The sequence below is a fragment of the Methanosarcina flavescens genome (assembly GCF_001304615.2).
Taxonomy (GTDB): Archaea; Halobacteriota; Methanosarcinia; order Methanosarcinales; family Methanosarcinaceae; genus Methanosarcina; species Methanosarcina flavescens.
On record NZ_CP032683.1, the window covers coordinates 1,730,145 to 1,845,487 of the forward strand.

A 115,343-nucleotide genomic window follows, 5' to 3' on the forward strand; every position below is an offset into this window, starting at 1 on the left:
GTGAAGACCATCAGCCATATATTCTCTTGTCAGCAAATCTTCAACAAATTCGTCCACACATTTTTCGTATTACAAAATATTACTCTGATAATCCCAAATTTTAATAGTCAATCAGGTGGACAAGATCCTCGATTTTTGTCTGTTGTTTGACTTCAAAATAATATTGATATAGAAATACTGGAATTTCTAGATTGAAGACAGTACCTGAAAACCCTTAATTATTGAAAATTTCTAACTCATGAAAACATTAATTAGGTAGAGGCAGGTATATCAAACTGCATTCAGGGCACAACCATTAATTATTCGTTGGGCCGATTGAGTTGAGGAAAACAAGAAAGAGGAGAAATAAGTAAAATCTTATGAATGATAGTTTTTGGACTTGTTGCTGTCTGTGAATGTAAACTCTTCAAGGGTGGAACCACAGTCTCAGGGATAGTCCATATTAAGGTGCGGAAACTGGACTCTGTAACTTTCAAAAAGGATGGGGGACACATTGTCTAAAATCACCAATAACATATTGAATCTCATAGCCTCGATTTCTCTGTTATTACTGGTTTACAACATATTTACTCTCAGAGGAATTCAGCCTGAAGGATATACAGCTAATATCTATGAGCAGCTTCCTTTCCACTTTTACCTTACCCTGCTCCTTTGTTACCTTTCAGCCTGTGTTCTGCTCCTTGCATACAGAAAAATGAGTGCAGTTCTCATATTGTTTCTCGTTCACACTGCAGTACTTATCACACCTTACATGCTTGGTTATGTTTCAATAGGAAGAGGAGAGGAGTTCTCATACATAGGACTTGCAGGACAGAGTCCGCGTTGTGACCTTTCAAGCTTCTCCAGTCTTTCTCCTACGGGACCTCTACTAGTTTCAACCTTGACTCAGATCACAGGTCTCGAAACGCCAGCACTCTCCTACTTTTTACCAGTATTTTTTTCAATCCTATTTATTACTGGAATGTTCCTGTTTTATCGGCTTTTTATGAGCAGGGAAAAACTAGTTCTGGTAGCCTTTCTTTCCTCGATGATTCCTTATTTCGGGCATTTCCAGACTTCGGCAGCCTCCTGTTACCTGACTTTTTGCCTGGTGCCCCTCTACCTTTTTGTGCTGAGAAGTGCACTCTCGAATAAGAATCTGGCAATGGCTGTCTGCCTTCTTTTTATGATGCCTTTGATTCCTTTAGCCCATCCCTTTATTTTTGCATATCTTGCCTGTTTCTCCCTGCTCCTTACCTTCTCAGGCAAGATTCTGAAATCCGGATTTCTCCGTAAAATCTTGAGTCTTAACTTCCTTTCCCCTCGTGTTTCCCAATCTGCAGGAAAAAAAATACCCGTATTCATCTTCCTATCAGTTGCCTCGGGAAGCTTTCTGATATTTGCAAAATATGCTTCCCAGTTCTTTGATACCTTTATTTCTGACATTGTCTTCCGCGCTAAACTACTAATAGCTGCGGGACTTTCCACAATACCAGGGATGGATAACGGGTTTTTCGAGTTCGTATATATCTTAAATCTCTATTACGGCAAGTACTATATTCCTTTAATTTTGATTCTGATCAATTCTATAATTGTATGGCAGAATCGTAGAAGATTTTGCCACCATTTTGTTCGCAGGTATCCCCGTTTCCTGGCGCTCTATATAGCAACCTTCTTCCTGGAGCTCGCTTTCCTCTTAAATCCCTTTGTTCCGTACCCCCCAGATAGGTTTGCAAACTTGAGCTTCATTATTTTTGCTCAAATTCCTTTGCTGGGATATTCCCTTTACATTATTTTTCTGAGAAAAGGGTATACTCTTGGTCTTGGCTCTGCAGTCCTGGTTCTCTGTCTTCTCTGGACAGTAGGATTCTTTACATGTTTCAGTTCACCGTATGCAGGTGGAGTTTCTGAAGCAATTTCGCAGAATGAAGCAGAAGGAATTCAATGGCTATCCGGAGTGAAAGAAACCTATCCGTACATTATGTCCTCTCCAGATATGGAGGAAGGAAACCCCACCCAGCCAGGCATACTTAGCAGTAGCTCGAGCCCGGCTGACAAAGGCTCTCAAAAACCCCATTATACCTCCAGGAACGATCTTGAAAATGATATATCTGTAAAAAAAGTACCAGAAAACGAACCTTTCTATGTTGTAGAGACAACCTTCTCGGATGCTTTTATTGCCAGGGCACAGAGGTCTGATAAAACATCGGCTCCTACCGGCGAAAACTCACTCAAGGTCCAGCCCGATTATCCAGTTCACAAGATATATGATTCCCTTAATATAGAAATCTATGAGCATATCCCATAAACTCCTCTCTTCCTCTGTTTCTCCCTAGAATCAGGTTTTTTAAAGAGAGCAACATCAGCTTTAGAATTAGGGTCCTCATTCTTTTTTTAAAGATACTCCTCCTATCTCGAGGTTAAACTCTACTTTTTTCTATTTATTATAATACCGATTTCTCTTTTATTTTCTCTTGAATATACTTGCCAGTAAGAAATACAATTATAAGCAAACCTATAATTTCTGAGATAAAAACTTCTGTATATCGTGGGTCGTACGCTCTACTGAGAACTATCATCAGATACTCCATAAAACTCCCTGAAATCGTATCTTTCGGAAATTCCCAACCAAGAAGAGGCCAGAGAAATGCTCTTGGGTAATTCCACATCTCATCTTCAAGAAGGTGGCAAAAGGATGCCCCTGAAATAACCAAGAATTCAGGTTTATCCCGGTTATACAGATAATACCCTACCAGAACCAGCAGAAAGCCAAAAAGTAAAGTATGGGCAAAGATACGTCCACTTCCTATAGTGTCAAAAAGAATTATCCTGCCGAGGGGTTTATCAATAAAATCTGGAAGAAGCGCCCCAAATGCAATCCACGGAAAATATGCCATGAAGTTATTTTTTGAAGATAGGCGGTTCAGGAGGTAGAAAATTCCCAGAGTAATTCCAATATGTCCAAATATTAACATCAGACTAAATATAGTTACTAACTAATTAATTATTTTGCGGCCGGCTTGCCTGATGACCTGCCGGCACAACTTTAAGTTATATACCAGAAAGGATTTCTCAAGCCTGGCATTCGGCTACGAGTTTCTCTACCAGTTCCTGCCGGATTGCAGTTCTTCTGTCTCCTCCGCAGACCATGCCCCGGACGCCAATAATATCCGGTCCTATCCTCTCAAGTATCGGAAGATCCTCAAATTTTAGAGAACCTGCAATTGCGTTTTCAAGCCCGTACTCATGGGCAAGGTCGGTAAATTTTTTAAGTTCTTTCTCATCCATGAACTCAAAAGTTGATTTCCCATCCTTGATTGCTGTATCAACCATTACTACATCTACCCCGGCTTCTGCGGCAATTGAAGGAAGCAATAATGGAGAAATTGAGTTGATACGCTTGTAATCCGAGTACCCCGAGGCAACAACTTTTTTTGTCGAGTCATAATCCTTTACAGCCCGTGTTATTTTTGTCAGAAGCTCAAAAGCCTGATCTTCAGTCTGGATATCGTAAAGGCCAACTTTAATGTAATCTGCTCCTGCAACCGCTGCTCCTAATGCTGCAAGGGAAGCAGTTCCCGGTTTGTAATTAAAATCTCCTATGGTTGCGCTTATAGGCTGTCTGCCTTCTACAGCTTCTTTTACATCCCTTATTATCCACGGGAAATTCGCACCAAGGGAACCTTCTTTGGGGTTTTTGACATCCACAATGTCTGCGCCGCCTCTGGAAGCAATAATTGCCTCCTCTCTATTGATTGGACTTACAAGCAGTTTCATAAAAATCCTCTAACTAAACATCGAATTAGAATCTTCCATTAATATTGTTCTTTTTATACAATACACTTTATTTTATGCTTTTTTATAGGATGATGCAGCTATTGAATAAGTATGTTCCGAGTAATTCTTGTGATGGATATATTTAACCGTAGCGTAGTCCTTGCAAAGGGCGGTAACAGGGAAAACTACCGCCCGGTTTCAGATTCAAGTAATGTATGCAGCAACTCGGACCCTGTAGATATAGTTGAATTCCTGCATCCCAGGGAAGTTTACATTGCCGACCTTAACGTACTCCAGAGTAAAGGGCCTCTCGAAACAAACACCGGAGTAATACGGGAAGTAAGTTTAAGAGCAGACACAATGCTTGATTTCGGGATCTCGTCTCTACAGGATGTAGATAAAGCTCTTTCCATTGCAGGGACTGCTGTAATAGGTACAGAGACAGGTACGCTTTCGACAATAAAGGACGCAGCCTCTGGAAACCCCGGAAAGATCAGTGTCAGTATTGACATAAAGCATGGCAAAGTCTTGAAAAAGGACCCAAAGCTTCCAGAGTCACCTTTTGAGATCGTAAAGCTGTTAAATAGCTTTCCCTTAAAAGATCTTATCTTCCTTGATCTTGACAGGGTTGGAACAGCCTCAGGGTTTGATCCTGATTTCCTCCGGAAACTCGTTAAATGCTCCAGCCATAATGTACTTCTTGCAGGAGGAGTCAAGGATATGGAGGACCTTTTTATTCTTGAAGAACTTGGGATAAAAGGAGCCTTGGTTGCAACCGCCATTCATTCAGGATTGGTTCCACAAGCTGTATTGAGTTCAGGACTTAGACCAAATAATAAAAAATAATTCTTATCGGAAATACTTTTTATTTCAGCCCTTATATGTCTTGTATATAATCGGGTATTTTTGGTCTTTGTATTCGAACAGCAGATCTCACTTAAAACCAGGAGATTATGAGGTTATAGTATGGTAAAGAAGAATATATCTGAAGAGAATATTGAAGAAAACATTGAGGAGAAAAGCGGAGACGGATATGTGGAAATCAAAATGGGGGGAGGCTGGTATATGACGATCTCCCTTGCACACAGCGACCGCTTTGAGAAGGAGTATGTCGAGCTCGCAAAGGAAAGGGGAGGCATGAAAAAATCCAGGTTTAACCTTAACCCTGCCCATGTAAGAATGCTAGGGGAAGCTCTGATCAAATTCGCTGACGATAATGGGCTCTAACAGGATATTTCGGGCTCAATCTTCCGGTTCAATCTATCTGGTCAGTTCCTGCTAAGGAACTCCAGAATTTTTTCGGCTACTTCCTTTTCTATGTATTCAGGGGAACGGGAAGCATCGATTATAATGAAACGTTCAGGCTCCTCTGTCGCAAGCCTGAGGAAAATCTCCCTGACTCTCCGTAGAAATTCAATTTTTTCGAACTTGCTTTGCTCTCCTCGTTTTCCACATCGCTGAATTGAGACTTCAGGCCTGATATCAAAAAGAAAAGTTACATCCGGAACGATAGTCCAGTCCCGGTGCAGATTCTTTACCCATTCAAGAGGGTTTTCCAGGTGAGTTTTCAGGGTTATGCCCTGGTAAGCGTATCGGCTATCAGAATAGCGGTCAGAAATTACAACTTTTCCATTCTCAAGCGCAGGCTTTACAATTTTGGCCAGATGCTCGGCATGGTCAGCTGTAAAAAGGAAGAGCTCGGCAAGCTGGTCAGTATTCGACTGAATGGCTTTTTCCACAGCATTTCCAGTCAGAGTGCCTCTCGTAGGCTCTCTGGTAAACACAGGTTCAAAAACCTTAATAGCAGGGTTTTCCTGAAGCTTTCCCGCAATCGTACTTTTGCCCGAGCCGTCAATGCCCTCAAGTGTGATCAGTTTCCCTCTCATAAATACCGTCTTTTTTCTTTAAGAGACTTTTAGTGAAATGCTTTATCTGTATTTATAATCTACAGACTTCCCAGTTTCATGGTAAGGTTTTAACTCAATGTATAGGTGTCGAGTCACAGCATAATTCAGATAAAAATAAGCATCTATTTATGCAATATTAAAATTAACTTAGAGTAATGACTGTAATAGGAGTTATCACGCGGGGCAAATACGGGCACCGTCTGATTGAAACTATCAAAGAGCATAGTGATTTCTCAATCGTGACTGCAGACCTTCCTGAGTTCGTGCCTGTATTTATCGAAGAGCCTGATGAATTTCTCGATGCCCTTAATTTCGATAGGCAAATTTTCTCTGCCGAGATCATAATTACTTACTCACTGCATCCGGATCTGACATCAGCAATTGCAAAGCTTGCGGCAGAAGCTGGTGTGCGTACCCTTATAGTTCCGGGTGGGCCGTCCAGAGCTTCAGTTCCCGAACTCAAAAAGATCTCTGAAGCTTCAGGCATGGATATAGAAGTAGATGAAATCTGCTGCAGTCTTGAGCCCAATGCTTTCAATAAGCCGTTTACGGATCTCTTTGGGTCTCCTATTCTGGAGGTAAAGACAAAAGACGGAAAGATTGCCGACGTCAAGGTAATAAAGGGGGCTCCATGCGGGAGTACCTGGCATATGGCGAAAGAAATAGTTGGAATGGAGATAAAGGATGCGCCTCCAAGAGCTGGACTGTATATCCAGCATTACCCCTGCAGAGCGGCACGTGGCGACTTTGGAGGAATCCATGAATCAGGGGAACTGCATAAGCAGGCATTCATAAGAGCCCTTGAAAATGAGGAGTGAGTATATATTCTTTGAAAAAATATATTGTAAATATGACCGGAAAGTGGGATTCAACTTTTCATTCGTGAGAAGCCCTACTTTTTGTTCTGCCCGGTCTCCAGTTATTCACGGGGGTGAAAAAGATTACTACCCTATCTATCTCAGAAGACTCAGGGCCTGAAGACCTTGAGGCAATAGCAATCGCAGTACACTCGGTCACCGGACTCCCTACGACAATTCGCAGCCTCAAGCGAAAAGGGCTTCGCCTGGAAAAAGGGGAAATCCTTGATAGGGACTACACAGGACCTGTGCTCGAAAAAGTATTGAAAACAAATGAAGTTATCCACGAAGTTCCTACAGAAGGCGTATACAGGGGAAAACATGTGGTTGTTGCTCCCATTCGCTCAAAAGACGGGAAAGTTATTGCAGCTCTCGGGATTGTGGATATACTGGCTATCATAGACCTGCAGTCCATTTTTCAAGAATATACCTCAATATTGCAAGAGGTTGAGGACTCAAAGAAATGAGGCAGGTAAAGAAATAAACGGGTAATAATTGCTTTATACTCAGACGGATAATTAAAAAGTGGTTATTGGAGGATCTGTCTCTCTTATTTACAGTGAAATTCTTGTATCCTCCAATTAAGCTTCTGATTTTAACCTTAAGGTTATCCGGGATTACTGTGGCTTTTCGTATAATTTTACTTTTTTCAGCAGAGTACCGTTCTTTGCATGGGGCTGCCTGAATACAGTATCATTGGATTTTTCAATTTCTCTTGCCTGTGTTGCAAGCTGCGCAGCAGCTTCCATTATCTCATGTCCGGCTGCTGCTGTAAGGCACACCTGTTCGATTTCTTTTAACATGAAACATGCGGGGAAATTAACCTGTGCTACTTTCTCAGCCATATGAAGAGCAGCCAGAGCTTTTGCTTTTGCATAAGGGTTTGCAAAGCCAGCATGCTCAACACATTTCTCAGGTTTTGCAAAAATGTGTGGGAGCTCCAGTTCCTTTCCTGATCTGCCAGATGCAACCTGGTCGGTTACCTTATCCAGTTCTTCCTGAATGAGTCTAACAACACCACAAATGGATAGCACTTTCATTGCATCGGAGTTGAAGGATGCCATCTCCACTGGGTCAAGGAACTCTCTCTTTGCTCCGATAAGAGGGTCTACCGGAAGAATTATATACCCGAAGCCTTCCTGCTCAAGAGCTTCTCTGGCTTCTTTCTTTGTTGGGCCATCTGAGACTACAATACAAGGGACGTCTTTCCAGATCTCACGAGCCGCAGTGGGACCCGGAGCTGCTGCATTCGGGCTGATAATTACCACGAAATCTGCATTCCACTGTTTGAAACTTTCACTATCAGCAGCTTCGGCAGGGCTCATCTTAGCCCCTGTACCAAATACACGTACTATAATCCCTTCTCTAGCTGCAATTTCATCCTGGATCAGATTGATAACCTGGCTCATTCCCAGGTTGCCCATTTTTATAAAACCTATGTTGACCATTTTTCTCAAAATCCTTTGTTAACCAATTTCTTCAATAATGGAATTCCTAAAGGGTTTATAATCCTTTTGGCAATCTTCGTTCCTTATCAAACTTATTTTATAAATATATATGTAATTTATAATTATTATTCAGTATGTTTTTGATTTCCTCCGAAAAGCTTAAAAGGGATGCGATTTATTTCACTCAAAAACGTTGACATCAATGCTGTTGTTTTGCGGTTTTGTTTCACAGGACCCGTATTATAATTTGAAAACTTTATCCGTTGGTGGGCTTTTAATGTCAGGGCAAATACATTATATTGAGTTGCGGGGGTACCTTTGAAGGAGGTACACCAGGCAGCGTGCCCTTTTTCGGGAATCATCCCGCTATATTTAATAATTATTCAGGTCCAGGTTTTGATTGAGTGAACTGTCCTACGTACAATTCTACTGAAAACAAAATGATTGTTTTTGATATGGATAGCACCCTTATAGACGCTGAGACTATCGATGAGCTCGCCAGGGCTGCAGGTGTTGTAAGCAAAGTAGAGGAGATTACAAAGAGAGCGATGTATGGCGACCTTGATTTCGAGCAAGCGCTTATCGAAAGGGTCAGACTTCTTAAGGGACTTCCCCTCGAAACTGCCCTTGACGCGGTAGACAAAATCAATCTGATGCCGGGAGCGGCAGAACTTATCCTCTACGTCAAAAGTAGGGGCTATAAGACTGCAATGATCTCAGGCGGATTTACTATCTCTGCTGATGTAATAGGTAAAGTGCTTGGTGTCGATTTCATTGTTTCCAACGAACTGCTTGTGGAAGACGGCTGCCTTACAGGCAAAGTTGTCGGCCCTATCACACAGAGCGACTCAAAAGCAAAGGTATTTGAGGAACTTACCCGGCTCAACGGAGTCCGGCCGGAGCAGTGTGTGGTTGTCGGGGACGGCGCAAATGATGCCTGTATTTTTGAGAAGGCAGGTTTTGCAATAGCTTTCAATCCCAAGCCCATCCTGAGGGAATATGCGGATGTGGTCATAACAAAAAAAGATCTCAGAGCCGTTATCCCTGTTCTTGAATCTCTTTCTTATCAATGTTGTAATCAGGCACAGCATGTCGACATCGAACAGTAGAACTACCAAAATGCCAGCTTTTTTGCTGGATCGGGAGGCACACTAAGAGATGCTAAAAGAACTGCAGAAAAAAAGATCAGATTTGAAGAACATTTCTGAAGAATCCAAGGAAAAAAGAAATGCTTTAAACGCAGAGGCCAGCGCCCTCGCTGCAAAGCGTAATGAGCTGAACAAGAAGACAAAAGACCTTATCAATGAAGCCCAGGAATTAAAAGTCCTCAGGGACGAAATCAACGAGAAGGTCAGCGAATACAAAAATAAACGCGACGAAACCAATGCCAGGGCAAACGAACTCTTTGCAAAGGCTGATGCCATCAGAAAACAGAACAACCTGGGTGGCCCATCGATAAAAGCCCTGAGAAAAGATATTGATCGCCTTGAATTTGCCCAGCAGACTGAAGTCCTGAGCACAAGCAAGGAAAGGGAACTCGTTGGCAAGATTACTCAGCTTCAAAAACAATACCAGGTCAAAAAAGTCCAGCTTGAGAGCAACCTCGAACTGAAGAACATTCTGGACGAAGCCCAGAAGATCCGGGATGAAGCCTCAGAATTCCACAACCAGCTGGCTGAATATGCCAGACAGGCTCAGGAATACCATGAGAAGATGATTGCTGCTTTCAAAGAGGCTGACAGAACCAGGGCAGAGTCTGACATTGCCCATCGGGAATTTGTAAAAGCCCAGGAAGCAGCTGACGAACAGCACAAGATTTTCATCAATGCTCAGAAGGAAATTCGGGAGCTTGACAAAGAAATCTTTAAACTCAAAAAGAAAGACAAAGAAGGAAAGTCCCGAGTTGTCAAGTCCGAGCTTCAGAAGGATGCTAAATCCATCTTCGAAAAGTTCAAGGGCGGAGCAAAACTCACCACTGAAGACCTTATGACTCTTCAAAGGTCGGGTTTAGTCTAACTTATCTAGTAAAAAAATTAGCTGAAAAGTACCAATTTCCGTTGCAGGTCGAGATAGATCTGCACTCCTATTTTTCCGACCTGCTCTATACTTGCCACTGATTCTATCTTTCCCAGATTGATTCTTCTTACACTTTCCGATTTTCTATATTATTGTCAGTTACAGTTTCAGTGTTTTGTATCCCAGGCTTGTTTAGTTACCACTTTTTTTATTTTAAAAAAAGAACCAAAGAACAAGAAAAAAATAAAAAGAGGTTATAACTTATTTGTGCTTTGCCTGAAATTTTCAATTATTATTTTTTTCAATTGTCATTCTCAATCTATTCTCAGACTCTCCACTATGTTCCTAAAATTATTGTAAAAGATTAAGAATTACTCTCAATCCAGAGCTTTCATTAGTTTTTCGATTTATTCAGGGAGTTTCAGATATTTTTCCCTGAATTCGGGATTCCTCATAAGGCAGCACTTTGCATTATATACAGGATCTTCCCTGATCTTTTTCCAGACATCCTTTATCCTGTCTCTATGGACGTTTCCATAAGGAATCGGGATACAGGCGCAGGGGAGAATATCCCCTTCTGGGGTGATATGGAGCCACTTACGGCCTGCCATACAGCCTGTAGTCTTCATAACCTGAGGGATGGGAAAGACTCTGGGGCCTTCTTTCCCCCTGGCTCTGGATACGAAATTATCAAATTTTCTCAAGTCTTTTGGAGTCATTATTTCGGAGGCGTGATCCATCCACCTGCCAGTGGGGACTATCTCGTAAAAGGAAAGTTCGTGGACTTTGAGTTTGGATGCAAGAGCATATAGTTCATCAAGCTCGTTCACATTGTCTCTGGAAAGCACAACATATATATTTACAAGGAGCCCTGCATTAACTCCGTTTTTGACGGCTTCAACTGCACTTTTAAAAACTCCTTTTCTGCCCCTTACGTAATCATGTTTCTCTTCGTATGCGCTGTCAAAGCTGACAGTAAGGGAATAAAGCCCTGCTTCTTTCAGGCTGCTGGCACGCTCTTGGGTCAGCCCTGCCCCCGAGGTGAACACGCCTGTAATAGCTTTCTCAGGATTAACATACCTTATCAGATCTTCTAGACCCTGATATGTAAGGGGCTCGCCTCCATCAAAGATCACGAAGGTTGCGCCCATCTCAAGTACCTGGTCTATTATGGATTTTACGGTTTCGGGGGCAAGTTTTTTCCGGTTTTTCGTGTCAGGCAGAGCACAGTGGATACAGTTGTTAGGGCATTCTTCAGTAATGGATATAGTTACCTGGTCCGGAATCATTTTTCCCAGAATGGAAAAAAACTGGCTTTTTACCAGGCGGTCAAAACCCGGGCTTGGTACCGAGGGCATCCAGGTTGAGCAGATGAGCCTGTCTGCCTCTGTTTTTACAGGCTTTTCACCTTCAAAAAGTGAAAGATATTTTTCAAGGCTTTTTCTCATAAGGACGGATGCAGCCCCGCTGATTTTCATCCTCATGTATCCGTCTTCGATTTCGGTATAAACTCTAAGAATCGGGCTTTTAAAGAAGTCGTATTGCATATTGCTTCCTGCACCTGATAGTTGATGCTAATGTCAGTATAAGTTCTGTTCTCTTGCTCTTTTAAACTTCAGTTTATCTATTCCTCAGAAGTGCTCTGCACTTTAAGATAGCAGAAGGTTTTTTCTTTAGCATGAATGCAAAAACTTGCATTGCCTGCTCAATTGAGCTTCCATGAATAAATGAAAGATCCTCTTTTTCAAAAATCTTTACCATCTCATCAATTTCCCTATCCGTCATTTTTCTGAGGGTCTCAAGCCCTATACGTCCCAGGTAATGCTCTGCTTTAAATTCTCTTTCCCAGATCCTTCGGTACTCTAAAAGGGCAGATTTAGAGACATTTCTTTTTTTTACGGCATCTGCAGCCACATCACCACAGATCTGGCCTGCCCTCATCGCATAGCCTATTCCTGACTGACCTGCTGCTCCACCAGCAACCATTATCCCGTCGGTTATGTATTCTTTCGGAATTGTTACTATGGGGTCTCCACCGGAAAGCTTTCTTACAACCTCAAGATCTTTGAGCCCTTTAAGCTTTTTGAAATTCTCAACCCAGGCATTAAGGTAAGGCGTTGCGTCCGTTCCACATCTGCGTACATAGGCTCCAATTGCGGCATTATCGCCTCCTCTTGGGGCATATGTAGTCTTCCATCCAGGGGCATGATTTCCTATGTAATACTCAAACATCTTCGGTTTACCAAGCCCGGGGCTTTTAATATCTAATTCAATTCCCCACGCAATATCTTCAGGATATCTCATTGTTTTCAGGCCCAGAAGGGAAGCCAGTTTTGAGTTTATACCGTCGGCAATAATAACCAGTTTTGAGGTGAATATCCCGCCAGAGGTGTTGACAATAAAATTCTCATCTTCTCTGTGGATCTCCTGAACTTTAATTCCTTCTCGAAGGTCTACGCCGGCTTTTATTATTTTCTTCGCATAAAACCTATCAAAAGCGGTTTTATCAATCGCATATCCGGGAGCTTCAACCTCCACTATCCTTCCTGACGGGGAAATAATCTTCATACCTTTGAGATAATGCGTCACATAGGAAGGATCCACTTTCTCTCCACATTTATCGAACATCCCCTTAAAAAACGAATTTGCAGGATGGGGAGGATGCCCTATTTTCTCTTTTTTTTCCAGTAAAAGAACTGACGATCCTTTTTCACAGGCATTCCTTGCAGCCATCAGCCCTGCAGGAGATGCCCCTACTACAATAATATCTGCATCCATTTTTCTCTACCTTTTTACCAGAGAATGGAGGTGTATGCTCCTGCGTAAATGCACAGCATGACATCCAGAATCATTGATCCGAACATAATAGCTCTGTAATTTGAGCCATTAAGGAAAAGTGTGCCGCCCCTCTCAGGAGTAGGATGTTTAATAAAATCAAGACACTGGGTAAGCATCCAGAGTCCCGAAGCAAGGGCTCCTGCAAAATACACAGGTCCGAGTTGAGCTGACCACCCTATTATCACGGAAGCGATAACTCCCACAATCCACCAGAAGGTAACGAATCTGGCAGTAAAGGGAATTCCAAAGGTCACAGGCAGAGTAGGTGCACCTTTCAATCTGTCCCCTTCCACATCTCTGGAAACTCCTCCGAGGGTAAAGGCCCAATCAGTAACGCATATCATTAGCCCGAAGCAAATAGCTGGCAAAGGGAGAATCACCCCATCACTGCCTTTCAAGATTCCTGCAGGGTCAAAGGCAAGCCAGACACCGACAGGCACCAGCCCGTATGAAATACCCACTGGTAGGAAGCTGAGAAAGGTATTTCTTTTTGCAAAGACCGAGTAGAAAGTGATAATTCCGGCTGCAATAAAAAGGACAAAGAGAGACTCAGGGTTGAGATAAGCAGCTGCGGCGCCAGCAACTCCTAATAAAAAGAGGGCATAAGCGAGTGCAGAATTCTTTGAAACTCTGGAAGAAGGCAGAGGTCGGTCAGGCAGGTTGATTGTATCGATGTCAATATCGCAGCAGTCATTGAATACGTATGAACTTGTAATAGCTGCAAAGCCGCCTATTACTGCAATTAGAAAGGGAAGAAACTCAGGAAGCCCTCCGGTCGCCAGATAGGAAGCAAGGATCGCACTCGAGGCAGGTAGGGTAAGATCCATGTAGTAGAGTTCGGGTCTCAACAGCCGCAGATAGGGACTGAGTTCGCCAATTTTTGCTGTAAGGGACAAAAGTTTCACCTAAACTTTTCAGATTTATACGGGAGTTTTTGTATCAGAACTTTGCATTCTGACTTTCTCCCTGCTCAAAGGGTTCTTTGCAGATAATTCTATAAAGGTTTGCACTTCAAAAAAGTTTTCTTTTTAACTTTTTAAGACGGATTTTGATTTGAGTAAGTCTCAAGGACTTACGAGTTTCCGGCGTCGTTAATGAACCCTTCAATGTTTATTCTTTTCTCCAGTCTTCTCTGTATACCAGTTTTGCTTTTTTGTTTATCTCGTCAATCAGCGGGTGACTGAACTCCTTCTCGCAGATAAAAGTAAACTCAGCCTGCGGGTTCAGTTCCATCAGTTTAAGGGTGTTTGAAAGAGCTGTGTTAAGGGCCTCATAATCCGGGAATTTCGGAACTTCGGCATTGAAGGGATACACTTCTTCCATTTCGGCAGGAAATGCCCCGAAAGGCGCTTTGAAGATAAGAGTATGATCATAATCCTTCTCTCCTTTTACAGAGGTCGTTCGAATTATTACTGAGCCTTCCAAGTTGAACCTATCCAGCCGTTTTCCAAAGCGAAGAACTTCGGGACGGGAAGCGGATTCTGGCCCGCAGTAGAAGAAAGTGCCTTTTGTAGCCGGATCAAGTTGCTCAAGCCAGGGAGAATGGCTATAAAGCTCTTTTAACCCATCAAGAAGTTTCGGGTGAGCACGGCAGCGCTGCTCCACAAGTTCGAGCAGTTTTCCATCTTTTATACATTGTTTAATCAGCCGGATCTCAGCAAAGGTCGCGTAAAGGTTATGCCTTCCCAGGAGTTCTTCCCGGTTGTCGGCTTTTCTCAGTTCGTCGGCACTGTATCTTGAGCAGACCGGACAGGAGCAGGGCAGATAATTTAATTTTTCAACATGGTAAGTCCCATTTACAGTAATATAGCGCCCATCCTTGGCGTAAATGGCGTAAGCTGCAGAATCAAAAAGATCACAGCCCAGGGCTACTGCAAGGGCGAACATCATGGGATGGCCTGCCCCGAAGAGATGGACCGGGGAAGCTGGAGAAAGCCCTTTTTTGGATGCGGCGATCACGTCAACAAGTTCTGCGTAACGGTAGGCTTCCATGAGCGGAACAACGGCACCCAGGGGATAAACTTCAAAATGAAGATCTTTAAGGTAGGAAGCAGCTTTCTCCCTTAATTCAGGATAAGTCGAACCCTGGACCGGACCTGCCAGAAGCTGCTCGCCCTGAATAAACCTGCGGGCTGCCTCAAGTCGTTCGGCTGTGACCGCAAGTTCTTCTTCAGCCCTCCTGAAGTGAACATCAGGAGGCGTAGGGATATCCAACGGGACAATTATATCGCTTCCTATTTTTTGCTGGAACCCGAGAATTTCCTCATTCGTAACCTCCACCGATCCGTATACGGAAAGCTGGAAGGAGCCCGAATCCGTCATGATGGGCCCGTCAAAGTCCAAGAGTCCGTGTAGCCCTTTTTCAAGGGCGACACTTCTCAGTTCTTCCTTGCGGTAGATAATATAAGAATTGGTAATCAGAATTTCTGCCCCGAAGTTTCGCATTTCCTTCGGGGGGATAAGCTGAATGTTTGGATTAATTACAGGCATGACGGTAGGTGTCTCAACAGTCCCGTGGGGAGTCCTGAGCCTGCCTATCCTGCCGCCTGCATCTTTATCGAGAATTTCGAATATTGCTGACATGCCGGGGTTATACATGCCACTCAGATATATTTATCTTTGGGAATTCTTGAGAAACCAGGGCATAGTCTGGCGAACTATCCAGGCTTCCTCAGCAATCTCGTCCCAGAAGTCGGATAACCTTATAGAGGAAATAGATTTTTGCTCCTGAATTTCTTACTTTAATCTTCTTTAGCTCGCGGCATGGCAATAATTTCCCGAACCTGTAGGGAGAAGAAGTCCCCACTGTGGGCTGGCCTGAGGACAAGGGCTACATCTGCACCCCATCTTGTGCCTCCTATAGCTATAATCTCCGTGTTGTCGGAAACAGGAATATAACCTGAATCAGCCGCCATAATTGCGACTTCAATAGCTACTTTAAAACCTTTCCCGAAGAGAGATCTGAGGGTATCAGAAATTACTTCTACTCGTGAATAGCCACCAAATTTCTTTGTTATGGAGCGCTCAATTCCGGAAAACATATGAGATTGAGTGGTAATTACCGCCCCAAGAGCTTCGAGTTTCTTTCTGTATTCTTCTTCCACTTCCCATTCGCCTTTTTCTTTCTGCCCGTACTGGTGGCTTATTCCAATAACTTTTATGCCGCTTCCTTTTACTGCTTCTGCCATTTTCAGTGCGGTTTTTCCGCTGGTGCTTGCCACTACAATATGGGAGATCTGAAGTTCTGCAGCCCTTTTTGCTGCCGCTTCAATAACGGCTTCCGTATTCAGTTCCCCTACGTTGTCAAAATAAAGAATAGATTTTTCCACGAATTTTTTCCTCCTGTACTTGAGCTTTTTTCCCTTCCATGAGTTCTTTTACGGTTCTTTCTATCTATTATATTCTTATCGATTTACTTCTATAGAATAGGATCTCGGTCAAGCCTTCCATTGGAGAAAAAAAGCCTGAATTTATTATCTGGGAGCATCTGAATTATTTATTTCTGTCAGGAGAAAAGATATATAACAAAAGGATTCTCTTTTATCAAAAGGGGTTGTGGCGTTTGGAAACCTGGGGTTGTTGCGAATTTCAGTTAGTGTGTATGTAGGAGTAGTGCAGACCCAGTCTTTAGAGAAACTTGTTTATCTAGGATTAGATTAGATATAATCTAGGGGTTTTATTTCGCCGAGGTGGTTATTTGTCAAATACAGATTACGACAACAATGATGTAAAAATTATTACAAAACCTGTGCAATCACAAAATCCTGTTCTGATTGAAGGTTTTCCTGGAATCGGGCTTGTGGGGAATATTGCAAGTCAGCATATAATAGAAGAATTGAGAATGGAATATATCGGCTCTATTGACTCAAGGTATTTCCCCTCAATTGCAGTGCTTTATGAGGGGCTTATAAATATGCCTGTGAGGATTTACGAGAAAGTGGAACATAACCTGATTGTTGTAATCTCCGATATTCCTATCAGTCATACTGTTTCCTACGATGTTAGTAACGCTCTGGTGGACTGGGCTGAGTCCATCAACGTAAGAGAAATTGCTTCCATTGCAGGAATTGCCATATTGAACGGGGGGCATAAAGTCTTCGGGGCAGCCACCACTCCAGAAATGTTGAGCAGAATCAGGGACAAGGTAGAAATTTTCCAAATGGGAACAATCTCCGGGATATCGGGCAGCGTGATGGCTGAATGTTTGCAACGTGGAATTCCTGCATTTAGCTTACTTGGCGCTACCAGAACCCAAAATCCTGATCCAAGGGCTGCTTCTGCTGTTATTGAGGTCTTAAATGAACTCTATGGACTTTCAATAAGTACGGCTCGGCTCATAGAGCAGGCCGAGCGTATAGAGACCGAACTCCAGAGGCTTGCTGAAGATGTTCAGACTGTAGAGCAGAAAGGAGAAGTAAAGAAGGAGTTCCCAATGTACGGGTGATCTCATGGAGTACATCGCGTTAACAGGAATTGCTGATTCTCTTATCGAGGTTCTGAAGAGACATCGTCTCAGGACTCTTGAGATTCGGAGTCCTCAAAACTTCGTAGGAGTACTCGGGCTTAACGCAGGAGACAGTGTTCTCTTGACCTCTACCAGCCTCCAAGATCTCACGGATGGGACTCAGGGTCTCATAGCAAAAGTTGTGAAGAAGCAGGTTTCAGTCCATTCTGTTATCAGTTCGAACGAACTCTATATCGAAGAACGAGAAGCCATGTCCGCCCGCATCCAGCTTGAGTGCAGATGCATAGCAAGGATAAAAAATGTTATCTCAAACGAACTTGGAAAACCCGTTAGGGTAGATGCCAGGGAAATCTCATGCTATGAAGCCAGATAACAGTCAATATGAAGCTAGATAAGACAGCTTCTAAAAAGAGAAGTATCAGAGTGCTGGAAATTTCCAGCACTCTTGGATTTAAAATGTCTACCTAAAATTATTTATATTTCTTCAGGCATTTCGCCGCCAGGGCCACCTGGACCCGGACCTGCTTTTCCTTCGCCAACTGAGGCAATTACATCATCAATTCTGAGAATCATGATTGCTGCCTCAGTAGCTGCATTGATTGCCTGTGTCTTGACTCTTAGAGGTTCGACAACGTTGTTCTCGAACATGTCCTCGACTTTGCCGGTATAGACATTGAGCCCTTCACGCTTGTTACCTTTCTCATGCTGGGAGCGCATTTCCACAAGCATGTCAATCGGGTCAAGTCCTGCGTTTTCTGCAAGGGTGTGAGGAATAACCTCAAGAGACTCGGCAAATTTCATTACAGCAAGCTGCTCCCTGCCTTTAAGGGTTGCTGCATATTCCTTGAGTCTGAGGGACAGTTCGATCTCGGGTGAGCCACCGCCCACAACAATCTTCTGGTCTTCGAGAGCAACGCCCACCACTCTGAGAGCATCTTCGAGTGCTCTTTCAAGTACTTCCACAACATGCTCGGTTCCGCCGCGCAGAAGAATTGAAGTGGCTTTGCTATCCTTGCAGCCTGTGACGAAGGTCATCCTTGAGCCTGTAACGTCTTTCTCTTCAACAAGCCCTGCGTAGCCAAGGTCGGACTCTTCAATCTCGTCAATGCTGGTGATAATCCTTGCACCTGTTGCGCGGGAAAGCTTATCCATGTCGCTCTTCTTTACCCTGCGCATGGCGAAGATTCCTGCTTTTGTCAGATAATACTGAGCAAGGTCATCAATTCCCTTCTGGCAGAAGACAACGTTTGCACCTGTGTTGATTACCTTATCCACAATTTCCCTGAGCATTGCTTCTTCCTGGTCTAAGAAGAGCTGCATCTGGTCAGGAGTAGTGATCTTTATTTCTGCTTTGGTCTCGGTCTTCTTGAGTTCTATGGGCACGCTTAAGAGCAAGACTTTTGCATTCTCCACGACTTCAGGCATGGCTGTGTGGACGCGCTCTTTGTCGATAATTACACCCTCAACAATCTCGGAGTCCTTGATGCTTCCGCCCGGTCTCTTTTCGACCTTGACGTCCTCGATGTCTACAGTGATCTTCCCATCTTCGCTTCTCTCAGCAACTGAGGTCACAGCCTTGACAGCAAGACTGGAAAGATGCTCCTTGTGGGCTTCTGCACCTTTTCCTGTTATGGCTGTTGCTGCAATCTTTTTGAGAGTTTCGGTGTCTTCTGGAGATGCACTGATAGTGATGGTATCGATTATCTTTATAGCCTGATCTGCTGCAAGCCTGTAACCGTTTGCGATTATTGTGGGGTGGACTCCGCTTTCCAGCAGGTCTTCAGCCTTTGTCAGGAGTTCCCCTGCAAGTACGGCTGCGGTGGTGGTTCCGTCTCCGACTTCGGCATCCTGAGTCTTGGCTACTTCCACGATCATCTTTGCACCCGGGTGCTCGATGTCCATTTCTTTGAGGATTGTTGCTCCATCGTTGGTGATAACAACGTCACCTAAGGAGTCTACAAGCATCTTGTCCATACCCTTGGGCCCAAGAGTGGTTCTTACCGCTTCAGCAACCGCTTTTGCGGCCATAATATTGCTGTGCTGGGCATCGGAACCATGGGTTCTCTTGCTGCCTTCCCTTAAAATAAAGATCGGTTGTGCTGCCAAGCTTCAATCTCCTTTTATGATTATGAATTTTTATAAATTTTTATTAATTGTATTCCTGAGCACGTTACCTTTGTGCGTAATTTTCCTATTCTTAATGCAAGCACTTCTATATAAGAATTACTCTAGAGCAGAGATTTCTGGTTTAAAAACAGAGCTTCTTGAGCCTTTTAATAACATTTTAAGGTCATTTTCCCTGGTACACCAGGTCGAAAACCTCAGTCTCCTGATTCGGAGGCTACCTACTATAAAAACCTGCAGTGAATTGGATAATGAAAATAGTCTGTTAGAAACCTGTGAGAGAAGTTTGGCTGATATGTAAGAGCTTTCTATTGGTAGCTTTTAAAAATAAAACTTTAAAAAATCTAAAAGGTTCAGACATCACTGCCATTATCTGTGGCATGAGTTCAACCACAAGGTCAGTTTATAAAAATTCAAAAAATAAAGCCACCGAACTTTAGAAACTTAGGGCATCTTTAGGACAGGCACTCACACAGCGTCCGCATTTGATACAGTCAGGTTTTATATCATTCTCGCGGATTTTAAGTTGCATTGGGCAAACCTTATCACATTTGCTGCAGTTGATGCATTTTTCATATACGAGTTTAAGGGAATACTTCTTTCCGCCAATAAGGCGCTGAGCTGTTCCCATTGGGCAGAAAGAACACCAGGTTCTCGGGCTCAGGTAAATGCCCAGAAAAACAGCGATTGCAGTTGTCACCAGACACATGGTTACAAACACCATGCCTATTTTCTCAAAAGTATTGAGGTTTCCGAGAATGCTTGTAATCCTGTACCCCATAAAACTCATTAGCAGGAAAAAGATTGGCAGGCGGACCCACAGGCTCCGTAGAGTGTCTGGGATCTTCTTTTTCCTTGAGATTTTATCGACCCAGAAATCAACAAAGCTACCCCTGGGGCAGAGATTTCCGCAGAACCAGCGACCTCTGAAAGGACTGCTCAGGAAGATCGCGGCAAAAATCAGCAGCATGAAATACCCAAGTGCCGGATACCAGAGACCCCCGATAGAAACAATAAGAACCAGAACTCCCAGGTAAGGTGTTATTTTAAGCAAATTAAATCAGCCTCCATTTTCCCATTTTTCAAGTTCCTGTCCTAGCCGGTCGGCCCAGGAATTCACCACAGTCATTATGATATTTTTTATTTTAGCCCTTGAATTGACCTTATACTTGAAAACATAACCTCCCCCGTCCAGGTTTTGTTGCGACCTCTGAAGAATTTCCTTTTCATGTAATTTTTTGACGGAGCGCTGGATTGTAGAAATATCCAGTTTCAGAACTTTTGAAAGATGATCTGTGCCAACCCATTGCTCTTTTTCATTTAAGAAGTATTTCATAACATTCAGGTCTGCCTTTGTAAGGTTAAGGGCGCACTTGATCACATCTTCGATTTTGAACTCTTTACAGGCAAAGTCTATCATTTCGATCCCTCTAGAGTGCTACAGTACTGTAATATTATTGCCGTAGTATATATACGATGTCAAGTACTGTATTCTCCAGCCAAAAACAGGAAGTACTGCATTTTTTATTATTGCTTTCGCGTTGCCGGTGTGCAAAAATAAAAATATTCCATAAGAAGATGGGAGGCAAAATGAAGGTATAATCTCTTATTTTTATCTTAAAAAAGATATCTATCTTCATACATTCAGCTCATTAAAATCCACAAGTGCTCTAGAAAAAGCCGGCAGGTTTCTCCTTTTTCCTGCCGGATTAACAAACCCTTTTTAAGGTTATTCTGATTACATTCCAAAGGCTGTCTGTGCGATTGTGTTCTCGATTTCGTTTTTCAGTTCCTCTGGTATTCCTCTTATTCCGACGTCCAGGAATCCGCGCACTATCATGCCTACGGCTTCGTCTTCGTTAAGGCCTCTTGCCATCAGGTATTCCACCTGGTCTTTAGCAATTTTCCCTACGGCAGCCTCGTGCGTAAGTTCGACATCATCTACGTTTGCCTCAAGGATGGGAATTGCAAGCTGGCTTCCTTTATCGGTAAGGACAAGCCCTTTGCATTCAAGGTGTCCTTTTGCTCCTTTTGCATTGCCTATCATTTCCCCTCTCGCAACTATCTTTCCCCCGATTGTGATAGTTCTTGAAATGAGTTCGGCTTTCGTACCAGGCGCATTAAAAACTGCCCTGCTTCCGAGATCAAGTTCGGAGCCTGAATGGGCAATGGCTATAGTATTTAGTCTGGTTACTGCACCTTCTCCTTCGAGTTTGACAGTCGGGTAGGTCTGGACTGAACGAACCGGTTTTAAGCAGACATAGTTGCTTACGTAGGTTCCTCCTTCTTCCACATGGATTACTGTCCTTGGCCTGACACCTATCTGCTCAGCCCAATTATGGATCATTGTAAAATTCAGAGTTGCACCTTTCTTTACGTACATCTCGGAAATTCCAAGGTGCAAGCCTTCTTCCACTTCTTTTTTAGCCGTACAGCCTGTAATTATGTCAAGGCTAGCTCCCTCTTCGACTATAACAATGTTATGCACGGTCTGGAAAGCTCTGTCACTGCCAAGTAGAAGGCAGGTCTGGACCGGCATGGACGATTTCTTGCCAGGAGGCACCCGGATAAAGTATCCGTCTGCATCTTCAAGGTAAGTTTTTGCCGTGTATTTGTCAGTATCAACAGCTACAAGCTTCCAAGAATATTCTTTGAGCCACTCATATTTTTGAAGGGCTTTCCGGGTGGACATAAGTTCTACATTCTTATCTTTCAGGGAAGAATGGGAAACCGCATTATCAAGCACCAGCAGACTGCCGGACCGGCCTTCTTCACTGGGTATTACTCCTACCTGGAGTAGGGTTCTTTTGCTCTCCTCATCAAGGGTCTGGAGGTCTTCTATAGGCTTGCTGACCCTGGAACCTTCCTCAAACTTCTCCAGTTCAAAGTCCTCTCCGAATGCCGCCTTTTTCTCGGCTGCCTCTTCTGCTCTTTTTTTCAGGTTCACATCATCATTTTGCATTCCAAACACTCCTCGTACCCTTTGCTCTTAATCTCTTCCAGCATTTTCAGAGGATTCCCTGAACACATGATTGTTCCGTTACAGAGAATATACCCTCTATCTGCGGTTACATAATCAAGGACCTGACCGGTGTGTGTAATTATAAGGGCTGATTTTCCTCTTATGCAGCTTTCACCAGGGCAACTTATGCCTTCTTCAAGTAATTCTTTTATTGTCAGTCCAACCTGTTCTATGCTTACAAGATCTACTCCCGATTCGGGTTCATCCAGGAGATAAAGGTCCGGATTCTGGGCTGCAAGTTGCAAAAGTTCGGAACGTTTTATTTCTCCTCCAGAAAAGCCCACATTTACGTCCCTATCAAGAAAACGATCCATGTTGAGGTTTTTAGCAAGAGTCCCAGGATCTCTCTCTCCTTCCGATACCACTTTTATAAGATCTCTGAGTTTAATCCCGGACATATCTGGCGGGCGTTGCATCATAATTCCTAGTCCGCGACGGGCTCTCTCATCCACTGGCAGGCTGGTAATATCTTCTCCCTTAAAGAGAATTCTGCCTTTTACAACTTTATACTCGCTAAAGCCCATAATCGTTCTCATCAGAGCTGACTTTCCGGCTCCGTTTGGCCCAAAAAGCACATTGGTATATCCCTTCTTGACTTCGAGGTTTACGTCGTGAAGCAAGGTTTTTCCATCAACCTCTACAGTCAGATCCTCTATTTCCAGCATCGATACTTCTCCCTTTATTTCTTTTTTATACGGGTTTCCTCTTCATTTTGCCCGTTGTCGAAAAAACAATATAAATTATCCTCTTTAAAGTAAGTTCCACATAGCAGGAAAACAGCGAAAGTCGAATAATATGATCCTTTGCATGACTCCCACTATCCCTCATCAAATCTTTTATTCTTTTTATAGGACATTATATTTCTAATTATACATTATTTGTAAATCTTATGTATTGATTAGAATTAAAATCTTAAATTTTAGAATTTTTTAGAGCTTGACTTGTGTCCAGGCTTAAAATTAAAAATCCTAAGAAATTCTTCGGAACAATCTCTGTTTTCATATCTATTAGACCAAAAATTTTATTAATAACATGGTAATTCTGCAAGAAAACTAATTTATCAAAGATCCAGGCATAAACCGACTTCGATTTCTATGAATTCCTTCGGGAAAAGTTCTTTAATCCTTTCTATGTGGGCGGTACAGTGGCCTGCTGCTATGACTCTCATCCCTCTCAGCCTTTCAAATTCCTCGCTATCGTGAAGCCCTCCGAGAATTCCCTTTATCCTTCCATAACGGCTGGCACTATTCAGAATTGCAGCAAGCCCTGGGTGAGCGCAACCTGTAAGTACATAACACCCATCTCCAGTATCCAGAGCTAGCGCCTGCTCCTTTACTTTGTTTCCAAGTTCTCCTGTACTCATGATTCCCTGAGAAATTTTGGCAGGCTCCTTTATCTCAATAAGAGTAGCCCTTTTCTTAATTTCCCTTTTCAAATTCTCCGAAAAAGAAGCGGGGACATAGACCTCAAGCCCGGGATTTGCCTGAAGAATCTCGGGAAGGCCTCCTATATGGTCCCAGTGCTGGTGGGAGAGAATTAGTTTTCTGATGCCTGCAGGCTCAATCTTGAGTTTCTTCAAATTTTCTAGAAGGAGTGGCCCATCCCAGCCGGTATCGAAAAGAAGGGTTTCGTAATTTGTTTGAATAAGAGTTGCAAAGCCCCAGCTTCCTGTAAAATCCTGACTGGCTTTATTGCCGTAAACAATAGTAAGCCTGAACATCCTTTCCTCAGATTTCAGTCATACTCTTATATTCCATAAGAGTAGAAACAGGATTTGTCTTGATTTTAATTCCTGTCTCTTCAAGGGCACAGATGCCGTTAATGCCTCCTACGATCGAAATTCCGAACTTTCCGGTTTCTACAGGCGCCCCAAACAGGGTTTCATCAATCCCCCCCGGAGGGAAGCAACCTCCAAGGCCTACCTTCTCCGCGCTTTTGATAACTTCTTTAGCCCTGTCATAAGCCGAGGAATTAATCTGCCGCATATTGGCAAGGATTTTACCGTCCCCTCTCTCAAGCACATCAAGGACAGAAGTAGTCTTTCTGCTCATGAAAATTTGTATGGGGTCGATTGAGGTTCCGCTGTAGGAAATTAAATCTAAAAACCGTACAGGCTTTCGGTTTTCCATCTGGAGAATTCCGCCGTAGGCAGGTTCCACGGGGATGCCTGCTTTGAGAAGAAGCCCGTCAAAAACAACACTGCACACTGTAGCTAGCCCGATTTTTCCAGGAGGAAGGGAAACTGCTTCCTCGTCTTCCTCGATTATCCTTACTCTGGAGCTTATCATATACCCTTCGTGTGCAGTATATGAGATCACTTCAATAACAGCCTCTAAATCGTCCTTATCAAAGTACGAGATATTCACGGGTACTACTCCGTCATTGGTCTCGGGATTGTATGTGGTTCCGTACGCCGTTTCTTCTATTCGGGATATTACAAAACCAAATCGGTCTGCAATCAAGGCATCACTCATCTCCCTTTCTCCCAGTTCGGTAAGTGTACGCCCTGCATACCCGTGTTTGCATGTGAACCCTCTCTCATCCAGGATCCTCAGATGGTAGCGGACAGCCCGTTCTCCTATATCATAGCCCCGGTTATTAAGTTCGTCAGCTATTGCCCGGGCACCTATAGGTTTGTCACTCTCGTGAATCACCCTCATAATTTCAATGAGTTTTCGCTCAATTTGCGGATCCATCATGTTTAACACCGTTATACTTGATAAAATGAATTTTATGTAATTGCGACGGGGCTTTAAAATTTTCGAATAGTATTTGAGCAAAACCTATTCTTTTTTAGCTTGCTGAAAACGAATTCAACTGTTATTTAAATTCAATTATAGTAAATCTTTTCGTAGTAAATATATTTTTGTCTCCCGAGTCCCGTCTCGGGAGGATGGCCCGAATTGTGCTTCGGGATCACAGAAAATCGGAGATTTTCTCGGAGTTGCGATATAATCGCAGCAGTACGCTGCCCTTTTTCGCGCCCTGCTTCGTTTCGCTCAAAAGGGATAACTTATGGACAAGAGTAACGGTTTCTCGTTATGCAGAAGGGTAACTAGAAAAGCATCATTATTTTTGCCCACTCAAGCAGAATAATTGTATGAACGAATATAACCAGACCGTAGAGTTATATTATTTCATACAATTTTTATAATGCCGGGTTGGGGAGAGTAGAGGTCTCCGGTTTCGAGAAGGGCTTTGAGGATTGATTCGAATCTTTCCTGAGATATTCCTTTTTCGATGGCTTTCTGTCGGAGTTCGCTTTTTTCAATTTTTCCACCTGCAGTTTTCAGGATTTCAAGAAGGGTTAATTTAGGGTCTTTTTTAGGGGGAAGCCCGCTAGATGGGGGTTTTTCTGGGAGTTTAAATACTTTTATTGGGGTTTTAGTTTCGAGGTCCCGGTGTTCAGAGGCTTTGGAGGAGGGCAACGAAAATGTTTCATCGCCTTTTCCTGAGATTTCTGCTTGCAGGCGGGTTCGGAAAAGTACGGCGTCTTCGAGTTCTTCGGAGGAGTGAAATACCCTGAGTTTTCGGGTTTCGAGGAGAGCACCGCAGTGCTGGCATTTCAGGGCCTTTTTTCCGGTTTCAGTAATCTGTGCATGCTGCCGGCATTTAGGGCAGACTATTACTGCATAACGAGCATTCTTTCGCTTTTCTCCAAACTCCAGTCCAAATCACCTTCCGTATCTTCTCTGTCTTTTCTGGAAATCTCTCATCACCCTGAGAAGGTCAAGCCTTCGCACGTCTTTCCAGTTGACATCTGTAAAATACAGTTCCGAATAAACTGACTGCCAGACAAGGAAATCCGAAAGCTTCTGTCCTCCCGAACGGATCATGATATCAGGCTCGTGATTAACAAGGAGATGGGACTCCAGCATTTTTTCATCCACTTCCTCAGGTCTGACAGATCCTGCCTTAACTTCGCCAAGGATGGCCAGTACAGCCCTGGTAATTTCATTTCTTCCTCCAAATCCCAGTGATACATAAACGAAAAAATCCTTTCCGGATGAAGTGACATTTACTTCTCCGTCAACGCCATGAATTCTATAACCTGTACCTTCCGGAAGATCTGAGAAACTTTCTTCCAGCCGGGCTTGGAGAGTTGACGCAATCTCTGATTTCAAGGACAAATCCGTTTTCAGGATATCTACGTAGATGCTCACAAGTTCGGCCCCGAACCTTCTAAAAATGTCAAGCGCGGATAATAGTCTCTCCAGTCCTTTAGGATCGAAAAGGTCAGTTTCCTTGAGTATAATTGCCACATGCCTGGGAATATTTGAAGGCATCCTGGCTATCTGCCAGGCAAGGAACCTTTCATAAAACGGATATGCAAAAGAAAGTAAGTCCATCTGGAAAATATCCTCCCTGACAAGCTAAAACAATCCACTATTTCATCTTTTCCGTTGTTATAAAGCTTCAGGCTTTTCCAGATAACAAGTTTTTAGGTTTGCTTATTTTGCAGTGGACACGATCTTGATAACGTCCCCGTTTTTCAATTCATGCTTTTCCCCAAGCCTCAGCCTTGTCCTTGCATCTACTGCATACAAGAATCGGTCCCCGATTTCGGTATGGATCTGGTAAGCAAGATCACGGCATGCAGAGCCTCTTTTCATAAGGTAGGCATCAGGGAGAATATTCCCTTTTTTATCGGACCATTTTCCTTCATCTTCCACAGGATATACGACAATAAGATCAAGAAGTTCAAAAACAGTCCTATTTATGCATTCCTGGACGCCTGTACTGCCAAGCCTTTCAATCACTTTCTGAATAGCTTCAAGCCCTTTTTTCTGAGCTTTTGTAAGCTCCCCTCCAAGTATCTCGAACTTCTGATCTCCGGGACTATACTTTATAAGCCCATTTTTTGCTGCAGATTTAAGTGCAAGTTCAGCTGCTGCGCTTGTAGGCACCACTATTCTGTCAAGATCTTTAAGCCTATCCAGGTTTCCTCTTGGGGCAATGTCGGCTTTATTTGCGGCGATAAGCAAAGGCTTGCTGATCTCCCGCATTGCATCACAGAGCCGGATCATATCATCTTCGCTCCATTTAATATGATCAAGCCTTGCCAGCCCTGTTTCTGTTAAAGCGGCGTTTACATGAGATTCTCTTATTCCTGCTCCCGCAAGCTGTTCTGCAATTACGACTTCGAGCTTGAGCCCTTCAGCCTGGATCTTTCTGGCAAGCTTGACCCAGTTTCTTTCCAGAATACCATAAAGCCACATCGTAATCTCCCTGTTCAGGAAAGCTACATCCTCAAGGGGGTCATGATCTCCGATGTCTACAGGATTGCCCTCGGCGTCGGTCCCGCCTGAGGCGTCTACTACATGAATTATCGCCTGAGCCTGCCGGAGTTCATCCAGAAAAGTGTTTCCAAGTCCTCTTCCTTTATATGCATCAGGGACAAGCCCGGCAACATCAATTATATCAATCGGGACAAGCCTGACCCCATCCACACACTTTCCACATCTCTTTTCCTTCTCTTTGCAGGGGCATTCTACCCGTACATAGGTAACTCCGTGGTTGGCATTGATAGTAGTAAAAGGATAATTTGCAATTTCAACATCTGCAAGTGTAGCAGCTTTGAAAAAAGTGGATTTCCCCGCATTGGGTTTTCCTGCAAGTCCTATAGTCATCGACATAAATTATAAAATCTAACTTGTTGCATTTAATCTTTATTGATAGTGATGCCGGAGAAATATGGTTTTGTCCAACCAATTTTCGTGCAGGGCAGAGCAGTAAAATTGCGGTTGAGCCTGCTCTTGAGGAATAAAGTTTATATCCTTGAATGTGCTTATCAGTGTTGCTCGCTTGCGTCCCGATAGGGTAGTGGATATCCTTAAGGCCTGCGGAGCCTTAGACCTGAGTTCAAGTCTCAGTCGGGACGTAAATCTTATTTCTCATTTTCTTCTCTTCACGCTTTTCATCCTACTCCCTTTTATTTCTATCTTTGTTTCTCATTTAATTCCCTATTTTGTTTCAATTTTCAATTCAATTCTTCGTTTCTATGCTGTTTTTCCTCATCAATTTTCATCCACCCTCCCTTAAATCAAAAAGATAATGAACATAAGCTGAACTTATATTATAATCATCAAAAGATATGTATTATAAACATCAGAAGATGGGATCTTTATGAACGGGAAAATTCTGATTTTGCTGGTAACGCTTGTATTTTTATTTGCCTCAGGCTGTGCTGAGGAAGATAATACATCATCTGTACCTGATGACCCCGATATCCCAGTACCGGAAGCCGGCGAGGATATATCGTCTGGAGAAAATATGCCTTTAAAATCTGGAGAGAGCCATATTGTCCGTCTTGGAAATCTCGGAGTGGTAACTCCTGCGGAACTTAATATTCCAAAAGGCGACATCATCTCCTGGTAGAACGAAAAAAGACAGGGCAATTACGCGCTTGTAAGTGAGGACGGGCTATTTCCGGACGAAAAACTTTCATACAGGGTACCTTTCATGTACACTTTCAATGAAGCCGGAACCTACAGCTTTGTTGTCAAAGATGTCCCTGGAATGAACACTATGATAAGTGTGAACTGAAATCCTCATATCTGCCCGGTGTTATGGTTTACCAGATTTCCCTCCCGGCAGAAGATGATACTAACCTCCAGCCGGGTTTCTTCTCTTTTATTCGGAATATCTGGTAATTCATGTTCAGGATACGGGAGAGATTCTCAGATTTTGGTAATAGGCCTTGCTATATTTTTGTAATGGTTGAAGAGATCTCTTCCCCATTTGAGTGCACTTTCATCAAAACTTACCAGATTATGATTGTAATATATCCCGCTGTTACAGAAAAGAGAGAGCGCCATAAACTTTTCCGTGACTATGCTTGAAGCAATTTTCATATTGTTATTATTGCAAACATAGAGTCTGGTATATTTCAGGTTCAGGAAGTGCTCAAGTTCCTTTTTGTAATCGTTGAGCATTCTGTCATAAACGTACTCTGTAAATACCAGAGTTATATCCGTACCCTTTGCGGCAAGTTCTATGCATAAGGAAGGATAAATAGGCAGGAAAAAGGAGGATGTGATCATCACTTTCTCAGACTCGGAAAGATGTTTTACAACTTCTTTGGGATATTCGAAAACGTGGTTCCGGTCAGGATTTACTTCAATATAGTCCCCAAGCTTTCCGATCTCATCCAGAAACTCAGAAGGAATTGACGTCATATCCTGGTTTATCCAGTAATCGTGGTTTTTATCTAAAACGTTAAATGTTTCCAGAATTGTCTTCATCTTTGGAACCAGAATTTCTCCGATACTGGAAAGTTTGTAGAGCCTGTTACTCTCAACAATAAGATCGTTCTTCATCAGTATCTTTATCTGGGTCATTATCGGGCTTGAGCGGACATCAAGTGTACTTTTGATCTCTTCGATGTTCTTGGGTCCGTCCAGAAGCAGTAAAAGTAGATTTTTCCTTTTTTCTGAAAGAAAGAGAACATCCAGTAATGATGACTCCATCTGATTCCCTCTCTTAGGTCTCATCCTATTATATCTGACATTGCATATATCTCTATACCAGAAGACTCTTAACTTCTTACACCTTTACTCCTTACCATTTAAATTTTTGATGAGCAAAGGACATTTGGGGACGCATAGCTGGAATATAAAGAGAATTACCGTTTTCATTCAACTGAATATTATATAATTATTTTTATTGCTTTTTTGTGGTTTCATAGAAACTTGATCTTGCAGTTTTCTTAGAGTGTTTCTTTTTCCGAATTACTGGGACTATAATGATCTCTGGAGTTAGCTGAGATTTAGAAATATCCTGGGTTCATCTACATCCTTATTCCCTTCATATCTTATTTACCTGTCTTGAAAGTCTCTTGAAGTAATCAAACAGTTCCTGACCCCATGAAAGGGCGCTCTGTTCAAAGCTCATAATGAACTGCTGGTCAAACTTACCGTTCTTGTCAAAAAGCCCTAGCAGCATTATCCTATCGGTTACGGTCACTTCAGTAAGTTTAATTCCTTCTTTGGAAACATACAGGCTAACATTATCCATATCCATTAATTCATTTATCATATCTGATTGTTCGTTTGAGAGATGGTCCCAGACAGACTGGGTAAAATTCAGGGAAAGTTCGGCATCTTTCCTGCCGAGCTCAACGTACAGCGGAAGATAGGCGGGGTTAAAATAAGAAGCAAAAGTTGAAGCTCGCTTTGCATTGCTCATATTTTCAATAATTTTCGGAGAGGGTTCATAGATATGGTTCAGGTCAGGCTCTATAAGGATACAATCCCCAAGTTCGGATATTTGTTCCAGCAAATGGCGCGGGATTGCGTTCAGGTCATGACCTGTCCAGTAAGAGTTATTTTTCTCCACTACCTCAAGAGCGCTTATCAGGGGCTTTATCTTCTTGATTATGAACTCTCCCAGGACTGTGAGTTTATACATTTTGTCTTCCTGGATAACAAGATCATTATCTATCAGTTTTTTTATCTGGGGAAGGATCGATGTGGCTGTAACATCAAGTGCGTCCTTGATCTCGTCAATATTTTTTGAGCCGCTATCCAGAAATAGAAGAAGGTTTTTTCTCTTATCGGAGCGGAAAACAAGGTCAATAAGTGAAGAACCCATATTCTCTTACTTCCTGTTATTCAGTAGCTTGCAGTTAAAGCCGATCCTTCTTTCCGGCAGGCTGGTTCCTTGGCTGTTCATGTTCAAATTGAGCATTTCTCCGGCTTTTAAATTAACGCTTTATATGTAAATAATATTATTTAATAAGTTATGACCCCAGGGGTGCAGGTCCCTACAAAAACTATTTTCGTCTCCATTGGTGTCTGCTTCCAGCCAGGGGGAGAAAGATATTCTACGCTTGTGTCTATTTTTATCGAGCTTTCCGGAAGTCCAAAGTCTTTCATTGAATCCAGGATGAGTTCTTCGCCAACTTTATGTGAATATTCTACTGCCATTCGATATTGCTCGAATTTTTTCCTTCCTGCAGGAGTAAACACCAGGAAATTCTGGTCAGGGTTTTCCATTGAGGATGGCCTGATAATTATCTCAATTCTTTTAATTCCTTTTCCTACGAGCGCTCCAACTGCATTTCCTACCCTTGCCTGCTCGGGAACTATAATCTCTGCATCAATGAGAGCCTTAATTTCCTCATAATAAGCCTTTACGGGGCCTCCGAGCATGACTATAGGAATATTCAGCTTGTACTGGACAGGCATCTCTTCCTCAAGCAGTTTCTTTATCCCATCTTTTCCCCTGCCTTCCATGATGAAGGACATCAGGCTGTAAGCCATATTTTTTGCAACCTGCTGCTTTACTTTCTTGCAAAATGCGTGAGTTCCCATTTGAGTGAAACGTGAAAGCTTTTTGGCTCCGATCTGAGCAGCTTCTACATCCCATTCGGTATATTCCCCCAGCACATGAAGGGCATCAGTTGGTGTAAAGCCTATAGCCTGGATCGCTCGCTGCTGAATCAATGAATCGAGAACTGCCGGAGATGGAAACCTCCTCATCTTATTTAAAATCTCATGGATAGAGAGAGGTTCGTCTTTTATGTATTCAAGTAATTTCCTCTCGATTTCTGTAGGATTAATGGGATCTGTTCCAGTACTGACAAAGAATTTGGTAGGCTGGATATGCTCATTGAGCATGGTTCTCAGGGGTACGGGGTTTTTTTCCAGTTTTTCCTTGAAATTAGGGTACTGTACGGCAGCAAAACAGAGAGGCATAACTCTTCTCGGGCCTATCCTGATACATTTTTTAAACCACACATGACTATCTCCTCCATTTGCCGAACTCTCTATCTTTATTGCCTTTACGCTGGTTTGCCAGCCTCCCACAACTGCTCCTTTCTCACAGAGCTTAGGGTTTCCCTTTTTTATTAAGGAAACATCTGTGCTTGTCCCTCCTACATCTATAACGGCGCAGGTATCCAGTCCTGAGAGGTAAGAGGCTCCCATAACACTTGCTGCGGGACCTGAGAATATGGTTTCAATGGGACGCAGCTTTGCACCTTTTATATCTATAACCGAGCCGTCACATTTCAGCATAAGAATTTTTGCATCAAGTTTTCTCTTCTTTACTTCTGCCATGATGGAATGGATAAACTGGTAGGTTATCGGAATTAGTTGGGCGTTTAGAATGGCTGTGGCTGCCCTTTCGTAAGCTCCAAGCTCCTGGGAAAGCTCGTGCCCACAAACTACAGGATGTCCTGTCAATTTAAGGATTGTCTGTTTAACTTTAAGCTCATGTTCCGGATTTCTTGTGCTGAAATACGAAGATACCGCAAATGCAGAGACTTTCTTTTTGAGGCTTACTGCAAACTGTTCTACGGCAGTAAGGTCAAGAGGATGCAGCTCATCTCCGTCGCTGTCATGCCCTCCTCTTACAGTAATACAGTAATCTGCGGGAAGCTCTCTTGGGACGGTATAGTTCCCTACAAGGATCAGACCAACAGGATATCCTGTTCTTTCAAGAATAGTATTTGTTGACAGGGTTGTAGAAACCGATACGAGTTTTACTTTTTTAAGGTACTCCGGATTCAGTTTGTCAATAGCATTTCGAATTCCGACCATAAGGTCCGGATATGTAGTAGTTGCCTTACTAGTATCTAAAATCCGGCTGTCCGAATCTCTTAAAATTACAGCATCTGTGTAGGTTCCGCCTGCGTCAATACCCAGACTATATTGCATATCAAAACAGCCCCATTTTTAATTTATGTTACGTGATTCATGTCCTTTTTCAGCCGTACACATATTTTTATCCGGAATTGTAAAATTATTCCTCAAGATATATATCCCTGCTTATAATATCCAGCTGCATATACCCTGCTCTATCTTGTCCATCAAGCCGAAATCGAGGTTTTAGGGGTTCCTATTCCTACGAAAACAAGATTTGTTTCCAGGGGTGCATCAGTCCAGCCGCTTGGCGCCAGGTGTTTTCTGCTTACATCTATTCTAATGTTCTCCTTTTGAAGTCCTGCGTTCACCATATAATCCATAACTAGCTGCCTTCCGAGCTTCTCCGCATACTCAACGGCTTCACTATAAACTTCAAATTTTTTTCTCTCAGAAGGAGAAAAAACAATGAACTCATTTTTCGTTTCATACTGCATGATACCTTCTGCAGAGCACTTCTCATGAGCTTCATAATCAAAATTTTCAGCTTCAGCTTCGTGGGATATTGGGATCACTTTTGTTTTTATAAGAATCTCCACTCTTTTAATTCCTTTTCCAACAAGGGCTCCAACAGCATTGCCTACCTCAGCATACTCGGGAACTATAAAATCAGCATTGATCAGGCTTTTCAGATTCTCAACATATGCCCTTGCAGGTCCTCCGAGAAGCACTATAGGAATTTCCACACTGAAGCGGGTAAAATTCCTTCCCAGGAGAACTCTGTCAATTTCACTTCTCGGCATTCCTTCTATAAGGTAGGCAATAAGATCCTCGGCAATATTACGTGCAACCCTGCGTTTTGCTTCAGTACTGAAAGCCTCAGGGCTCTGCTTCAATATTCTCCCGAGCATGGAAGCTCCGATTGTTGCGGCTTCTACATCCCATTCGGTATATTCCCCAAGCACATGCAGGGCGTCGGTCGGTGTGAAGCCTATTGCCTGGATTAACCTTTTTTGGATCAATGAATCCAGTATAGACGGAGAAGGACGTTTTTTCAGTGCTACGAGCAAGTCTCCGAAGGAAACAGGTTCTTTTCCGATATGCCTGTAGATTTCCCGCTCTCCTGCCCTCAATTCTATAGGTCTGAAGCCTGTTCTGACATAAAACTTCGTTACCTGAATGCTCTCACAGAGATATCCTTTTGCAACCCTGTTACGTTTCAATTTTTCCTTAAAACCGGGATATATAACCGAAGCCCGGCAAAGCGGGATCACACGGCGAGGACCAATATAGATGCGGTCGCCTTTTACCCAGACATGGCTGTCTCCGCCAGTTGCTGAGGTTTCCATACGGATAGCTTTTACACGGGTTTGCCAGCCTCCTACAACTGCACCAGAATTACTGAGTTGAGGAAGCCCGTTCACCATCATAGCTACGTCCGTGCTCGTGCCACCGACATCGATCATAGCACAGGTATCGAATTTGCTGAGGTAAGACGCGCCTACAAGGCTTGCAGCAGGTCCAGAGAATATGGTTTCGATAGGTTTTTCCAGGGCTTCTTCTATTCCCACAACTGAGCCGTCGCATTTCAGCATAAGCATATTCGCATTAATACCTCTGATCTCAAATTCCTTGATTATTGCCTGGATAAACTTATGAGTAATAGGAATTAGCTGTGCGTTAAGAAATGCAGTTATAGCTCTTTCGTAGGCTCCAAGATCCTGGGAAAGTTCGTGCCCGCAAACTACAGGATGTCCTGTAAGATCCTTTACGGCTTTTTTGACAGCAAGCTCATGTTCAGGGTTGCGGTTGCTGAAATATGAAGAAACCGCAAAAGCCGAAACTTTTTCTTTTACCCTGAGAGCAAATTCTTCTACAGAATCGAGGTCAAGAGCCTTCAGTTCCTCTCCGTCACTATTATGCCCTCCGGAGACCGCCACCCAGTAGTCTGTAGGAAGCTTCTCAGGAATTACATAGTCTCCTACCATAATCAGCCCTACAGGAAAGCCCGTACCTTCCAAAATAGTGTTTGTAGAAAGGGTTGTAGATACGGATACAAGTTTAATGTCCTTTAGATACTCAGGATTCAGCATGTCAATAGCATTTTTCATTCCAGGGAGAGGATCGGGATAGGTAGTAAGTGCTTTACTGGATTCGACCACAGATCCGTCCGAATCTCTAACGATAACGGCATCAGTATAAGTGCCCCCTGCATCGATTCCAAGACTGAAGTGCATTTTCAACCTCTTTTACGAGTTATATGAGATTTCCTAGAGTTTGAGAATGTTTGAAACCAGGATAATTAATCTCATCTTGGTAATTTATGAAATTCAGATTCTTCTGATCCAGCCTGTTAAACCTGTTATTACATAAAGTCTTGATAGCTGTTAAATCTTGCAATAGAGGAATGGGTAGTTGCCAGGCTTAAAGGCTATATATTACTTTCTGAATTTTCGGTTTTCATATCTGGGTTTTTGCATCATTATTGCCGTATTATTATTTTATTTTTTCTATATTTTATCTTGTAACATAAATTTATTTTTTTATTCTCTCCCTTCAGAGGTCTGCTTGCGATAGAAAAATCCAGGAGTCTTATATATTTATTGATAAATTCTAACAAGGAACAGGTTGTATCGGCAAGAAGCAAAGCGCTGTTTGTCGAAAGCTCGGAGAGCAGTTTACAAAGAGTGAACCCAGGCTCAAAACAAGCTTTGTATAAAGCTCTGTGTAATAATACATTTTCCATCTCTTTGAATTTTTCATCCACTCTCATTTGAAATCCACTATTAATTGGTTTTTATAGTCTTCTTTTGTAAAACGGACCTTTCTTCAGGCAAATAAAAACAAAAAAAATCTTTAAAAATTAAACAGACCCTCGAATGCCTGTATTTTCTCTTAACGCGGTCATACAAAGGAGTTTAGCCATTCAGACAGCAGTATTCTGGAGGACTGAAAACACCGATCTGAAGTCCGTGCTTGCCTGAAAGTTTATCCTGATTGCTTCTTCGGTTTTTTCCTGCTATTTTTATGGGTTTCATACAGATTTCGAGGTTGGCGCAGGTTCTTTTCCCCAGGTGTTCGAGGGTCTTATTTATTGGGTCTTATTTATTATTAGTAAATGCTGATTACTTATCTTAGAGCGGGATTACAGTTTTTCCGTGGATCTCGTTCATTACCGTGCCCACAGCTATATACAGGGCCCCAAGACCCATAACAAGTCCTACATAACCAGCTACTACAAGCAACCCTGCACTTCCGGTTGCATTTACAACAGCCAGCAACATGAATAATAAAAATAACGTAACAAACACAAACTGAAGAGCACGGATTCCGATTTTCATAGTAACTAACAGCATAACAAAGGTATAAACGCCCCAGATAAAGAGATACGCAGCCATAGCAGTTCCGGAGGAGGCATCAGCCCAGCCGATTGCAGGCATAATAAGCAATCCTGCCAGCGAGAACCAGAATAGGCCGAAAGCTGAGAATGCAGTCCCTGCAAAAATATCTCCTTTTTTCCAGGACATAATTCCTGCAAATACCTGAGCAAACCCACCCAGAAATATTGCCATGGAGACAATCATTGATTCTACGGGGTATATCCCTATGTAGCTCAGACTCAACAGAATTGCGGCAAGTCCAAGGCCAGTAAAACCAAGGGGAGCAGCATTTGCAGTCTTGTCAACTATTATGGTAGCAGTTCCTACGTTTTCACTCATTGTTCCACCTGACAAAGCCTTTTTTCCAAAAAATCGAAAAAAAAGAAGTTTAGGGCTTAGAGCCCATAGTTTTCGGATTTGAAAACTGCAACTTCCTGTTTGAACTTGGTCAGATTGTCGCTCATGAACTTGTCAGCATCATCGGTGAGGGCCTCGAGATCAGCCTTAACCTTTGCAAGTGCATTGGTCTCGAATCTTGTGAGTTTGAGCTTGCCAGAGTTGACACCCTCTTCAATGATATTGCAACATTCGATTGCAGCGTTCCTTGATCTGAGATAGTTGTTCTCTCCATCCTTTGCGATTGCCTGTCCGATCTTGTAGGCGTTGTCGTATGCAAGCACATAGCCCTGTGGATCTCTGTACTTGTCAGAGAGCACGAGAATGTCCCTGAGGTCCTTTGCCTTTCCAGTTTTAAGGGCAACATTCATCATGGAACAGTCGTATGCCAGGGTCTCGGACCAGCACTGGACAGTCGTACCACCAAACTCACCGTGGTATTCAACGGACTCGTTGGACCAGAGGTCACAGCACTGCATAACCAGGTTACCCATGAGGTCAGAGTGAGCACAGGTTGAGGTCTTACCTTCCTGAGTGATCGGGACACCTGCAATGGCCTTTATGATAGTATTCTCGTAACCACAATCCTTTCCGGGTCCTATTGCACCGGCTTCGTATGCACAGAGGGATCTTGCTGCTGAGATTGCCCTTGCAACGATTGCAGTCGTGTGGGCAAGGTTCTTGTCAAGCAGACCACCTGCAATAAACATTGCTGTGTTTGCCTGGGCACAGTCAGTGTCACCGGCTGCTACGGTGCCAGTCTTCCTTGCTACTGCTGCAATGTCGGACCAGATCATTTCCATGTCCATGCTACCGAGCACGCCGATGCCGAAGAGAATACCTGCAGTGTCGTTTCTCAGGATAGAATAGTCGAAGACTTCCTTACCACCCATGCTCTCTACAGAAAGCAGGTCTGCACCATTTGTGGCAACTTGCTCAAAAGCTTCCATAAAGACGCTGTACTTGTCTCCCCTGAGCTGGAGGTAGTCACGGTCTTCACGAATGTCACCTATTGTGTGGCGGAGTGCGCATTTTATGCCGTACTCGTCATGGTATTCTTCCATGATTGTCTTCTGGGCATGTGCAACAGCTCCTCCCCAATCAGGGTTGTTTGACATCTGCTGAACGTGTTCGGTTTCAAGCACTACAGAGGGAGCTCCGATCTGAACCATCCTTGCCATAATGTCGGTGGTGATCCTTTCATACTCTTTTACGAGTTTGTCTTTAGATGCACCGGCTCCAGGTCTTGGGGCATAGTTAACTTCGGGGGATGTGTATCCTCCACCAATCTCAAGGCCGAGACCTGCTTTTACAGGGAATTTTGACTGCCCGAAAATCAGATCATCTGCATTAGCATAAGCCATCGAAGTGTATTTTTTTACCATTTTTGCTCCCTCCTCAGTGTTTGTGGAATTCCTCTCTTAATGCTGTGATATCTGTAGTACCTGCAACAATCGCATCAGCAATCTTGGGGGCGTCTGCAGCTTCTTCACCATAAACTCCAAGTTCATACTGAGACACGAAGTCCTGGTTCACAGCACCGCCACCGCATGCGAATGGAATCTTTATTCCCTTTTCAAGGAGTTTATCGTTAACTTCCTTGAATGCATACATGGTGGTGGTCATGAGGGCAGTACCTGTGAGCATTATTGGCTTCTCTTTCTCGACTGCAGCGATTACTTCGTCTACAGGGACATCTCTTCCGAGGTCAACTACCTCGTAGCCGTTTGCTCTCAGGAGGGCAGCGACAATGTTCTTTCCAATGTCATGGACGTCACCTTCTGCAACATGGCAGACAACCTTACCTTTTGGCTCGGGAACTTCGGTGGTCTGGCTCTTACAGAATTCGATACCTTCAAGCATTGCATCTGCAGACATCATAACGTTCGGGAGGAAAATGATACCATCATCGTAGAGCTGGGTTACAACTCCCATGCCTACCATGAGGGCATCGTCAATAAGGTCGATTGGCTTCTTGCCTGCATCGATTGCGGCCTGGAGACCCTCGATAACGTCATCTTCTTCTCCTTCAAAGATGGCTTTTGCAATCGGGTAGATGAGTTCATCCCTGGGGTAAAGCTCTTCTGCGGCTTCGTCAGGTGTCATTTCCTTTTCGAGGGCGACGTTGTAACGTACTAATATGCCATCGATATCTTCCAGTTTCAAATCCAACATATTTTAACCTCCATTTAGCTAAAAGGTCTCGGATTGCTCAGATCCTTAACCTGCAAATACATCCCTATGAAGTTCTCAAACCTTTTTAGCCGAAAACTTCTTGAATACAATGTCAATGAATTCGAAACCTCCAAGATCGAATTCCTTCCATTGAGGGGTTGGGTAATCTTTTGGTGGTGTACTGGCTATTCAGCAAGCTGAATTTCAGTCCTTTTTCTCGCTTTCAAGCTATTTTAAAGGGGTTTTTTAGTTTCCAGGTTCACAGACCTTCAATCTTCTGTTCCCTGGTTTAAGGGACCTTTTTCCAGTTAATTCAGATAGGTGTACTCCCTTTTATTATTCAGGGATGCACTTGCAGATCACAGTTGGATTTAATTGCATATACCTTCACCGATGCTAATTTTTGAAAAGCTGTAATTTTATAATTCTCATTTCAATTTTCTCTGCAAATGATTTTATAAAAAACAAGATTTTTTTTGTCCCCGTTGATCTAAACAATGGAATCAAAATTTACAGGGCAATTATTCCTTTATCAGGGAAATTCTTTATTGCAGAGGGTGAAGATATGGAGATTGTTATTTTGAGCGCTGGAGGTTATCAAGTAGATTTGAATTTATTGGTAATTTGAAACAGGCAAAAATAAGGTGGTCAAAGCATAGTTTTGAAAGCATACAAATGAAATTGATATTCTCTCCAGTTCCCCCAAAGATAACCTGATTTTCTGGTTTCTGCAGAAAATACATCAGAGCTTCTAAAATTTGGATCTTTTGATTATTCTGGGGCTTAATAACTTTGAGCTTTTTGCCGTTTTTCAATCTTTTTTTAAACAGAAGTTGAACATTTCCCTCAAAGGTTATTCTGGTTCTGTCTCCAATTTTTTAAGCAGACTTCTATTGATCTATGTGATGTCCTGCTGTTAACCCAGAGCCAGATTCTTCATAATGTCTGAAAGGTTACTTTTCTCTCGATCTGAGGGTCGTCTTCCGGACGAAAACCGATGACTATTTTATAGTATATAAGGTTTTTGTGTGACAGGATACGACTGCCCCTGAACCGAAAACTTGTTTCCTTCGCAATTGTCGTACTTAAAAAGCTGCTGCCACCTGGCTATATAGCCTGACCTGCTTTTTCTGCTTTATGGTATAAAGGTTGCTCAAGAAAACCAGTTAAAACTATGGCAATCAGTTAAAATTACAAAGATTAGTTATACTATAAAAACAATTAAAAAAGGACGTGAGGAAATATTAACTTTCACTCACGCGTTTCTTCGTCTTTGTCTTTACTTTTAATATTCGAAATCCTCTGCGCATGCCCATGATTTCCAGGTTTACTATTCTCGTGATGCCCATGTTCATGATCATGGTTCAGCTTGGGTTTACTGACTTTTATTCCTTTTCTTTCAAAGACTTCCTCGACTGAACGGTTTACAGCTCCCTTAAGGGCTTTCTTCTCAACGTTTGAGACTGCAGAGAGGATTTTAAGTGTGGGGACGGCTCCTTCCTTTGATTTGATTACATCTTCCTGGGGCTCTTCGTAATATATTGTAACACTCTGTTTCACAGTTTCCGATCCATTGTCCAGGAAGAGTTTGATATGTCCTACGAATTCGGGATTTAGTTTCTGCACTTTCGCTTTTATCGTATTCACCAATTCGGTTGTTAATTCCCTTGCAGCGTCAGTGCTGAGATCCCCATTTTCAACCTCAAATTCAGCCGAGTAGCTGCCTACTTTTGAAGCTTCAATAGAACTTTCGAGTTCCTGCAGTGTGGAGAGTTTGGCTTCTCCTGTAAATTCAGCACTCGGGACTCTTTCGGACACTCCTTCAAGATCCGGGAGCACTATTCGCATGAAATTTTCAAATCTTTCGTCCGTATCCTTTCCTGAAAGAAGGACTACTCTGGCATTCGGATTAAGCTGCTGCACCGATGCTTCAAGAATGGGAAGACGGATAGGCTCTATCAGGTCTACCTTGTTTATTCCCAGAATTTCCGCATCAATAATCTGCCTCATGGCAAAATCTTTAACTTCTTTCATAAGGTACTTGAAACGGCTGCCGTCAATCAGGGTCACAAGGGGAGCAATTCTTACCTGCTCGCCAAGGTTCATGAGTTCAATCTCATCCCTGATTACGTGCGGGAAGGCAATGCCTGTGGGTTCGATCATCAGGATATCAGGTTTGTATTCCTTTGCAAGAAGAGTAACGGTCGTCCTTAATCCTACTTTCAGGGAACAGCAAATGCACCCGCTTGTGATCTCTTTCGTATCAAACCCGAATCTCTTTATAACGTCTCCATCAATCCCTATTTCGCCAATCTCGTTCACGATAATGGCAACTTTCTTCCCTTTTTCTGCCAGGTACTTGCCCATATTGAGAATAGTGGTGGTTTTCCCGCTTCCCAGAAACCCCCCCACCACAATGACCTGCACGTTTTCTCCTCCCTTCATCTTGCTTATTGCTTATTTCCCTTTATGCGTTTTTACTCTCAATAAACTTGTCTTCTTTATTTTCCTACCACTGTCAGGTTTTCCCATTTAAACCTGTCACTTGGACAGGCATGAAGGCAGCGCTGGCAGTTTGCGCCATCACAGAGGTCAGTCCTTATTTTTACAAACCCGTTGTCTTCCATTCTAAGGGCTCCGTTAGGGCAAACCTTTACGCACTTATGGCAGCCTTCACATTCTCCAATTACCATTGTAAGGTAAGTTCCAACCCTTTCAAGTACCTCAAGCCCTTCTTCTCCGAGTTCGGGAATATCTCTTTCAAATTGACGATCAATTTTGAGAATATCAGAAGGTTCGCTGATCATGGGAAGTTTTTTCTTTTTCAGAAACTTCTGAAGCATCTTGAAAGCCATACCCTCATTCCAGAAAGCAAGTTCCAGCAAATAAGCTTCCTTAAATGCCTCGGAGGTTGCAAACATCACATGGGTACCCACTATTTCCTTTGCAATCGCCTGCAGTTCCCAGAGCCTGTCTTCAGAAAGCAGGATTTCCCTGGCAATGGTAAGAGAAGTATTTCCTATCTGGGAGACATAACTCGCATTGTAAGGAATCATTCCTACCTTGTGGGCCTTTGCAGCGTCCATATAAGTGCCCGCAGCTCCTGACATGTGAGCGGCCTGCAGATCTTCCATCTCTATGCCTGCGGCTGCACAGAGAGTGATATGTCCGGCTCTTATCGCCCCTATTGCTCTCCCGGCTGCAATAAGGTCTTTACTCGTGAATTTTATCCCGTCCTGTAGATGGATAATGCCATCCGGTGTTTGAATCTTTGGCAGCATAATGAGCTTATTTCTCATGCCCGTCTCTATAAGGGCAATGACTCCTGTACCTGTAATGCCCTTTGCAGTCAGTTCTCCTTTCTCCACGACTTCCCCGGTTTTAGGATTTACAAGGTCGGCTTTTGTGGTCTTCATATCCCGGTCAAGTACATAGCAGCGCAGGTTTTCGCCCTCAAATTCAACGTCGCAAATTGTATGAGGAGAAGCAATAGACCCATATTCTATCTCCTGGCCCTCAAGCGCAGGTCCTGCGGCAGCTGACCCGGTATATATAACGCCATTTGCTTTAAGAGCCATTTCTGCGTTTGTCCCGTAATCCGTTGCAATCGCTATCTCATTGTTCTCAATCATGCCGGCCTTTACAATAAGTGCAAGCGCATCGGCTCCGACTTCATGTTTAATTGCCGGAGGTACTAATAGTTTACAGTTTACGGCTTCCTCAAAACCATCGATTCCGGACAGAGGTATTACGCGGGCATCTCTATTCTGCTCTTCGATATGGTATTTTTGCTTTTTACGCTCGCCTGCATATGCCAAATCTTCGATTGGAATACCTTGGAATATGGAAAGCTGGATAGGGTTTCCGCAGATTGAAAATCTCTCCATTTCTGCCAAGTTTACATTCAGCTCGGTCAGGATATTTTTTACGGCTGTTACCGAAAGTTCGTGAGCCTTATCAAGCCCATAATGAATTGCAAAATCAAGATGGTCCATTACATTTGCTCCGGGTAAGGGATTTCGCAGCGTTATGACCGTCTTTTTGATTTTGCCGCTTTCCAGGTCAATCTTCTGGGCCCTAAAACCGCTAGTACCCAGGTCAATTGCAACTCCGGTTCTCATATCTTAACCTCCTCCAAAAAAGTTTAAGATTTATTCAACCAGTATCTCAAACATATTCTGTGTTTAATATATTTTAATAAGTTTTATGCTGAATAAGCTATCAAGCTATTTATACTGAATCCTGTGTTCGGATAAGTCCTCCTAAACTCACAGTCTGTAAGGCCCCGGATCTGGAGTACTCACTCCGCCTGTCAAAACAAGAAAAACAAAGTGGAGCACGATATCCAGAAGCTCTAAAGAATTATAGAGCCCGGGACTGTGCCCCTGAAAAAATAAGGGGATTTTTAGTGCCTTTTCAGGCGTAGTACTCATCTCTTGCTGCGACCAGTGCTTTGATATTATCGAGGGGGGTCATAGGTGCAATACCACAGCCTGGTGCGAGTACATCAATTCCGCCTTCAAGAGCTTCTTTTGCTTCAGCTTTTATCTTGTCAATAGGTCCAGGCAGCAGAGTGAAAGGACTGGAAATATTTCCTACTAATCTTGCTCTGTCTCCGATTACTTCCTTACCCTTCTTTACACTGCCTATCTTTTCTTCAACGCTGAGACCTTCGAAGCCGCAGTCTGCCATATCACTGAGAATAGGGTTAACATTTCCACAGACGTGGAGGACAGTTATTGAGTTCACACTAGCGGAGAACTTCTGCAGCCTTGGCTTGAGATACTGCCTGAAGGAGTCAGGGCTCATGAGATCAGGGGAAGCTACAGGGTCTGCAATGGCAATAACGTCTGCGCCTGCTTCGACCATTGCATTTGCGTACATTATTGCAGCTTCAGTGGCAAGATCCAGAGCCTGCTGGAAAAGATCAATCTTTTTAATGGACCACTTCATGAAGGATTTTACACTTACCAGGTCAGAGGCGACTGTAACCGGACCTTCCATACCGCCAATAATTGGCACGTCAGGACCTACTTTTTCCCTGACTATTTTTATGGCTTCGAGTACAACAGGGATTCTGCCTTTCTGCAGGAGGTCTGCAGGAATGGATGCACCTTCAAGGTCCTTGGGGTAAGGGTGACCTGTAACAGAAGGCTGCCTGTTCTTGGTACCCATGTTGATTTCACAGCCCATAGCTTCAACAAGAACGGTAAGACAATAGGGAAGCCTTACAGCCTCGAGTCCGCTAAGCTCATAGTTGGCAATTGCCAGCTTTGCCATGAGTTCGGGGTCAGAATGAGCTTCAGGCCAGGGGGCTCCGACTTCATCCATAAGTTCTACAATCCCGGTCTGGGTCACGGAGCAAACAGGTACTTTGTCAACTGGCTTCCCTTCAAGGGCAGCTAAGAGTCTCGTTTTGAGTGTAAATTCGCTCATAGTCATACCTTTCTTTAGATTTATCGATTTGCATTTATTTTTATTATAATTTTATAGTCTACTTGATAATATTATATAGACTTTTCAATCCAAATATCTCATTCTCCGGACTGAGAGTCCATAACTTAGAAATACAGTAGAAATCACAGGTTTCGCCTGAGAAACCAACAGTGCCTCTGGATTTCCTTCCTGCCTCTCCCTAGCAGGGATGAGAACAGCGACAGTAAAAACAATTCTCAGGCTCCTTACGATTTCGTTAAAGTGCGGTATTTTTTTAGTTAACAACTTATAAAAGCTATTTGTCAAGAATTTTTTTTTGCTATTTCTTTGATAAATATGGTCATAAATTTTGACCTCATAGTTCTATGCTCTATGCCAGCTAGACGCCCAAATTTTTTACTTATCCTGATAGTTTACAGGTTATGTACTGGATTTGATACTTAAAATTATTTTCTTAAAATTTTGTTAGTGAATATACGAATAATATATGTTTTGAGATCAATTCTTTCTACTTATTCTTCTAAGATTAAAGCGGATTTTAACCATATTTGCTATTTCAGATCTTTTTTTCCGTCATACAAGCTCCAAAAGCTTTTATCTGGTGAAAAAGAGTCTGTATTTATACTTGTTCTTAAATATAGAGAAATTGTTTTGGCAAGACTGTTTGAGAAAACTTTTATATAGATTATAATTTAATTTATTCTGTTAGTGTTGTCCTATAATCTTCCTATAGATCCCAACCCAACCTTATTTCCAGACTCAGTTAACCCGAAACCCGTCATCGAGTTTAAACTATGAAAGTTAGTGGAAAGATCCTTGTTATCATCTATATTATCTTTGCTCTTCTCATTTCAGTTGTTATTTTTGCATCCCAGAGCATTCTCTATTCCAGTTTTTCCGATCTGCAGGAAAAAGAGGCAGCTGAAAACGTAGAGAGGGTAAAGGATATTATTGATCTCCAGGTTCTACACCTTGAAGGCATCAATTCTGCTCTTTCTTCAAGGGATGATGTCAGAGCTTTAATGCTCAATCAGCACCCTCAAAGTCTCAGTGAGACTGCAGTAGACGATATTTTTTCCGTCAGTGGTTGCGACTTCATTTTTCTTGTAAACAGTTCAGGGAGTATTGTTTATTCCAAAGTCTCGGATTCAGGAGTATCTACTAATGCTTCTATTCTTCCCGACGTGCTTCAGAGAATAGATGATGGCAGTCTCCTCTGTAAAGAGGCTGAGACTCCTTTAAAAGGTTTAATCATGCTGGAAAACGAGCCTGCATTTATCTCCAGTCAACCTGTGCTTGCAGCGTCCGGAATTAACGAAGTCTCAGGTACGATCATTCTTGGAAAAAAATTTGATTCTAGTTTCATTGAATCCATCCAGAAAAGTACAGGAAGTACGGTTACCCTTTACAATCTTAAAGATTCTTCACTTGATTTCCAGCAAGCTATTTTTGAAAGCAAAAATCCGAATTTCATGTATAATGAAACCGGAGACCGAGTTACAAGCTATTCTGTCATTAAAGATATTTCCGGAAGTCCGATTGTTGTAATCCAGTCTGACACCGCCAGCACTATCTATGCCGAGGGACAGAAGGTTCTCCGATACCTGGTATTTTTACTTTTGCTCGCAGGACTTATTACTGGGGCTAGTTTTAAGTTTCTTCTTGACAGGGAAGTGATATCCCGGATAGTCGCAATTGATAATTTTGTGAGAAAGGCGAGGACAGATGAGAATTTCTCCGAACGATTTTCTGTGGATGGGGATGATGAACTCTCAAGGCTGTCTGAAGGAATAAACCAGACACTTGACCGCCTGAGAACTACTTCTGATAAGTTCAAAGCTCAGGAACATGAAAAAATGGTGATTCTCGATTCTCTCACTGAACTTGTAGTCTTTATGGATTCCGAGTTGAAAATAATATGGTTGAATAAAGCGGCTCTTGACCACATGGGCATGAAACTTGAAGACGTTATCGGGCGAAATTATCAGGACATATATATATTATATAAAGAGAAACCAGGCAAATCTCCTGTATTGAGAGTATTGGAGTCCGGGAATGAAGAGTTCGGGGAAGTAGTTACCATGGACGGGAAGACCTGGGCAGTTAGCGCAATTCCCATAAAGAATGAAGATGGCAAGATTACCGGGATTCTGAAAACAGGTCTAGATATCACTACACATCGGCGTTCGGAAGAAAAATTGCTTCAGGCAAAACTTGAAGCTGAAGCCGCCAATAATACCAAAAGTGAATTTCTTGCAAACATGAGCCATGAGTTGAGAACGCCTTTGAATTCCATTATAGGATTTTCGGATATTCTCCTTGAGAAGGCTTTTGGCGAGCTTAATGAAAAGCAGTACAAATACGTAAGCAATATTTCTACAAGTGGGAAGCATTTGCTGATGCTCATAAACGATATTCTTGACCTTTCAAAAGTAGAAGCCGGAAGAATGGAACTCCACTATAGTGAGTTTTCGATCAACTCCATTTTTGAAGAAGTTAAAGCCGTTCTTTCTCCTCTTATGCAGGTAAAAGCTCTTGAAGTGACTTTTAATATAGAATCCGACCTTACTACGCTTGAGGCCGACAGAGGTCGACTGATTCAGATACTTTACAACCTTATAAGCAATGCAATCAAATTTACCCCAGCCGGTGGAAAAGTCTTGATCTACTGCAAGAAGAGCGGCAATCGAGCGCTTATTTCAATCATAGATACCGGTATAGGCATTTCTGCTGAAGATCAGTTAAAACTTTTCCAGCCCTTTACCCAACTTAGTAAGTCAGCAACCAAACAATACTGCGGCACAGGACTTGGACTTGCTCTTGTGAAGAAGCTCGTGAGCCTGCATCAGGGAGATATCTGGGTTGAGAGCGAACCTGGGAAAGGCAGCAACTTCACCTTTGCGATTCCTCTCAGGAAACCCTTAGAGCTCAGAAAAGCCAAAGAGATGGAACTTGAATGTAATGATAGAGTTTGAGATGAGCAAAGCAGCAGCACTTTCAGTAAAAGAAAGTGCGGAGGATTTGCAGGAAGAACTCGAGATGCCCGAAGTCTACTTACCTAGAGAGGAAGACTCTAAACAGGAACTTGTCCTGGTAGTCGAAGATGACAAAAGTTCCAATAAACTTCTCTCAGTTATTATTAAGGACGCTGGATACAGTGTAGCTACCCTTTATAGCGGAAAAAATGTTTTGAGGGTTGCAAAGAACCTGAAACCCGATATTATTACCCTAGATGTTTTCCTGCCGGACACTAATGGCGGGCTTGTTTTGAAGCAATTGAAGAATGATCCTCACACAGCTTCCATACTTGTGTTTATCATCCCCATGACTAATAACAACGAGCTTGGAATTACACTTGGAGCAACATACTCCTTTACAAAACCGATAAAAAGGGTTGAGCTGGTAAATTCCCTCAAAGAAATTACTGGGAAGTTCCGGTTCGAATTTCCTAAAGTTCTTATCGTGGATGATGATGGATATACTGTAGAACTGCTAAGCTCAATGATTGAGTCCGAAGGTTTTGAGGTTATCAAAGCTTACAGTGGAAGGGAGGGCCTACAAAAGCTTTTCTCAAACCCTCAGCCGGACATACTGATTGTTGACCTCATGATGCCGGAAATCAGTGGGTTTGACCTGATATCCAGCATGAGAGCTGATATACGTACAAAAGATATCCCTCTTATTGTATGCACTTCCAGCGAACTTACCGGGAAGAATCTTGAAGAATTGAACAATGAACTGAAAAGTTACCTTATTTCTATTATGAAAAAGGGCACTTTCGGAAGAAAAGAGTTAATTAATAGAATAGAACAATTAGCTATGCTGAAGAGGCTTAATGATGAAGAAAATCCTTATTGTCGAAGATAATCCAATGAACATGGAACTGATTATGGATCTTCTGGAACTATACGGGCACAATATAACTAAAGCCGAAGATGGAATAAAGGCGCTTGAACGCCTTGCTGAAGAAAAGTTCGATCTTATTCTGCTAGATATACAACTTCCAAAGATGGATGGGCTTGAAGTTCTCGATCGAATTAAGAAGAACCCTGCGACTGTAGATATCCCTGTGATAGCAGTTACGGCCCATGCTATGAAAGGCAGTGAGGAGCATTTCATAGAAATGGGCTGTGTGGACTATGTCTCCAAACCCATTGATATTCACAAATTCAGGGCTTTGATAGGTAAGTATCTGGACGAAAGCTCATCCTGACTTCGAAAGGGGGGTTATAGTTTCTCCAGTCGTGTGGAGAGGTCTTTATAATGCAAAAAGAGTTCTTCACACCATTTGAGTGCGCTTTCATCAAAACTCATGAGCCGTTGATGGTCGAACTTTCCTTTTTTGTCGAAAAGCACAAGCGAGCAGAAACGCTCTGTCACCACGTTTTTGAGGGTTACATTTTTGTCACAGACATATATCTGAACGTTTTCTGATTCCACAAGATATTTCAGATCTTCGTAGTAATCCTTTTTCATCCTGTCAAAAACGGGTTCTGTCAGGATAAGACATACTGCAGCTCCTTTTCCTGCAAGTTCCAGGTACATCTCAACGTGAAGAGGATTGAAATATGAAAGGAACATTTTTACATCTTTTGATTCCAAAAGATTCTTTTTAAAATCTTCAGGTACTTCAAAAAGTCGGTTAAGGTCGGCTTCAAGCATGAAATAGTTCCCCAGCTCATCAATCCTGTTAAGAAGATGTTCGGGAATTGCAGAAAAGTCATGATTTGTCCAATAATCGTAATTCTCCTCAAAAACTCTTACAGTATTCAGTAGAGGTTCCATTTTTTCGACTACTATCTCTCCCATCTCGGAGAGCCTATAGGTATTTCTCTCATCCTGTACTATTAGACGTCCTTCTTTTAACTTTTTGATCTGGGGCATAATTGATGTCGAATTGACATTGAGAGCCGTTTTTATTTCATCTCCTGTTTTAGGCCCCTCTTCCAGCAAGAGCAATACATCTTTCCTTTTTTCTGAAAGAAATGCCAGATCAATAAGTGATACTTTCATTCTATTCCATCTCCCCGGGAAGTTTTTAGGTATAAAGAGATACTTCTCCTTTATTTCTTTTCAGAAAGCGGTCTGAGTTAGCAAAAATTCTCTCTTCCTCCAGAAGAACTTTGAAGGAACTTCTCGCAGTTATTACTGCGCTACTTTTCAATTGATCCTTTATATCTTTTTCCAAAAAGCATTTATTTTCTTTAAGTTAAATGCTTTTTTCCAGTTCTTCCTGCTTTTATTCTATCTTTTTAAAAGTTCTTTTCCAAATTTATTTTTTTTATTCTCAGGCTTTTTCTCTTAGGTTGCTTTCAGGATTACTTTTGGCCAGATCCATCGTCCCTACGACCTTTCACATTTTTGAATCCTCAACAATACAGGATTCATAAACTCTGACACTAAGTTCTCTACAGCAAATTTTGCTGCCTTTATACTGATTTTTGAGAAATTTTTGATTAGCTCATAAATGTAGGGCAACTCATTTATTATTTCTGGATTAAACTTCTCAGGGCATTCTGTAACAATAAGCTTTTTAAGGGTATTCTTTTGAGAACAGGACTTCTAAAGACACTTCGTAAATTTTCGGCTTTACCCATGAATTCATTCGGAAGTTTGTTCTCAAATATATTCTCTCCGGAATAAGAAGTAACGCCCTCGGAATATTATTCCCTCCTATTTATAATTTTCTTTCTATCGTTATTAGTTTCCACATTGTACCGAAAAGGACGTAAGAAAGATTCACCTGAGCCTTATCTGGAAAATTTTTTTAGAAAAAACTTTTTCTTAAAAACTTTTGTCAAAAGTTTTTGATTTTTCTCTCTTTCTTATGTAGAGGAGACCAGGTAGATTATCCTGAAGCCTTTTTTACCAGGGCAAAGATGCCTCACAGGATCTCTTATTTATAAAGATAATCTTCGCTACTGTAGTGGGCTTAGTATTCAGGGTCACTTAGATCTGTTAAGTTTAAAGACCTGTACTAAAACCGCGTACTCAGTTATCTCATTCTTTCAAAACTTGGTAGACAAGGTGCACGTACTGCTTTTCTACAATTTGATTTTTTAAGAGTTCAAGTCGTGTACCACTTTTCTCCAGGGTTCTGAAGAGATTTGTCCCGTTTCTTCCTGCAATCTCAGGTGTAATAATCAGGCTGATCTCTTCGACGAGCCCATGCTCGAGCAATATACTGTTTAGAACCCCACCACTGTCCGAAACTACAAGTTCGAACCCATACCTTTCGTTTGCAACTTCCAGTGCATGCCTGATATTTACGCGATCTGCGCCGGTCCGGATAAAGTCATAGTTCCTCTCTTTGAGGTAATTGATGTAGCCTTCAGGGGTCTTTTCCGAGACGAGGACGATTACATCTTTGCTGTACTCGGAACGCCTGAAAACGTGCATTAATCCTTCAAGGATTCCTCTTGAGTCTGCAATCAACCAGTATGCTCTGGGATCATCGGGCTGGATCTCAGGCTTCTTGAAATCCAATTCCTCTTCAGGCGGAATTATTTCACAGAAAAACTGGGTTCCGGTTCTTGCAGTGTTCGAACCGACTATTATGGCATCGGGCTGATAACCGCTCAGGAGTTTATAGTGAACATCAAGATTTGCTTCGAAGCCTGTGGTGGAGCCATCGAGACTTATACTGTTGTGAATGATTAATTTCGGTATCATATTATCTCCTGAATTTCCTTATTTCTCTCTAGTTGAGTTCCATTAATCTCTTTAATGCCGGACAGTTACTTTAATTAAATGGCGAATGAGCTTTTGCTTCCATTAGAGTTTTCAATAATATCGAATAAACTTATTTTATATTGGAATGTATTTAATCTGGATGCATACTGTGGAATTTCAAAGCGTATCAAAGTCCTTCTCAGAAAAGAGCATCGTTAAAGATATTTCGTTTTCAATGAGGCGGGGTGAGATCTTCGGGCTACTTGGTCCAAACGGGGCAGGAAAGACAACACTTATCAGGCTTCTTCTTGACATTATCAGGCCGGACACCGGGGAAATAAATGTCTTTGGGAAACTCCTTAACCCGACTGCAAAGAACAGGATAGGATATCTTCCTGAAGAAAGGGGACTGTACAGAAAAACAGAACTTCTGGATATGCTGGTCTATCTTGCACAACTTAAAGGCATGCCCAAAAAACAGGCTCATTTAAACGCCGAATCCCTGCTTAAATCCCTGGATTTCTATCAATATAAGAACAAAAAAGTTGAAGAACTTTCCAAAGGGATGCAGCAGCAAATTCAGTTTCTTTCTGCGATTATCCATGACCCTGAACTTATAATTCTTGACGAACCCTTTTCAGGGCTCGATCCCGTGAACACGAAGATCGTTAAAACTAAGATCCTGGACCTCAGGGCAGCAGGAAAAACAGTAATCCTTTCCACACACATGATGGAGCAGGCCCAGACCCTCTGCAACAGGATTCTTATGCTCAATAAAGGTAGGAGAGTACTTTACGGCACTGTGGAAGAAATCAGGAGGGAACATGGAAGGAACTCTCTGATTGTAGAGCTTGCAGAAAAAGAAGATTTGAACGCAATTAGGGAAATTTCAGGTATAAAAAAAATAACAGAATCCGGAAAGTTGATTGAAATCTTTCCTGAGATGGGAATAAATGCACAGATCCTGCTTGAAGAACTTGTTCGGAGAACAAACATCCTCCGTTTTGAGCAGTCACTTCCTTCTTTGAATGATATCTTTATTGAGACTCTGGAGAGTGCTCTCAATGAGTAATTTTCCCGAAAAAACTTTCATTATTGCCAGGCACGAGTTCTTGAAGACAATCAAGCATAAAGAATTTCTTTTTATGACTTTCCTCTTTCCTCTCCTACTTACGGGGATCAGTCTCCTTCCAGCAATAATCTCAGAAACGACTCCGGCTGAAGACCAGAAAGTAGGTTATATTGATATGACTGACACCTTCGAATTTCCGGAATCTGTCCGAAATGAAGGTATTTCTCTGAGACCTTCTGAAGCAGAAACCTCAGTTATTGAATTTGTAAAGTACAGTGAAATCTCCGAAGCGAGGCAGGCTTTACAGACGGGCCTGATTTCTTCTTATCTTATTATCCCCGAAAATTTTCTTGAGACCGGGACAATAGAACTGTATAGCCTCAAAAAAGAGGCGCCTGTGCCAGACATTGAACTGTCGGCCGAGCTCTCGGATATTGTTATTACCTCCCTCCTTAAGGACAAAGTTGATGAGCTCATTCTCAACAGAGTTCGGGATCCGGTTAACATGAAGTTTTATAATGTAGGGGAAAATGGAGAACCTTCTGAACAAAGGCTTACCGAAATGTTTGCCAGCTTTGGACTTCCTATTCTTACAGCCTTTCTCCTCCTTTTCAGTATTTTCTCTTCATCCGGATTTCTGCTTCGTGGCGTTGCCGAGGAAAAAGAGAATCGAATAATCGAGATCCTGCTTTCCTCTGCTACCCCTTCCGAAATTCTTACAGGCAAAATCGCAGGCCTTGGTGCAGTCGGTCTCTTGCAGATTCTTATCTGGCTTGCGGCAATAGTGTTCGGAAGTGGGTATGCCCTTCCTGTAAATATCGAGCCTTTTACTCTCTTACTCGCTCTCATCTACTTCGTGTTTGGCTTCATCTTTTTTGCCAGTTTAATGGCAGGAATCGGGGCGATAACGAGTTCTCTTCAGGAGAGCCAGCAAGTTGCAGGAATTTTGACGTTTACAGCCGCAACTCCTCTTATATTCATGCAGCCGCTCCTTACAAATCCAGATAGTCCATTTTCAGTTTTTCTTTCCCTCTTTCCTCTTACCTCGCCAGTAGCCATGCTTGCCAGAATGGGGGTTACTGTTGTGCCTCTTTATCAGATCCTTGCCAGCATATTAATTCTATTCGTCTCGGTTCATGGAGTGATTCTGCTCTCCAGCCGGCTTTTCAGGGCTTACCTGCTGATGTATGGAAAAAGGCCTGAGCTGCGGGAAATCCTGAAAAATATTAAAGCAGGAAGCAAGTGATCAGATAAGCTTCGAGTACTCTAGATAGTATCGGAGCCTGCTCTAATTGAAAGAAAAAAGTCAAAGAATTATTAATGAAAGAAGAAACTCAAGAAACCGGACTCGCTGAAGACTGTTGAGAACAATGCCACAGGCTAATTGATTGGGTCCAATTCGCAGGACAAAAAATCAGGTAAACGAGGTCTACTGATATAGACGTCTGACACTACATAAAGAATTAAATATTCTATCGTTAGTTTTTTATAATATTAGTTATATACTTATAATTGGTTCATAAGGGAGTGCTATGAAATGAAGGAAAATGCCGGACAGCTTCAAAACTGATCCAGTAATGAACTTCGTTTACATAGAACCTTATGAACCACCTCACTGATTTACCCAGCGCTTAAATCTATAAATTGTGTTTTTCTCAGGTTTTTATTTTCTGATTTTCATCTTTGCTGTATTTTATTCTTTGATTTTCATCTCTGATTCTCATCTCTAATCTCCATCTCTGATCTCCATCTCTGCTGTAAATCTAGCAATCTCTCTTTTCTACAGAGCTACCTGGCTACTTTATTTAGATATTCCGACCAATGTAGAGACCTTGAAAGCAAATCGAGAAATTATACTTACTTTCTCTTGCAAATTTCTTGAATCTGGCAAATGTTAGGATCAGGAACTATTTTAACATTATATGGACGATTTTCAGGTATCTTAGATCATAATATAGAAGGTATAGAAGGAATGTGCCTAAGTTATGAGGATCCTGGTTATCATGGGAAGCCCGCGAAAAGGCAATACCTATAGAGCGGTAAAGAAAATTGAAGAATACATGCGGTCTATGGACAACGTTGAATTCGAATACCTGATGCTCAAAGATGCATGCCTGTCGCAGTGTCGCGGCTGTTATGTCTGTCTTGCAAAGGGTGAAGAGTATTGTCCATTTAAAGATGGAGTTCCCCTTATCGAACAAAAGATGCATGCCGCCGATGGCGTGATCTTTGCTTCACCTGTTTATGGTATGAATGTTTCTGCACTCATGAAAATCTTTGTTGACCGATTTTCTTATATTTTCCACCGACCCCGTTTTTTGATAAAAAAGCTCTTCTTCTCTCCACTACAGGCGCTGTGGGTCTTAAGGAAGTTCTCGATTACCTTAAACTGGTAGCTGATATATGGGGTTTTGAGGTATCCCAAAGTATTGGTCTTATAACTCCCCCAGGTATGATCTCCAAAAAACAAGAGCAGGAAAATAACCGGAAACTTGAAAAAGCCGCACTTGAGTTCTACAATTCCTTCCAGAAAAAACGGCGCTCTCCGGGACTTAAAGATGTACTGGTTTTTCGTGCGCAGAAGGCAAGTTTTGGCAAACCTGGGTACACTGGTTCTGCTGATTATGCTTACTGGAAAGAAAAAGGCTGGCTCAACCCGGAAGCAAAGTATTACATGGATGTACCTGTTAATCCTGTTTACAATGCCATTGGCTGGATCTCTGAACAGATAATAAGAAGAAAAATGGAAAAAGAGATAGCTGAATTAGGAGAATAAACTCTTTCTTTTTTAAAATTCCTGTAGAGATGTAGGATATAATATCCAAGGCTTTAAATTCAAGATTTTAATATAAAATCATCGTCTTATCTTTTTAAGAAATAATTTGTAATTTATTCTTTAAATACCTCAAGATACAATAAAAATACATTATTAATATTTAATTGTTTTTCGATTTTAAAACATTTCCTATGAAAATAACTTTTGTTAAGAAACAATTTTTCGTATAATTAATTTAAAATAACAATCGGGACATTGTATAATATAACGGGAGCAAACAGGTCAAAGAAATGAGAAAATCGGTATGGTATGTGAGAAAAGCGCTATCCGGGAGGAGTTGATTCTACTCCGAGTATACTTGAGGGGGTATATCTTGGGAGACGGTGCAGATACAGAGAGAAATACAACTCTTTCTGGAGTTCCTCCTGTGTACGATAAAAATTGCCCGGAAGAGATTGATTCCATTCCGAAATAAAACTTGATGGGAGCATATATTTGGAGCGACTGTATCGGGGGCTACAGTAAGCAGGAATTAACTCTTCCGGCGTTCCTTCAATCTTTTGTCAATAATCTTTTTTCCAGTATTTAATTGATTCTAATTAATCAAACTCTGACCTGTAGTTAGAATTTGTGTGCTCTTTTATACTCTCAAGTTCCTTTTTAAAGTCTTGCTATGCCTGCACAGCTATAGCCTGCACAGCTAGCTATATACACATATAAGTAGACAGGCAAGTTCAAGAACTCTTTATTGTTTGGATTTTCTCTTCTTTCGATTTAATAAGAATAGATTCTTTCCTTACTTTTTAACTTTGTTTATTAATAAAAATAGTTCGAAATCCTTTATTTTTCTAAAGGCGCTACCCAGTATAAATGATTCTTCCGAGGAGATTTGTAAACGTATAATTTGATCTTTTTATGACCTCGTAAAACAGGTCTATATAAGTAACTCTGCCAATAAAAACATTTTTCAGCCGTCTTTTAAGTTATATTTATTTCTTCGTTCTCTCCCATGAAAAGTTCCTCCATCGATAATTTTATAAATCACTTGCTTATATGAATTTAACCGAAATAAATTATCTTGCTTAATTATCGATATGTAGGTCCTAACATATCCCTGAAATTCAGGTATGGGACTGTGTCCTGTTACTTTTGCCTCATGCTTGAAGTTTTGGGGAGTTGGATCTATTGACCCAGCCCTGTAAAATTGGCTGATTTTCCTGTCAAAAAATAACTTAAGATATGTTGCTTCCACTCTGTTATGTTTACTTCTACATAACCTGATACATCGGACCCCTACACCTTTTGGCAAATTTTGCCCGAGTTTCCGTATTTATCAGCGTTATGTCTGAACATACATAACGGTTAGATTCACGGCGGTGTCTACATTGCATAAAAATTCAGATGAAGAAAAACACCAGATGGGGACAATCCTGGAGCAAGTAACAGACCCTGAGTTGCTTTCCCAAATTGAAAGAGTAGTCTCCTTTCATGGTTTCCTTACCTCTGGGGCATTAATTGGCATTCAGATGCTCAATATTGCAAGGAGGGAGCTCGATATCCAGAATGGGGAGCGTATATACGTGACCTGCGAGACAAAAAGCTGCATGCCTGATCCGTTTCAAATCCTTGCGGGAGCCACCATTGGGAACAACGGATTGAAGATCAATAATCTGGGAAAAATGGCAGTTACGGTAAACAAACAGGCGCCTGAAGGAGTGCACAGCATTAAAGGCATCCGAATAATCCTCGATCCTGAGAAGACTAAAGCCTATCCTAAACTCCATGCCTGGTACCTTAATACTGAAAAATTTCCTCATGTAGAAATTGTGCCTATCCTCCTAGATGCAGGGGAAAAAGTGTATTCCTGGAAACTTGTAGATATAGAAGTTCCAGTCCGGCAGAAAAAGCGTATACAGTGCTGTAAAAATTGCAATGAAATGTTCGTTCAGCATGACAATGAACTGTTGTGCGGCGCATGCACAGAATAACATTAAGAGGTAAACGAAATGCAAGATGATATGCGATTGTCTGTCTTTGCCGAAAAAAAAGACAAGCAGCTGGTCTACAAGCCTGAAAAATGCATTGGCTGCGGGACCTGCGTACAGGCATGCCCTAAAGGTAATTTGTCTGTGGGAGCTGTGGGAGCTATAAAAAGAGGGTTGCTGGATGCGGATTTCCTCGAAGTAAAGAAAAGTGAAGAGTGCCTTGTCTGTGGGATTTGTGCGAAAGTTTGCCCCACAGGCGCTCTTGAGTTGAAACAGGAAGGAAAATCCCTCACTGACATGTCCTACCTTTTCAGGGCAATGAAACCGACGTCAGTAAATGAAAGCTGCGTCCACTGCGGACTTTGTGAGGATATTTGTCCCAGAGGCTGTATTGAAATAAAACGTGAAATTTCAGAGGATGGACATCTGAAGCTGGTCGGAAGGACCCATATTGATTTGGATTGTTGTGTCCACTGTGGCTGGTGCGCTGCGGTGTGCCCTGTGAATGCAATTTCTGTGGAAAAGCCCTTTGAGGGCCGCTGGATAAGGGATGAGAATATCTGTCAGACCTGCCATACCTGTGTGGAAGTCTGTCCTGCAAATGCCATTTTCAATAAAAAGGCTAAGCCTGGAGAAAGAGTTGAAAAAATAAGTCACCGTCCTGATGCTTGCATTTACTGCGGGGCATGTGCAGTTTCCTGCCCTGTTAACGCAATTGATGTCAGAAAAACTGCAATTCTCCCGAATGTTGAGAAAAAGACAGTTCTTGAGAAAAAGTTGCTTGAAACTCCTGTTCCTGAGGCTCTGCTCCGCACCTGCCTGGAAACGGATGAAAACGCATGTCTGGGCTGTGGGAATTGTGTTATCGTCTGTCCAGTAAATGCTCTCAATAGCCATGAACTTGCTGCAGGGTACCTGAACGATATGGACGAGAAAACCCTTCTTGAGGTTAAGAACGGGAGGATTTCGGTAGTAGACCAGGACTGCTGCGGAGCAGATGGAGCCTGTGCCCTCATATGCCCTGTTGATGCGATCCGGCTTGTAAAAAGAGAGGTGGAATAAATGGCAGGAACTATTGCAATCAAGAATGGATGTGTCTTTGATCCCCTGAACGAAATAAAAGGAGAAATAATGGATGTTTTTATCAAAGACGGAAAAGTTGTAAGAGAGCTCTCTACGGCCGAACTGAAAGACGCAAAGGTTATTGATGCCTCTGGTATGACGGTTATGCCCGGAGGAGTTGATTCTCACTCTCACGTTGCAGGGGCAAAAGTTAACACCGGCAGGTCGATGCGTCCTGAAGACCATTATAAATCAAATCTCCAGAAGACATCACTCACCCATTCAGGTTCAGGTTACACGGTTCCCTCAGTATACAAACAGGGGTACGATTACGCAGCAATGGGCTATACAACAGTTTTTGAAGCTGCCGTTCCTCCTTTTGAAGCTCGCCACACCCATGAGGAGATGCGTGCAACTCCGCTCCTTGATATGGGGGGATACCTGGTACTAGGAAACAACTTCTTTTTGATGCGCTACTTCAGGGACGGAGACATGGAAAAGGCTGCTGCTTACGTAGCCTGGATGATGAAAACTCACAAAACCTATGGAATAAAGTGTGTCAATCCTGCAGGAGTAGAAAACTGGGGCTGGGGTAAAAATATAAGTTCTCTCGATGAAGCCAATATCCATTTCGAGATTACCCCGAGAGAAGTAATAAAAGGGCTTACTGAGGTAAATGAGCTTCTTGGAATGCCTATGCCTATCCATCTGCATGCAAATAATCTGGGACACCCTGGCTGCTATGCAATTACCAAGGATTCTCTGAAAATTCCTGATGGAGTAAAAACCACACAAAACATGGACGTGGAATGGGCTGAAACCAAACTTAACCCTGCAAGGGACCGTTCTGTATACCTCACTCATCTAATGTTCAACAGTTTTGCAGGCACCACCTGGGCAGACTGCGAGTCCGGAGTAAAAGATATTGCAGATTATGTAAACAACAAAGATCACGTAGTAATCGACAGTGGATGCACTCCTTTTGGGGAAGCAACCGTTATGACGGGTGACGGTCCTGCCATTCACGACCTTTACACGCTTACGGGAAACAAATGGTCTAATACTGATGTTGAGATGGAATGTGGTTCAGGTGTCCTGCCATTCACTTACCTCAAATCCAACCCTGTGCACAGCCTGCAGTGGGCAATGGGGCTTGAATGTCTCCTGCTTATCAACGACACCTGGAAAACAATCATGACTACGGACAGCCCCAATGGCGGGCCGTTTACAAAATACCCTGAAGTTATGACCTGGCTCATGTCCGAAGCTTTCAGGAAACAGACTTTCAGTGAGTGCCATAAATGGGCAAATGACAGGAGTGAACTCGGAGGCGTAAACCGGGAACTTTCCCTCTATGATATTGCGATCCTTACCAGAGCCAATCCTGCAAAGACCATTGGAATGGTGCACAGGAAAGGTTCTCTTGGAGTTGGTGCTGACGGAGACGTTACAGTTTATAACATAAATCCCCAGCAGCTTGATGCAAACAACTACGAAACTCTTCTAAAAGCCTTCAGGAAAGCAGAATACACTGTAAAAGATGGCGAAATAGTGGTTGTAAAAGGAGAGGTTGTGTCCCTGCCTGAAAAGCGGACTTACTATTCTGAAGTACATGTAGAAAACGAGCGGGAAAAGGAAATGCTAGCTGATGTAAAGAACTGGTTCAGGTATTATACTCTGGGCTTTGCTAATTACCCGACTCCAGAGAAATATCTGGAAAATCCAACTCCCATACAGGTTAACGGTGAGAGGTGAGGTCATGACAGAGGGAGTTCTTATTGATAAAGGCAGGATCGAAAGTGCTGGGAAAACGGGAGAAGTAGTTCTTATTCCTATAAAAGAGATTGACATTAAACTGGAAGCTGATGTTATTACACCTGATTCCTTTGCAGGCAAAAATGCTGAGGAAATCGGAAACCTGCGCGTATGGCAGGGGCCCAAGACTTATCCTCTTTCTGAGTTTTTTGAAGTAATCGGCAGTGGTGGCATTTCCGCAGCTGAAACCCTGATCCGTATAAAAGGCGATGCAATGAGGGTCAAAAGAATCGGAGAAGGCATGAGTGCGGGAAAAATCGAAATTGAAGGGTCTGCAGGCATGCATGTAGGTACCGGGATGAAAGGGGGCGAGATCGTAGTTTACGGAGATGCTGATTCCTGGGCTGGCATGGAAATGACAGGCGGACTTCTGCACATTAAAGGCAATGCCGGAGATCATGTGGGCTGCGCATACAGGGGCAAATGGCACGGCATGAAAGGCGGACGCATTGTTATTGAAGGCTCGGCACGGCACCAGCTCGGAGGCGGCATGGACGGCGGCGAAATTCTGGTAGAAGGTGACGTTGAAGGCTTCTGCGGAATTCGCCAGAATGGAGGACTTATTGTTGTTAAGGGCAAGGCTCTTCGTGGAGTAGGCGCTGAAATGGCAGGTGGAACCATAGTTATCGGAGGCAAAATAGAGCGTTTCTCCCCTGGTTTCGAATATGTTTCCATGGAAAACAGTGTCAAGGTTGGTGAAGTCGAGTTAATAGGTGAATTCAAGAAGTTCACAGGGGATTATGCAATCAGCAAGCGGGCGAAGGGAGCTCTCTACGTGGCTGCAAACACAAACCCGGAACTCTGAGGTGAGAGATATGGAAGTATTACTCATTACCGGAAGTACAATTGACGAGGGCAGGCTTGCCAAAGGTGGGGATAAATTCACGGATGACTACACTAAGGAATGTGCATGCTGCTGGATTTCCCCTGCTGATTTTGTATCACTCTGTTCCCCTGATAAAGTGAAAGTAACAAGTGGGAATGGAAAACATTCTGTTGTTGTTTATACCAGATGTACTGATTCAGTCCAGCCAGGACAGGTTTTCATGCCAAGGGCTATCTGGTCGAATATTGTCATTGATCCCGATACCCTTTCTACAGGATCTCCACTCTATAAGGGCGCCCCAGTGACAATTGAGCCCAGTGAAGAAGAAGTTCTTAGTGCCGAAGATGTAGTGTTGAAAGTTTATATCGGAGGGCAGTAAGTATGATTTACAAAAACATAGTCTGTCCTGTCTGCGGGGCAGCCTGTGATGATATCCAGGTTGAATTCGGAGACGGAAAGATAGAAGCCAAAAATGCATGTAAAATGGGAAATGCCAAATTTCAGGAGGTTGTGAGTTCCCACAGGCTAAGGCAGCCCCTTATGAAAACTGAGGGAAAATTGTCGCCTGCCGCCTGGGATAAAGCTCTTGAAAAAGCTGCCGACATTCTTGTTTCGGCAAAGCGACCCCTGCTTTTCATGGGGAGCGAAACCTCATGCGGAGCCCATGAAATCGGGCTCAAGATAGGGGAATACCTTGGTGCTATTGTTGACTCCAATGCTACAATCTGCCACGGACCAACCGCTATGGGAATCCAGGAATCAGGAAAAGTCGGTGCAACTGAAGGTCAGAAGAAAAACAGGGGGGATCTAATAGTTTATTGGGGAACCAATCCTCTTGAATCCATGCCAAGGCAGATGTCAAGATACGCAGTTTTCCCGCGTGGTTACTGGACAAAACGCGGGCGTTTCGACAGGACTGTTATCACTGTGGATCCAAGAAGAACTCCAACTGCTGTAGCTTCCGACCTGCATGTCCAGCTTAAACCCAATTCGGATTACGAACTTATCAGTGCACTTCTTACTCTGCTGCACGGGAAAACTCCTCACCCTTCAGTGGAAGAGATAACAGGAGTCCCAATCTGTGTCATGGAAGAAATGCTGGATATGATGAAGAACTGCAACTTCGGGGCAATATCAGTAGGTCTTGGTCTTTCCTCCTCTATTGGAAAGCATAGAAACGCTGAAATTGCCATGAATCTCGTAAAGGAGCTGAACAACTACGCAAAGTTCACTCTTGGAGCTCTTCGCGGCCACTGTAACGTGGCAGGCTTCAACCAGGTTGCTTCCTACATGTACGGTTACCCCTTCGGGCTTGACTTCACACGCGGATACCCACGTTACAACCCCGGGGAATTTACAACCGTGGACTTGCTGCGGGAAAAAGATGTGGATGCAGCTCTTGTGATGTGCGCTGATCTTGTCTGCCACATCCCTGCAGATTGCGCTTCTTACCTCGCCAAAATTCCAATGGTCTGCCTGGATATTGCTCCCTGCCCGACCACGGCTGCTTCGGATGTCGTGCTTCCTGGGGTCATTGATGCCATGGAATGTGATGGGACTTTCTACAGGCTAGATGATGTGGCTGTGCACTTTGAACCTTTTACGAGTTCGCCTTTTGAGTTCACAAAGAGCAATGAGGATACTTTGAAACAGCTCTTTGAGAAGATAAAAGCAAGGAAGTAAAAGTTGCAGTTCTCTTTCTGCACCGAAAGAAAAAATACTGAAAAAAGTGATTTCTTTATTTAAAATGGAATGTATGACATCTCTTACATTCCAAATCTTTTTTACAATTCCCGGCTTTTCTTAAAGTTACTTCTTACAACATTTATGTCATTTTATAACATTTATGTCATTTTTTCTGAACGCAACCTTTTCCCCACAGTACTGGTGCAGTTTTTTCGTACCTCCAGCTTCACTTACCACCGTAAGCATTGTTAAGGGATCAAAGATTCTGGTACCCATTATTGCAGTAATCTCTCTCTCGAAAAACGGGGTAGGGTAAAGAGGGGCGCTTGGACCGAGCAGGATTACTTCCCTTGCTGCCCCCCGGAGGGAGAGGAGTTCGTCAAAAGTCCTGTTGGCTAGAGTACTTGCACTGAGGATGATTATATCTGACACAGGGAAGATTTCTCTGGCTTTTCCCGAGGGCAGGGTTCTGGTTTGAGGAGCTTCGATTTCACGCTTTTCAAGGACTGTGAGTTTATTGGTTACTTTCAGGATTTTGGGGATAAGAGGTCCAAAATAACCTACCATTGCAACTCGATCTTCAGGTTTTATAAGGTCAAGGGCATCCAGGTTTGAGATGGGAAAGTTCTCAGGTTTAAGATCCCATAGCATGTGGGAAAGCGCATTTGCAGTTGCAATCCCGATTGCAGCTTCAAGAGGGTTTTCTGACAGGGCAAATTCAAGCAGTTTATCAGCGGTTTTACCTTTCAGAAAGCCCGCAAAACCAAGGGCAGGGCAGCAGGAAAACTCGTAAAGAGGAGTGCAGACGACGCCTCCGTAACCGTTTGAGAGCAGGACTCCGGTATATGCGAGCCCTATTCTGATATCCTTTACTTCGATTTTCTCAAGGGCAGAACCCAGATCATTTTTCAGAGCATTTACAAGGGCTGGCAGGATTTCAGTTTCTTCTTTTCCCTCTCTTTTAATTCCATTTTTTACATTTTTTCCTTCTCTTTTTGGAGGTTTTGCCCCACCAAGGTGCTCTGTTTCCGACATCGTTTCACCTATCATTTTTTTCATCGGACCCTTTCGATCTTAGTTGTAAAATCAAGAGGATTTGCATAATAGGGAGCGCTTATAACAATAATATCGACAAAAGGAGCATATTCAGGGATACTCTCCGCTTCAATTCCACCCACTGCAAGCTCAAGTTTAGGATTGAGTTTCTTAAGTTTGGGTCCCAGTTCCTGCAGTTCCTCCGGGGAAAGGTGGTCAAGGAGCATTATATCTGCCATCTCGGCATATTTGAACGCTTCTTCCCTGGTTCTGGGCTCGATTTCGATCTTTTTAAGGGCTCTGAGTTTACCCAGCTCTCCGGCGACTTCCAGGTGATTCTGGCTGATCTGGATGGAATCGCTGAGGGAGTTTCGGTGAATATCTCCTCCACCTGCCCGGACAGCTTTAAGCTCGAATATCCGGGATCCGGGATGAGTTTTCCGGCTTGTTGCAAGGACAAGGTCAGGGTTTGCCTTTCGTCCTGCGCTCACGAAAGAAGCGGTTTTTGTGGCAATAGCACACATCAGGGAAAGAAAGGTCTGGGAAACCCTCCAGAATTTGAACAAAAGTTTGAGATCTCCTTCAGCTTCGAAAATTATATCTCCTGCTTTGAAGTTGTCGCCATCCTTGAGGTAAAGCAGGCACCTCAAGCCTTTTCTTTCAAAATAATCAGCAAGATCACCGGCGCAAGCACAGATTCCATTTTCTCTCGTAATAATCTTTATTTTCCCAATACCATATAATCTTAGCAGTTCCACACTCTCGTCCTGATAAGGGCAGTCCTCGTAAAAATAGAACTCAAAAAGGTCTATCATGATTTACCTCATAGATTTTTTGTTTTTACTTTTCTATTTCCTTCCTGCTGGTTTTCCTGTGAATCATTTACTTCCAATCAGTCCGTATCCCTGTCCTGCTAATTATTCTGGCATTTGAGGCTTTGAATATGGCATAGATTTCTCTACCTGGTTCTAGATCAAGGATTTCGCATGATGTTGGTGTAATTACTACTTTGATTTCAGTACTCCCTATTACTACTTCTACCACAACAAGATGCTCTTTTTTGAGAATTCCTGAAACTTTTCCTCTTAAAGTGTTCCGGGCTGAACTCTCCACCGCTGTCCGGGCAAGAATAATTTCTTCCGGACGGACAGAGACTGTAACCTTCTCCCCGGGCTCAGCCAGGTCTGCAGAGTAGACCTCCAGACCTTCGACTTCGAGTACTGTGAGTTTTCCTCTTCGAGACTTTACCTCTCCTTTTATCACATTTGTGCCAAGGAATTCTGCAACAAAGTCAGGAGACGGTCTCCTAAATACAGTATCAGGGTCTCCTTCCTGCATCACCTCACCTTTTCTAATTACTATTACTCTGTTTGCCAGCATCCATATATCTTCAAAGTCATGAGTAACATGCAGTACAGTGGTGCGGTATTCGTGAATTGCTTTTTTCAGCAGACCCCGAAGTTTCTCCCGGGTTCTGGTATCGAGAGCGCTGAAAGGTTCATCAAGCAGGAGCAGTTTTGGTCTGACCACAAGGCTTCTTGCAAGGGCTACTCTCTGCTTCTCACCGCCACTCAAGGTTGCTGGTTTTCTGTGCAGAAGTCCACCAATTCCCAGGATTTCTGTTATTTGCCTGATTTCAGCCTCAACCTGTTTTTCGTTCCTGAGCTTCTTCCTCAGAGCATATGCTATGTTCTCGAAAACGTTCATATGTGGAAAAAGCATGTGATCCTGATACACTATGCTAATTTGCCTCTTATCAGGAGAAAAGGCAGTTATCTCTCCTCCCTCAAGCAAAATCTTGCCTTTTTCAGGTGCGTAAAACCCTATTATGGTCTCAAGCAGGAGGGTTTTGCCACTGCCGGAAGGGCCTATAAGCGCAACATAATCCCCTTTCTCAGCCCTGAAGTCTACATTATTGAGCTCGAAGCCTCCGACATCAAGGCAAAGGTCCCTAATTTCGAGAAAACTCACAGCTTTCCTCCTTCAAGCCTCTCAAAGCTTAGAATTGCAAGAAAAGCAATTATCATTAGTAAAATTCCGCTTGTAATCGCCATTTCAAGGTTTCCATAGGAAATATTCAGGTAAAGGGTTACTGGCAGGACTTCGGTATACATGTACGACCCTCCCGCAAGGACAAGCACGGCTCCAAACGACCCTATGCAGCGAGCAAAGGTGATAATTGCAGAGGCAAAAAGTCCACTTCGTGCCATGGGAAGGGTAATTTTTCTGAAGGTCTCGAACTCTCCATATCCGAAACTCCTTGAGACCTGCTCATACCTTGGGCTAATACCTTCAAATGTAGAGTAAACAATTTTGACTGCATAAGGAAAGGCGATAAAGAACTGTGCAACTATTATTCCTAACCTGCTAAAGGTCACATTAATTCCGAGAGTTTCAAGAGCAGGACCGAGAAAATTCTGTCCAAAGAGGAGAAGAAGAGCCAGACCCATCACCAGTTCCGGAAATGCCATTGGAAGCCCGAGAACTGTTTTTATCAGGGTTTTCCCGGGAAAGGTGAAGCGTGAGAGAGCGTAAGCTGTAGGCACGGAACAGCACATGACCAGAAGAGTTGAAAATGAGGCTGTCAGCATAGAGAGTTTCACGGAGTAAATTATCTCTTCCGAAAGCAGAGATGAGAGAAACTCTGAGGGTTTAAGGGCAAAAAACATAGTTCCAACAGTTGAGAATAATAATATTGCAAAGAAACAGGCAATCCCCACTGTTGCACTCTTGAATAAGGAGCGATTTACGGAGTGACTCTTTACAAAGCGCATGGTTCAAAGCCCCATTTTTCCCAAGTCTCTGTCGCTTCCTCTCCTGAAATATAAGCGTTGAAAGCCTCTGCAAGTTCAGGGTCCTCAGTATACACAGAAACTGCTGTGGGTATGGTTTTGATCTCGTTTTTCTCTTCAGGGATCGGGATCAATTGGATTTTTCCATTGGCTTCTCCCCAGTTTGCCATATCTTCCCAGATAATTGTTGCATCTACCTCTCCGGAAACAACATAGATAAGAAGCTGGTTTACCGTTGCAGTCCAGACGATTGTATTATTCTTGATTTCAGGAAGGATACCTGCCTGTGAACAGATTATTTCCGAAACTTTGCCTATTGCAGGTCCTTTCGGGTCTCCGAGAGCAAGCTTTGTACCGGGTTTTGCCAGGTCTTTAATTCCGGTCACGTTTGCAGGGTTTCCTTTAGGAACCGCAATCGCAGGGACGTGAAAGGTCACGTTTTTTACGCTCTCATTGAAAACATAGTGTCTGTTCATGGCCTGCTCGGTGTAATAGTAGTCGCCGGGGATGAAAATATCGCATTCCTTTGAAGCCAGAGTTCCAAATATTTCGGCACTTCCTCCGTAACGGACCTGAACTTTTGCTCCGGTCTCATTTTCGAAATTTCCAATTAATTCATTCATTGGCTTTATCAGCCCTGCTCCGGCGCAAACAGTGATTTGTCTTCCCTCAAAAGCATTCTTGCTTTCTCCAGAAACGGATACTGAAGGTTCTTTCTCAATGCATCCCGAGATGGGCAACATTGAAATCATAATCAGCAATAGGAGAAACATACATAGACCTTTCGAACACGTTTTTTTCTTGCAGGCTTTTTTCATACAGACACCTTTTTCAGTATGGAGTTTAACTGTTATGTTTGAACATACATAACGGTTAATAAAGGTTTTTCTACAAACCAAGAATTTAACAATATTATAGAACAGTCTTATGCCTTCACAGGGCCGTTTTAGAAATCTCTCCAGCGTCCCTGTTATTGGGCAGCACTTGTTAGAGAATAAACGCCAGGGCTCACTTTGATTATGATTTTTTTCGAAAAAATTAGTATTTGATTAAAGTTATTAAAAATATTCATATAGTCCTGAGCGGATTCGAACCGCTGTCCCGGGCTCCAAAGGCCCGAAGGATTGACCACTACCCTACAGGACTGCACGTTAAGGCTTTTACTTATAGATTAATTCATGTACTTAATTTTTGTGCCAGCTCGGGACTCTTTCGTGTTAATTTTTCCAGCCAGCTCCCTTTCTCTATATTTCCATCTTTTCTTTCTACATTTGCGCTTTGTATTAATTTTCCTTTAAGACTCTCAATCTCTTTATATTTATGAGTACAGTTCTTTCATGGCTTTGAAATATTTTCTACGAGACTGCTTTTCGCTTGCAAGCAATTTTTCAGATAATAAATTTAAAATAATTTATTTCATTACTATATTGTGGAGCTGAAAGAGAAAGGGTATGATCGAATAGCGAAGTAGTGGGTTGTGACAGAATTGCCCGGGAGCTGGCTGTTCTTGCTTCAGGATATGTTTGATGGGAGCAGATTCCGGAAGCGGCTGTAGTGGGGGATACAGTAATGAACCAAATGCTCCCGGGCTTCTCTTCTTACCAGGATCTCAAGTCTCTTTGATAGTTTTTTAAATAACTTTTAATTTCGATTCTCTCTTTAATTTTAACAACTTTTTCTTAATTTTTCCCCTCTTAATAACTCTTCTTGTTTTCATATAACTTTAACTTTTATTTAGAAATCTTAAAAAGCATTCTTTACTTTTTCCTATCTTATTCTGTTTTTATCTTTTCCTACCTTATTTTGTTTTTATCTTTTCCTATCTTATTCTATTTTTATCTTATTCTGTTATTTCCGCTGTGACTTCCAGTACAGAGGGTTATTCTACTCCATATTCTCACCTCATGGTTCCAAAACATATTTTTGAGTAATTTTTATCTTTGCTGAGTCTTTTTCAGCATTTCGAAAAGCTGGAGATTTCTTTGAAGATTTTTATTGAAATTTCCAGTCAAATCATGAGATTCAAATTACTCCATGTTCAAACTTTTTACTACTGGATTCTATTTTCAAGGCTTATTAATCCCCGGCTAATGCTAAAAACTCGTTTAATCCGAAATTATGCTTCGATTTTAAAACTTTCTATGCGATGGCATTTTTCGTTTGAGACTAATTTTTGATATAATTAATTTAAAATAATTATGGGGACAATCATACACTGTAGTTGGGAGAGACAGAACGAGTGAGTAACGGGTATGAATAAGTTGTAAAGAATTGCCCGAGAGCTTTTGGTCCTGTTCTGAATCATATGCTTGGGGGAGCGTATCTTCGGGGCAACCGTATCGGGGGCTGCGGTAAGGGACATAAGGCTTTCGGGCTTTTTCTTACTCTTCTTTAATTTCCTCTTTTAATTTATGTTTTCCTTATTTCGCTATAATTCTATTAACGGTTTTTACCATATCTTATCAGAATTCTGTCAAAGGTTTCGCTTTTGGATGGTATTTGCAGTCATCTCTCTTTATATGCAGTTTTCTATAAGCCCAAAAATCCGTGATTCTCAATTCAATAGAATACAACTCTCGAAAATCCCTGGGACAGCTCTTCTCCCAGGAATTTTTCTATTTCCTTTTTGAGGTTCTCAATAGCTTCTTCGATGGTATTACCCTTGCAAATTATATCAGCTTCAGGACAGATTGAAACAAAGAAATCCTGTTCCTGACGGATAGTTGCAGAAAATGGAAACCAGATCGTCACACTTTAAGATATCTATCAGTCCACTTTTAAGGATTTCTGTTCTCCCTGTCCTTTAAAACTGTTTTCTTGCAAAATTTCTCCGAGCGCAGGAATTTTTATACTTAATCGGGCATCAAATTCTAAATTTATGTCACCAGATTTGTGGGTCCTATGATTACGCAGTATATTGTGTCCTATCCTGTGTCTTTACCTGACCTCTCAGTACTTATTCTTCTGGGCGTCTTTGTACTCACACTCAGGCAGGTCGGGTCTTTAAGGTTGTTAGCAGAAGGCATATTGAGATCGTAAGAAACATTGACTGGGCAACTCTCGTTTTTTCGTTTCAATATTTGTGCTAATGCAAAACGTGTGGGTTTCCGGAAATGCCAGGAACTGCTTGCAAGGATGTCTCCGCAGTTAGGCTCTGTATCAATGATCCTTGTGCTCAGTATTGGACTTAGCCAGCTAATTTCTAATGTCCCCTTTGTTGCGCTCTATCTGCCTGCCAGGGGAGTACAGTTTCTCAGGGACAGTTGATGGCTCTTGCTGCTGGAAGTACAATTGCAGGAAACCTTTTGATTCTGGGGACTGTGAGCAACGTTATTATCCAGAATGCGGAAAAAGAGAGAAAAACTATTTCATTTGCCGAATTCTCTAGAATTGGGATCCTAATAACAATTTTAGATACTATTATCCATTTTATCTTTCTCTAACTTTTAAAAGCCATAAATAATCTTATAATAAAATTAAAAGGCTTAATCTAGCCGTAAACCAAATTTAAAGGTTTAATAATTTTTATTAGACCTACCTTTCCCCTTGAAGGAGTATATAAAAGGCTCAACCCTCCGATAAACTTGATATACTCAAAACACATACACTTTTTTTTGGAAGATATGAGATCATGACCCAGAATAATTCAGATTCAAATACCAGATGCAGGCGTGTCCGGTGCACCGTACAGAAGAAGACCTTTGGGCCTGTTGAAGACCTTGAGACCTATGTCCGGTCCGACTGGTGGCAGACTCTTTTTAACTCCCTTTACCTTAAGACCGATGCTGATCTTCTGGATGATATTGAAGTTACCAGGAAAGAGGTCGATCTCATTGTCTCAATTTTGGGAGTGACCCCTGAAGAAAGAATTCTTGATCTTTGCTGTGGACAGGGAAGGCATGTGCTTGAACTGGCAAAAAGGGGGTTTTCAAACGTTGAGGGATATGACAGATCCCAGTACCTTATAAGGAAAGCCAGAACCCGAGCACGAAAAGACAACCTGCAGGTCAGGTTCAGGGAAGGGGATGCAAGAAAACTTCCTTACCCTTCTGATACTTTTGATGTAGTTACTATCCTGGGCAACAGTTTTGGCTACTTTGATTCAACGCTTCAGGATCGAAAGGTTCTTGAAGAGATTTTCCGAGTTCTGAAGCCCGGTGGCAGGGTTTTCTTTGATGTCATGGATGGGGACCATATGAAAAAGAGTTTCCAGCCCAGATCCTGGGAATGGCTGGACAGGAAATATTTTGTCTGCAGGGAGAGAGCTCTTTCTACAGATGGGGATCGACTGATATGCAGAGAAGTTATAAGCCGTATTGACAGAGGGGTAATTGCAGACCAATTTTATGCTGAACGCTTATACAACAAGGAAAGCCTTTTTGAACTGCTTACCGCCTCAGGGTTTAGCAACCTCACTTTCCATACTACTTTCAGCCCGGTATCTGAAGGCACTCAGGATGCAGGCATGATGGGACAGAGAGTTCTTGTCTCGGCTTCCGTTGAAAAACCATGGTCTCCTTCTCTCCAGGCAACCTGGAGTAAAAAGCCAATGAATATTGCAGTCTTGCTTGGAGACCCGAGAAAAGAAGATCAGGTAAAGCCTGCCTGTGTATTCGATGATGATGATTTCGATACGCTTGAGAGAATGAAAAAGGCACTCTCTGAAATTCCCTTCATGAGATTTACTTTCCTTGACAGGCATGAAACGCTGCTGGAGGATCTGAAGAAGAAAGCATCGAAAATTGATCTTGTACTTAATCTCTGTGATGAGGGATTTTATAACGATCCCACAAAAGAGCTCCATATTCCGGCTTTGCTTGAACAGCTCAACATCCCGTATACAGGGGCAGGCCCTCAATGTCTTGCCTTTTGTTATGACAAATCCATTATAAGGGGAGTTGCCCGAGAGATGCGCATTCCTGTAGCAAAGGGAATGCTTGTAAATGCAGATTCGGATCTTTCAAAGCTTTCTCTATCTTTCCCCCTGTTCGTGAAACCTAATTCAGGAGATTCAAGTTTTGGGATTACACAGAAAAGCATTGCCCATAACCGTGAGAAGCTTCTGGAGATTCTTGCGGCAATCCGGGAAAAAATGGGTTCGGATAGACTTTTCCTGCTCGAAGAGTTCCTTCCCGGGAAAGATATCAGTGTTGGTATTATTGGAAATCCGCCCAAATGTACCGTACTTCCTATTACGGAAGAAGACTACACGGCAGTGCCGGAAGAGCTTCCAAAAATCTGCGGCTATGAAGCCAAATGGCTTCCGGATTCTCCATACTGGAACATAAAATCCGTGCCTGCCAATCTCCCGGAAAAGACCAGAAAGGAAATTATTAAATCCTGTCTTGCTCTGTTCAGCAGGCTGGGCTGCCGGGATTATGCCCGCTTTGACTGGAGGCTTGATGCCAAAGGCAAACCCAGGCTGCTTGAAGTAAACCCCAATCCTGGCTGGTGCTGGGACGGTCACCTGGCAAAGATGGCAGCTTATGCTAATATCTCCTATTCGGGAATGCTCGCGGCTATCATCGAAGCTGCAAAGGAAAGATATGGTCTGGGAACTACCAGAAAAATCGAGCTCTCAAGAAAAATGCCTGAAACCACGTCCAGGAAAAGCCCGGCTGAATGTGCTGCCGAGTTTGAAGAAGAAATTGAAGCCAGCTCGATGAACTCCGAGAATGATCGGAAGAAAAGCGTTTTTTCAAACTCTCCCGATACATTACAGGTTTTCGAGGGCATATAAATTCAAAAAAAGCGCGGAATGAGAAAAGATTCGTTTTTCCTTTTCACACTCCGCTTTTCCCTTACTTTCGGATGCTTTTACTTCTGGATGATAATTGTAAGGATATCTTCATCCTGCATTCTATGGTCGAGACCGACTCTCTGCCCTGGATGCTTTGCAGATGTGCCCCAAACCTGGGCATAGCGGAACTTCCTGCGGAAATCCCTGTGCAGACGATCACAAATCTGACCGACGTTTGTCCCGCTCATAACAATTAGGGGCTCTTCCATATCTGCGGGCTGACCCTGAGGTTTTAAGTAAACTCGTATGAAACCTAGCCTGTCGTAAATGGCGTCTTTGAGAGTCTCGATATTAATGCCCTTATGAGCTGAAATAAAGATCGCGTTCGGGTATAATTCCCTGCACTCTTCAATCAGCTGAGGGTAAGCCAGATCAACCTTATTGATAGCGATAAGGGATCTGACATAACTGCGGTTGTTCAGGATAACATCGATAAGCTGATCAACCGTTATATTTTCTCTTATGAGCACGCTGGCGTTATGGATTTTGTACTCATCTAGTACAGCCTTGATAGTTTCATCATCCAGGTCGAGATCAATGGTTGAATTGATCTCAATTCCGCCCCTATCTTTCTTCTTGATTACCACATCAGGGGGCTCCTCATCTATACGAATGCCAGCCTGGTAAAGTTCGTTCATAAGCACTTCGTAATGCTTGGGCTGAAAAACGTCGAGCAAAAATATAACCATATCGGAGTTTCTGATAACTGATATAACCTCTTTTCCGCGCCCACGTCCTGATGACGCACCTTTTACAAGCCCTGGCACGTCAAGGAACTGGATTGTTGCTCCTTTGTGCTCAAGCACACCTGGCACAACTGTGAGAGTGGTAAACTCGTATGCTCCCACTGCGGACTTGGCACCCGTGATTTTGTTCAGAAGCGTAGATTTTCCTACTGATGGAAAACCTACAAGGGTTACAGTTCCATCTCCTGATTTTCTGACCGAGTACCCATCTCCCCCTCCTTTTGCCGAGGCTTTCTTTTCAGCCTCATCTCGAAGCCGGGCTATCTTGGCTTTGAGGCGGCCTATGTGATGGGAAGTCGCCTTATTGTACTGGGTCTTTCGAATTTCGTCTTCGATTTCCCGTATTTGCTCCTGTATGCTGCTCATCTGGAACCTGCCGATTTAAGGACTGAAGAAATAATTTTTATTATTGCTTGAAAAAGAAACCGCATCAAAGCAGTCTCCACAAACCTTTTTTGATCTAAAACAGATCCGTATCTGGATATTTATCTTGAATAGTTAAATGCAATATATATACCTATGGAGTGTTTTACTATAGCCTTTTCAAAAAAGGCTTGAGCGAAAACGGCGTGACGGCGTGGTCAAGCGGTGCACGGTTGGTGATCAACCGGCGCTATGGTTGTGCTTGACCAAAAAGCCTACTTAATCTTTTTTGCAGAAACCTCAAGATTATTTATATTTCTTAATAATTATAATAATATTTAAAGCTTATTGAAGTTTGTTTGATAAACGTTTCTTATACCGAAATTTATTCAAAGGAACTGCCTTTTATCAACGGAAATCTTCTTTTTTATTCAAAAGAGATTATTTCTCCTGTTCTTTCGTACACGTGCAACCCTTTGGGAAGCTTTGAAGCGAATTTGGCAGAGTTAAGTATTTCCAGGAATTTGCGGATTTCGGGAGTTTCCAACATTTCGTTTCTTATAAGAAAATCATAATCTTCTTCTGCAAACTTTACGAATTTGAGGCAGTTCTTCTCAGCACAGTTTCTTATCCCAACGCCTGCTTCAGCTTTTCCTGAAACAACTGCGTCACAGATGGCTACTTCCGATTTTGCTCCTGATGTATATCCCGGAATTGAGTCCGTAAATTCTTTTTTGCTAATTCCTTTTTCAGCTGCCAGTTCTGCAACTTTGAGGTCTAGAAGAGCTCTTGTGCCTGAACCAAGGTTCCGGTTGATCAAGCTTTTTCCCGGCAGGTCCGAGAGTTTGGTAATCGGGCTGTCCTGCCTGACAATTAATCCAACTTCCCGCCTGTATCCTTTCACCAGCACAACATCCGAGAGCCCCATATTCTCAATAGTAGGAGTGTTATACAGGATTTCATCCTTCTCTCTGGAATCGCGTGATGGCATGTTCACGCCTGCAATATCGGCAGTGTTTGAGGCAATTGCGCTGAAGCCACCACTTGAACCAGTATGAAGGGTTCTGAAACGAAGCCCGCTAAGGTCTTCAAGCAGATCAAGACCCGGGCAAAAGCCGCCCGCTATCAGGAGATCAGGTTTCTCGACATCCCCGAAAAGGGTCACCTCTACAGGAGTTCCCGCTTCAACAAATTCTGTACTTGATGGAATCTCGATAAAGCCATCAGCTCCGGAAAGAGAGGTTATGGCTCCAGATCCCCTATCTGCGGGATAGACCCGCTCCCTGACCAGACCTACAGGAAGAAGTTGCTGTCTTCCTTCGGAGCGGAAATTAGTACCCATAATTCCATTTTCTACTTTTTTAAGTTCGGTTTCGGCTCCAAGGGCTTTCCTGAGAAGAGGAGCAACAAATTCGTTAAAAATAATTAGCGCAGATGTTGGGTTTCCGGGAAGCCCTATTACCGGGACACCTTTTATTATGCCGATGATCACGGGCTTTCCAGGTTTTATATTAATCCCGTGGGCGAGAGTCTCCCCCATTTCATCTATCAAACGATACATTACATCCCCGGCTCCTGATGACGTGCTGCCAGATGTCAGGATCAGCGCACATTCCGAGACAGCGGTTTCAAGTGCCCTTCTCATAACTGTTTCATCGTCCTTTACAATCCCGTAAAGCACCGGGGAAGCCCCACACTCCTGCACTCCGGCGCATAAGGTGTAGGAATTTGCATCATATATCTGTCCCCTGGCCAGTTTTTCCCCGGGACTCACAAGCTCATCTCCTGTTGAGATTATTCCTACCTGCAGCTTAAGGACTGGAATGTCATTTTGACCTACAGACGCAAGCACCCCGATCTCTCTTGTTCCGAGCTTTCGCCCTGCCCTGAGCACACGTTCTCCTTTCAGGATGTCCGAACCTGCCTTCATTATATTCTCTCCCACAGTTACGGGCCTGTAAATGAACACAGTTCCGTTTTCCTCAGAGCTGTATTCAACCATAACAACGGAGTCAGCCCCTTCAGGAATAGGGGCTCCAGTTGCAATCTCCACAGCTTCCCCTGCCGATATTGTGAATCTGACATCGGAGCCTGCTGGAATATTCCCGAGCACTTTTAGCCCTGCTGGCTCAGTTTCACTACAGGCATAAGTATCCTCTGCTCTTAAGGCATAACCGTCCATTATTGCTCTTGCAAAGGGGGGCACATTGATCTCGGCGATGATATCCTCTGCAAGGATTTTACCGTGAACATTTTCAATGGCAAAATCTTCCTTTCCCGGAAGAACCTGCAGGCTGCTCATTATTTCCCGTGCCTTCTCTACAGAAATAAGTTTCCGAAATTCCTTGCGCTTCATAGAAATCCAATCCTGAGTCCCATCGACCTTAGATGAGTTTTTTTGTTTAATAGCATTTCCAGGTATGTTTTATACCTACTTTTTCCTTCAGAAAAGCATTGAAGGCAGGTTAGTTAAGAGATACCCTGATCGAAGAAGTTTTAAAAATCCCAGATAAGTCCAAATGGAAACGTGATCTACCCCTTCCTGCTTTCTGATGAGAACGAGAAAGAGGCTTCTTGCTTCATCTTCGTACTATACCGTTCGCAAGTCCACAAGCTAATCCTTACGTTCAATTGATAGACTTATTATCAAGTGAGAATTCAATGCAGTTTAAACCAGCGGAGAAGAAAAATCGACCTGCAAAGCTGCGAGTTGGATTGAAGTTTAAGCAAAAGATAAATCCGAACAGGCTCATCTTTTCATAAACCTATGAAAGAGAATAGGAGGGGAAAAATGAAAACTGCAACAAATAAAAAATTCTGGAAATATGCGAGGTTTTCTACAATCCTGTTTATGGTCTTTACAGTTGTTCTTTCCGGCTGTGTTGATGAGGGACAGGATGGAAATGGGTCGGAGAACATGGCAGACAATAGCCAGGGGACCAACGGTACAAACAATAGTCAGGAAACAGATGGGGAAGACTACGTTTACGGCACTGCAGACGTGGAGAATATTCAGATTTTAATTCTTGAATCTTTTCCTGTACAGGTACGGGTGATAGCAGAAGGTTACCTGCCTGATGGATGTACGGAAATAGACAAAATAAAGACTGAAAGAGAAAGAAATATCTTCAATGTCAGTATCAACACAAAACGCCCGAAAGATGCAATCTGTACGCGGACTATAGAGAGCTTTACGGAAACTATTCCCCTTGATGTCCAGGGACTCAAAGCAGGCAACTATACTGTAAATGTGAACGGAGTAAATGGATCCTTTGAGCTGGCGGTCGATAATATCATACAGGAAGAATTTCCAGGTCCTATTCCACCGGGACAACAGGTAGTAACTGAAGCTGACAACGGCACAAACATAAGCGTTGAAAATGGAGAGACTTTTTACCTGAGACTACCTGAAAACCCGTCTACAGGTTATCACTGGGAACTCAATCTGACTCAGGGACTGAATGTAACCTTGGGTCCCGATGATCGTCCGGGGAGATACTATCCTCCAGAACAACCTGAAGGAATCGAACAGCCTCTTGTAGGTGCAGGAGGGGTTCGCATATGGGAAATTAAAGCTGTGGCTGAAGGCGGTCAGCAAGTGACAGCAGTATATAAAAGACCCTCTGAGAACGAAACTGCAGAGGGAGGCACTTTCACACTTAATGTTGAGATTGCCTAAATTATCAGTTATCCTGCTCTTTCCACGATTTATCCGGTCCCAATGAAAAAGAGAAGGGCATTTTTAACTTCAGATGCTAGATTTCTCTCTTGCTGACACTTTAGAGGGGTTCCAGAGCCTGTTTGAGATCTTTAAGGCAACTCTCGCATATATAGGATGTGCCAATTTGAGTACATCCAAGAACTTCCGTATCTTCTCCCTTTTCTTTTTCCTCCTGACTTCCCGGATAACCTTCGCAGTAAATTCCACACTTCACTTCACAATAAGCTCCGCAGAACAAGCACCTTGACATACATATGATTTAGGATTCGGAATTTCAAATACGTTTCCGGAAAACCCTGAAAACATGAAAAAATAAGGGGAAAAAAGAGATTCGGATGAATTTGAAAAGTAGCGGGAATTCTTGAGAGAAACGCACCTATTTCTTGATAAATTTCTAAAGATCAGTGAATCCACCGAAAAGTATATATGCGATCGTTCGTATGTTGTGGTAGTTATCCCAGGCCAAGTGACCTGACAAATAAAACCCTGTAGCGGGGTGGGGTAGCCAGGAGATCCCGACGGGCTCATAACCCGTAGACCGATGGTTCGAATCCATCCCCCGCTATGATAAAATTCTTTTCTAGATTTATTATGTAATGATTTTTTTCAGATATTACCTTTTAAGATTTTCATCACCAGGCAACCTTTTTATAGCCGGTTACCGATTTTATATCTAGAATCCATTTACTTATCCCTTTTTCAAGCTATTAAAACTCAAGGCTTATTAAGGAAGGTTACTTTCTTACACACGGTCAAAGATGTGTGAGTATCTTCTCAAATATCCTCATAAACTGAGCAGGATGACTTTCATATGGTAATGGAAAAACTTGGAGACTCCTTACAGGGGGCGCTCAAGAAGCTGATCGGCGCGGGACGAATTGATGAGCGCACGGTCAATGAAGTAGTAAAGGATATCCAGCGAGCTCTGCTCCAGGCCGATGTCAATGTAAAACTTGTTATGGGAATGTCCCAGAAAATCAAAGAGCGTGCATTAAAAGAAGACCCTCCTGCAGGTATGAACCCGAGGGAGCATGTAGTCCGCATAGTATACCAGGAGTTAATGGGAATTATCGGCAAGGGAGCTGAAATCCAGCTCAAGCCGCAGACTATAATGATGGTTGGACTTCAAGGAAGTGGAAAAACTACCAGTACTGCAAAGCTTGCCCGCTACTTCCAGAGGAAAGGACTTAAAGCGGGAGTTATCGCTGCAGATACTTTCCGTCCTGGTGCATACCATCAGCTTAAAACCCTATGTGAAAAACTTAATGTAGCTTTCTATGGAGAAGAACACAATCCCGATGCCGTTGAAATCACAAGAAACGGACTCAAAGCCCTGGATAAATACGACGTAAAAATAGTGGATACTGCAGGGCGCCACGCCCTTGAAGCTGACCTAATAGATGAGATGGAACGGATCAACGCTGTTGCAAAGCCAGATCACAAGTTCATGGTTCTGGACGCAGGTATAGGACAGCAGGCAAGCCAGCAAGCTCATGCCTTTAATAATTCTGTCGGGATTACAGGCGTTATTATAACGAAGCTTGATGGAACCGCAAAAGGAGGCGGAGCCCTGTCTGCTGTTGCCGAAACAAAAGCACCTATTGCCTTCATTGGTGTAGGAGAGACATCGGAAGACTTTGAGAAATTCGAAGCTGACAGATTTATCTCAAGGCTTCTCGGCATGGGAGACCTCAAAAGCCTGATAGAGAAGGCTGAAGAGACCCTGACCGAAGAGGATGTGAATGTGGAAGCTCTAATGCAGGGACGCTTCACTCTCAAAGACATGTACAAGCAACTTGAAGCCATGAATAAGATGGGCCCGCTCAAACAGATAATGTCCATGCTCCCTATGGGAATGGGAGGATTAGGAGGTGTCAAGCTCTCAGATGAGATGTTCCAGGCTACAAGTGACAAGATGAAGAATTACAAGGTCATCATGGATTCCATGACAGAGGAAGAAATGAATGATCCAAAGCTCATAGGCGGTTCCCGAATAAAAAGGATCTCAAGAGGTTCAGGCTGCAGCCCTGAAGAAGTAAGAGAGCTTCTTAAATACCACAAAACTATGCAGACAGCTTTAAAAGGCTTTAGAGGCGGAAAATTCAATATTCAGAAAATGATGAAGAAAAAACTCGGGATGTAATTATCCCGATGTTATTTTTCACATTAAATAGCTTTTTATTACTTTTCTATTATAGCGTTTAATATTGCTCGCAAACCTCAAGGAAGTTGATAAACAGTTCTTCTCCCTTTTCGGTATGGGAAACCTCAGGATGCCACTGGACACCGTAAATCGGTTTTGTTGGGTGGCGCATAGCCTCAATCTCACATACCTCAGAACGGGCAAGATGAGCGAAACCCTCAGGCAAAATGGCAACCTCATCTGCATGGGAAGCCCAGACAGTAGTCCTGGGCCCAAGTCCCCGAAGAATATCGTCTTCTTCAAGCACTTCTATCTCAATCTCTGCATACCCGCCTTTACTCCCTGCATGAACGTGACCCCCATATTCCAGGGCAATTGCCTGATGCCCGAGGCAGATCCCAAGAATAGGAAGATCAATTTCACGGACGTAATCGAAACATAAGCCTGCCCTATCCATTTCCGGCCCACCGCTCAGGATCAGCCCATCCGGTTCCTCTGCCAGGATATCCTCAATTGGCATTGTGTTGGGGATTATTTTCGTATCCACATCAAGATCCCGGACAGCCCGGTGAATGAGATGGCAAAATTGTCCGTAATTATTAACAACAAGGATTTTCAGCTCTTTCATAATTCCTTCAGTTCCTGATTTAGTATAATTTTATTTTTAAGAGTTATATTTTGATAACTGTGTGTTTAATGAATGTATTTTCTATTGCTCTGAGTGTACCCTATTAGCCAATCTTATCCTATTAGCCAATCTTATCCTATTTTAATTCTCTTATGCTTCCAAAGCTCAGAACCTTCACCTGTTTTCGGAACCTCTTGGTTTCGAAAATTATTTTGTGTTTCTATGATCTGGAACGTATTTTCCTGGTATTATCCCAGTATAACAGAGAGGAAGCGGCCAGGTTTGATCGCTATAGCACAATTTTGTACAGAAAAGTTCAAGAATATTCATTTCTATAAGAGGCATATTCTTGTCATGCAGCCATATGGAATAGATTTAAATAGGTTTATTGTGCTAGTATGTCACATATTAGCACGGAACTTTATAAAAATAATATTGCTAACAAATCAAGATCGCTTTGAACTCGAAGGGGATTATAATGTCAGAAATTGGTAAAAAGATAAGAATAGAAAGGCTGATGAATCGGGAAAGCAGAAACATGGTCATTATTCCAATGGATCATGGAATCTCAGACGGGCCTATTGAAGGACTCATCAATATCACAGATACGGTAAATAGAGTAGCTGAAGGAGGAGCAAATGCCGTTCTTATGCAGAAAGGAATGGTAAAATACGGACACCGGGGATACGGTCATGATATAGGTCTCATCGTACACATCAGTGGTTCTTCTTCCCTGAGTCCTGATCCCAATGCCAAAGTGCAGGTCTGCACAGTGGAGGAAGTAATTAAGATGGGAGCCGATGCCGTATCCATGCATATCAATGTAGGCTCTGAAACCGAAGCTGACCAGCTTGAGCAGCTTGGAAAGATTTCCAGAGACTGCACGGAATGGGGTGTGCCTCTTCTTACAATGATGTACCCCAGAGGTAAGAAAATCACCAATCCGCATGATCCTGTAAATGTTGCACATGCTGCAAGGATCGGAGCCGAGCTAGGCGCTGATGTTGTAAAAACCATATACACCGGAGATCCTGACAGTTTCAGGGATGTGGTCAGAGGCTGTCCTGTGCCTGTAGTTATTGCAGGAGGGCCTAAAACCTCAACTGACCTGGAGCTCCTTGAGATGATTGATGGAGCCATGGAAGCCGGAGCCAGAGGAGCCGCAATTGGAAGAAATGTTTTCCAGCACAGGGATCCTGTCAGGCTCACCCGGGCTATTTGTGAAATTGTACATCATAGAAGGCCTGTAGAAGAAGCTCTTGAACAGCTGAAATGAAAACAGGATATTGAGAACCAGGGTCAGTATCCGAACAAAAGTTAAAAAAAGAGAAGATCGGAGTAAAAACAGAAAATATACCGGGGTTGAAGCCTTTGAAAAAGAAAAGCGTGTGGATAAAAGCCGATGAAGGCGGATGGGAACAGCAAAAAGAAAGGATTACAACTGGCCTCGAATCAGGAGCCGACTGCGTGCTTATAAACCCAGGAGATGTTGAAAAAGTCAGAGAACTGGGAAGTATCCCGGTAGCAGCCTTTGGCCGTGACAATAAATCCGGAGCCGAAATAGCTGTTGTTGGAAAGAGAGGAGAAGGCGATGGGACAAAACCCTTACCACTTGAGGCTCCAGGTTCTCTTGATATAAACGCAGCAACCCTTCTCAGGGACAAAGGAGTGGCTGTAGGTGGGTATGTAGTAATAAGGGATAAACGTTATGAGCATTTCGCAGCCGAACTTGGAAAAGTCTGTGACTTCCTCATTGTGACAGGTACGGACTGGAAGGTTATCCCCCTTGAAAACCTGATAGCTGAACTCCAGCGTTACGACGTGAAGATTATTTTCGGAGTAAAGAGCGCAGAAGAGGCAAGACTGGCTTTCCAGATCCTTGAAATCGGAGCAGATGGGGTTCTTCTTGACAGCGGAGATCCCCAGGAAATAAAAGATACCATCAAGGCTGCCAGGGAACTGGAAAGCGAAAGCACTGAGCTTGAATCTGCAATCGTAACCAGGGTTGAGCCTCTTGGAATGGGAGACAGAGTCTGTGTGGATACATGCAATCTCATGCAAAGGGGAGAAGGCATGCTCATAGGTTCTCAGGCAAGCGGGATGTTTCTGGTAAACTCCGAATCCGATGACAGCCCGTATGTGGCAGCCCGCCCGTTCAGGGTGAATGCAGGCGCAGTTCACTCTTATATCAAAATAGGGGACAAAACCCGCTACCTCTCGGAGCTTCGGACCGGAGATACCGTAACTATTGTAGATTCAAAAGGGAAACAGAGAGATGGGATTGTTGGCAGAGTCAAGATCGAAAGCCGCCCTCTCATGCTTATCGAAGCAAAAGCAGGAGACAGGACCTTAAGCGCAATCCTACAGAATGCCGAGACCATCAAGCTTGTTGGAAAAGACGGAAACCCTATTTCAGTTGCCAAACTCAAGAAAGGCGACGAGGTTCTGGTTAGCCTGGAAGAGGGAGCAAGGCACTTTGGTAAAAAGATTGAAGAGACGATTATAGAGAAATAATCTGTCAAAAAGAAACAATTGTCAGTGAAAAAGGAAAACCGGAGCAAAGAATGATTCGTATTGGCCCGCTTGCCCTTGAGGAAAAAGCTGCTGTTGTCGCAGTAATCCTTGAGAACCCTATTGAAACCTCAAGGAAAGCCACCGAAATGGGAGCCGATATTCTTGAGATCAGGCTGGATTTGCTTGGAATCAGGGACCTAGAAACAGCTTCAGAAACGATAAGAAAAATAAAGTCCGAAACCGGGCTTCCGCTAATTCTCACAAATCGCTCAAGTATTGAAGGAGGAAAATGGGAGGGAAAAGAGGCTGAGAGAACCGAGCTCCTTATAAACCTACTTTCCCTGAGAAATGGGCCAGACGCCGTAGATATCGAGCTTTCTGCCGGGAGAGAAGCGAGAGACAGAGTAATAAAAGCGGCAAAAACCTGCGGAAAAACAGTGATTGTTTCTTTTCATAATTTTTCAGAAACCCCGACTTTTCAGGAAATGAAAACTATTTTTGAAGAGGCATTTCTGGCAGGGGCGGATATTGCGAAACTAGCTGTTATGCCGCACTCAATGAGAGATGTACTTGATCTGTTAAGAGCTTCACTGGATACCAGGGAGGTAGGGGGCGCTGTATGCGCTATCGCAATGGGCAGGCTTGGAAAGCATACAAGGGTAATCGCTCCTTTTTATGGTTCGGTTCTCACATATGCAGCTGTTGAAGGTTCAGTTTCTGCGGCACCGGGACAGTTTCAGGTAGATGAAGTAAAAAAGACAATGGAGCTACTCGAATGAAGCAAGTCTTTGGTGTATTTGGAGACCCTGTAAGCCATTCCCTTTCTCCTGCAATGCATAACGCAGCTATCTCAGCCCTTGGGATGGACTGCATCTATCACGCTTTCAGGGTCAAGCCCGAAAAACTGGAAAAAGCAATTCTTGGGGCTGAAGCTATGGGATTCGGAGGTCTCAACCTGACAGTACCCCTGAAAGAGGTAGCTTTGAAGCTTGGCTGTATAAAACCTGACCTGCTGGCTAAAAGGATAGGGGCTGTAAATACTATAGTTTTCGAGGAGACCGGAGAAATCCGGGGATACAATACCGATGGGTTGGGAGCAAAACAGGCACTCCAAGAAGCTGCAGTGGAAATAAAGGGGTCTAAAATCGTGGTTGCAGGGGCAGGCGGAGCAGCAAGAGCCATTACTTTTCAGCTTGCGGCGGATGGCGCTGAGATTACAATAATAAATCGGACTGAAGAAAGGGCAATTGCGCTTGCAAAAGACATCTCAGCCGCCGCCCTTCCCGGGAAAGTAGAGGGAAGAGGGCTCTCCGAATTAAAAGATCTGCTACAGGATGCCAACGTTCTGATAAATACCACAACTCTCGGAATGCATCCTAATATAGACTCTACTATTGCCACGGCAGATGATCTTTACTCTGAGCTTACCGTTTTTGATATTGTATATAACCCTCTGGAGACCAGGCTCTTAAGAGAGGCAAAAGCCTCAGGCGCAAAGACTGTAAGTGGAGTCTCAATGCTTGTCTATCAGGGAGCTGAAGCTTTCAGGCTCTGGACAGGAATCGACCCTCCAGTTGAACTTATGAAAAAAACTGTTCTGGAGGCTTTGCAGGCTTGAGTGTTAACATGGAGTCTGGAAACCAGACCGGAACGAATCAAAATTCTGAAAAGACAAAAGTCCTGATCCTTGGCGGAACCGGGGAAATGGGACAGTGGTTTACCCGTTTTTTCAAAGAAAGAGGTTATGAGGTTACAGTCTGGGGAAAAGGTGGGAAAATAGAAATCGCAAGGAAACTGGAAGTTCCTTTTGCCTCGAATCTTGAGGAAGCTGTTCCAGCAAGTGATATAGTGATAGTCTCTGTACCTATCAATGTAACTGAGGAAATTATTGCTGAGTTTGCCCCAAAAATGAAAGCTGGAAGTCTCCTTATGGACTTAACTTCCATTAAGGTAAAGCCTGTAGAAGCCATGAGAAAATTTACACCCTCCGATGTGGAGATTCTGGGTACCCATCCAATGTTCGGACCAACGATTAGCACTATCCGAGGGCAGACTGTGATTCTGGTTCCTGTAAAGGGACGTTCGGAAAAGTGGTTTCCGGTAATAAAAGAGCTTTTTGAAGAAAGTGGTGCGCATGTTGAGATTACTACCGCAGTCGAACATGACAGGCTTGTCTCGGTTGTGCAGGGACTCACCCATTTTGCCTATATCAGCATAGGAACGACCATTGACAGGTTAGATTTCGACGTAAAAAGATCCAGAAAGTTTGTAAGTCCAGTCTACGACATAATGCTGGATTTCGTAGGCAGGATTCTTGGCCAAAATCCCTATCTGTATGCCCTCATCCAGATGGAAAATCCCGGAGTCCTCGAGGTACATGACGCATTTATCAGGGAATGTGAAGAACTCTCAGAGCTTGTGCGATCTCATGACGAGGAAGGCTTTGTGAAGAAAATGAAAGCTGCTGCTCGACAGTACGGAGATACGACTCATGCCCTGCGCAGATCCGATAAACTGATTAATTACAGAATAACCGAATATGAGACCATCCTGAACTCCATCGGAAAGGTATGCGGGTTTTACCATCTTTATTCCGGAAAAATCCATGTCGGTATTTTAGAAAATGTAGGGCCTGACGAGGTTGTTCTTACAAAGCTGGTCTCAAAAGGCACTTCCCCTCATATAAAAAACAAATTCTTGAAACTCAAGCTAGAAAATCTTCGCCTGCTTTCGGAATTCGAGTTATGGGAATGGAGGAAAGAAAACCTTGAGCATTCTACAAGGGATATCCCGGTCCTTATACCTGAAGGGGCTGATCCTGCGGTTATTCTTAACGCTATAAATACCAATAAACAGCTTGCAGCCTGTGAAATAAGTGATATCTATAGAGGGCCTATTCAGATAAATAATAAGAGACTAAATAGGGTAGAAACTGAAAAAGAAAGCAAAGAGTTGGAAAGACTTGCAGTTACTTACAGGATAACGGTTTTTGGAGATTGTGATGCAGATTCTGTTGAAGCCGAGGTAACATCCCTTCTTTGCGGTCTTGGTTGCAGAATAAGAGAAAAAAACTTGAAGCCGTATAGATAAAAATTTTTACCTAAGAAGTCTATCTTAATAAAGAGAGAAATTGATATAAACAATAAAAAAAAGATAATATGATGTCCAGAGTTAAATGGAGAATATCTCTTTTATTTGTCCTTATCACTCTTTCTATATTTTTTTCAATGATCGCAAATAGCGACAGGTTTATGGAATTTGGGGGAAATGGAACATTCACACCAACCGGGACTGGAATTTTAAGGGAAGACCTGATCACAAATCTCACACACAGGCTGGAAGTCGGTGACCATGAGACAAAATTGAATGCTGCAGTTGAGCTTGGGAGGTTCGGAGAGACTGCAGCTGATGTTCTTATTGAGAAAATAGAATCAAATACCTCGAGTTCAGGAGAAGTAAACAGTTACATGCTTCTTGCACTTCTTGAAATCGGAGATAGTAGAACAGAAACCGTTCTTTCTGAGGGCTTTAAGAAAATCCAGGCATCAAATAACGTTACAAATAAGACTACAGCTGAAGAACAGGCAGAAAACGAGATCTCGGTAGACATTTTGCAGGCTATTGAAGAGAAAGATAGAGCAATGAGAAGAAATCTTGCAATTTCTCTTGATAGGGACTACAATGACGAAACAAATTCTCTTGAAGCAGCCCTTAGAGCAGAGGAACAGAACTCAACTATTTATGATTCTTTTGCGCTTTCGGAGTTCGAGCCTGATGAACCTGGAAACGAAACTGAAAAGCTTATTAAAGCTCTTAAAAGCGACAGCGGGAGTATAAGGATCGCAGCTTTAATGGCTCTCGGAGAAAGAGAGGAAGCTGCAGCAATAGATTCCATAACACCAATTCTGACCCGGGACTATTCTCCGGTACAGAGCAGTGCAGCATATGCGCTTGGTGAAATTGGGGATGAAAGGGCAGTAGAAGTCCTGATAAAACAAATGAAAGATGGGGGCAGTGATAGCATCAGGAGTAACGCTGCAATTGCCCTCGGGAAAATAGGAAAGGAAACTGCCGTACCAGATCTTATCCAAAGGTTAAGAGACAATAGAGCTGTAGTAAGGAGCAGTGCAGCCCTGTCGCTAGGAAAAATAGGAAGCGAAACAGCAATAGAACCTCTGATAGAAGTCCTGAATAGCGGAAAACTTATAGACGGTAGAGCAAAAGATTCCGTGAACACTAATGAAGATGTCAGAAAAAGTGCTATCCTTGCCCTTGGAGAAATCGGAGGCCCTGGAGTGATCGAGGCTCTAACTGACATATTAGTCGATAAAGAGGAAAGACTTTCTGTCAGGATGGCTGCAGCCGCAGCTCTGGGAAATACAGGTGACCCTCAGGCTATGGAGACGCTTAAGAATGTGTTTAATGACAGGAATACGGATGCAAATCTCAGAAATCAGGCTTTTCTTGCTCTTGGCAAAACCAGAAACCAGGAAGCTGCAGAATTGCTTGTGGGAAAGCTGGGAGATAGGGAGTTTGGAGATAGTGCCAGGAAAGCCCTCTCTGGGATGGGAGAAATGGCAGTTGATACTCTAATAGAGAACCTGAAAACGACAGATAGGAGAGCCAGGGATGAAACCGCCTTGCTTCTTATTGAAATAGGAGATCCAAAAGCTGTCAATCCCCTTATTGAGGCTTACCAGTAACCCTTTAGAAATTATAGGAAATGTGGCTGAGGAGCCGCATTCCTTCTGCTCCTTATTTCTATTATTTTCTACTACTTTTTTCTTAAAAGTAAGTTTAATAGTAAAAAGGTAAGTTTAATAGTAAAAAAGTAAGTTTAATAGTAAAAAAGTAAGTTTAATAGTAAAAAAGTAAGTTTAAGTAATTTTCAAATCAAGCTTATGAGTTCTTCCAGTGCAGCTTTTGGGTCTGCTGCTTTCACAATTCCGGAGGCCAGCAGTACACCTTGAGAACCAAGGTCAAGGGCTGCCCTGAGATCCTCACCTTTTGAGATTCCGGCTCCGCAAAGTACTTTTACTGCAGGATCGATTTTCGCAACTGCTTCAACCGAACCACTGACAACCTCAGGATCAGCCTTTGAGACAGGAATACCGCTCCCTATAAGCTCGGGAGGCTCAATTGCAACATAATCAGGACCAAGGGCTGCGGCGGCTGCGGTTGTCGGGACATTGTTAGTACAGATAACTGTCTTGAGCCCGAATTCCTTTGCGGCCTTAAGTGACGCTTCGATTTCTGCAAGGGTCAGGCGCCTTTCAGAGTGATTGATCAGGGTTCCGATAGCTCCTGCCTCTTTTATAGCTTTTCCAAAAACATGGCCTGTGAAGCTTCCTGCTCCTATTCCATCCAGATGCTGGGAAAAAACTGGAATCTCAACCTCCGAGGCTACCCTGTAAATATCCGGAAGTTGGGGGGCTACTGCTATTTCGATACCTGACCCTTCGGACACCTCTTTGCAGGCCTTTGCAATTTCCACTGCTCCCTGGCCCGTGCCCTGCAAATAAGTCTTATAGTTCAATAAAATGAATGGTAAACCCAAGAAATCCCCTCTTGAAAGTTAAAAGAAATGAAAGCGCAAATTTCACGCTTTCCCTGATAGGTTTCTGCCAAAAATACTGTAAGGTTTTACTTTTTGGCAGTATTCATTCAGTGATCTTTTTCGGGAAATTCTTAAATCTGCTCAGAAGTCAGTCATAACTCTGAACTGGTCAATTTCCGGCTTATTAAGGCTGTTGATAAACTGTTTGGCAACTTCTCTGACATCTTTTGCATTGGTGATCGCACGCCCAACCACAAGAATATCCGCACCCTGGCTCAGAGCTACAGGCACCTTGTCAAGACGGACCCCGCCTGCAACAGCAACCAGTGCTCTCGGAGCAACTTTCTTAATCTCTTCGATATTGCCCCAGGCATGTTCGGTACTCTCGATATCTATTCCGCGGTGGAGCTCAATAACATCAGGCATGACCTTAAGCTGTTTTAAGATAGAAATCGAATCGGGCTGGTTAAGCGTATCCATGACCGCATAGATACCTGTCTTATGGGCTTCCTCGATGAGCTTGTCAATGGTGTTGATCGGAGCAAGGGCAGAGACTACAATAGCATCTCCTGCAGCGTCGGCAACCATTCTTGCTTCAAGGTTTCCTGTATCCAGAGTCTTCAGGTCAGCTACTATAAAGGCATCTGGCCTGACGTCTCTGATCTTCGAAATGACATCCACTCCATAGCGTTTAATGAGCGGCGTGCCTGCTTCAATTATAACATGATCGCTCTTGGGAATCTGAGAGATGGCAGAAAGCACAGATTCGAGGTTCGGATTATCAAAAGCAATCTGAAGGTATGGTGGATCCCAGAGTCTTGTGACCTTGAATCCCATAATGGCATGGGTAGATTTGTTGCTTTCCTCAAGAACAGTATTAATGCTAGGGAAACCTTCAAGGGCTCGCTTGATTGCAAGCTTTGTGGCTCCGTAGTTATACCTGTAGATCTTGTTGTAGTCCTGGGCATCAGGATGGATAAAGACACTCGCTACAATGACAATGTCTTCAACCTGGTCCTTTGAGATTATGCCTTCTTCTACAGAATCTGCTACTGCTTTTGCAACCGCTGTCTGGGCAGGCCCGAAAATTTTTGATGCCTGTTCCATATTCTTTACCGTAACCTTCGGGATAATAAGGGTTGAAGGCTTGGATGGCAGGTTGGGCCTGATAACAGACAGGAGTGGAGTATGTCCGATTGAGAGCTGGGTCAGACCGTTTGCAAAAGCCTGACCTACTGGTCCTCCTTTGTCTCCTATCATCAAATCAACGTGGGCAAGTTCTGCTCCCTGCCCTATTAATGCTTCTCCTATTTGAAACATATTTGGCCTCGTGAGTTTGATAGATGTTATGTTCAAAGTTAATAAGTGTATAGATAACTGGTAATTGTGTCGATGGTTTCGTAATTGAAATTAGTTTGCCAATTGAAATTAGTTTGCCATCAGACTTAGGATAGAGATAACCCTTCTGCCTGCTAAATGCCAGCCTTATATAAATAATCTCGTATCGTCCCGCAAGTTTTTTCCAGCCCGGATAGTGTATCAGAGTTCAATCTCAGAAGTGAGCTTCGAAATGCTTTAGGGACACAGGAAACATTCTGTTAAAGGGGGAGAATTAAAGGAGAATTCTGGGGCACATATCGCGTAGAGTGCAGAATTCGCATCTAGGAGAGGTAGGTCTGCAGATATTCTGCCCTAATTTTACAAGCAAAAGATTTATGTGTCTCCAATATTTCTGTGGAAAGATCTTTTTTAACTCAGTTTCGGTTTCCTCAGGAGTTCTTGTTACTATCAGACCGAGCCTGTTAGAAATCCTGTGAACGTGGGTATCCACTGCAAGGGCATCCTTGAGGAAAGCATCTGCAAGTACACAGTTTGCGGTCTTTCGGCCGACTCCAGGCAGTTCTAGAAGAGCCTCCATGGTATCAGGAACTTTGCCGTCGTATTTTTCTATAAGAATTCTGGAAATTTCCTTTATTCTTCCCGCTTTGACTCTGTAAAAACCGACTTCTTTTATAAGGAATTCAATCTCACTAACATCAGCCTTCATCATCTCCTCAGGCGTTGGAAACCTCTTAAAAAGTCTCCTTGCTGCAGAACAGGTTACATCACCTCGGGTCCTCTGGGACATCACAGTGGAAATTAAAGCCTGGAAGGGCTCATTAAAACCATAGTCATAACCCTCAGGATAAAGTTCTAAAAGCCTTCGCATGAGTTCATCGGTATCCATGTCCGAGAATTAGTCTTTTCTAATATAAAATTAGGGTCTGACCACAACCTTCTGTGAGAAAGTTTGACCAAAAACCTTTTGAGAAAAGGTTTTATCGAAAATGGCATGTCTTTTGGATTTGAAAGTCTTAACCCCAAACCCTATCTGGCGTGAGAAACACAAACTTTTTAAGAGAAAGTTTGATCACAAGCCTTTTCAAAAAAAGCTTGAGCGAAAACCTTTTGAGAAAAGGTTTTATCGAAAACGGCATGACGGCGTGGTCAAGCGGCGCAACGGTTGGTGATAAACCGGCGAACGGTTTCGGTCAAGCCTTTTTGTAAAAGGGTTGCAGCGCAACAGTTTTGATCAAGCGACGCCACACTTGCAGTCTAAAGAATCAAGGAGATAAGTCAGGTAAATAAAGTTTCTGAAAAAAGAGATTTTAAAGAAGCCAAGGTCCGGATTCGAACCGGAATGAAATCGCTCTGCAGGCGATTGCGTAGCCGCTCCGCCACCTTGGCACTATTTAAATACAGTTAAGGCGTTTTATAATTTTAGACTAGTTAATTATTTAAAGCCAAGATCCGGATTCGAACCGGAATAAAATCGCTCTGCAGGCGATTGCGTAGCCGCTCCGCCATCTTGGCATTTTTGATTGTCTTATTGCTCGTGTAGATGCATTAAAGGAATTTCTAATATATAAATATTTAGTTTAAGACAATATCATCCTAAATTTTTGAGGATAAAATGCTCTAAAAATATAGGGAGTTTTTTTCTATAAAAGAATAACTCCATTAAAAAATAGCCAGGAGAGGAACTAATCCTGAGAAAGCAAGTATTCCTGCCATAGCAACAATGATCATAAGCAAGATCACCAGTAAGACGGGCAGGAATATAGCTACTGCAGACCTTAACATGCTTACATCATGTACATGCATGCCCCCTACAATATAGAGATATATTCCATAAATCCCGACAATCCAGCCAATAACAGGAATCCAGGAAAGTACCAGCACAGCAGTTGCATAAGATATGAATCTTACAGTACCTTCGTAACTTCCCGAACCTCCAAGAACTTTATAAATAACATAGAGTATTGCAGCTTCAATAAAGAGAGAAATAATACCTATAATAGGTGTGATGATCACACTCATAAGTATCGCGAAAAACCCCAACCCTCTAACCTCACCATACATACCATCGTACATGCCGCCGTACATGCCCTCCATATACATCTGACGGCCAAAGAGTACGGTTAAAAGTGCAGTTAAAAGCGCATATATGATGAGACTAATTGCTGCAAAGGTAAGTGGATCAGCATATCCTCCGGTTTCTGGCATCCTCCTGTAAAAATCAGACGGTCTTTGCATAACCTCTTTCCAGGTTCCGATGTAATCCATAAGTTACCCCCTGTAATTATATGCTTGATTTTTATTTAAATAGATTTATCAAAAAATGAAATCCTGTTTTCAGGATAATAGAGTAGTTCGAAACTGCAGCAAATTGGAATGGTTAAAGTTCATTGATCTCATCTTTGATAAATAATAATCAGGGTTAACCGGATTATGCGGTAGATGAACGAAGAAACAAAGTACAATCGAGCACAAGCACCGTTAAACCCAAATCTAAATCTAGAGTACAAAAAAATATAAATTAAGTAGCAAGAGAGCTAAAAAAGCAGGCCGGAAATGTTATAAACCAGACGTGTCATCAGCCGTCTTACATTCTGGATTTGTTATTGCTTCTTCACACTGGCACATGCTCAAGGCTTCAAATATACCATCACCTACACTTATACCTTTTAAAGCACATTTCTCCATTAAGCGATAGTAAAGGTCTTTGTTTTCGCCCTTGATAAATTCACACATCTCAGAAACAAATTCCTGCATTAAAATTTCTTCGTCTCTGTTTACCCAGTTGTTAATTGATCCGATTAAGTGTTGGCGTGTGGAACTATCATCAAGGTTCTGATCTGTCACATGTGTGAAGACACACTCGTCTCTCATTAGAAGCCATTTACCAAGTCTATATCTAAACCTACTCTCGCTCTCTGGATTGATTTTATTTTCACCAGTCATATTATATCCCCCATAATAATTACAGACTTCATGATATTTAACAATTTTATACTATTTTTATAATATTTGAAGAATCCAAACTCCAAAAAAATAGTTAAGTATCAAATTGTCTCAATACTTAAAGAATACCGGTCTATGTTTTTAGCTTCTGACAACTGAAGTTTAGCATTATATTGGAGCTTTTATAACTCAGTAAGCCATATTTTATTAACAGATAGTCTATTTATATTCGGTTTATTTATATAGCATGTGCCGCATAATATTGTGAGGAGGCCGGGAACTTTTAATGCTTAAGAATGAAATGGGTTCTAGATAGGCTGAGTTACTTTAATTAAAAGATGAATTAGTAATGCTCTCAAGAGTGGGACAAATGCGCAAAACTTATTATGAAGTTTAAGTATAAATATAGAAACCGTAATTTCTTTTGTAAGGGGGTATATCTTTGAAAGGAGACCAGAAACTAATTGATTGTCTGAATGCTCGTCTGGCAGAAGAATTGGCAGCTATCAACCAGTACTTTGTCCATGCCGAAATGTGTGAAAACTGGAATTACGAACGGCTTGGAGATGTAATCGAGAAGCGAGCTATTACCGAGATGAGGCATGCAGAGAAGCTGATTGAACGCATTCTCTTCCTTGAGGGGAGGCCCATAGTTAGCAATCTGAGCGAAATTCGTATCGGTGATCAGGTACCAAAAATGCATGATCATGACCACTGGGCAGAGGAGGGAGCTATTAAAGGCTATAACCAAGCCATCCGCCTGGCGACAGAGCTGGGAGATAATGACACCAAAGTGCTTCTAGAATCAATCCTTAAGGAAGAAACAGAGCATATCGACTGGATCGAAGCCCAAATGGACCAGATCAACCAGATAGGTGTCCAGAACTATCTGGCACAGCAGATCTACGAGTAAGGGCGGATGCTACTGCATCTACCCTTTTAAAACATGAATGAGCCATTTGTAAAAGAGCTATATTAAAAATAGTAATCTCCAACGCGCTTCAGAATATTTCTCAGAGACGGTTTGTCCATGGAGAGACTTAAGAGATATATTAATCTACTTAGAAGCTATCCGAAAAACCAACAATAACAATTGAAATATGCATTGTATGAAAAATAGCATATGTAAAAGTTACATAGGTTCATAGTATCCCTGTATCCGTTCTAATAATGCATACTTCAATTAAAAGTAAAAGTATAGGTAAACTGCAGTGTTTTTCATATAGGCTCTCCCATCCTTCAAGAGGACTACAAATCATGAACAGCAACACATCAAAAAGGTCACCACTTCTATTTTTTATACTGGTTTACTCTCTTTCTATTCCACTTTGGGTGCTTAATATCATTTATCCGATGAAGCTTCCAGTGGATAATCTTCCCGTGACAGATATTGTGGCCACATTTTCTCCAATGGTAGCGGCATCCATCCTCATATACCGGGAAGAGAAACTTTTAGGAGTAAAGAATCTGTTGAAAAGAGCCTTCGATTATAAGAGGATCACGAAAAAAGTCTGGTATGTTCCCATCATTCTCTTGATGCCGTTTATTTACGTGCTGACCTACGTGATAATGCGTCTAGTCGAACTACCAGTCCCAACTGTCTGGAACCCGCCACTTCTGACACCACTCCTCTTTATTGCATTCTTTTTAGCCGCCGCAGGTGAAGAGCTTGGTTATTCGGGATATGTCACCGATCCTATGCAGGTCCGATACACCGCACTGACAGCCAGTCTCATCATTGGGTTGATCCATGGTGTATGGCATTTCCCATCCATGCTTTCAATGGACATGACTCTGGGATTGTTTATATGGGGAGGATTTATACTGGCCGTTAGTTTCCGGATTCTGACCATCTGGCTTTATAATAACACTGGAAAAAGCGTCTTTGCGACCATACTCTTTCATGCCGTGACCAATACTGGAAGGAGCATATTTCCCGGTAGTCGTTCAGCCTTCCAGCTTTATGACGGGGCTATTGGATATGGGCTCATTGCTATCACGGCTGTTATCGTGGTGTTCTTATGGGGAAAAGACATTAACTCGATTTAGATATGCTCGCAAAACGGCGTGAGGCAAGATGATGGCTCCCTCATCTGAACACAGGCATCTATAGTTTCTCAAGAAGATAGGACAGATCGTCAATAAAAGCAATAAAACGTTCTTTGTAAGAAAAAATGCGAAAATAAAAAGTTAAGAAAATCAGACTTTAAGAAAATCAGTTTTAAAAAAACCATTTTTAGAAAAGATTAGAATGATAGGGTGAGCATGGCAGCGATCCAGAGTTCCCGAAGGCTCGCGCACTTCAGTACAGTCAGGAACGCGGGCAGGCTTATCTGCTGTGTTCGGGATGGGTACAGGAGTGACCCTGCCGCTATGGCCGCCACACTCTCCTATAAATGGGATTGAGGAAATTTGTCTATAGCCAAAGACAAACTAATGATTAAGTCATGTATGGTGCTGCAGACTGGATTTCGCCTGAACCGGATTAGGAAAGGAACGGATGGTTAGTAAACGCGGACTGAACACCTCGTTGCCTTGGTGCTTACATCCCGTTTCTATCAAACCGGTCTTTTACCGGAATCCTTAATGAGGTCTCGTTTTAGGTCAGATTTCGAGCTTAGATGCATTCAGCTCTTATTCCTTAGCGCGTAGCTGCCCGGCAATGCCCTGTCGAACAACCGGTACACCAGTGGCGCCGCTGCTTGGTTCCTCTCGTACTAAAAGCAGCTTACCCGCAGACCTCAGACACCTCTAGTAGATAGTAACCGACCTGTCTCACGACGGTCTAAACCCAGCTCACGATCTCCTTTAATAGGCGAACAACCTCACCCTTGGCCGATGCTGCACGGCCAGGATGGAAAGAACCGACATCGAGGTAGCAAGCTGCCGGGTCGATATGTACTCTTGCCGGCAACGACTCAATTATCCCCGGGGTAACTTTTCTGTCATTTTTGGCCCCCACCAAGGAGGCACAAAAGTTCGCTAGAACCGACTTTCGTCTCGTCATCCACTACTGTGCTGAATAACGTCAGGCTGACTTATGCTCTTGCACTCTTCAGTGAGTTTCCGACCCACTTGAGTCAACCATTGCGCGCCCTTGATATCTTTTCAAGGGCGTCCCGCCCCAGGCAAACTGCCCACCTATCGGGGTCCTCTTCTCAGAGTTAGGGTCGCGGTCCCAGAAGGGTAGTGTCCCATTGATGGCTCCACGGATGCTGGCGCAACCGCTTCGACGCCTCCTACCTACTCTGTACATCCAGAACCACAACCCAGCGACAGGCTGCAGTAAAGCTCCACGGGGTCTTCACTTCCCCCTAGAGGTCTCTAGACTGTGCACTAGAATGTAAGCTTCACCGGATTCCAGTTAGGGACAGTAGGGCTCTCATTGATCCATTCATGCAAGTCGCCAATTAAGCGACAAGGTACTACGCTACCTTAAGAGGGTCATAGTTACCCCCGCTGTTTACAGGCCCTTCTTCCCGTTGAACCGGGGTTTCAGGTACCTGCACTGAGCAGGATTCAGAGATTGTACTAGCCTTTACAGGTTTGCAATCTCCTATGTTGGTATTAGACAGTTGGAGCCCCCTGGTCACTGCGACCTGCTGTCTTCACAGCAGGCACTCCTTCTCCCGAAGTTACGGAGCTAATTTGCCGAATTCCCTTAACTGAATTACTCCGACACGCCTTGGCCTTTTCAGCCAGGGGCACCTGTGTCAGTTCTCGGTACGGACATTTAGCGGCCTTTTCACGGGTCCCTGGGTGTAACCGACTTTAGCCATAACAGATTCACCCGCTTCTCGCCATTACGGCTCTCCACGGGTTTCGCTGCTTAGACGGAGCGACGACTCCGCTCGGCCTGCCCTGAGACGTCAGACATGAGTGCTAAATGGTACAGGAATATTAACCTGTTTCCCTTTTGGCGTACTCGAGTTACGGTACGTCTTAGGACCGACTAACCCTCGGCTGACGAACATTGCCGAGGAAACCTGGCCCCTTCGGCGGAAGGGATTCTCACCCTTCTATGCTGCTACTATTACCAGGATTTTCGTTTGCGAACGGTCCACAGGACTTCACAGCCCTGCTTCTGTCCGAACGCAACGCCTTCCTACAAGATTACCTTGCGGTACTCCGTGGTATCGGTGGTCGACTTGAGCCCCGTCAATTTTCGGGGCCCCAAACCTCGACTGGTGAGCTGTTACGCACTCTTTGAAGGATAGCTGCTTCTAAGCTAACCTTCCAGCTGTCTTGGGCTTGGGACGCCCTTTAGTGTTAACACTTAGTCGACACTTGGGGACCTTAACCACGGGCTGGGTTGTCTCCCTTACGGACTACAAGCTTACCCCAGCAGTCCGGACTCCGACTTTCTCAGACGACGGTGGGTTTGGAGTTTGACAAGCGGGCGAGGGGTTTCCCCCCCGGAACCGCCAATCAGTGCTCTACTCCACAGACGATCTCCAGTCAGGTCATGCTGCGACATGTTTCGGAAGGAACCAGCTGATGCCGGGTTAGATTAGCATTTCACTACGAGACGCAGGTCACGCGAATGATTTGCAGATCAACACCGCTTGCGGTCCTCCACGTAGCTTTCGCCACGCTTCAACCTGCCCACGCCTAGATCACCCGGCTTCGGGTCGTGTCCCGGTGACTCCACGCACTTGTATACGTCGTGCCTCGCTCAGAAGAGTTGCGCACATGTTGCTTTCGCTTCGGCTGCCCAAATATAAGGTTAGCCATTGCCACCAAGACACACTCCCTGGCCCGTTCTTCAAAACGTAAGATACGACACTGGCAGTGATACTCGTACAGCACCCTCGCGAGTGTTTCCTTCGTACCAAAGATCCTTTCATGCCGTATCGTTCCATCACTATCAGGTTTCAGGCACTTTGCACCTCCCTTCTCGGGGTACTTTTCAGCGTTCGGTCACCCTACTATTTCGCTATCGGTCTCAAGTAGTATTTAGTTTTGGAGGTTGGTGCCCCCCAGATTCCCGCGCGATATCCAACGCACGGTACTCAGGGACATGTTCCGGTCTTTTGGTTTACACATACGTGACTGTCACACTCTATGGTCTGCCGTTTCAGGCAAGTTCTGTTTAGCCGCCAGACGTTTGAACAGCCCTTCAACACCACATTTCCCCTAAGGGGATTCGGTTTGAACTGTGCCGGTTTCACTCGCCGTTACTTACGGCATCTCGTTTGATTTCTTTTCCTGCTCCTACTGAGATGTTTCAATTCGGAGCGTTCCCGATCATTACTGATCACTATGGAGAGGTCCCATTCGGAGATCCCGGGTTCATTGGCTCCTTGCGCCTACCCCGGGCTTATCGCAGCTTGGCACGTCCTTCATCAGCTCTTGAGCCGAGCCATCCACCTGATAGCATATTTCCTGTATATCCTAACCAGGTCCAGTAAGCGTCCAGTATACAGCACCTATACATGACTTCATGTACCTGCGTGTCAACACAGGCAATCCGTCCTTCCCCGGAAATTTACTTCCCGAGTGCACAAAAATGGACTTGCTGGGATTCGAACCCAGGGCCTCTGCCTTGCAAAGGCAGCGATCTTCCATCTGATCTACAAGCCCAAGAGAGACTAGAGATCCACAGTGGATCTCTGGTTGAGGATTTTGTTTCGGTTTATCGGCATCTGGGTGGTGGGTTTTTTATGCTTAGGAGGTGATCCAGCCGCAGATTCCCCTACGGCTACCTTGTTACGACTTAACCCCCCTTGCAAAGCACAGGTTCGAACACGACACAGAGTTCGTGCCCTCACCCATACCTCACTCGGGTGGTTTGACGGGCGGTGTGTGCAAGGAGCAGGGACGTATTCACCGCGCTATATTGAAACGCGATTACTACGGATTCCAGCTTCACGAGGGCGAGTTACAGCCCTCGATCCGAACTACGGATGGGTTTGGGAGATTACCAGCCCTTTTCAGGGTAGGGACCCATTGTCCCATTCATTGTAGCCCGCGTGTAGCCCGGGAAATTCGGGGCATACTGACCTACCGTGGCCCGCACCTTCCTCCGATTTAACATCGGCGGTCCCCACAGAGTACCCATCGTCCCGGAGGACATGCTGGTAACAGTGGGCACGGGTCTCGCTCGTTGCCTGACTTAACAGGATGCTTCACAGTACGAACTGGCGACGGCCATGCACCTCCTCTCAGCGATTCAGGCAAGGTCTTCAGCCTGGCCTACATATTGCTGTCGTCCCCGGTGAGTTGTCCGGCGTTGAGTCCAATTAAACCGCAGGCTCCACCCGTTGTTGTGCTCCCCCGCCAATTCCTTTAAGTTTCAGCCTTGCGGCCGTACTTCCCAGGTGGCTCGCTTCACGGCTTCCCTGCGGCACCAGACACGGTCGCGCCATGCCTGACACCTAGCGAGCATCGTTTACGGCTGGGACTACCCGGGTATCTAATCCGGTTCGTGCCCCCAGCTTTCGTCCCTCACCGTCGAACCCGTTCTGGTAAGACGCCTTCGCCACAGGTGGTCTCACAGGGATTACAAGATTTCACTCCTACCCCTGTAGTACCTCTTACCTCTCCCGGTTCCAAGCCTGGCAGTATCCCCCGAAAGCCTAATGGTTGAGCCATCAGATTTCCCGGAGGACTGACCAAACCGGCTACGGACCCTTTAGACCCAATAATCACGATCACCACTCGGGCCGCCGGTGTTACCGCGGCGGCTGGCACCGGTCTTGCCCGGCCCTTGCTAACAGATGTATTTTACACATCTGGACAGCCAGCATATGATGCTGGCACTCGGTGTCCCCTTATCACGGTTTCCCGCATTGTAAAGTTTTCGCGCCTGCTGCGCCCCGTAGGGCCTGGATTCATGTCTCAGAATCCATCTCCGGGCTCTTGCTCTCACAACCCGTACCCGTTGTAGGCTAGTAGGTACATTACACCCACTACTACCTGATAGGCCGCAGACCCATCCTTGGGCAGACGAATCCATTTTACGCATAAAGCATTCCAGCATATATGCGTTATCCGGTATTATCCCCAGTTTCCCGGGGTTATCCCAGACCCAAGGGCAGGTTATCCACGTGTTACTGAGCAGTACGCCATGTTCACGAAGAACATATGACTCGCATGGCTTAGGCGAACACCGATAGCAGTAACCTCTGGCAGGATCAACCAGAATTGTTAATGTATCGCACACTTAAAATTAAAGGTCTTGGTCGCAGAAACTTGCACTAACAACTATCAATTCAGTTATTTCAGTTTCGCGATGATTCGTTTTATGAAAAACTCTCACCGCCCAGAATTAACCGAACCGACAAAATCCTCGTCAGACAGGAAATAACTCCTGACTCCATTAAAAGATGAAAGAGATATGTGATTTAACCCACGCAATCATCTTGCGCAGGATCATATACAAGACATTTCCTGTATATAAAGATTTGGATTATTCCTCATTGCGTTTTGAGTTATGAGGAATTTATACAAGATATTTCTTGTATATAAAGCTTTGGATTGTTTCCCTCACCACATTTGATTTGTATGAGGAACATATACAAGGCATTCCTTGTATATAAACCTTCTCCCGCAAGGGAGTTTAAACAAATTTGAATGATGGAAATTGAAAGTAGTTAAAAGATTTCAAAAGAGTAATACTTTTGAATCCTTAACTTTGCCCGTTTTTGCAAGCCATTGTTCATAGAACAACGTCCCAGGCGCCTTTTGTTACCGTTTTTCAAATTTCGTTTTTCTGGCGCCTTCAAATTTCGTTTTTAGTTCTCTTGGTCGTCGTGTGACGCCCTGAGAAGCAACCCTAGAAGGGTGTATCTAGTATAAATAATTTTCCATCAACAGCCCAAAAATAAAAACTTAAATTCAAACTTCAAAAAACTCTCGTGGGATTTATATACCAGAAACCTACAATCAAGTAGATGATTACCATGAATGTAAGAACTGAAAGAAGGGATCGATTTTTACATCGAGCCCATGCAGAATAAAACTGTAACTATTTTTGACACAACACTGCGAGACGGAGAACAAACCCCTGGGGTATCCCTAACTTCTGCTCAGAAACTGGAAATTGCCCATCAACTTGATAAACTCGGGGTAGACATAATAGAAGCCGGATTTCCTATCTCATCAGAGGGAGATAAAGAATCCGTAAAATCGATTTCTAATGCCGGGCTGGATGCTGAGGTCTGCGGACTTGCCCGCGTGTTGAAAAAAGATATCGATGCCTGTTTTGAAAGCGATGTCGGACTTGTGCATACTTTCGTCCCTACTTCTGAAGTACAGCGAAAATATACCATAAAAAAGAGCCAGGAAGAAGTAATTCAACTGGCCGTGGAAGCTGTCCAGTACATCAAAGACAACGGGAGAAAATGCATGTTCTCTGCAATGGATGCTACAAGAACCGAGCCCGAGTATCTCATAGAGGTTTTCAAAGCCGTGCAGGAGGCAGGCTGCGATATAATTAATGTGCCTGACACGGTTGGCGTTATGGTACCATCCGCAATGTACAGGCAGATAGAAGACATCGCAGCCGAGATAAGAATCCCCATCGATGTGCATTGCCATAATGATTTCGGGCTTGCCGTAGCAAATAGCCTCATGGCAGTCGAAGCAGGTGCATCTCAGGTTCAGGTTACAATAAACGGCATAGGAGAAAGGGCAGGAAATGCTGATCTTTCCCAGACAGTGATGAGCCTGATTGCAATGTACGGAGTAAAAACGAATATTCGGACTGAATACCTTGTAGAAACCTCAAAATTGATTGAAAACTATACTGGAGTCAGGCTTCCTCCGAATACACCTGTTGTAGGCCAGAATGCCTTTTCCCATGAATCAGGAATTCACAGCCAGGGAATTCTTGAAAAATCCGATACTTTCGAACCCGGAATAATGACACCGGAGATGGTAGGTCACAAACGGCGTATAGTACTTGGAAAACACACAGGCAAACACGCAGTCAAACAATCTCTCGAATCCGCAGGCATAATAACCAACGACAAGCAGCTCGATGAGATTGTGTCCCGAATTAAGGAAATTGCAAATAAGGGGAAACAAATTACAGATGCGGATCTCAATGCAGTTGCTTCTGCCGTGCTGGGGAAAGCAAGTTCGGAAGAGGAACTGATTAAGCTTAAAGAAGTATCCGTAATGACCGGAAACATTCTGACTCCTACTGCAGTAGTCAAGGCAAACATTGAAGGCAAGGAAATCATTTCAGCAAAAACTGGGGTTGGTCCTGTAGATGCCGCTCTCAATGCTGTAAGGGATATCCTGGGAGAAAATAATCATTTCAGACTTCAGGAATTCAGGATCGACGCAATTACAGGCGGAGCAGATGCGCTTGCAGATGTATACATAGGACTTGAAAATGAAAAGGGCAGAATTGTGACTGCGCGATCCGCAAATCCGGACATAGTAATGGCTTCTGTAGAGGCCCTTGTAAATGCCATGAATCTGCTGTATAAGAAAGAAGAAAAAGCTAAAACAATAGGATAAGAACCGTATGTTCGTTTCTCGGGTTTGTATTCCATAAACCATGTATAAAAAGTGAAATAAAATGAGATGGAATACAGACCCATGCCTTATCTAATTATTGATTCTCACTGTCACCTTGATTTTCCCAAATTCAATCGCGATAGGGAAGAGACTATTCTCCGAGCCAGAGAAGCAGGAGTTGTCGGAATGATCAATTCCGGAATTTCCCTGAAGGGCAACCGTATGAGTCTTGAGCTTGCGGAGAAAAACGCAGATATTCATGCCACACTCGGGTTAAGTCCTGATATTGGCAGGGGAGGTACGGATAAAGAAATAGATGCTATCCTCGCCCAGATTACAGCCAATGCAGGAAAAGCAGTTGGCATTGGGGAGGCAGGCCTGGATTTTCAGGACTGCAAAACAAATGATGAGCGGGAGAGGCAGACTGCAGCATTCAAAAAAGTGGTCGCACTTGCAAAAGATCTGGACAAGCCTCTTGTAGTGCATGCCCGACTGGCTGAAGCTGAAGTATTGAAGCTTGTCAAAGATATAGATACGGTTATCTATCACTGCTACAGCGGCTCTGTTGAGACCATGCAGGAAATCGTGGATATGGGTTACTACATTTCCCTGGCAACACTTGTATGCTTTTCTAAACATCACCAGGATCTTGCAAAAGCCGTGCCCCTGGAAAACTTGCTTCTGGAAACTGACAGCCCTTTTCTTTCTTCCCGCAAAGGCAGAAACGAGCCTGCCTTCATAGTAGACTCTGTCCCTGTTGTAGCGCAGCTTAAAGGTATAGATCCGGCAGAGATCGCGAAATCGACTACCAGAAATGCACGCAGGGTTTTTAATATTTAAAATCTGAGACCTTAAAAAGCCAGAAGCGAACCTGGGAAATAGTATAAAGAGTTCAAGGAAAAGAGTAAGGAAAGGCTCAAAGAAAAAAGCAAGAAAAAAATAAGAAAAAAGCAAGGAAAAAAGAGGAATAGAGGAATAAAAGAGGAAAAACTATGGAAGTCCAGTACATTTGCCCCACAGCTTACGATTCCAGCGTATATCTGGTAAATGGAAAAGTCCTGATCGATGCGGGAATGAGCAGCGACCTGATTATCAAACAACTGGAGAAATATATAAAGCTGACAGACCTGGAACTCATAATCCTGACCCACTGTCATTATGATCATACCGCAGCAGCGGCAGTAATTGCAGAAAAGAGCGGCGCGAAAGTCGGAATACATAAAGCCGACCTTGAGTGTGTAAATGACGAATATCTCAGCGTGTCGGTACTCTTTGGGGAGAAGGCCCCTGCTGTCAAGCCCACAATTACATATGAAGAAGGAGATAAAATTGACATAGGCAATGGGGAATACCTGGAAGTTATCCATACGCCAGGCCATTCAAGAGGGAGTATCTGCCTCTATGAACCAATCTCAAAAAGTCTATTTTCTGGAGATACGGTGTTTCCAGGCGGGAGTTTCGGAAGAATGGATTTCGAGGGTTCAGAACCCGAAAAAATGGTTAACTCTATAGAGAAACTTACAAAACTGGATGTAAAAACGCTGTACTCTGGGCACGGAGCCCCTGTAGACAGGGATGGAAACAGCCAGATTATGGCTTCGTACAGAATGTTAAAAATGATGATGGGTGAATAAAAGCAGTCCATAAAAACGAGCCATAGGGATAGTCAGAGTGTGAAGCGGTAGGGACTATAGAGCTTCCAGACACTATTTAAATGGAAATAAAAGAAAAATAAGGAGCCTTAAAGCAAATTATGGCTATAGATATAGCAGTTTCAAAGAGAAATAAAAATTTGAGCTCGGAGAAACTAAACAAAGAAAAAGCTGGCAGGAAAACAGGTATTTTTATCCCAAAAAAGACTGAAATGGGAGAGAAAGTAAAAGAAGAAACTAAATCAGGCACGAAGCCCAGGATGAAATCCGAAAAAGCCGAAGGAAAAAAAACAGAAGTAAACCCCTCGATAGAAACAGGAAAAAAATCATCAGGAGTAAAATCTCCTAAAGAAGCAGGGGAAAAATCGGAAAAAAGATCCGAAGCTAAACAGGGAAAGAGAGGAAGGAAAGAAAAACCTGTTTCTTCCCGCATACCTGTATCGAAGTTCCTTCCAATGAGCCCGGAGGAAGTTAAAGCTCGCGGCTGGAAAGAGCTTGACATTATTCTGGTTACCGGGGATGCCTATGTAGACCACTCCAGCTTCGGCACGGCAATAATAGGAAGGGTCCTTGAAGACGCCGGTTTCAGGGTAGGAATAATTGCCCAACCTCGCTGGGACAGCCCTGAGGACTTTAAAATGCTTGGAAAACCCAGGCTCTTCTTCTCCGTGAGTGCAGGAAATACCGACTCCATGGTAAGCAACCTGACCCCAGGCCTGAAGCCGAGGGAAAAGGATGCTTATTCTCCCGGAGGCAGAACAGGGCTTCGCCCGAACCGAGCAGTGATTATTTACTCGAACAGGATAAAAGAAGTCTTCCGTGATGTGCCTATAGTGCTGGGTGGAATTGAGGCTTCTTTACGCCGTTTCGCCCATTACGATTACCTTTCCGATAAAGTCAGGCAATCCATCCTGGCTGACGCGCCTGCTGACCTCATAATCTATGGTATGGGAGAGCTCCAGATTGTGGAAATCGCAAAAAGACTGCAAGCCGGCGAAGATATCAAAAATATCAGAGATATTCCGGGCACAGTCTGGAAGATGGAAGTTAAAGCCTGGAAAGAGCTAAAAGAAAGAACCCAAGCATTAGGAAATAAGGAAAGTATTAAAAATCCAGAGAAAAAAGAAAGAGTGGAAAATCCAGTTAAAAGATCGGACAAACCGGAACAGGAAAAAGCTGAACAAAAAAACTGGAAAATTACAGGAGATGAAGCCGAATTTTTAAAGAAATATATCGAAATCCCTTCCTTTTCAGAGGTTTCTCAGGATAAAGCAGCTTTTGCGAAGGCTTTTCGCATGTATTTCGAGGAACAGAACCCTGTTACCGGAAAGGGAGTTATCCAGCCTCACCCGAAAACTGTAATTGTACAGAACAGCCCAATGCGCCTTCTGACAGAAGCTGAAATGGATCATGTCTATGAACTGCCTTTTACTGGCGAAGCCCACCCTTCCTATACCGAGCCAATTCCTGCCCTGGAAATGGTAAAATCCTCCCTGACAACACACAGGGGCTGTTTCGGAGGCTGCGCTTTTTGTGCAATTACAGAGCATCAGGGTCGCATGATTGCAAGCCGCAGTATCGAGTCTATTCTGCGCGAAACTAAAAAGCTTACAGAAAAACCGGATTTCAAGGGTATCATAAACGGAGTCGGTGGCCCAAGTGCAAACATGTACGGAATGGAGTGCGGAACCTGGGAGAAAAAAGGAGCCTGCCTGGACAAGTCATGCCTTTATCCTCGTATTTGCCCTGCACTTGATACCAGCCACAAAAAGCTGCTCGAACTCTTACGCCGCCTGCGCGAGCTTCCAGGGATCAAGCAGGTCTTTACAGGTTATGGAGTGCGCTATGACCTGGCTCTTAAGGATGAAGAATATCTCGAAGAACTTTGCGCTTACCATATTAGCGGACAATTGCGGATCGCACCTGAACATTTCTCAAGGCAGGTCACGAATACAATGTGCAAACCCGGAAGGGAAATCTATGAAAAGTTCACCAAAAAATTTGCAGCTCTTAACCGAAAGTGCGGCAAAGAACAGTACATTGTAAATTACCTGATGTCAGGGCATCCGGGGTGTACCCTTGAAGACATGATAGAGATGGCAGAGTATGTGAGGGAACATGGAGGCTATACCGAACAGGTACAGGATTTCACCCCAACACCTATGACTGTATCCACCTGCATGTATTACACAGGCCTTGACCCGTTCACAGGCAAAAAAGTATATGTTGCAAGAAACAAGAAAGAGAAAGCCATGCAGAGAGCCCTTATGCACTACAGGAGCCCTGCAAACTACGAGCTTGTATATGAAGCTCTGGAAAAAGCAGGAAGACTTGATCTTATCGGAAATGCCCAAAAGTGTTTGATAAGAAGGAAAGGGGGAAGAAAAAGATAAAAGTTCTTCGCATATAAATTAGAATGAGTCGATTAACGATCTTTACCTGAGAATTATGAATCAAACACGACATCCTTATACGCAGCACTATTACAGTCCCTGGCACTCTCGCCAGAAAGCCTTCAATTTTCCACTTACCTGCCCGCAGTAAGTGTTCAAAGATCTTTCCTTGATCTCAATTACCAAGTTTGCCTCACCATCCCAGCTAAAGTGGGCAACAATTCCATTTCCTTCAAGTATTCCGGAATTCCCGGATTGGACTTCGATCCCATAATTCTGAAGTTTTTTCTTTATGCAGGAAAATACTTCAGGAGTTACGTTTTTGAATCTAATCCCCTGGCAGCCTTCAGTGTCAATCTTTCGTCCGGTCATACTAAATCCCATACTGGTCCAGATGTTTTCAAGAACCGTGACATTGTCTCACAAATTGCTTTATTTTCATGGCTGCGACTTCACAGCTAACGATGAAAGGTTTTTCCGTGATTGTAATCGTAAGATTAGACTGCCCGTCCCACTCAAAATCCGCAGTAATCCCTTTGCCAGATAGTTCTCCTCTATTTCCTGGCGGAACATGGATGCCAGCGTTCTGAAGCTTTTTCTTCATACAATTAAATGTATCAGGTGAAACATCACGAAATTTTATAGGTCTACAACTCATTATCTGTTCTCCTAACCTATCTCTAAAGCTCATATCCAGCCGCAAAATCCATTAAAGAAAAGTCGTTTTCCTGAAATAAAAATATGATGTTATATGTCGTTAATAGAGACCAGAGAGTATCTACCTACCAGAGGCTTGTACCAGAAACTCGAAGAGATAAGAGAAAACCCGAAAAGAGACTAGAGAATTGCTACAAAGGTTCGTCAGGAAAAATGAAGATTAAATATAGGATTAATTGCTAAGGAACAGAAAAAAGAAAGGATTGTGCCGATCAAGCCGGCTCTTAGTAGAATTAATCAGATACAGGCAGTTAAACTTAAAATATCCAGACTCAGAAATAGCCAGATTATCCCATTGCCATTGCCACGAGTTCTACAATGTCAATGACCTCAATATTTCCGCCTGCGTCCCTGAGATTTCTTACACAGAGAGGACAGGAGGTAACAATGTAATCCACACCTTCTGGCACATCCTGAAGCCTGTTTTTCGCAAGCTCAAGTGAGATATCAGGATATCCTATTCTTACCCCGCCTCCGCCGCCACAGCAGCGTGCGTTTTCTTTAATGTTTTTCATCTCTTTGAGAGTTGAAATTGCCTCGATGACTTTCCTTGGAGCATCATAAACCTCATTGTGCCTGCCCAGGTGGCAGGGGTCGTGATAAGTGACAGTAAAATCCAGTTTCTTTAAATCAAGATCTTCCAGGTGTTCGGCAAGGAATTCAGGGAGGCTGATAACCCTGAATTCTTCAGGGTAATTGTTTTTGAGAGCTGTATAACAACCAGCACAACTTGTAATAATCGTGTTCGCTCCCATTTTCCTGATCTGTTCAAGGTTGCGCTGCATAACTTTCTCTGCATCCTTTTTAAATCCTGTCCGCAGAAGGGGAGAAGCACAGCACTGCTCATCAGGCAGGAGAGTAACTCCGAAACGCTGCAGGACTCCAAATGTCTTTTTGGCAAACTCAGGATAGCGATAGGAATCAAAACAGCCCACGAAATAGACGTAGTCTGATTTTTCAGGAATTTTTGAAAGTTCTGTTTCGGAAAGCCAGTGTTTACGGTCTTTTGTTTCCCCGAAAGAGTTTCCATATGTCAGAACTGCTGACTTCAGTTTTTCCTGTGCCTCGGTTGTGATGTCACATTTTACAAGTTGAGCCCGGGCAGCTTCTACAACTTCAGGTGGATTTGCTCCTGCAGGGCACCTGGAAGCGCAGATTCCGCAGGTTGTGCATGAAGCAAGGCTTTGGAGGACATCTTCTAAAGGTGCCCTGCCTTCGAGTAAGCCTTTAATAATGAGCATTCTGCCGCGTGTATTGGCAGATTCCCATCCTACCACGTCAAATACCGGGCAAACCGAGCGGCAGGTTCCACATTGTACGCATTTGTAAACCGACCTGCGGTCAACTTCAAAGGAATGTTTTCCGCTCTCTTTCCCGGCTATCTCGGTTTTATCCTGATCTCTTGCCTGCTCAATTACTTTTTTTCCTTCGTTTTTCATGATTTTTACAACCCCATTCATGATTTTTACAACCCCAATTTCCCCGGATTCAGTATACCTTTAGGGTCAAGGGCTTTTTTGATTGCACGCATTACCTCAAGGGCAGGACCCCACTGGATTTCCATGTATTCCGCCCTTGCCGCACCTACCCCATGCTCGGAGCTGACCGTGCCTCCAAGCTCAATCGCTGTCCTATGTACCAGATCTGCAGCTTTGTTCAGACGATCCCATTCATCTTTATTCAGAACATCAATGAAGAGGGCAAGATGCAGGTTTCCGTCTCCTATATGCCCGTACTTCATAGCAGGCAGGTTGAATCTCTCGGAAATTTCCTGTACTCGTTTTAGCAGTTCCGGAATTTGCTTTATAGGAACTCCCACATCTTCTCCAACATAAATACGGGTCTTAGTCGGGTCCAGGCGAGAAATTGCAGCTCCTACGAGTTTTCTGGCTGCCCAGATATCTGCCATTTCCTTTTCGCTCTCTGCAAGCCTTATGGAAAGCGCCAGAGGAGCACAAACTTTCATTATCTGCTCTGCAGCTTCACGTGCCGAACTTTCCGTTCCGTCAACCTCAAAAAGGATCACATCTCCTTCCGAAGGAAGCACAAGGTTCGGATCGTAACGTTTTAGCACTTGCAAGGAAACTCTGTCAAGGATCTCACAGGCTGAAGGAATTACCCCGTTTGAGAAGGTTTTTACGACCGCTTGTCCTGCGATTTCCGTATTTTCAAAGGAGGTAATAACAAGTTTTCGGGTTTTCGGGAGAGGAGCAATCTTCAGGCTGGCTTTCGTGACAATGCCCAGAGTACCTTCCGAACCTATGATAAGCTGGGTCAAGTCATATCCTGCCGCAGATTTCAGCATTTTTGAACCTGTGTGAATAATTGTCCCATCCGCAAGCACCACTTCAAGGTCGCGGACATAGTTTCTGGTAGTACCATATTTAACGCAGCGCATCCCGCTTGCATTGTAAGCTATCATACCCCCGATAGTGCACATGGCTGAACTGCCAGGATTGGGAGGGAAAAAGAAACCATATGGCTTTAGCGCGTCATTTAAAGAATCCTGAACAATTCCGGGCTCCACTACAACCTGGATATTATCAATATCCACTTCAAGAATCCTGTTCATGCCCGACATATCGAGCACAATGCCCCCTGCGACAGGAACTGCCCCGCCTGCAAGTCCAGTGCCGGCTCCCCTCGCAGTCACAGGGATATCGTTTTCATAAGCAAGCCTGACAATCCGGCTTACCTCATTCGTACTTTTCGGACGTACCACGTAATCAGGCATCCCCTTGACCTGGGATGCGTCAGAAGAATAACAGTAAAGTTCCGAAGGCGAGACCGATAGTCGCCCGTCAACGATCTTTCGAAGTTCTGCAGTTATATTCATTTTAGACCTCAAATTGGAATTCAGATGTGAAAAAGTAGAATTTCTGTCCCTATTGGAGACAGATAGGTAAAAGATGAGCTGCAGCAGATAATCAAGATTAATAATATATAAGAATATACCATCCTTCTTCCTCCTGAGCGGCTATTACGGGATAAAACGTAAAGCTGAGCATCATTCAGCTTAGGAAAACAGGCAGTAAAAAGAAACTCTCAGGAAAAAGTGCAGGATAAACCTTTACATCCTGATAGAGATAAGAGGACAAACATGACACAATACTTTGAGATAGAACAGAGAGATGGAGCAGCTAGGATCGGAAAACTCATGTTGTCTCCCGAGCTTCGTACACCCTGTATTTTGAGTACGACAGAACTGGGAAAGCTTGAAAGCCCTGGCCCTGTCGTTGATGCAGGAAGTTTCTGGGCTGTAAAATCTGATGAAGAGTTTGATGTACGCGTAAAGCAAATCCGGAAAAAAGCAGGAAACGGGACTCTTATAATCCTGCCGCATCAAGCTTATCCGCCTGCCATTCCAGCCGAGAGCCTGGGAAAAGTCGAAAAATTTACTGCCACTAGTGGTGAAAACATTGAAGGGCCGATAGGTTCTCTCCTGAGAGTGGGAGAAAAACCTGAAAAGACTGACCTGTATGTGATGGAAGGGGCAGGTACCCTGGAAAACAATGCACGGAGATTTCTTGAAACCGTAATAGAGCTTAAAAACCATATTCCTCCTGACACAGCCCTTTACGCCCCGAATCTCGCACTTCCTGAAAACATAGCTATGCTGGTTTATCTCGGAATTGATGTTATGGATGATATGAGGGCGGAAATTGCAGCCTATTCTGACATCTACCTGACAGTTACAGGCAGCTTTCATCTTGAGTCCCTGACAGAGTTTCCTTGCAGGTGCAGGGTGTGTGCTTCAAGTACACCCGCAGAGCTTAGGAAGCTCCCGAAGATCGAGAGAGCAAAGTTCCTTTCAGCACACAATAGGGATGCCCTTGAAGCCGAGCTTTCTCTTGTTCGGGAGAGAATCAGGGCCGGGAACTTGAGGGAATATATCGAGGGACAGTGCAGGGTAAAACCCTGGCTCACAGCCCTGTTAAGACTTGGAGATTTCGAATACTCCTACCTTGAGGAGAAAACTCCTGCTTTTCGACAAAACCAGCTTCTTGCTGATACTTCCGAAGCCCTATCTCGGGTTGAAGTGGCAAGATTTGCACGGCGAGTACAGGAAAGGTACACACCTCCGGAACTTGAGATTCTCGTGCTTTTTCCATGCTCGGCCAGAAAGCCATATTCAACATCGCAGTCCCATCAAAAATTTATTCTGGCGCTTGGTAAATACCGAAAGTTTGTTCATGAAGTGATCTTGACCTCACCTCTTGGAATAGTATCCAGAGAACTGGAACTGACATATCCTGCGGCCCACTATGACACTGCGGTCACAGGGCACTGGGACGAAGAAGAAAAAGCCTGGGTTTCCGGATGCCTTGAAGCTTATCTCTCAAAAAACAGATATAAAGCCGTAATTGCCCATGTAGAGGGTGCATATAGAGAGATTTGTGAGCGTGTAGCAGGCAAACTCGGTATCGAAATGATCTACACTGCCACCGGAAATTCTGTGTCTGGAGAGTCGCTTTCAAACCTTAAGAACACTGTTGAATCTATCTGCACAGCCGAAAGCTTCAGCAAGAAAAGCCTGAATGCGGAAGAGGAGAAAAAGGATTTCCTGCGAGCAATTGCAAAATATCAATTCGGAGAAGATGCCTCACTTCTTTTTTCTGAGGAAGCCGGAAAGCTTGCAGTCAAAGGCCGATTCCCCAAATACCAGCTCTTTGCCGGGAAAAAACAACTTGCAACCCTGGTTCCGCAGTACGGAATGCTTGCTCTTTCCCTCGAGGGAGCTGAACTAATGCTAGAAAGTGAGAAGTACCTGGTAAAAATTGATGATTTTCTCCCACGTGGTTCAATCCTTGCTCCAGGTGTTATTCAGGCTGACCCAGGAATACGGCCCAATGATGAGGTGATTGTGATTGGAAAGAAAGCGCTCTGTGTAGGGCGGGCTGTAATGAGCGGAGAAGAAATGGTAAAATCCAGTAGAGGAGTTGCAGTTGACGTCCGGCATGTCAAGAAACTCTGAGCTTGCACATTGTTTCTAAATAAATCAACTAAAGCATGTTTTGAGAAATCTGGACTGCCGGACTCCAAAAACAATTTTTCCTTTTAGAAGAAATAATAATATGGCAGAAATATATTAGTTATTATGATAAGGCGTTTTGCACCTGAGGACTTCCAGGAAGTAGTTGAGATTGAAAGCGAGGTCTTTTCAGAGCACAACTCCCTCTTATATATGAGCTTTTATGAAACGGTGGGGGATGGTTTTCTTGTTGCGGAACAGGACGGAAAGGTCGTGGGGTATGTGGTAGGTTACCGTTCCGCAGAAAATGAAGGGCACATCTTTTCGGTCGGTGTCAGAGAAAAGTATCGGAGAAGGGGAATAGGCACAGGTCTGATTCATGCTATCTGTGATATCTTTGTTGCTAATGGACTTCGATACGCAAGGCTCGAAGTAAGAAACAGTAATAAAGGAGCACAAAAGTTATACCGATCTATAGGATTCGTGCCCTGCTGGATCGAAAAAAAATATTACTCAGATGGAGAAGACGGCATGGTGATGAAAATGCATCTTCACCCTTACCGTCTCCTGATCTCAAAACAAAAATATCTGGAACCTGTACTTTCAGGCAACGAATTCTTAGTCACCTTCAGAAGCCCTATCAGTTATTACCCATGAGCTTGATGACGGAATTTAGCGATTCCCTCATCTGGGTTGGTGTTTCCTCAAAGATAGGGTCGTCCCGGGACATAAGATTCGCAAGCTCGCCTCCTAAAATAAAAATCGCTCGCTTGTGATCCGCCTTACTTCGATGAATGTGCACAGGGCTTATGGATAAAGCCTTGTAATCATCGAATTCGTGCGTTACTCCGCGCCTTTCGAAATACCTCTTCATTTGTGCCATATATGTGTGCAGTTGTATGAGCTCTTCCTTGTGCATAGCGAACAGACCTACAATTTTACAAGATCAATTTAATATTATCTTGAATCGAATAAAAGAATTGCCCGAGGAAGTTTCTTTCCTAGTTTTAGATGATAAAATTTTCTATATAATGTATATGATAAATAATGAAGGATTATGGTAGAAAGTGTGAAGTTTAGCACCGTAGTGTGAAATAATGCCAAATCGTGGTGAGCTTGCCGCCCCGATACATAAGTGCTACACATAAGACTATAGCCCTTAAAAAACTAACTCTGCAAGAGAAAAATAAATGCAGATATCGATTTTAGAAAACTGAAGAAAATAGAAGAGGGAAAATTGGGGAAGTAAAAAAGGTAAATTGAGAGAAAGGTAAATTGAGAGAGGAAAAGGTCTCTCAAAGCATGCTTGCGGTTAAAACTTCCATATCAGCAGGAACCTTGGCTACGTTACCTATCTTTACACCTATAAGGCTCTTAATTGCGTTACTCGAAGCAATATCAACTAACCTCTGGGTAATTACGCCATCAAAAACAACAGTCTGAATATTGTCTTTATAGGCTTTTAGCCTGCTGGCAAGATCTCGAACAGCAATCTCTTCTATTACCTTGTCCTGAGGGTCAAGAATTCTGGCCGTTAGAGTTCCTCTCAGAGCTTCGACATGAAGCCTGAACCTGGCAGCTTCGGGGGAGATGGGGACTGTTTTTACCGGGGCAGGTGATACCCTGACTGCCTCACCTCCAGGAACTTTGACAGCCGTAGTAACTTTCTCAGAGGGTTTTTCTCTGGAAACTCTGCTGGCAGCAGGAACTGCCCTTGCCGAAATCTGGGGTTTTGCAACTATAGGTCTTGGTTTAACCTTCTCTGCAGTCACTGGAGAGATTTCGGAGACTTTCTCAGCAACCTCTTCAGGGACCTTTTCAAAAGTTTTTTCAGGCTCTGCTTCTCTCATTTCTTCTTCAGGGATTTCCTCTCTGTAAAGATCCGGCTTTGGAGCGACCCTGTGAACCTTAATACGCTTGTGCAATTTCTTCTCAGCAGTCCTAAGGGCAATTTCAGGTGCCCTTATCTTTCTCTTGGGGCTTCTCTCCACTCTGCAGGCACTTTCTTCACCTTCCCTTTCCTGAATTCCGTACTTCTCAATGATCTGTTCTACAGGAACTTTCCGGCGAAGGGCCCTTATAACTTCTTTCTGGACAAGGTCTTCTACACATTTTCCATCGGGAGCACGGGCAACATAATCAATGTCTGCAACCTGAAGGAGCTCACGTATTATGAGTTCGCCTCCACGATCCCCGTCCGTGAATGCCGTAACTGTTTTCTTTTTAGTAAGCTCTGCAACCTCAGGGGGGATGTTTGTTCCTCCTACACAGATGGTATTCTTGATACCATAACGGAGCAGGTTCAGAATGTCAGCTCTCCCTTCGACAATAATAATTGCATCTGAATTAACTACGTTCGGTCCGCAGGGAATTCTGGATTTGCCATAGTAAGTAAGTTCGTCAATTCTCACGGATTGCCGGACTTCATCTGCTAGTTCCTGAGATTCGGGCACAGTCTCATCAAACATTTTGGTGAAAATGAACTTTGCCCTTTCAATAATCTTCTTCCGCTTCACAGCCCTTACGTCTTCTACTTGGAAAACCTCAATTTTGGCGCTGCACGGTCCTACTCTGTCAATCGTCTCAAGAGATGCAGCAAGAATTGAGGTTTCAACCTTATCAAGGCTTGAGGGAACAAAGATATTTCCTTTTGTTTTTCCTCCTTTAGCCGTAACCATCACCTCAATCCTGCCAATCCTGCCAGTTTTTTGCAGGTCACGTAGATCAAGATCGGCCCCGAGAAGCCCCTCAGTTTGTCCGAAAATCGCACCTACGATATCAGGACGTTCGATTACCCCATCAGCGTTAATTTTAGAATGGATGATATACTTTGTAGTATCTGTATTTTGCATGTGGATTCTCCATATTATTGTGAATGATTTATCATGATAATTTTCTTAAACTATATCCACTAGGAATTTATTCCTGGAATTTGCGACTGATTAGTTTTCTGGATACAATCCATCGAGTTTCCTGAAAATATAAACTATTTTCTATGCTCCGAAATAAAGTCTGCAATGCAAAAATAATAAAAACCAGATCTTATACCAAACCAGGTATAAAACACCCTTGAAGAGGCAGATTTAAGAATAAATGACATTGTTACCGGAAAGAAATTTCCGGATCTGCCTGGAATTCCCATTATACTTATGCTAGGAGACCTGATCCGGCGGTAGAACGCCAGAAATTACGTGGTCTAATGAAAGTTCTTACTTATGACCTTATAAGGCTCCAGGTTATGTTAGCCTGACTTAAGGCTCTCCCAGGAAGAGTGATCTGACATTTAAGCCGGGTAGCCAATAATATCTGAGTTGTCCCAGAGGCTTTCCGCATCTGCCCGAAAGCCTTTGCCCCAACATAAGTTTTTGTTATGGCTCTGAGACAATTTCAGAGCCTGTAGTCAAAAAGAGTGTTCACCTTTCAATGAGCCTGATAACTCAAGTTTCCAAGAAATGCCCCTGAAACGCGGGTAACCGGGCATGAGCAGCCAAAATATGCGAGATGCCCTATCCCGTAAGTTAGAGGCTGCATTGTGATAATTGGTAAGCGGTAAGTGAAATTCATATCAGGTTTATTGAGAGCACTTTTTGACTTTTACTTTATGGGTGATAATATATGGATTCAAGTTTTCACTGAGTGGTGTTTTAGCCCTGAGTGATAATGCCGCAATCTGAAGTTTTTAATATTTTGCATATGGATTAATTACACTGGATTATCTTTACGAATTTAGCAATGATGAGTAGATGAAGTTGTTAATCAATGATATGACCTGACAGAATACTCTCGCCCACCTTTAAAGAAGGTTCGGCAAATGAGGGCTTCTGTATGTCACATATTTTAAATTCATTTATTTAATGCTCGCAGGCTTTAAGAACTTTGCGGTTATTTAAAAATCTTGATAACTCCGGATCGTTTTCCCGTGCCTGATATTTCTTAAAGCATGTTATTTTTAAGCAACTTCAGAGGAATATTCTGGAGCAACACCAGAAGAGATTTAAAAAAAATAAAAAATAATATACTGGAAAAATTTAGAAAGGTATATATAAAACGAAGGACTTGTAAAAAATTGAACGGGCGAGACATCGAAACTTTTTTATGTACTAACCCCCCACTCCCAAACTCGCTCGTTCAGACCCCTACAAGCCATATGGGTATTTTTCGTATTTTTGCAATAATATCAGAGAAAACCTGTATCATCTCCACATAAAATCTCAGATTTTCCGAGTAATTTATTTTAAAAAAATCTGGTTAATAA

99 protein-coding genes, 6 tRNA genes, 3 rRNA genes and 1 pseudogene are annotated in these 115,343 nt (G+C 43.3%); 47 read left to right on the forward strand and 62 right to left on the reverse strand.

All coding sequences use genetic code 11. The features are described from left to right. Nucleotides 1-363: 363 nt before the first annotated feature. Together AOB57_RS07690 and AOB57_RS07695 are read left to right on the forward strand one after the other, a co-directional pair. Nucleotides 364-501: a hypothetical protein gene (locus tag AOB57_RS07690; protein WP_167829577.1), complete on the forward strand. Its 138-nt coding sequence runs from the start codon at nucleotides 364-366 to the stop codon at nucleotides 499-501. Beyond that, nucleotides 494-2,287, forward strand: a complete 1,794-nt coding sequence (locus AOB57_RS07695) for a hypothetical protein (RefSeq protein ID WP_054299651.1) — start codon at nucleotides 494-496, stop codon at nucleotides 2,285-2,287. Before AOB57_RS07690 ends, AOB57_RS07695 begins: the two co-directional genes overlap by 8 nt. 136 nt (nucleotides 2,288-2,423) lie before the next feature. Here AOB57_RS07695 and AOB57_RS07700 read toward each other — a convergent pair whose 3' ends face one another. Both AOB57_RS07700 and AOB57_RS07705 read right to left on the reverse strand, forming a co-directional pair. Beyond that, nucleotides 2,424-2,954, reverse strand: a complete 531-nt coding sequence (locus tag AOB57_RS07700) for a metal-dependent hydrolase (protein ID WP_054299650.1) — start codon at nucleotides 2,952-2,954, stop codon at nucleotides 2,424-2,426. Between the two features lie 97 nt (nucleotides 2,955-3,051). After that, complete coding sequence (locus tag AOB57_RS07705; protein ID WP_054299649.1) at nucleotides 3,052-3,756, reverse strand: (5-formylfuran-3-yl)methyl phosphate synthase; 705 nt, start codon at nucleotides 3,754-3,756, stop codon at nucleotides 3,052-3,054. Nucleotides 3,757-3,867: 111 nt separating this feature from the next. Here AOB57_RS07705 and AOB57_RS07710 point away from each other — a divergent pair, with 111 nt between their 5' ends. Further along, nucleotides 3,868-4,602, forward strand: a complete 735-nt coding sequence (locus AOB57_RS07710) for a HisA/HisF-related TIM barrel protein (RefSeq protein ID WP_054299648.1) — start codon at nucleotides 3,868-3,870, stop codon at nucleotides 4,600-4,602. A gap of 120 nt (nucleotides 4,603-4,722) precedes the next feature. Beyond that, on the forward strand, nucleotides 4,723-4,983 hold the full coding sequence (locus AOB57_RS07715) for a hypothetical protein (protein ID WP_054299647.1): 261 nt from the start codon (nucleotides 4,723-4,725) through the stop codon (nucleotides 4,981-4,983). A 41-nt stretch (nucleotides 4,984-5,024) separates the two neighbouring features. Here AOB57_RS07715 and tmk read toward each other — a convergent pair whose 3' ends face one another. Then, nucleotides 5,025-5,642 carry a dTMP kinase gene (gene tmk, locus AOB57_RS07720; protein ID WP_054299646.1) on the reverse strand — a complete coding sequence of 206 codons (618 nt, stop codon included), beginning with the start codon at nucleotides 5,640-5,642 and terminating at the stop codon, nucleotides 5,025-5,027. A 176-nt stretch (nucleotides 5,643-5,818) separates the two neighbouring features. Here tmk and AOB57_RS07725 point away from each other — a divergent pair, with 176 nt between their 5' ends. Both AOB57_RS07725 and AOB57_RS07730 read left to right on the forward strand, forming a co-directional pair. Continuing rightward, nucleotides 5,819-6,481, forward strand: coding sequence for a DUF166 domain-containing protein (locus tag AOB57_RS07725; RefSeq protein WP_054299645.1), 663 nt, complete (start codon nucleotides 5,819-5,821; stop codon nucleotides 6,479-6,481). Between the two features lie 122 nt (nucleotides 6,482-6,603). Next, on the forward strand, nucleotides 6,604-6,987 hold the full coding sequence (locus AOB57_RS07730) for a DUF2111 domain-containing protein (protein WP_167829671.1): 384 nt from the start codon (nucleotides 6,604-6,606) through the stop codon (nucleotides 6,985-6,987). A 150-nt stretch (nucleotides 6,988-7,137) separates the two neighbouring features. On the opposite strand, the gene AOB57_RS07735 is transcribed toward AOB57_RS07730, so the two are convergent. After that, the gene (locus tag AOB57_RS07735) at nucleotides 7,138-7,968 is read right to left on the reverse strand and encodes a F420-dependent methylenetetrahydromethanopterin dehydrogenase (RefSeq protein WP_054299643.1); all 831 of its coding nucleotides are present in this window, start codon (nucleotides 7,966-7,968) and stop codon (nucleotides 7,138-7,140) included. 404 nt (nucleotides 7,969-8,372) lie between these two features. Between AOB57_RS07735 and serB the strand changes: the two genes are divergently transcribed. Both serB and AOB57_RS07745 read left to right on the forward strand, forming a co-directional pair. Next, nucleotides 8,373-9,077 carry a phosphoserine phosphatase SerB gene (serB, locus tag AOB57_RS07740; protein ID WP_054299641.1) on the forward strand — a complete coding sequence of 235 codons (705 nt, stop codon included), beginning with the start codon at nucleotides 8,373-8,375 and terminating at the stop codon, nucleotides 9,075-9,077. A gap of 49 nt (nucleotides 9,078-9,126) precedes the next feature. Next, the gene (locus tag AOB57_RS07745; protein WP_054299640.1) at nucleotides 9,127-9,984 is read left to right on the forward strand and encodes a coiled-coil protein; all 858 of its coding nucleotides are present in this window, start codon (nucleotides 9,127-9,129) and stop codon (nucleotides 9,982-9,984) included. A 407-nt stretch (nucleotides 9,985-10,391) separates the two neighbouring features. Here AOB57_RS07745 and AOB57_RS07750 read toward each other — a convergent pair whose 3' ends face one another. From AOB57_RS07750 to AOB57_RS07770, 5 genes are all read right to left on the reverse strand, one after another. Continuing rightward, a complete protein-coding gene (locus tag AOB57_RS07750; protein ID WP_054299639.1) occupies nucleotides 10,392-11,531 on the reverse strand; it encodes a radical SAM protein in 1,140 nt (379 codons plus the stop codon). Nucleotides 11,532-11,604: 73 nt separating this feature from the next. Beyond that, a complete protein-coding gene (locus AOB57_RS07755) occupies nucleotides 11,605-12,762 on the reverse strand; it encodes an NAD(P)/FAD-dependent oxidoreductase (RefSeq protein WP_054299638.1) in 1,158 nt (385 codons plus the stop codon). 14 nt (nucleotides 12,763-12,776) lie between these two features. Next, on the reverse strand, nucleotides 12,777-13,718 hold the full coding sequence (locus AOB57_RS07760) for a UbiA prenyltransferase family protein (protein ID WP_054299637.1): 942 nt from the start codon (nucleotides 13,716-13,718) through the stop codon (nucleotides 12,777-12,779). A gap of 214 nt (nucleotides 13,719-13,932) precedes the next feature. Then, nucleotides 13,933-15,405, reverse strand: coding sequence for a tRNA guanosine(15) transglycosylase TgtA (tgtA, locus tag AOB57_RS07765; RefSeq protein WP_054299879.1), 1,473 nt, complete (start codon nucleotides 15,403-15,405; stop codon nucleotides 13,933-13,935). 158 nt (nucleotides 15,406-15,563) lie between these two features. Continuing rightward, nucleotides 15,564-16,151, reverse strand: a complete 588-nt coding sequence (locus AOB57_RS07770) for a pyruvate kinase alpha/beta domain-containing protein (RefSeq protein ID WP_054299636.1) — start codon at nucleotides 16,149-16,151, stop codon at nucleotides 15,564-15,566. A gap of 368 nt (nucleotides 16,152-16,519) precedes the next feature. Between AOB57_RS07770 and AOB57_RS07775 the strand changes: the two genes are divergently transcribed. After that, nucleotides 16,520-17,266: a proteasome assembly chaperone family protein gene (locus tag AOB57_RS07775; protein WP_054299635.1), complete on the forward strand. Its 747-nt coding sequence runs from the start codon at nucleotides 16,520-16,522 to the stop codon at nucleotides 17,264-17,266. 4 nt (nucleotides 17,267-17,270) lie between these two features. Next, entirely contained in the window at nucleotides 17,271-17,660 is a 390-nt protein-coding gene (locus AOB57_RS07780) for a DUF473 domain-containing protein (protein ID WP_054299634.1), read from the forward strand. Nucleotides 17,661-17,761: 101 nt separating this feature from the next. Here AOB57_RS07780 and thsB read toward each other — a convergent pair whose 3' ends face one another. The 11 genes and pseudogenes from thsB to AOB57_RS07830 form a co-directional block, all read right to left on the reverse strand. Next, nucleotides 17,762-19,393 (reverse strand): thermosome subunit beta, encoded by a 1,632-nt coding sequence (gene thsB / locus AOB57_RS07785; RefSeq protein WP_054299633.1) that lies wholly within the window; start codon nucleotides 19,391-19,393, stop codon nucleotides 17,762-17,764. Between the two features lie 454 nt (nucleotides 19,394-19,847). Then, complete coding sequence (locus tag AOB57_RS07790; protein WP_193726259.1) at nucleotides 19,848-20,465, reverse strand: 4Fe-4S binding protein; 618 nt, start codon at nucleotides 20,463-20,465, stop codon at nucleotides 19,848-19,850. A gap of 6 nt (nucleotides 20,466-20,471) precedes the next feature. After that, nucleotides 20,472-20,831 carry a hypothetical protein gene (locus tag AOB57_RS07795; RefSeq protein WP_054299632.1) on the reverse strand — a complete coding sequence of 120 codons (360 nt, stop codon included), beginning with the start codon at nucleotides 20,829-20,831 and terminating at the stop codon, nucleotides 20,472-20,474. 318 nt (nucleotides 20,832-21,149) lie between these two features. After that, nucleotides 21,150-22,373 (reverse strand): SufB/SufD family protein, encoded by a 1,224-nt coding sequence (locus tag AOB57_RS07800; protein WP_054299631.1) that lies wholly within the window; start codon nucleotides 22,371-22,373, stop codon nucleotides 21,150-21,152. After that, nucleotides 22,355-23,098: an ABC transporter ATP-binding protein gene (locus AOB57_RS07805; protein ID WP_054299630.1), complete on the reverse strand. Its 744-nt coding sequence runs from the start codon at nucleotides 23,096-23,098 to the stop codon at nucleotides 22,355-22,357. Before AOB57_RS07805 ends, AOB57_RS07800 begins: the two co-directional genes overlap by 19 nt. A 395-nt stretch (nucleotides 23,099-23,493) precedes the next feature. After that, complete coding sequence (locus tag AOB57_RS07810) at nucleotides 23,494-24,153, reverse strand: MBL fold metallo-hydrolase (protein ID WP_054299629.1); 660 nt, start codon at nucleotides 24,151-24,153, stop codon at nucleotides 23,494-23,496. Nucleotides 24,154-24,160: 7 nt separating this feature from the next. Further along, entirely contained in the window at nucleotides 24,161-25,132 is a 972-nt protein-coding gene (locus AOB57_RS07815) for a DUF128 domain-containing protein (protein WP_054299628.1), read from the reverse strand. A 438-nt stretch (nucleotides 25,133-25,570) separates the two neighbouring features. Continuing rightward, a complete protein-coding gene (locus AOB57_RS14500) occupies nucleotides 25,571-25,861 on the reverse strand; it encodes a hypothetical protein (protein ID WP_226999430.1) in 291 nt (96 codons plus the stop codon). Nucleotides 25,862-25,906: 45 nt separating this feature from the next. Continuing rightward, nucleotides 25,907-26,101 (reverse strand): annotated as a pseudogene (locus AOB57_RS15040) (DUF5817 domain-containing protein); the annotation flags it as partial. Nucleotides 26,102-26,107: 6 nt separating this feature from the next. After that, nucleotides 26,108-26,782, reverse strand: coding sequence for an undecaprenyl diphosphate synthase family protein (locus AOB57_RS07825; RefSeq protein ID WP_054299626.1), 675 nt, complete (start codon nucleotides 26,780-26,782; stop codon nucleotides 26,108-26,110). Between the two features lie 102 nt (nucleotides 26,783-26,884). Continuing rightward, the gene (locus AOB57_RS07830) at nucleotides 26,885-28,069 is read right to left on the reverse strand and encodes a redox-regulated ATPase YchF (protein WP_054299625.1); all 1,185 of its coding nucleotides are present in this window, start codon (nucleotides 28,067-28,069) and stop codon (nucleotides 26,885-26,887) included. Nucleotides 28,070-28,242: 173 nt separating this feature from the next. Between AOB57_RS07830 and AOB57_RS07835 the strand changes: the two genes are divergently transcribed. Further along, nucleotides 28,243-28,314, forward strand: a tRNA-Arg gene (locus tag AOB57_RS07835). Between the two features lie 245 nt (nucleotides 28,315-28,559). Continuing rightward, on the forward strand, nucleotides 28,560-28,811 hold the full coding sequence (locus AOB57_RS14505) for a hypothetical protein (RefSeq protein ID WP_226999431.1): 252 nt from the start codon (nucleotides 28,560-28,562) through the stop codon (nucleotides 28,809-28,811). Nucleotides 28,812-29,113: 302 nt separating this feature from the next. Here AOB57_RS14505 and AOB57_RS07845 read toward each other — a convergent pair whose 3' ends face one another. The 8 genes from AOB57_RS07845 to mtaC all read right to left on the reverse strand — a co-directional run bounded on the left by AOB57_RS07845 (nucleotide 29,114) and on the right by mtaC (nucleotide 38,970). Next, nucleotides 29,114-29,902: a helix-turn-helix transcriptional regulator gene (locus AOB57_RS07845; protein ID WP_054299877.1), complete on the reverse strand. Its 789-nt coding sequence runs from the start codon at nucleotides 29,900-29,902 to the stop codon at nucleotides 29,114-29,116. Between the two features lie 337 nt (nucleotides 29,903-30,239). Beyond that, nucleotides 30,240-31,025, reverse strand: a complete 786-nt coding sequence (locus AOB57_RS07850; RefSeq protein WP_054299624.1) for a helix-turn-helix transcriptional regulator — start codon at nucleotides 31,023-31,025, stop codon at nucleotides 30,240-30,242. Between the two features lie 140 nt (nucleotides 31,026-31,165). Further along, on the reverse strand, nucleotides 31,166-33,094 hold the full coding sequence (locus AOB57_RS07855) for a hydantoinase/oxoprolinase N-terminal domain-containing protein (protein ID WP_054299623.1): 1,929 nt from the start codon (nucleotides 33,092-33,094) through the stop codon (nucleotides 31,166-31,168). 152 nt (nucleotides 33,095-33,246) lie between these two features. Then, the gene (locus tag AOB57_RS07860; protein ID WP_054299622.1) at nucleotides 33,247-35,256 is read right to left on the reverse strand and encodes a hydantoinase/oxoprolinase family protein; all 2,010 of its coding nucleotides are present in this window, start codon (nucleotides 35,254-35,256) and stop codon (nucleotides 33,247-33,249) included. 245 nt (nucleotides 35,257-35,501) lie between these two features. Further along, entirely contained in the window at nucleotides 35,502-35,792 is a 291-nt protein-coding gene (locus tag AOB57_RS07865; protein ID WP_054299621.1) for a hypothetical protein, read from the reverse strand. A gap of 361 nt (nucleotides 35,793-36,153) precedes the next feature. Then, on the reverse strand, nucleotides 36,154-36,738 hold the full coding sequence (locus AOB57_RS07870; RefSeq protein WP_054299620.1) for an acetate uptake transporter: 585 nt from the start codon (nucleotides 36,736-36,738) through the stop codon (nucleotides 36,154-36,156). A gap of 56 nt (nucleotides 36,739-36,794) precedes the next feature. Further along, nucleotides 36,795-38,180, reverse strand: coding sequence for a methanol--corrinoid protein co-methyltransferase MtaB (mtaB, locus tag AOB57_RS07875; RefSeq protein ID WP_054299619.1), 1,386 nt, complete (start codon nucleotides 38,178-38,180; stop codon nucleotides 36,795-36,797). Between the two features lie 13 nt (nucleotides 38,181-38,193). Then, on the reverse strand, nucleotides 38,194-38,970 hold the full coding sequence (gene mtaC / locus AOB57_RS07880; protein WP_054299618.1) for a methanol--corrinoid protein MtaC: 777 nt from the start codon (nucleotides 38,968-38,970) through the stop codon (nucleotides 38,194-38,196). A 403-nt stretch (nucleotides 38,971-39,373) separates the two neighbouring features. Here mtaC and AOB57_RS07885 point away from each other — a divergent pair, with 403 nt between their 5' ends. Further along, on the forward strand, nucleotides 39,374-39,598 hold the full coding sequence (locus AOB57_RS07885; protein WP_054299617.1) for a hypothetical protein: 225 nt from the start codon (nucleotides 39,374-39,376) through the stop codon (nucleotides 39,596-39,598). A 623-nt stretch (nucleotides 39,599-40,221) separates the two neighbouring features. Here AOB57_RS07885 and AOB57_RS07890 read toward each other — a convergent pair. The 3 genes from AOB57_RS07890 to mtaA form a co-directional block, all read right to left on the reverse strand. Next, on the reverse strand, nucleotides 40,222-41,397 hold the full coding sequence (locus tag AOB57_RS07890) for a GTP-binding protein (RefSeq protein WP_054299876.1): 1,176 nt from the start codon (nucleotides 41,395-41,397) through the stop codon (nucleotides 40,222-40,224). A gap of 74 nt (nucleotides 41,398-41,471) precedes the next feature. After that, the gene (locus AOB57_RS07895; protein ID WP_054299616.1) at nucleotides 41,472-43,091 is read right to left on the reverse strand and encodes a methylamine methyltransferase corrinoid protein reductive activase; all 1,620 of its coding nucleotides are present in this window, start codon (nucleotides 43,089-43,091) and stop codon (nucleotides 41,472-41,474) included. Between the two features lie 295 nt (nucleotides 43,092-43,386). Then, complete coding sequence (gene mtaA, locus AOB57_RS07900) at nucleotides 43,387-44,406, reverse strand: methylcobamide:CoM methyltransferase MtaA (RefSeq protein WP_193726260.1); 1,020 nt, start codon at nucleotides 44,404-44,406, stop codon at nucleotides 43,387-43,389. A 794-nt stretch (nucleotides 44,407-45,200) separates the two neighbouring features. Here mtaA and AOB57_RS07905 point away from each other — a divergent pair. The 3 genes from AOB57_RS07905 to AOB57_RS07910 are packed head-to-tail and all read left to right on the forward strand — an operon-like array spanning nucleotide 45,201 to nucleotide 48,619. Next, entirely contained in the window at nucleotides 45,201-47,381 is a 2,181-nt protein-coding gene (locus AOB57_RS07905; RefSeq protein ID WP_226999433.1) for a sensor histidine kinase, read from the forward strand. 1 nt (nucleotide 47,382) lies between these two features. Further along, entirely contained in the window at nucleotides 47,383-48,273 is an 891-nt protein-coding gene (locus AOB57_RS14510) for a response regulator (RefSeq protein WP_226999434.1), read from the forward strand. After that, entirely contained in the window at nucleotides 48,245-48,619 is a 375-nt protein-coding gene (locus tag AOB57_RS07910; RefSeq protein ID WP_054299614.1) for a response regulator, read from the forward strand. Before AOB57_RS14510 ends, AOB57_RS07910 begins: the two co-directional genes overlap by 29 nt. A 14-nt stretch (nucleotides 48,620-48,633) precedes the next feature. On the opposite strand, the gene AOB57_RS07915 is transcribed toward AOB57_RS07910, so the two are convergent. Both AOB57_RS07915 and AOB57_RS07920 read right to left on the reverse strand, forming a co-directional pair. Next, on the reverse strand, nucleotides 48,634-49,419 hold the full coding sequence (locus tag AOB57_RS07915) for a helix-turn-helix transcriptional regulator (protein WP_054299613.1): 786 nt from the start codon (nucleotides 49,417-49,419) through the stop codon (nucleotides 48,634-48,636). Nucleotides 49,420-50,406: 987 nt separating this feature from the next. Continuing rightward, complete coding sequence (locus tag AOB57_RS07920; RefSeq protein WP_054299612.1) at nucleotides 50,407-51,078, reverse strand: dihydrofolate reductase family protein; 672 nt, start codon at nucleotides 51,076-51,078, stop codon at nucleotides 50,407-50,409. A gap of 160 nt (nucleotides 51,079-51,238) precedes the next feature. Here AOB57_RS07920 and AOB57_RS07925 point away from each other — a divergent pair, with 160 nt between their 5' ends. The 4 genes from AOB57_RS07925 (at nucleotide 51,239) to AOB57_RS14520 (ending at nucleotide 54,926) form a co-directional block, all read left to right on the forward strand. Beyond that, complete coding sequence (locus AOB57_RS07925; RefSeq protein ID WP_054299611.1) at nucleotides 51,239-52,150, forward strand: ABC transporter ATP-binding protein; 912 nt, start codon at nucleotides 51,239-51,241, stop codon at nucleotides 52,148-52,150. Next, nucleotides 52,143-53,396, forward strand: a complete 1,254-nt coding sequence (locus AOB57_RS07930) for an ABC transporter permease (RefSeq protein ID WP_226999435.1) — start codon at nucleotides 52,143-52,145, stop codon at nucleotides 53,394-53,396. The genes AOB57_RS07925 and AOB57_RS07930 overlap by 8 nt, the downstream gene beginning before the upstream one ends. A gap of 739 nt (nucleotides 53,397-54,135) precedes the next feature. Further along, a complete protein-coding gene (locus tag AOB57_RS14515; RefSeq protein WP_226999436.1) occupies nucleotides 54,136-54,546 on the forward strand; it encodes a flavodoxin family protein in 411 nt (136 codons plus the stop codon). Then, nucleotides 54,507-54,926 (forward strand): hypothetical protein, encoded by a 420-nt coding sequence (locus tag AOB57_RS14520; RefSeq protein WP_226999437.1) that lies wholly within the window; start codon nucleotides 54,507-54,509, stop codon nucleotides 54,924-54,926. Before AOB57_RS14515 ends, AOB57_RS14520 begins: the two co-directional genes overlap by 40 nt. 967 nt (nucleotides 54,927-55,893) lie before the next feature. On the opposite strand, the gene AOB57_RS07940 is transcribed toward AOB57_RS14520, so the two are convergent. Continuing rightward, nucleotides 55,894-56,178: a hypothetical protein gene (locus AOB57_RS07940; protein ID WP_054299609.1), complete on the reverse strand. Its 285-nt coding sequence runs from the start codon at nucleotides 56,176-56,178 to the stop codon at nucleotides 55,894-55,896. A gap of 124 nt (nucleotides 56,179-56,302) precedes the next feature. Here AOB57_RS07940 and AOB57_RS07945 point away from each other — a divergent pair, with 124 nt between their 5' ends. The 6 genes from AOB57_RS07945 to AOB57_RS07970 are packed head-to-tail and all read left to right on the forward strand — an operon-like array spanning nucleotide 56,303 to nucleotide 62,297. After that, a complete protein-coding gene (locus tag AOB57_RS07945; RefSeq protein WP_226999438.1) occupies nucleotides 56,303-56,914 on the forward strand; it encodes an FmdE family protein in 612 nt (203 codons plus the stop codon). An 18-nt stretch (nucleotides 56,915-56,932) separates the two neighbouring features. Further along, complete coding sequence (locus AOB57_RS07950) at nucleotides 56,933-57,973, forward strand: 4Fe-4S binding protein (protein WP_054299607.1); 1,041 nt, start codon at nucleotides 56,933-56,935, stop codon at nucleotides 57,971-57,973. Continuing rightward, nucleotides 57,974-59,728, forward strand: a complete 1,755-nt coding sequence (locus tag AOB57_RS07955) for a formylmethanofuran dehydrogenase subunit A (protein WP_054299606.1) — start codon at nucleotides 57,974-57,976, stop codon at nucleotides 59,726-59,728. Nucleotides 59,729-59,732: 4 nt separating this feature from the next. Continuing rightward, a complete protein-coding gene (locus AOB57_RS07960; RefSeq protein WP_054299605.1) occupies nucleotides 59,733-60,593 on the forward strand; it encodes a formylmethanofuran dehydrogenase subunit C in 861 nt (286 codons plus the stop codon). 10 nt (nucleotides 60,594-60,603) lie between these two features. Beyond that, nucleotides 60,604-60,993: a molybdopterin dinucleotide binding domain-containing protein gene (locus AOB57_RS07965; protein ID WP_054299875.1), complete on the forward strand. Its 390-nt coding sequence runs from the start codon at nucleotides 60,604-60,606 to the stop codon at nucleotides 60,991-60,993. A 2-nt stretch (nucleotides 60,994-60,995) separates the two neighbouring features. Next, on the forward strand, nucleotides 60,996-62,297 hold the full coding sequence (locus AOB57_RS07970) for a formylmethanofuran dehydrogenase subunit B (RefSeq protein WP_054299604.1): 1,302 nt from the start codon (nucleotides 60,996-60,998) through the stop codon (nucleotides 62,295-62,297). Between the two features lie 147 nt (nucleotides 62,298-62,444). On the opposite strand, the gene AOB57_RS07975 is transcribed toward AOB57_RS07970, so the two are convergent. The 7 genes from AOB57_RS07975 to AOB57_RS08005 all read right to left on the reverse strand — a co-directional run bounded on the left by AOB57_RS07975 (nucleotide 62,445) and on the right by AOB57_RS08005 (nucleotide 68,878). Beyond that, complete coding sequence (locus AOB57_RS07975) at nucleotides 62,445-63,359, reverse strand: Rossmann-like domain-containing protein (RefSeq protein WP_226999439.1); 915 nt, start codon at nucleotides 63,357-63,359, stop codon at nucleotides 62,445-62,447. Next, nucleotides 63,356-64,150, reverse strand: coding sequence for a beta/alpha barrel domain-containing protein (locus tag AOB57_RS07980; protein ID WP_054299603.1), 795 nt, complete (start codon nucleotides 64,148-64,150; stop codon nucleotides 63,356-63,358). The genes AOB57_RS07975 and AOB57_RS07980 overlap by 4 nt, the downstream gene beginning before the upstream one ends. Nucleotides 64,151-64,217: 67 nt before the next feature. Next, nucleotides 64,218-65,306 carry an ATP-binding cassette domain-containing protein gene (locus AOB57_RS07985; RefSeq protein ID WP_054299602.1) on the reverse strand — a complete coding sequence of 363 codons (1,089 nt, stop codon included), beginning with the start codon at nucleotides 65,304-65,306 and terminating at the stop codon, nucleotides 64,218-64,220. Continuing rightward, nucleotides 65,303-66,109 carry an ABC transporter permease gene (locus AOB57_RS07990; protein WP_082384300.1) on the reverse strand — a complete coding sequence of 269 codons (807 nt, stop codon included), beginning with the start codon at nucleotides 66,107-66,109 and terminating at the stop codon, nucleotides 65,303-65,305. The genes AOB57_RS07985 and AOB57_RS07990 overlap by 4 nt, the downstream gene beginning before the upstream one ends. Then, nucleotides 66,097-66,879 carry a molybdate ABC transporter substrate-binding protein gene (gene modA, locus AOB57_RS07995; protein ID WP_226999440.1) on the reverse strand — a complete coding sequence of 261 codons (783 nt, stop codon included), beginning with the start codon at nucleotides 66,877-66,879 and terminating at the stop codon, nucleotides 66,097-66,099. Before modA ends, AOB57_RS07990 begins: the two co-directional genes overlap by 13 nt. Before the next feature lie 321 nt (nucleotides 66,880-67,200). Then, nucleotides 67,201-67,273: transfer RNA gene (locus AOB57_RS08000), tRNA-Gln, on the reverse strand. 1,413 nt (nucleotides 67,274-68,686) lie between these two features. Further along, nucleotides 68,687-68,878 (reverse strand): hypothetical protein, encoded by a 192-nt coding sequence (locus tag AOB57_RS08005; protein WP_054299600.1) that lies wholly within the window; start codon nucleotides 68,876-68,878, stop codon nucleotides 68,687-68,689. A gap of 150 nt (nucleotides 68,879-69,028) precedes the next feature. On the opposite strand from AOB57_RS08005, the gene AOB57_RS08010 reads away from it, so the two are divergent. From AOB57_RS08010 to AOB57_RS08020, 3 genes are all read left to right on the forward strand, one after another. Further along, complete coding sequence (locus AOB57_RS08010; protein ID WP_167829578.1) at nucleotides 69,029-69,166, forward strand: hypothetical protein; 138 nt, start codon at nucleotides 69,029-69,031, stop codon at nucleotides 69,164-69,166. A gap of 6 nt (nucleotides 69,167-69,172) precedes the next feature. Next, nucleotides 69,173-69,394, forward strand: a complete 222-nt coding sequence (locus AOB57_RS14525; RefSeq protein WP_226999441.1) for a hypothetical protein — start codon at nucleotides 69,173-69,175, stop codon at nucleotides 69,392-69,394. 364 nt (nucleotides 69,395-69,758) lie between these two features. Further along, nucleotides 69,759-71,867 (forward strand): methyltransferase domain-containing protein, encoded by a 2,109-nt coding sequence (locus tag AOB57_RS08020; protein ID WP_054299599.1) that lies wholly within the window; start codon nucleotides 69,759-69,761, stop codon nucleotides 71,865-71,867. A 77-nt stretch (nucleotides 71,868-71,944) separates the two neighbouring features. Here the strand turns inward: AOB57_RS08020 and AOB57_RS08025 are convergent, their stop codons facing one another. Then, complete coding sequence (locus AOB57_RS08025; RefSeq protein ID WP_054299598.1) at nucleotides 71,945-73,039, reverse strand: OBG GTPase family GTP-binding protein; 1,095 nt, start codon at nucleotides 73,037-73,039, stop codon at nucleotides 71,945-71,947. 424 nt (nucleotides 73,040-73,463) lie between these two features. Further along, a complete protein-coding gene (locus AOB57_RS08030; RefSeq protein ID WP_054299597.1) occupies nucleotides 73,464-75,392 on the reverse strand; it encodes a molybdopterin biosynthesis protein in 1,929 nt (642 codons plus the stop codon). Between the two features lie 435 nt (nucleotides 75,393-75,827). On the opposite strand from AOB57_RS08030, the gene AOB57_RS08035 reads away from it, so the two are divergent. Further along, nucleotides 75,828-76,715 carry a protease inhibitor I42 family protein gene (locus tag AOB57_RS08035; protein ID WP_054299596.1) on the forward strand — a complete coding sequence of 296 codons (888 nt, stop codon included), beginning with the start codon at nucleotides 75,828-75,830 and terminating at the stop codon, nucleotides 76,713-76,715. 100 nt (nucleotides 76,716-76,815) lie between these two features. On the opposite strand, the gene AOB57_RS08040 is transcribed toward AOB57_RS08035, so the two are convergent. Next, on the reverse strand, nucleotides 76,816-77,007 hold the full coding sequence (locus tag AOB57_RS08040) for a hypothetical protein (protein WP_054299595.1): 192 nt from the start codon (nucleotides 77,005-77,007) through the stop codon (nucleotides 76,816-76,818). Nucleotides 77,008-77,247: 240 nt separating this feature from the next. On the opposite strand from AOB57_RS08040, the gene AOB57_RS08045 reads away from it, so the two are divergent. Then, a tRNA-Met gene (locus tag AOB57_RS08045) sits at nucleotides 77,248-77,322 on the forward strand. Nucleotides 77,323-77,568: 246 nt separating this feature from the next. Next, complete coding sequence (locus AOB57_RS08050; RefSeq protein WP_054299594.1) at nucleotides 77,569-78,900, forward strand: signal recognition particle protein Srp54; 1,332 nt, start codon at nucleotides 77,569-77,571, stop codon at nucleotides 78,898-78,900. 58 nt (nucleotides 78,901-78,958) lie between these two features. Here AOB57_RS08050 and AOB57_RS08055 read toward each other — a convergent pair whose 3' ends face one another. Next, nucleotides 78,959-79,528, reverse strand: a complete 570-nt coding sequence (locus tag AOB57_RS08055; RefSeq protein ID WP_054299593.1) for a GMP synthase subunit A — start codon at nucleotides 79,526-79,528, stop codon at nucleotides 78,959-78,961. Nucleotides 79,529-80,006: 478 nt separating this feature from the next. Here AOB57_RS08055 and AOB57_RS08060 point away from each other — a divergent pair, with 478 nt between their 5' ends. From AOB57_RS08060 to AOB57_RS08085, 6 genes are all read left to right on the forward strand, one after another. Then, the gene (locus AOB57_RS08060; RefSeq protein ID WP_054299591.1) at nucleotides 80,007-80,804 is read left to right on the forward strand and encodes a 2-amino-3,7-dideoxy-D-threo-hept-6-ulosonate synthase; all 798 of its coding nucleotides are present in this window, start codon (nucleotides 80,007-80,009) and stop codon (nucleotides 80,802-80,804) included. 95 nt (nucleotides 80,805-80,899) lie between these two features. Continuing rightward, nucleotides 80,900-82,042: a 3-dehydroquinate synthase II gene (locus AOB57_RS08065; protein WP_054299590.1), complete on the forward strand. Its 1,143-nt coding sequence runs from the start codon at nucleotides 80,900-80,902 to the stop codon at nucleotides 82,040-82,042. 50 nt (nucleotides 82,043-82,092) lie between these two features. Continuing rightward, the gene (aroD, locus tag AOB57_RS08070; RefSeq protein ID WP_054299589.1) at nucleotides 82,093-82,821 is read left to right on the forward strand and encodes a type I 3-dehydroquinate dehydratase; all 729 of its coding nucleotides are present in this window, start codon (nucleotides 82,093-82,095) and stop codon (nucleotides 82,819-82,821) included. Then, nucleotides 82,818-83,660 carry a shikimate dehydrogenase gene (locus tag AOB57_RS08075; RefSeq protein WP_054299588.1) on the forward strand — a complete coding sequence of 281 codons (843 nt, stop codon included), beginning with the start codon at nucleotides 82,818-82,820 and terminating at the stop codon, nucleotides 83,658-83,660. Before aroD ends, AOB57_RS08075 begins: the two co-directional genes overlap by 4 nt. Nucleotides 83,661-83,668: 8 nt before the next feature. Further along, the gene (locus AOB57_RS08080) at nucleotides 83,669-85,132 is read left to right on the forward strand and encodes a prephenate dehydrogenase (protein ID WP_054299872.1); all 1,464 of its coding nucleotides are present in this window, start codon (nucleotides 83,669-83,671) and stop codon (nucleotides 85,130-85,132) included. 68 nt (nucleotides 85,133-85,200) lie between these two features. After that, nucleotides 85,201-86,745, forward strand: a complete 1,545-nt coding sequence (locus AOB57_RS08085; RefSeq protein WP_226999442.1) for a HEAT repeat domain-containing protein — start codon at nucleotides 85,201-85,203, stop codon at nucleotides 86,743-86,745. 185 nt (nucleotides 86,746-86,930) lie between these two features. On the opposite strand, the gene tpiA is transcribed toward AOB57_RS08085, so the two are convergent. The 3 genes from tpiA to AOB57_RS08100 form a co-directional block, all read right to left on the reverse strand. Next, the gene (tpiA, locus tag AOB57_RS08090) at nucleotides 86,931-87,599 is read right to left on the reverse strand and encodes a triose-phosphate isomerase (protein ID WP_054299586.1); all 669 of its coding nucleotides are present in this window, start codon (nucleotides 87,597-87,599) and stop codon (nucleotides 86,931-86,933) included. A gap of 141 nt (nucleotides 87,600-87,740) precedes the next feature. Then, complete coding sequence (locus tag AOB57_RS08095; RefSeq protein WP_054299585.1) at nucleotides 87,741-88,919, reverse strand: bifunctional 5,6,7,8-tetrahydromethanopterin hydro-lyase/3-hexulose-6-phosphate synthase; 1,179 nt, start codon at nucleotides 88,917-88,919, stop codon at nucleotides 87,741-87,743. 292 nt (nucleotides 88,920-89,211) lie between these two features. Beyond that, entirely contained in the window at nucleotides 89,212-89,826 is a 615-nt protein-coding gene (locus AOB57_RS08100; protein WP_054299584.1) for an endonuclease III domain-containing protein, read from the reverse strand. Between the two features lie 118 nt (nucleotides 89,827-89,944). On the opposite strand from AOB57_RS08100, the gene AOB57_RS08105 reads away from it, so the two are divergent. Continuing rightward, a complete protein-coding gene (locus AOB57_RS08105; RefSeq protein WP_167829579.1) occupies nucleotides 89,945-90,109 on the forward strand; it encodes a hypothetical protein in 165 nt (54 codons plus the stop codon). 145 nt (nucleotides 90,110-90,254) lie between these two features. Here the strand turns inward: AOB57_RS08105 and AOB57_RS08110 are convergent. The 4 genes from AOB57_RS08110 to AOB57_RS08125 all read right to left on the reverse strand — a co-directional run bounded on the left by AOB57_RS08110 (nucleotide 90,255) and on the right by AOB57_RS08125 (nucleotide 91,883). Beyond that, a tRNA-Cys gene (locus AOB57_RS08110) sits at nucleotides 90,255-90,326 on the reverse strand. A gap of 54 nt (nucleotides 90,327-90,380) precedes the next feature. After that, nucleotides 90,381-90,452, reverse strand: a tRNA-Cys gene (locus AOB57_RS08115). A gap of 147 nt (nucleotides 90,453-90,599) precedes the next feature. After that, on the reverse strand, nucleotides 90,600-91,205 hold the full coding sequence (locus tag AOB57_RS08120) for a YIP1 family protein (RefSeq protein WP_054299582.1): 606 nt from the start codon (nucleotides 91,203-91,205) through the stop codon (nucleotides 90,600-90,602). A 291-nt stretch (nucleotides 91,206-91,496) separates the two neighbouring features. After that, nucleotides 91,497-91,883, reverse strand: coding sequence for a hypothetical protein (locus AOB57_RS08125; protein WP_054299581.1), 387 nt, complete (start codon nucleotides 91,881-91,883; stop codon nucleotides 91,497-91,499). 442 nt (nucleotides 91,884-92,325) lie between these two features. Here AOB57_RS08125 and bfr point away from each other — a divergent pair, with 442 nt between their 5' ends. Then, the gene (bfr, locus tag AOB57_RS08130) at nucleotides 92,326-92,796 is read left to right on the forward strand and encodes a bacterioferritin (protein WP_054299580.1); all 471 of its coding nucleotides are present in this window, start codon (nucleotides 92,326-92,328) and stop codon (nucleotides 92,794-92,796) included. 344 nt (nucleotides 92,797-93,140) lie between these two features. Further along, nucleotides 93,141-93,932 (forward strand): CPBP family intramembrane glutamic endopeptidase, encoded by a 792-nt coding sequence (locus AOB57_RS08135; RefSeq protein WP_226999443.1) that lies wholly within the window; start codon nucleotides 93,141-93,143, stop codon nucleotides 93,930-93,932. 214 nt (nucleotides 93,933-94,146) lie between these two features. On the opposite strand, the gene rrf is transcribed toward AOB57_RS08135, so the two are convergent. The 4 genes from rrf to AOB57_RS08155 form a co-directional block, all read right to left on the reverse strand. After that, nucleotides 94,147-94,268 (reverse strand): 5S ribosomal RNA (gene rrf / locus AOB57_RS08140). A 100-nt stretch (nucleotides 94,269-94,368) separates the two neighbouring features. Continuing rightward, a 23S ribosomal RNA gene (locus AOB57_RS08145) occupies nucleotides 94,369-97,277 on the reverse strand. Between the two features lie 116 nt (nucleotides 97,278-97,393). Further along, nucleotides 97,394-97,466, reverse strand: a tRNA-Ala gene (locus AOB57_RS08150). Nucleotides 97,467-97,552: 86 nt separating this feature from the next. Further along, nucleotides 97,553-99,030 (reverse strand): 16S ribosomal RNA (locus AOB57_RS08155). Together the 16S, 23S and 5S rRNA genes with 1 tRNA gene alongside form the textbook arrangement of a ribosomal RNA operon. A gap of 803 nt (nucleotides 99,031-99,833) precedes the next feature. Between AOB57_RS08155 and AOB57_RS08160 the strand changes: the two genes are divergently transcribed. The 4 genes from AOB57_RS08160 to AOB57_RS08175 all read left to right on the forward strand — a co-directional run bounded on the left by AOB57_RS08160 (nucleotide 99,834) and on the right by AOB57_RS08175 (nucleotide 105,399). After that, the gene (locus AOB57_RS08160; RefSeq protein ID WP_054299027.1) at nucleotides 99,834-101,354 is read left to right on the forward strand and encodes a 2-isopropylmalate synthase; all 1,521 of its coding nucleotides are present in this window, start codon (nucleotides 99,834-99,836) and stop codon (nucleotides 101,352-101,354) included. A gap of 66 nt (nucleotides 101,355-101,420) precedes the next feature. After that, on the forward strand, nucleotides 101,421-102,194 hold the full coding sequence (locus tag AOB57_RS08165; protein WP_054299026.1) for a TatD family hydrolase: 774 nt from the start codon (nucleotides 101,421-101,423) through the stop codon (nucleotides 102,192-102,194). Between the two features lie 152 nt (nucleotides 102,195-102,346). After that, the gene (locus AOB57_RS08170) at nucleotides 102,347-102,988 is read left to right on the forward strand and encodes an MBL fold metallo-hydrolase (RefSeq protein WP_054299025.1); all 642 of its coding nucleotides are present in this window, start codon (nucleotides 102,347-102,349) and stop codon (nucleotides 102,986-102,988) included. Nucleotides 102,989-103,461: 473 nt separating this feature from the next. After that, a complete protein-coding gene (locus tag AOB57_RS08175; RefSeq protein ID WP_054299045.1) occupies nucleotides 103,462-105,399 on the forward strand; it encodes a YgiQ family radical SAM protein in 1,938 nt (645 codons plus the stop codon). Nucleotides 105,400-105,489: 90 nt separating this feature from the next. Here AOB57_RS08175 and AOB57_RS08180 read toward each other — a convergent pair whose 3' ends face one another. From AOB57_RS08180 to AOB57_RS08195, 4 genes are all read right to left on the reverse strand, one after another. Then, the gene (locus AOB57_RS08180) at nucleotides 105,490-105,771 is read right to left on the reverse strand and encodes a hypothetical protein (RefSeq protein WP_054299024.1); all 282 of its coding nucleotides are present in this window, start codon (nucleotides 105,769-105,771) and stop codon (nucleotides 105,490-105,492) included. 28 nt (nucleotides 105,772-105,799) lie between these two features. Further along, entirely contained in the window at nucleotides 105,800-106,057 is a 258-nt protein-coding gene (locus AOB57_RS08185) for a hypothetical protein (RefSeq protein ID WP_054299044.1), read from the reverse strand. A 346-nt stretch (nucleotides 106,058-106,403) separates the two neighbouring features. Then, on the reverse strand, nucleotides 106,404-107,576 hold the full coding sequence (locus AOB57_RS08190) for a (Fe-S)-binding protein (protein ID WP_394339688.1): 1,173 nt from the start codon (nucleotides 107,574-107,576) through the stop codon (nucleotides 106,404-106,406). 5 nt (nucleotides 107,577-107,581) lie between these two features. Then, nucleotides 107,582-108,952 carry an FAD-binding oxidoreductase gene (locus tag AOB57_RS08195; protein WP_054299023.1) on the reverse strand — a complete coding sequence of 457 codons (1,371 nt, stop codon included), beginning with the start codon at nucleotides 108,950-108,952 and terminating at the stop codon, nucleotides 107,582-107,584. Nucleotides 108,953-109,216: 264 nt separating this feature from the next. On the opposite strand from AOB57_RS08195, the gene arcS reads away from it, so the two are divergent. Further along, complete coding sequence (gene arcS, locus AOB57_RS08200) at nucleotides 109,217-111,091, forward strand: archaeosine synthase subunit alpha (RefSeq protein ID WP_054299022.1); 1,875 nt, start codon at nucleotides 109,217-109,219, stop codon at nucleotides 111,089-111,091. 123 nt (nucleotides 111,092-111,214) lie between these two features. Continuing rightward, a complete protein-coding gene (gene rimI, locus AOB57_RS08205; RefSeq protein WP_054299021.1) occupies nucleotides 111,215-111,745 on the forward strand; it encodes a ribosomal protein S18-alanine N-acetyltransferase in 531 nt (176 codons plus the stop codon). Here rimI and AOB57_RS08210 read toward each other — a convergent pair. Both AOB57_RS08210 and dnaG read right to left on the reverse strand, forming a co-directional pair. After that, nucleotides 111,729-112,007, reverse strand: a complete 279-nt coding sequence (locus AOB57_RS08210; RefSeq protein ID WP_054299020.1) for a UPF0058 family protein — start codon at nucleotides 112,005-112,007, stop codon at nucleotides 111,729-111,731. The genes rimI and AOB57_RS08210 overlap by 17 nt on opposite strands. A gap of 376 nt (nucleotides 112,008-112,383) precedes the next feature. Next, a complete protein-coding gene (dnaG, locus tag AOB57_RS08215; protein ID WP_054299019.1) occupies nucleotides 112,384-113,940 on the reverse strand; it encodes a DNA primase DnaG in 1,557 nt (518 codons plus the stop codon). Nucleotides 113,941-115,343: the final 1,403 nt, after the last annotated feature.

Bases quoted from the DNA above. Each gene is read 5' to 3' on its own strand.
- AOB57_RS08125 (WP_054299581.1), bottom strand. From the start codon at position 91,883: ATGACTGGTGAAAATAAAATCAATCCAGAGAGCGAGAGTAGGTTTAGA.
- AOB57_RS08080 (WP_054299872.1), top strand. From the start codon at position 83,669: ATGGAGTCTGGAAACCAGACCGGAACGAATCAAAATTCTGAAAAGACA.
- AOB57_RS08195 (WP_054299023.1), bottom strand. From the start codon at position 108,952: ATGAATATAACTGCAGAACTTCGAAAGATCGTTGACGGGCGACTATCG.
- AOB57_RS07705 (WP_054299649.1), bottom strand. From the start codon at position 3,756: ATGAAACTGCTTGTAAGTCCAATCAATAGAGAGGAGGCAATTATTGCT.
- AOB57_RS08050 (WP_054299594.1), top strand. From the start codon at position 77,569: ATGGTAATGGAAAAACTTGGAGACTCCTTACAGGGGGCGCTCAAGAAG.
- AOB57_RS07860 (WP_054299622.1), bottom strand. From the start codon at position 35,256: ATGCACTTCAGTCTTGGAATCGATGCAGGGGGCACTTATACTGATGCC.
- AOB57_RS07965 (WP_054299875.1), top strand. From the start codon at position 60,604: ATGGAAGTATTACTCATTACCGGAAGTACAATTGACGAGGGCAGGCTT.
- AOB57_RS14505 (WP_226999431.1), top strand. From the start codon at position 28,560: ATGAACGGGAAAATTCTGATTTTGCTGGTAACGCTTGTATTTTTATTT.
- AOB57_RS08055 (WP_054299593.1), bottom strand. From the start codon at position 79,528: ATGAAAGAGCTGAAAATCCTTGTTGTTAATAATTACGGACAATTTTGC.
- AOB57_RS07825 (WP_054299626.1), bottom strand. From the start codon at position 26,782: ATGGACTTACTTTCTTTTGCATATCCGTTTTATGAAAGGTTCCTTGCC.
- AOB57_RS07990 (WP_082384300.1), bottom strand. From the start codon at position 66,109: ATGCGCTTTGTAAAGAGTCACTCCGTAAATCGCTCCTTATTCAAGAGT.
- AOB57_RS07745 (WP_054299640.1), top strand. From the start codon at position 9,127: ATGCTAAAAGAACTGCAGAAAAAAAGATCAGATTTGAAGAACATTTCT.
- AOB57_RS07925 (WP_054299611.1), top strand. From the start codon at position 51,239: ATGCATACTGTGGAATTTCAAAGCGTATCAAAGTCCTTCTCAGAAAAG.
- AOB57_RS08010 (WP_167829578.1), top strand. From the start codon at position 69,029: ATGATTACGCAGTATATTGTGTCCTATCCTGTGTCTTTACCTGACCTC.
- AOB57_RS07895 (WP_054299616.1), bottom strand. From the start codon at position 43,091: ATGAGAACCGGAGTTGCAATTGACCTGGGTACTAGCGGTTTTAGGGCC.
- AOB57_RS07780 (WP_054299634.1), top strand. From the start codon at position 17,271: ATGGAGTACATCGCGTTAACAGGAATTGCTGATTCTCTTATCGAGGTT.
- AOB57_RS07700 (WP_054299650.1), bottom strand. From the start codon at position 2,954: ATGTTAATATTTGGACATATTGGAATTACTCTGGGAATTTTCTACCTC.
- AOB57_RS14510 (WP_226999434.1), top strand. From the start codon at position 47,383: ATGAGCAAAGCAGCAGCACTTTCAGTAAAAGAAAGTGCGGAGGATTTG.
- AOB57_RS07975 (WP_226999439.1), bottom strand. From the start codon at position 63,359: ATGAAAAAAATGATAGGTGAAACGATGTCGGAAACAGAGCACCTTGGT.
- AOB57_RS07960 (WP_054299605.1), top strand. From the start codon at position 59,733: ATGACAGAGGGAGTTCTTATTGATAAAGGCAGGATCGAAAGTGCTGGG.
- AOB57_RS07815 (WP_054299628.1), bottom strand. From the start codon at position 25,132: ATGATGGATCCGCAAATTGAGCGAAAACTCATTGAAATTATGAGGGTG.
- AOB57_RS08135 (WP_226999443.1), top strand. From the start codon at position 93,141: ATGAACAGCAACACATCAAAAAGGTCACCACTTCTATTTTTTATACTG.
- AOB57_RS07905 (WP_226999433.1), top strand. From the start codon at position 45,201: ATGAAAGTTAGTGGAAAGATCCTTGTTATCATCTATATTATCTTTGCT.
- AOB57_RS07750 (WP_054299639.1), bottom strand. From the start codon at position 11,531: ATGCAATACGACTTCTTTAAAAGCCCGATTCTTAGAGTTTATACCGAA.
- AOB57_RS07955 (WP_054299606.1), top strand. From the start codon at position 57,974: ATGGCAGGAACTATTGCAATCAAGAATGGATGTGTCTTTGATCCCCTG.
- AOB57_RS08120 (WP_054299582.1), bottom strand. From the start codon at position 91,205: ATGGATTACATCGGAACCTGGAAAGAGGTTATGCAAAGACCGTCTGAT.
- rimI (WP_054299021.1), top strand. From the start codon at position 111,215: ATGATAAGGCGTTTTGCACCTGAGGACTTCCAGGAAGTAGTTGAGATT.
- AOB57_RS08025 (WP_054299598.1), bottom strand. From the start codon at position 73,039: ATGAGCAGCATACAGGAGCAAATACGGGAAATCGAAGACGAAATTCGA.
- AOB57_RS07865 (WP_054299621.1), bottom strand. From the start codon at position 35,792: ATGAGAGTGGATGAAAAATTCAAAGAGATGGAAAATGTATTATTACAC.
- AOB57_RS07725 (WP_054299645.1), top strand. From the start codon at position 5,819: ATGACTGTAATAGGAGTTATCACGCGGGGCAAATACGGGCACCGTCTG.
- AOB57_RS07845 (WP_054299877.1), bottom strand. From the start codon at position 29,902: ATGGAGTCATCATTACTGGATGTTCTCTTTCTTTCAGAAAAAAGGAAA.
- AOB57_RS07710 (WP_054299648.1), top strand. From the start codon at position 3,868: ATGTTCCGAGTAATTCTTGTGATGGATATATTTAACCGTAGCGTAGTC.
- AOB57_RS07870 (WP_054299620.1), bottom strand. From the start codon at position 36,738: ATGAGTGAAAACGTAGGAACTGCTACCATAATAGTTGACAAGACTGCA.
- AOB57_RS08175 (WP_054299045.1), top strand. From the start codon at position 103,462: ATGAGCCCGGAGGAAGTTAAAGCTCGCGGCTGGAAAGAGCTTGACATT.
- dnaG (WP_054299019.1), bottom strand. From the start codon at position 113,940: ATGCAAAATACAGATACTACAAAGTATATCATCCATTCTAAAATTAAC.
- AOB57_RS08190 (WP_394339688.1), bottom strand. From the start codon at position 107,576: ATGAATGGGGTTGTAAAAATCATGAAAAACGAAGGAAAAAAAGTAATT.
- AOB57_RS07690 (WP_167829577.1), top strand. From the start codon at position 364: ATGATAGTTTTTGGACTTGTTGCTGTCTGTGAATGTAAACTCTTCAAG.
- AOB57_RS08210 (WP_054299020.1), bottom strand. From the start codon at position 112,007: ATGCACAAGGAAGAGCTCATACAACTGCACACATATATGGCACAAATG.
- AOB57_RS07910 (WP_054299614.1), top strand. From the start codon at position 48,245: ATGAAGAAAATCCTTATTGTCGAAGATAATCCAATGAACATGGAACTG.
- mtaB (WP_054299619.1), bottom strand. From the start codon at position 38,180: ATGGTAAAAAAATACACTTCGATGGCTTATGCTAATGCAGATGATCTG.
- AOB57_RS07810 (WP_054299629.1), bottom strand. From the start codon at position 24,153: ATGTTCAGGCTTACTATTGTTTACGGCAATAAAGCCAGTCAGGATTTT.
- aroD (WP_054299589.1), top strand. From the start codon at position 82,093: ATGATTCGTATTGGCCCGCTTGCCCTTGAGGAAAAAGCTGCTGTTGTC.
- AOB57_RS08075 (WP_054299588.1), top strand. From the start codon at position 82,818: ATGAAGCAAGTCTTTGGTGTATTTGGAGACCCTGTAAGCCATTCCCTT.
- AOB57_RS08180 (WP_054299024.1), bottom strand. From the start codon at position 105,771: ATGACCGGACGAAAGATTGACACTGAAGGCTGCCAGGGGATTAGATTC.
- AOB57_RS08185 (WP_054299044.1), bottom strand. From the start codon at position 106,057: ATGAGTTGTAGACCTATAAAATTTCGTGATGTTTCACCTGATACATTT.
- mtaA (WP_193726260.1), bottom strand. From the start codon at position 44,406: ATGAGCGAATTTACACTCAAAACGAGACTCTTAGCTGCCCTTGAAGGG.
- AOB57_RS08165 (WP_054299026.1), top strand. From the start codon at position 101,421: ATGGAATACAGACCCATGCCTTATCTAATTATTGATTCTCACTGTCAC.
- AOB57_RS07970 (WP_054299604.1), top strand. From the start codon at position 60,996: ATGATTTACAAAAACATAGTCTGTCCTGTCTGCGGGGCAGCCTGTGAT.
- AOB57_RS08040 (WP_054299595.1), bottom strand. From the start codon at position 77,007: ATGTCAAGGTGCTTGTTCTGCGGAGCTTATTGTGAAGTGAAGTGTGGA.
- AOB57_RS07715 (WP_054299647.1), top strand. From the start codon at position 4,723: ATGGTAAAGAAGAATATATCTGAAGAGAATATTGAAGAAAACATTGAG.
- AOB57_RS08170 (WP_054299025.1), top strand. From the start codon at position 102,347: ATGGAAGTCCAGTACATTTGCCCCACAGCTTACGATTCCAGCGTATAT.
- arcS (WP_054299022.1), top strand. From the start codon at position 109,217: ATGACACAATACTTTGAGATAGAACAGAGAGATGGAGCAGCTAGGATC.
- mtaC (WP_054299618.1), bottom strand. From the start codon at position 38,970: ATGTTGGATTTGAAACTGGAAGATATCGATGGCATATTAGTACGTTAC.
- AOB57_RS08035 (WP_054299596.1), top strand. From the start codon at position 75,828: ATGAAAACTGCAACAAATAAAAAATTCTGGAAATATGCGAGGTTTTCT.
- AOB57_RS07980 (WP_054299603.1), bottom strand. From the start codon at position 64,150: ATGATAGACCTTTTTGAGTTCTATTTTTACGAGGACTGCCCTTATCAG.
- AOB57_RS14515 (WP_226999436.1), top strand. From the start codon at position 54,136: ATGAGGATCCTGGTTATCATGGGAAGCCCGCGAAAAGGCAATACCTAT.
- AOB57_RS07855 (WP_054299623.1), bottom strand. From the start codon at position 33,094: ATGCAATATAGTCTGGGTATTGACGCAGGCGGAACCTACACAGATGCT.
- AOB57_RS08100 (WP_054299584.1), bottom strand. From the start codon at position 89,826: ATGGATACCGATGAACTCATGCGAAGGCTTTTAGAACTTTATCCTGAG.
- tmk (WP_054299646.1), bottom strand. From the start codon at position 5,642: ATGAGAGGGAAACTGATCACACTTGAGGGCATTGACGGCTCGGGCAAA.
- modA (WP_226999440.1), bottom strand. From the start codon at position 66,879: ATGATTTCAATGTTGCCCATCTCGGGATGCATTGAGAAAGAACCTTCA.
- AOB57_RS08060 (WP_054299591.1), top strand. From the start codon at position 80,007: ATGTCAGAAATTGGTAAAAAGATAAGAATAGAAAGGCTGATGAATCGG.
- AOB57_RS08160 (WP_054299027.1), top strand. From the start codon at position 99,834: ATGCAGAATAAAACTGTAACTATTTTTGACACAACACTGCGAGACGGA.
- tgtA (WP_054299879.1), bottom strand. From the start codon at position 15,405: ATGTCAGCAATATTCGAAATTCTCGATAAAGATGCAGGCGGCAGGATA.
- AOB57_RS07920 (WP_054299612.1), bottom strand. From the start codon at position 51,078: ATGATACCGAAATTAATCATTCACAACAGTATAAGTCTCGATGGCTCC.
- AOB57_RS07930 (WP_226999435.1), top strand. From the start codon at position 52,143: ATGAGTAATTTTCCCGAAAAAACTTTCATTATTGCCAGGCACGAGTTC.
- AOB57_RS07915 (WP_054299613.1), bottom strand. From the start codon at position 49,419: ATGAAAGTATCACTTATTGATCTGGCATTTCTTTCAGAAAAAAGGAAA.
- AOB57_RS07755 (WP_054299638.1), bottom strand. From the start codon at position 12,762: ATGGATGCAGATATTATTGTAGTAGGGGCATCTCCTGCAGGGCTGATG.
- AOB57_RS08030 (WP_054299597.1), bottom strand. From the start codon at position 75,392: ATGAAGCGCAAGGAATTTCGGAAACTTATTTCTGTAGAGAAGGCACGG.
- AOB57_RS07850 (WP_054299624.1), bottom strand. From the start codon at position 31,025: ATGGGTTCTTCACTTATTGACCTTGTTTTCCGCTCCGATAAGAGAAAA.
- AOB57_RS07735 (WP_054299643.1), bottom strand. From the start codon at position 7,968: ATGGTCAACATAGGTTTTATAAAAATGGGCAACCTGGGAATGAGCCAG.
- AOB57_RS07805 (WP_054299630.1), bottom strand. From the start codon at position 23,098: ATGCTGGAAATAGAGGATCTGACTGTAGAGGTTGATGGAAAAACCTTG.
- AOB57_RS08095 (WP_054299585.1), bottom strand. From the start codon at position 88,919: ATGTTTCAAATAGGAGAAGCATTAATAGGGCAGGGAGCAGAACTTGCC.
- AOB57_RS08085 (WP_226999442.1), top strand. From the start codon at position 85,201: ATGATGTCCAGAGTTAAATGGAGAATATCTCTTTTATTTGTCCTTATC.
- AOB57_RS08020 (WP_054299599.1), top strand. From the start codon at position 69,759: ATGACCCAGAATAATTCAGATTCAAATACCAGATGCAGGCGTGTCCGG.
- AOB57_RS07950 (WP_054299607.1), top strand. From the start codon at position 56,933: ATGCAAGATGATATGCGATTGTCTGTCTTTGCCGAAAAAAAAGACAAG.
- AOB57_RS07830 (WP_054299625.1), bottom strand. From the start codon at position 28,069: ATGTCGATGACTATAGGACTTGCAGGAAAACCCAATGCGGGGAAATCC.
- AOB57_RS07795 (WP_054299632.1), bottom strand. From the start codon at position 20,831: ATGATAGACTTTGCCTGTAAAGAGTTCAAAATCGAAGATGTGATCAAG.
- AOB57_RS07800 (WP_054299631.1), bottom strand. From the start codon at position 22,373: ATGCAAAATGATGATGTGAACCTGAAAAAAAGAGCAGAAGAGGCAGCC.